General features: G+C 43.1%; 108 protein-coding genes and 2 pseudogenes (1 of these 110 only partly in view). 13 read left to right on the forward strand and 97 right to left on the reverse strand.

Going from position 1 to position 110,901, the window contains the following annotated elements; genetic code table 11:
- The 15 genes from BN6465_RS05655 to BN6465_RS05720 form a co-directional block, all read right to left on the reverse strand.
- Positions 1 to 2,139, reverse strand: the beginning of a protein-coding gene (locus tag BN6465_RS05655; protein ID WP_066732512.1) for a non-ribosomal peptide synthetase. The gene continues 5,232 nt to the left of window position 1, outside the view; the window shows 2,139 of its 7,371 coding nt (coding positions 1-2,139); the start codon lies at positions 2,137 to 2,139; the stop codon falls past the left edge of the window.
- A 92-nt stretch (positions 2,140 to 2,231) separates the two neighbouring features.
- Entirely contained in the window at positions 2,232 to 4,292 is a 2,061-nt protein-coding gene (gene recG, locus BN6465_RS05660) for an ATP-dependent DNA helicase RecG (RefSeq protein WP_066732513.1), read from the reverse strand.
- A gap of 83 nt (positions 4,293 to 4,375) precedes the next feature.
- A complete protein-coding gene (locus BN6465_RS05665; protein ID WP_066732514.1) occupies positions 4,376 to 6,046 on the reverse strand; it encodes a DAK2 domain-containing protein in 1,671 nt (556 codons plus the stop codon).
- Between the two features lie 17 nt (positions 6,047 to 6,063).
- Positions 6,064 to 6,423 carry an Asp23/Gls24 family envelope stress response protein gene (locus BN6465_RS05670; protein ID WP_066732516.1) on the reverse strand — a complete coding sequence of 120 codons (360 nt, stop codon included), beginning with the start codon at positions 6,421 to 6,423 and terminating at the stop codon, positions 6,064 to 6,066.
- A gap of 132 nt (positions 6,424 to 6,555) precedes the next feature.
- The gene (rpmB, locus tag BN6465_RS05675) at positions 6,556 to 6,744 is read right to left on the reverse strand and encodes a 50S ribosomal protein L28 (protein WP_066732518.1); all 189 of its coding nucleotides are present in this window, start codon (positions 6,742 to 6,744) and stop codon (positions 6,556 to 6,558) included.
- A gap of 77 nt (positions 6,745 to 6,821) precedes the next feature.
- On the reverse strand, positions 6,822 to 7,577 hold the full coding sequence (locus BN6465_RS05680; protein ID WP_066732520.1) for a VanZ family protein: 756 nt from the start codon (positions 7,575 to 7,577) through the stop codon (positions 6,822 to 6,824).
- A gap of 18 nt (positions 7,578 to 7,595) precedes the next feature.
- The gene (locus BN6465_RS20650; RefSeq protein WP_154670187.1) at positions 7,596 to 7,736 is read right to left on the reverse strand and encodes a hypothetical protein; all 141 of its coding nucleotides are present in this window, start codon (positions 7,734 to 7,736) and stop codon (positions 7,596 to 7,598) included.
- A gap of 77 nt (positions 7,737 to 7,813) precedes the next feature.
- The gene (locus tag BN6465_RS05685) at positions 7,814 to 8,575 is read right to left on the reverse strand and encodes a CpsD/CapB family tyrosine-protein kinase (protein ID WP_066732521.1); all 762 of its coding nucleotides are present in this window, start codon (positions 8,573 to 8,575) and stop codon (positions 7,814 to 7,816) included.
- 4 nt (positions 8,576 to 8,579) lie between these two features.
- Entirely contained in the window at positions 8,580 to 9,287 is a 708-nt protein-coding gene (locus tag BN6465_RS05690; protein ID WP_066732522.1) for a CpsB/CapC family capsule biosynthesis tyrosine phosphatase, read from the reverse strand.
- A gap of 118 nt (positions 9,288 to 9,405) precedes the next feature.
- A complete protein-coding gene (locus tag BN6465_RS05695) occupies positions 9,406 to 10,011 on the reverse strand; it encodes a hypothetical protein (protein ID WP_066732523.1) in 606 nt (201 codons plus the stop codon).
- A gap of 158 nt (positions 10,012 to 10,169) precedes the next feature.
- A complete protein-coding gene (locus BN6465_RS05700) occupies positions 10,170 to 11,135 on the reverse strand; it encodes an LCP family protein (RefSeq protein ID WP_066732524.1) in 966 nt (321 codons plus the stop codon).
- Positions 11,125 to 11,892: a class B sortase gene (gene srtB, locus BN6465_RS05705; protein ID WP_066732525.1), complete on the reverse strand. Its 768-nt coding sequence runs from the start codon at positions 11,890 to 11,892 to the stop codon at positions 11,125 to 11,127. The genes BN6465_RS05700 and srtB overlap by 11 nt, the downstream gene beginning before the upstream one ends.
- 3 nt (positions 11,893 to 11,895) lie before the next feature.
- Positions 11,896 to 12,600 (reverse strand): YveK family protein, encoded by a 705-nt coding sequence (locus BN6465_RS05710; protein WP_066732530.1) that lies wholly within the window; start codon positions 12,598 to 12,600, stop codon positions 11,896 to 11,898.
- 141 nt (positions 12,601 to 12,741) lie between these two features.
- Positions 12,742 to 13,692: a tyrosine-type recombinase/integrase gene (locus BN6465_RS05715; protein WP_082891594.1), complete on the reverse strand. Its 951-nt coding sequence runs from the start codon at positions 13,690 to 13,692 to the stop codon at positions 12,742 to 12,744.
- 202 nt (positions 13,693 to 13,894) lie between these two features.
- Positions 13,895 to 15,130, reverse strand: coding sequence for a DUF1015 domain-containing protein (locus BN6465_RS05720; protein ID WP_066732532.1), 1,236 nt, complete (start codon positions 15,128 to 15,130; stop codon positions 13,895 to 13,897).
- Between the two features lie 237 nt (positions 15,131 to 15,367).
- Between BN6465_RS05720 and BN6465_RS05725 the strand changes: the two genes are divergently transcribed.
- From BN6465_RS05725 to rfbC, 6 genes are all read left to right on the forward strand, one after another.
- On the forward strand, positions 15,368 to 16,990 hold the full coding sequence (locus BN6465_RS05725; RefSeq protein ID WP_066732534.1) for a phosphotransferase: 1,623 nt from the start codon (positions 15,368 to 15,370) through the stop codon (positions 16,988 to 16,990).
- 16 nt (positions 16,991 to 17,006) lie between these two features.
- Positions 17,007 to 18,188 (forward strand): MerR family transcriptional regulator, encoded by a 1,182-nt coding sequence (locus BN6465_RS05730; RefSeq protein ID WP_066732821.1) that lies wholly within the window; start codon positions 17,007 to 17,009, stop codon positions 18,186 to 18,188.
- An 85-nt stretch (positions 18,189 to 18,273) separates the two neighbouring features.
- Positions 18,274 to 19,170, forward strand: coding sequence for a glucose-1-phosphate thymidylyltransferase RfbA (gene rfbA / locus BN6465_RS05735; protein WP_066732536.1), 897 nt, complete (start codon positions 18,274 to 18,276; stop codon positions 19,168 to 19,170).
- A gap of 26 nt (positions 19,171 to 19,196) precedes the next feature.
- Entirely contained in the window at positions 19,197 to 20,228 is a 1,032-nt protein-coding gene (gene rfbB / locus BN6465_RS05740; RefSeq protein WP_066732538.1) for a dTDP-glucose 4,6-dehydratase, read from the forward strand.
- Positions 20,225 to 21,112: a dTDP-4-dehydrorhamnose reductase gene (gene rfbD / locus BN6465_RS05745; protein WP_066732540.1), complete on the forward strand. Its 888-nt coding sequence runs from the start codon at positions 20,225 to 20,227 to the stop codon at positions 21,110 to 21,112. The genes rfbB and rfbD overlap by 4 nt, the downstream gene beginning before the upstream one ends.
- A 32-nt stretch (positions 21,113 to 21,144) precedes the next feature.
- Complete coding sequence (gene rfbC, locus BN6465_RS05750; RefSeq protein ID WP_066732542.1) at positions 21,145 to 21,753, forward strand: dTDP-4-dehydrorhamnose 3,5-epimerase; 609 nt, start codon at positions 21,145 to 21,147, stop codon at positions 21,751 to 21,753.
- Positions 21,754 to 21,933: 180 nt separating this feature from the next.
- Here the strand turns inward: rfbC and BN6465_RS21560 are convergent.
- The 25 genes and pseudogenes from BN6465_RS21560 to BN6465_RS05870 form a co-directional block, all read right to left on the reverse strand.
- Positions 21,934 to 22,596, reverse strand: a pseudogene (locus BN6465_RS21560) (IS256 family transposase); the annotation flags it as partial.
- 121 nt (positions 22,597 to 22,717) lie between these two features.
- Complete coding sequence (locus tag BN6465_RS05760) at positions 22,718 to 23,824, reverse strand: DegT/DnrJ/EryC1/StrS family aminotransferase (protein WP_066732547.1); 1,107 nt, start codon at positions 23,822 to 23,824, stop codon at positions 22,718 to 22,720.
- A gap of 15 nt (positions 23,825 to 23,839) precedes the next feature.
- Positions 23,840 to 24,976: a tyramine oxidase subunit B gene (locus BN6465_RS05765; RefSeq protein ID WP_066732549.1), complete on the reverse strand. Its 1,137-nt coding sequence runs from the start codon at positions 24,974 to 24,976 to the stop codon at positions 23,840 to 23,842.
- A 16-nt stretch (positions 24,977 to 24,992) separates the two neighbouring features.
- Entirely contained in the window at positions 24,993 to 26,294 is a 1,302-nt protein-coding gene (locus BN6465_RS05770; protein WP_066732551.1) for an ATP-binding protein, read from the reverse strand.
- A complete protein-coding gene (locus tag BN6465_RS05775) occupies positions 26,287 to 27,243 on the reverse strand; it encodes a hypothetical protein (RefSeq protein ID WP_066732553.1) in 957 nt (318 codons plus the stop codon). Before BN6465_RS05775 ends, BN6465_RS05770 begins: the two co-directional genes overlap by 8 nt.
- A 65-nt stretch (positions 27,244 to 27,308) precedes the next feature.
- Positions 27,309 to 28,526: an ATP-grasp domain-containing protein gene (locus BN6465_RS05780; RefSeq protein ID WP_066732555.1), complete on the reverse strand. Its 1,218-nt coding sequence runs from the start codon at positions 28,524 to 28,526 to the stop codon at positions 27,309 to 27,311.
- Between the two features lie 49 nt (positions 28,527 to 28,575).
- Positions 28,576 to 30,018: a lipopolysaccharide biosynthesis protein gene (locus tag BN6465_RS05785; protein ID WP_066732557.1), complete on the reverse strand. Its 1,443-nt coding sequence runs from the start codon at positions 30,016 to 30,018 to the stop codon at positions 28,576 to 28,578.
- 22 nt (positions 30,019 to 30,040) lie between these two features.
- Positions 30,041 to 31,267, reverse strand: coding sequence for a hypothetical protein (locus tag BN6465_RS05790; protein ID WP_066732559.1), 1,227 nt, complete (start codon positions 31,265 to 31,267; stop codon positions 30,041 to 30,043).
- A complete protein-coding gene (locus BN6465_RS05795; protein ID WP_066732561.1) occupies positions 31,264 to 32,502 on the reverse strand; it encodes a hypothetical protein in 1,239 nt (412 codons plus the stop codon). Before BN6465_RS05795 ends, BN6465_RS05790 begins: the two co-directional genes overlap by 4 nt.
- A 12-nt stretch (positions 32,503 to 32,514) precedes the next feature.
- On the reverse strand, positions 32,515 to 33,627 hold the full coding sequence (locus BN6465_RS05800; protein WP_066732563.1) for a glycosyltransferase: 1,113 nt from the start codon (positions 33,625 to 33,627) through the stop codon (positions 32,515 to 32,517).
- Positions 33,620 to 34,180, reverse strand: coding sequence for an acyltransferase (locus BN6465_RS05805; protein ID WP_066732565.1), 561 nt, complete (start codon positions 34,178 to 34,180; stop codon positions 33,620 to 33,622). The genes BN6465_RS05800 and BN6465_RS05805 overlap by 8 nt, the downstream gene beginning before the upstream one ends.
- Position 34,181: 1 nt before the next feature.
- Positions 34,182 to 35,174 (reverse strand): CgeB family protein, encoded by a 993-nt coding sequence (locus tag BN6465_RS05810; RefSeq protein ID WP_066732567.1) that lies wholly within the window; start codon positions 35,172 to 35,174, stop codon positions 34,182 to 34,184.
- 11 nt (positions 35,175 to 35,185) lie between these two features.
- Positions 35,186 to 36,340, reverse strand: coding sequence for an NAD-dependent epimerase/dehydratase family protein (locus BN6465_RS05815; protein WP_066732569.1), 1,155 nt, complete (start codon positions 36,338 to 36,340; stop codon positions 35,186 to 35,188).
- Between the two features lie 26 nt (positions 36,341 to 36,366).
- A complete protein-coding gene (locus BN6465_RS05820; protein ID WP_066732571.1) occupies positions 36,367 to 37,206 on the reverse strand; it encodes an NAD-dependent epimerase/dehydratase family protein in 840 nt (279 codons plus the stop codon).
- A 96-nt stretch (positions 37,207 to 37,302) separates the two neighbouring features.
- A complete protein-coding gene (locus tag BN6465_RS05825; protein ID WP_330384748.1) occupies positions 37,303 to 38,544 on the reverse strand; it encodes a sugar transferase in 1,242 nt (413 codons plus the stop codon).
- On the reverse strand, positions 38,495 to 38,734 hold the full coding sequence (locus BN6465_RS21770) for a hypothetical protein (RefSeq protein ID WP_330384759.1): 240 nt from the start codon (positions 38,732 to 38,734) through the stop codon (positions 38,495 to 38,497). The genes BN6465_RS05825 and BN6465_RS21770 overlap by 50 nt, the downstream gene beginning before the upstream one ends.
- Positions 38,735 to 38,929: 195 nt before the next feature.
- Positions 38,930 to 39,586 carry a (d)CMP kinase gene (gene cmk, locus BN6465_RS05830; protein WP_066732573.1) on the reverse strand — a complete coding sequence of 219 codons (657 nt, stop codon included), beginning with the start codon at positions 39,584 to 39,586 and terminating at the stop codon, positions 38,930 to 38,932.
- A 31-nt stretch (positions 39,587 to 39,617) separates the two neighbouring features.
- Positions 39,618 to 40,859: a BaiN/RdsA family NAD(P)/FAD-dependent oxidoreductase gene (locus BN6465_RS05835; protein WP_066732575.1), complete on the reverse strand. Its 1,242-nt coding sequence runs from the start codon at positions 40,857 to 40,859 to the stop codon at positions 39,618 to 39,620.
- Entirely contained in the window at positions 40,860 to 41,783 is a 924-nt protein-coding gene (locus tag BN6465_RS05840) for a MurR/RpiR family transcriptional regulator (protein ID WP_066732823.1), read from the reverse strand.
- A 130-nt stretch (positions 41,784 to 41,913) separates the two neighbouring features.
- Entirely contained in the window at positions 41,914 to 42,828 is a 915-nt protein-coding gene (locus BN6465_RS05845; protein WP_066732577.1) for a nucleotidyltransferase family protein, read from the reverse strand.
- A 145-nt stretch (positions 42,829 to 42,973) separates the two neighbouring features.
- A complete protein-coding gene (locus BN6465_RS05850; protein WP_066732579.1) occupies positions 42,974 to 44,389 on the reverse strand; it encodes an oxaloacetate decarboxylase subunit alpha in 1,416 nt (471 codons plus the stop codon).
- 67 nt (positions 44,390 to 44,456) lie between these two features.
- Positions 44,457 to 45,608 carry a sodium ion-translocating decarboxylase subunit beta gene (locus tag BN6465_RS05855; RefSeq protein WP_066732581.1) on the reverse strand — a complete coding sequence of 384 codons (1,152 nt, stop codon included), beginning with the start codon at positions 45,606 to 45,608 and terminating at the stop codon, positions 44,457 to 44,459.
- Between the two features lie 37 nt (positions 45,609 to 45,645).
- Positions 45,646 to 46,014, reverse strand: coding sequence for a biotin/lipoyl-containing protein (locus BN6465_RS05860; protein ID WP_066732582.1), 369 nt, complete (start codon positions 46,012 to 46,014; stop codon positions 45,646 to 45,648).
- Between the two features lie 27 nt (positions 46,015 to 46,041).
- Positions 46,042 to 46,818 (reverse strand): OadG family transporter subunit, encoded by a 777-nt coding sequence (locus BN6465_RS05865; protein WP_066732584.1) that lies wholly within the window; start codon positions 46,816 to 46,818, stop codon positions 46,042 to 46,044.
- A gap of 14 nt (positions 46,819 to 46,832) precedes the next feature.
- Positions 46,833 to 48,272 (reverse strand): acyl-CoA carboxylase subunit beta, encoded by a 1,440-nt coding sequence (locus BN6465_RS05870; RefSeq protein WP_066732586.1) that lies wholly within the window; start codon positions 48,270 to 48,272, stop codon positions 46,833 to 46,835.
- 653 nt (positions 48,273 to 48,925) lie between these two features.
- Between BN6465_RS05870 and BN6465_RS05875 the strand changes: the two genes are divergently transcribed.
- Entirely contained in the window at positions 48,926 to 50,314 is a 1,389-nt protein-coding gene (locus tag BN6465_RS05875; RefSeq protein WP_066732588.1) for a peptide MFS transporter, read from the forward strand.
- Between the two features lie 212 nt (positions 50,315 to 50,526).
- A complete protein-coding gene (locus BN6465_RS05880) occupies positions 50,527 to 52,317 on the forward strand; it encodes an aminopeptidase P family N-terminal domain-containing protein (RefSeq protein WP_066732589.1) in 1,791 nt (596 codons plus the stop codon).
- 43 nt (positions 52,318 to 52,360) lie between these two features.
- Here BN6465_RS05880 and BN6465_RS05885 read toward each other — a convergent pair whose 3' ends face one another.
- The 16 genes from BN6465_RS05885 to BN6465_RS05960 all read right to left on the reverse strand — a co-directional run bounded on the left by BN6465_RS05885 (position 52,361) and on the right by BN6465_RS05960 (position 66,386).
- A complete protein-coding gene (locus BN6465_RS05885; protein WP_082891596.1) occupies positions 52,361 to 53,119 on the reverse strand; it encodes a transposase in 759 nt (252 codons plus the stop codon).
- A gap of 141 nt (positions 53,120 to 53,260) precedes the next feature.
- Entirely contained in the window at positions 53,261 to 54,502 is a 1,242-nt protein-coding gene (locus BN6465_RS05890; protein ID WP_066732592.1) for an amidohydrolase family protein, read from the reverse strand.
- Between the two features lie 156 nt (positions 54,503 to 54,658).
- Positions 54,659 to 56,647, reverse strand: coding sequence for a 2-isopropylmalate synthase (locus BN6465_RS05895; protein ID WP_066732593.1), 1,989 nt, complete (start codon positions 56,645 to 56,647; stop codon positions 54,659 to 54,661).
- Between the two features lie 131 nt (positions 56,648 to 56,778).
- A complete protein-coding gene (locus tag BN6465_RS05900) occupies positions 56,779 to 58,128 on the reverse strand; it encodes a D-alanyl-D-alanine carboxypeptidase family protein (RefSeq protein WP_066732596.1) in 1,350 nt (449 codons plus the stop codon).
- A 78-nt stretch (positions 58,129 to 58,206) separates the two neighbouring features.
- Positions 58,207 to 58,776 carry an SMC-Scp complex subunit ScpB gene (scpB, locus tag BN6465_RS05905; protein ID WP_066732598.1) on the reverse strand — a complete coding sequence of 190 codons (570 nt, stop codon included), beginning with the start codon at positions 58,774 to 58,776 and terminating at the stop codon, positions 58,207 to 58,209.
- A 2-nt stretch (positions 58,777 to 58,778) separates the two neighbouring features.
- Entirely contained in the window at positions 58,779 to 59,534 is a 756-nt protein-coding gene (locus BN6465_RS05910) for a segregation and condensation protein A (RefSeq protein WP_066732599.1), read from the reverse strand.
- 91 nt (positions 59,535 to 59,625) lie between these two features.
- Positions 59,626 to 60,498 (reverse strand): metallophosphoesterase, encoded by an 873-nt coding sequence (locus tag BN6465_RS05915; protein ID WP_066732600.1) that lies wholly within the window; start codon positions 60,496 to 60,498, stop codon positions 59,626 to 59,628.
- Positions 60,495 to 61,154: a deoxyribose-phosphate aldolase gene (gene deoC, locus BN6465_RS05920; protein ID WP_066732602.1), complete on the reverse strand. Its 660-nt coding sequence runs from the start codon at positions 61,152 to 61,154 to the stop codon at positions 60,495 to 60,497. Before deoC ends, BN6465_RS05915 begins: the two co-directional genes overlap by 4 nt.
- A gap of 2 nt (positions 61,155 to 61,156) precedes the next feature.
- Complete coding sequence (locus BN6465_RS05925; protein WP_066732605.1) at positions 61,157 to 61,960, reverse strand: HAD-IIA family hydrolase; 804 nt, start codon at positions 61,958 to 61,960, stop codon at positions 61,157 to 61,159.
- A 157-nt stretch (positions 61,961 to 62,117) separates the two neighbouring features.
- Positions 62,118 to 62,816, reverse strand: a complete 699-nt coding sequence (locus BN6465_RS05930) for a LiaF transmembrane domain-containing protein (protein WP_227224073.1) — start codon at positions 62,814 to 62,816, stop codon at positions 62,118 to 62,120.
- A 1-nt stretch (position 62,817) separates the two neighbouring features.
- Positions 62,818 to 63,270 carry a LytTR family DNA-binding domain-containing protein gene (locus BN6465_RS05935; protein WP_066732607.1) on the reverse strand — a complete coding sequence of 151 codons (453 nt, stop codon included), beginning with the start codon at positions 63,268 to 63,270 and terminating at the stop codon, positions 62,818 to 62,820.
- A gap of 136 nt (positions 63,271 to 63,406) precedes the next feature.
- On the reverse strand, positions 63,407 to 64,666 hold the full coding sequence (locus BN6465_RS05940; protein WP_066732609.1) for a D-alanyl-D-alanine carboxypeptidase family protein: 1,260 nt from the start codon (positions 64,664 to 64,666) through the stop codon (positions 63,407 to 63,409).
- Between the two features lie 88 nt (positions 64,667 to 64,754).
- Entirely contained in the window at positions 64,755 to 65,408 is a 654-nt protein-coding gene (locus BN6465_RS05945) for a pentapeptide repeat-containing protein (RefSeq protein ID WP_066732611.1), read from the reverse strand.
- Between the two features lie 24 nt (positions 65,409 to 65,432).
- A complete protein-coding gene (locus BN6465_RS05950) occupies positions 65,433 to 65,711 on the reverse strand; it encodes a hypothetical protein (protein WP_066732613.1) in 279 nt (92 codons plus the stop codon).
- Between the two features lie 23 nt (positions 65,712 to 65,734).
- Positions 65,735 to 66,166, reverse strand: a complete 432-nt coding sequence (locus BN6465_RS05955; protein ID WP_066732615.1) for a hypothetical protein — start codon at positions 66,164 to 66,166, stop codon at positions 65,735 to 65,737.
- A gap of 1 nt (position 66,167) precedes the next feature.
- Positions 66,168 to 66,386, reverse strand: coding sequence for a helix-turn-helix transcriptional regulator (locus BN6465_RS05960; RefSeq protein ID WP_456297798.1), 219 nt, complete (start codon positions 66,384 to 66,386; stop codon positions 66,168 to 66,170).
- A 170-nt stretch (positions 66,387 to 66,556) separates the two neighbouring features.
- On the opposite strand from BN6465_RS05960, the gene vanR reads away from it, so the two are divergent.
- The 3 genes and pseudogenes from vanR to BN6465_RS05975 all read left to right on the forward strand — a co-directional run bounded on the left by vanR (position 66,557) and on the right by BN6465_RS05975 (position 69,260).
- Complete coding sequence (gene vanR, locus BN6465_RS05965) at positions 66,557 to 67,258, forward strand: VanR-ABDEGLN family response regulator transcription factor (protein WP_066732619.1); 702 nt, start codon at positions 66,557 to 66,559, stop codon at positions 67,256 to 67,258.
- Positions 67,259 to 67,260: 2 nt separating this feature from the next.
- A pseudogene (locus BN6465_RS05970) lies at positions 67,261 to 68,387 on the forward strand (sensor histidine kinase).
- Positions 68,388 to 68,636: 249 nt separating this feature from the next.
- Positions 68,637 to 69,260 (forward strand): M15 family metallopeptidase, encoded by a 624-nt coding sequence (locus BN6465_RS05975; protein WP_408605603.1) that lies wholly within the window; start codon positions 68,637 to 68,639, stop codon positions 69,258 to 69,260.
- Positions 69,261 to 69,284: 24 nt separating this feature from the next.
- Here the strand turns inward: BN6465_RS05975 and BN6465_RS05980 are convergent, their stop codons facing one another.
- The 32 genes from BN6465_RS05980 to spoIIIAA form a co-directional block, all read right to left on the reverse strand.
- A complete protein-coding gene (locus BN6465_RS05980) occupies positions 69,285 to 70,529 on the reverse strand; it encodes an aspartate aminotransferase family protein (RefSeq protein WP_066732827.1) in 1,245 nt (414 codons plus the stop codon).
- A 160-nt stretch (positions 70,530 to 70,689) separates the two neighbouring features.
- Entirely contained in the window at positions 70,690 to 71,292 is a 603-nt protein-coding gene (locus tag BN6465_RS05985; protein ID WP_066732625.1) for a putative ABC transporter permease, read from the reverse strand.
- 90 nt (positions 71,293 to 71,382) lie between these two features.
- The gene (rpsU, locus tag BN6465_RS05990) at positions 71,383 to 71,559 is read right to left on the reverse strand and encodes a 30S ribosomal protein S21 (RefSeq protein WP_021737899.1); all 177 of its coding nucleotides are present in this window, start codon (positions 71,557 to 71,559) and stop codon (positions 71,383 to 71,385) included.
- A gap of 155 nt (positions 71,560 to 71,714) precedes the next feature.
- Positions 71,715 to 74,354 carry an alanine--tRNA ligase gene (gene alaS, locus BN6465_RS05995; RefSeq protein ID WP_066732627.1) on the reverse strand — a complete coding sequence of 880 codons (2,640 nt, stop codon included), beginning with the start codon at positions 74,352 to 74,354 and terminating at the stop codon, positions 71,715 to 71,717.
- Positions 74,355 to 74,530: 176 nt separating this feature from the next.
- Positions 74,531 to 74,668 (reverse strand): hypothetical protein, encoded by a 138-nt coding sequence (locus BN6465_RS20935; protein ID WP_199882793.1) that lies wholly within the window; start codon positions 74,666 to 74,668, stop codon positions 74,531 to 74,533.
- 82 nt (positions 74,669 to 74,750) lie between these two features.
- Positions 74,751 to 76,346 (reverse strand): DEAD/DEAH box helicase, encoded by a 1,596-nt coding sequence (locus BN6465_RS06000; RefSeq protein ID WP_066732629.1) that lies wholly within the window; start codon positions 76,344 to 76,346, stop codon positions 74,751 to 74,753.
- A gap of 120 nt (positions 76,347 to 76,466) precedes the next feature.
- On the reverse strand, positions 76,467 to 78,860 hold the full coding sequence (locus BN6465_RS06005) for a homocysteine S-methyltransferase family protein (protein ID WP_066732631.1): 2,394 nt from the start codon (positions 78,858 to 78,860) through the stop codon (positions 76,467 to 76,469).
- Positions 78,861 to 78,873: 13 nt separating this feature from the next.
- Positions 78,874 to 79,521: a vitamin B12 dependent-methionine synthase activation domain-containing protein gene (locus BN6465_RS06010; protein ID WP_066732633.1), complete on the reverse strand. Its 648-nt coding sequence runs from the start codon at positions 79,519 to 79,521 to the stop codon at positions 78,874 to 78,876.
- A gap of 15 nt (positions 79,522 to 79,536) precedes the next feature.
- Entirely contained in the window at positions 79,537 to 80,403 is an 867-nt protein-coding gene (metF, locus tag BN6465_RS06015; RefSeq protein ID WP_066732634.1) for a methylenetetrahydrofolate reductase [NAD(P)H], read from the reverse strand.
- 18 nt (positions 80,404 to 80,421) lie between these two features.
- A complete protein-coding gene (gene glgA, locus BN6465_RS06020) occupies positions 80,422 to 81,858 on the reverse strand; it encodes a glycogen synthase GlgA (protein WP_066732635.1) in 1,437 nt (478 codons plus the stop codon).
- A 70-nt stretch (positions 81,859 to 81,928) separates the two neighbouring features.
- Positions 81,929 to 82,717, reverse strand: coding sequence for a sporulation transcription factor Spo0A (gene spo0A / locus BN6465_RS06025; RefSeq protein ID WP_066732636.1), 789 nt, complete (start codon positions 82,715 to 82,717; stop codon positions 81,929 to 81,931).
- Between the two features lie 124 nt (positions 82,718 to 82,841).
- Positions 82,842 to 83,912 carry a SpoIVB peptidase gene (spoIVB, locus tag BN6465_RS06030; RefSeq protein ID WP_066732831.1) on the reverse strand — a complete coding sequence of 357 codons (1,071 nt, stop codon included), beginning with the start codon at positions 83,910 to 83,912 and terminating at the stop codon, positions 82,842 to 82,844.
- 130 nt (positions 83,913 to 84,042) lie between these two features.
- Entirely contained in the window at positions 84,043 to 85,719 is a 1,677-nt protein-coding gene (gene recN / locus BN6465_RS06035) for a DNA repair protein RecN (RefSeq protein ID WP_066732638.1), read from the reverse strand.
- A gap of 11 nt (positions 85,720 to 85,730) precedes the next feature.
- Positions 85,731 to 86,183, reverse strand: a complete 453-nt coding sequence (argR, locus tag BN6465_RS06040) for an arginine repressor (protein ID WP_066732640.1) — start codon at positions 86,181 to 86,183, stop codon at positions 85,731 to 85,733.
- Between the two features lie 3 nt (positions 86,184 to 86,186).
- On the reverse strand, positions 86,187 to 87,020 hold the full coding sequence (locus BN6465_RS06045; RefSeq protein WP_066732642.1) for an NAD(+)/NADH kinase: 834 nt from the start codon (positions 87,018 to 87,020) through the stop codon (positions 86,187 to 86,189).
- Positions 87,021 to 87,032: 12 nt separating this feature from the next.
- On the reverse strand, positions 87,033 to 87,848 hold the full coding sequence (locus tag BN6465_RS06050) for a TlyA family RNA methyltransferase (RefSeq protein ID WP_066732644.1): 816 nt from the start codon (positions 87,846 to 87,848) through the stop codon (positions 87,033 to 87,035).
- A gap of 18 nt (positions 87,849 to 87,866) precedes the next feature.
- Positions 87,867 to 89,732 (reverse strand): 1-deoxy-D-xylulose-5-phosphate synthase, encoded by a 1,866-nt coding sequence (gene dxs, locus BN6465_RS06055; protein WP_066732646.1) that lies wholly within the window; start codon positions 89,730 to 89,732, stop codon positions 87,867 to 87,869.
- A 13-nt stretch (positions 89,733 to 89,745) separates the two neighbouring features.
- Entirely contained in the window at positions 89,746 to 90,636 is an 891-nt protein-coding gene (locus BN6465_RS06060; RefSeq protein WP_066732648.1) for a polyprenyl synthetase family protein, read from the reverse strand.
- Positions 90,626 to 90,835: an exodeoxyribonuclease VII small subunit gene (gene xseB / locus BN6465_RS06065; RefSeq protein WP_066732650.1), complete on the reverse strand. Its 210-nt coding sequence runs from the start codon at positions 90,833 to 90,835 to the stop codon at positions 90,626 to 90,628. Before xseB ends, BN6465_RS06060 begins: the two co-directional genes overlap by 11 nt.
- On the reverse strand, positions 90,822 to 92,105 hold the full coding sequence (gene xseA / locus BN6465_RS06070; protein ID WP_066732652.1) for an exodeoxyribonuclease VII large subunit: 1,284 nt from the start codon (positions 92,103 to 92,105) through the stop codon (positions 90,822 to 90,824). The genes xseB and xseA overlap by 14 nt, the downstream gene beginning before the upstream one ends.
- 31 nt (positions 92,106 to 92,136) lie before the next feature.
- The gene (nusB, locus tag BN6465_RS06075; protein WP_066732653.1) at positions 92,137 to 92,538 is read right to left on the reverse strand and encodes a transcription antitermination factor NusB; all 402 of its coding nucleotides are present in this window, start codon (positions 92,536 to 92,538) and stop codon (positions 92,137 to 92,139) included.
- 59 nt (positions 92,539 to 92,597) lie between these two features.
- Positions 92,598 to 92,981: an Asp23/Gls24 family envelope stress response protein gene (locus BN6465_RS06080; protein ID WP_066732655.1), complete on the reverse strand. Its 384-nt coding sequence runs from the start codon at positions 92,979 to 92,981 to the stop codon at positions 92,598 to 92,600.
- A 202-nt stretch (positions 92,982 to 93,183) separates the two neighbouring features.
- Complete coding sequence (locus tag BN6465_RS06085; protein WP_066732657.1) at positions 93,184 to 94,776, reverse strand: peptide chain release factor 3; 1,593 nt, start codon at positions 94,774 to 94,776, stop codon at positions 93,184 to 93,186.
- Positions 94,777 to 94,881: 105 nt separating this feature from the next.
- Positions 94,882 to 96,057 (reverse strand): phosphopentomutase, encoded by a 1,176-nt coding sequence (locus BN6465_RS06090; RefSeq protein ID WP_066732658.1) that lies wholly within the window; start codon positions 96,055 to 96,057, stop codon positions 94,882 to 94,884.
- Between the two features lie 81 nt (positions 96,058 to 96,138).
- Positions 96,139 to 96,783 (reverse strand): SpoIIIAH-like family protein, encoded by a 645-nt coding sequence (locus BN6465_RS06095; RefSeq protein ID WP_066732660.1) that lies wholly within the window; start codon positions 96,781 to 96,783, stop codon positions 96,139 to 96,141.
- Positions 96,784 to 96,813: 30 nt separating this feature from the next.
- On the reverse strand, positions 96,814 to 97,401 hold the full coding sequence (locus tag BN6465_RS06100) for a stage III sporulation protein AG (protein WP_066732662.1): 588 nt from the start codon (positions 97,399 to 97,401) through the stop codon (positions 96,814 to 96,816).
- Positions 97,401 to 97,691, reverse strand: coding sequence for a stage III sporulation protein AF (locus BN6465_RS06105; RefSeq protein WP_066732664.1), 291 nt, complete (start codon positions 97,689 to 97,691; stop codon positions 97,401 to 97,403). The genes BN6465_RS06100 and BN6465_RS06105 overlap by 1 nt, the downstream gene beginning before the upstream one ends.
- A gap of 28 nt (positions 97,692 to 97,719) precedes the next feature.
- Positions 97,720 to 98,940 carry a stage III sporulation protein AE gene (locus tag BN6465_RS06110; RefSeq protein ID WP_066732666.1) on the reverse strand — a complete coding sequence of 407 codons (1,221 nt, stop codon included), beginning with the start codon at positions 98,938 to 98,940 and terminating at the stop codon, positions 97,720 to 97,722.
- A 10-nt stretch (positions 98,941 to 98,950) separates the two neighbouring features.
- A complete protein-coding gene (locus BN6465_RS06115) occupies positions 98,951 to 99,337 on the reverse strand; it encodes a SpoIIIAC/SpoIIIAD family protein (protein WP_066732668.1) in 387 nt (128 codons plus the stop codon).
- Between the two features lie 19 nt (positions 99,338 to 99,356).
- Entirely contained in the window at positions 99,357 to 99,551 is a 195-nt protein-coding gene (gene spoIIIAC, locus BN6465_RS06120; RefSeq protein WP_066732669.1) for a stage III sporulation protein AC, read from the reverse strand.
- Positions 99,552 to 99,571: 20 nt separating this feature from the next.
- Positions 99,572 to 100,093, reverse strand: a complete 522-nt coding sequence (locus BN6465_RS06125; RefSeq protein WP_066732671.1) for a stage III sporulation protein AB — start codon at positions 100,091 to 100,093, stop codon at positions 99,572 to 99,574.
- Positions 100,084 to 101,001 carry a stage III sporulation protein AA gene (gene spoIIIAA / locus BN6465_RS06130; RefSeq protein ID WP_066732673.1) on the reverse strand — a complete coding sequence of 306 codons (918 nt, stop codon included), beginning with the start codon at positions 100,999 to 101,001 and terminating at the stop codon, positions 100,084 to 100,086. The genes BN6465_RS06125 and spoIIIAA overlap by 10 nt, the downstream gene beginning before the upstream one ends.
- Before the next feature lie 488 nt (positions 101,002 to 101,489).
- Between spoIIIAA and BN6465_RS06135 the strand changes: the two genes are divergently transcribed.
- A complete protein-coding gene (locus BN6465_RS06135; RefSeq protein ID WP_066732677.1) occupies positions 101,490 to 103,214 on the forward strand; it encodes an ABC transporter ATP-binding protein in 1,725 nt (574 codons plus the stop codon).
- On the forward strand, positions 103,214 to 104,998 hold the full coding sequence (locus BN6465_RS06140) for an ABC transporter ATP-binding protein (RefSeq protein ID WP_066732679.1): 1,785 nt from the start codon (positions 103,214 to 103,216) through the stop codon (positions 104,996 to 104,998). The genes BN6465_RS06135 and BN6465_RS06140 overlap by 1 nt, the downstream gene beginning before the upstream one ends.
- 48 nt (positions 104,999 to 105,046) lie before the next feature.
- Here the strand turns inward: BN6465_RS06140 and BN6465_RS06145 are convergent, their stop codons facing one another.
- The 9 genes from BN6465_RS06145 to BN6465_RS20115 form a co-directional block, all read right to left on the reverse strand.
- Positions 105,047 to 105,517 carry a GNAT family N-acetyltransferase gene (locus BN6465_RS06145; protein WP_199882794.1) on the reverse strand — a complete coding sequence of 157 codons (471 nt, stop codon included), beginning with the start codon at positions 105,515 to 105,517 and terminating at the stop codon, positions 105,047 to 105,049.
- A 77-nt stretch (positions 105,518 to 105,594) separates the two neighbouring features.
- Positions 105,595 to 106,338: an ABC transporter permease gene (locus BN6465_RS06150; RefSeq protein ID WP_066732683.1), complete on the reverse strand. Its 744-nt coding sequence runs from the start codon at positions 106,336 to 106,338 to the stop codon at positions 105,595 to 105,597.
- Positions 106,325 to 107,056 (reverse strand): ABC transporter ATP-binding protein, encoded by a 732-nt coding sequence (locus BN6465_RS06155; protein WP_066732685.1) that lies wholly within the window; start codon positions 107,054 to 107,056, stop codon positions 106,325 to 106,327. Before BN6465_RS06155 ends, BN6465_RS06150 begins: the two co-directional genes overlap by 14 nt.
- Before the next feature lie 73 nt (positions 107,057 to 107,129).
- Positions 107,130 to 107,873 carry a MerR family transcriptional regulator gene (locus BN6465_RS06160; RefSeq protein WP_066732687.1) on the reverse strand — a complete coding sequence of 248 codons (744 nt, stop codon included), beginning with the start codon at positions 107,871 to 107,873 and terminating at the stop codon, positions 107,130 to 107,132.
- A 92-nt stretch (positions 107,874 to 107,965) separates the two neighbouring features.
- Complete coding sequence (locus tag BN6465_RS06165; protein ID WP_066732689.1) at positions 107,966 to 108,727, reverse strand: ABC transporter permease; 762 nt, start codon at positions 108,725 to 108,727, stop codon at positions 107,966 to 107,968.
- Positions 108,727 to 109,536: an ABC transporter ATP-binding protein gene (locus tag BN6465_RS06170; RefSeq protein ID WP_066732691.1), complete on the reverse strand. Its 810-nt coding sequence runs from the start codon at positions 109,534 to 109,536 to the stop codon at positions 108,727 to 108,729. Before BN6465_RS06170 ends, BN6465_RS06165 begins: the two co-directional genes overlap by 1 nt.
- On the reverse strand, positions 109,536 to 109,748 hold the full coding sequence (locus tag BN6465_RS06175; RefSeq protein WP_066732694.1) for a PLDc N-terminal domain-containing protein: 213 nt from the start codon (positions 109,746 to 109,748) through the stop codon (positions 109,536 to 109,538). The genes BN6465_RS06170 and BN6465_RS06175 overlap by 1 nt, the downstream gene beginning before the upstream one ends.
- Positions 109,741 to 110,658 (reverse strand): hypothetical protein, encoded by a 918-nt coding sequence (locus tag BN6465_RS06180; protein WP_066732699.1) that lies wholly within the window; start codon positions 110,656 to 110,658, stop codon positions 109,741 to 109,743. The genes BN6465_RS06175 and BN6465_RS06180 overlap by 8 nt, the downstream gene beginning before the upstream one ends.
- A gap of 133 nt (positions 110,659 to 110,791) precedes the next feature.
- Positions 110,792 to 110,901: DUF4368 domain-containing protein (locus BN6465_RS20115; protein ID WP_154670189.1), on the reverse strand; the 110-nt coding region annotated here is incomplete at its 5' end.

Raw genomic sequence — 110,901 nt, forward strand, 5'->3', positions numbered from 1 at the left:
CGCATGGCGGAACCTATCGTCTTTGAGATATGTTCCCAGTCTAGAAGGCGTCAAAGCCATAAATCCCACATCATATCCGGTGATATAATCGGCAAGGCTTCCGCTGTCATTTATCTCATTATCCGGCACAATCACGATAGTTTTCCCGTTCAGCAGAGCTGCAATACTCTCCAATATGAATGCGTCAAAACCAATGTTACAGATTGAAAGTACTGCGCCTTTAGGATAGATACCAGCCATATTCACAGCAAGGTTCAAAACACTTCTATGCTCTATAGCTACTGCTTTTGGCCTTCCTGTACTGCCGGATGTATATACGATATATGCAAGTGAATGTGCCGGGATTTCCGAATTATCCTCCATATCAGGTTCTAACTCACCCAGCTCCTGCGGAGTCAATTTTCGACACTCACAGCCGTCGAGCTTCTCTTTCAATCCCTCTGAACAAATACACAAATAAGCGCGGCTCTGTTCTATCATCATCTGAAGCCGCCCATCCGGTAGTCCTGCGTCCAGCAAAAGCCATGGGTGGCCAGAGCAGGTTATTGAGACCATCATTTGAAACAGCTCGCTTTGGCGCTCCATGAGGACCGCAATTACATGCTCCCCTTCCGGCAACAGCCTGCGTATCCTCCTCGCATCTTCCTGTGCCTGCTCCAGAAGGCCCCGATAAGTCAGACGTTGCCCCTCCCATATAAGCGCCGCCCTTTCCGGGTGTTCCCGCGCAATCTCTATCAATTCAGACTTTAGTGAATGTTCTCTCTGATACCAGCAGTCTGCCTGATTAAAGTGGAAGATCAGCTTCTCTTCCTCCTCTTCACCGATGATATCTAGATCTTTGACAGGAAGATCCGGATTCAGAAGCGCGTGCTTTAATATCTGCATGAAATGCTCATGGAACTGCTCGATATCAGTATCCGAGAATATCTGGGTAAGATAATCGTAGTCAATTAAAAATTGGTTCTGTGCATCCCTGCTGCTCACATGGATACACAGCGCCTCTGCCTGATAACCACTGTATATCCAACGGCCCTCCACAGTCACTCTGGCTCCCCGCAGATGATCCATCTTACCATTCTGGTAAGACAGGGCAAGACCAAAGAGCTGCTCCGGAATGGTATCATTTTCCGAGACAAGTATTTTCTTGATTTCCTCAAACGGTATCCTCTGATGGTAGAGCAGGCTGAACCAGTCATCCTTCAACTTATCATTCAATTCATTTAAAGTCATGCAGTCATCAATCTCATTGACAAAAGGGAGCGTATTGACAAACATCCCTGCCGACTGCTTTTCTTTATAATTTAAGCGGTTAATCGTTGGAATACCGATACAGAATCGTTTCTGATTCTTCATCCTGCACATATAGATAGCAATACCCATGTAAAAAACAGCAAAAGGAGATACCCGTTTCTGTTCACAGAAGGACGCAATCATACGGTTCATCCTGCTGGTAAGATAGATAGACCTGCGCACACCGATCGGAGATATCTTGGAATACCTGTGCTCTTTAAGCTGAGTAACTGGAAAATTCTGAAGCGCTGCCCTCCAATATTCTTTGTCACGCTCAAAATTGCGGGAGGCTATATACTTACGCTCCATATCTATGTGAGCCCTGTAATCCGGAGAAATCTGCAAATCCGGCTCTTTTGATTGTAGTAGCTGAAAATAATTATGTATGATATGATTGGTCACCAGTGCCTGCGACCATGCATCCGCGATAATATGATGAACCCTTGTCATGATTCCACCTTCATTCTCAGAAAGCTTAAAAATTGTCATCTGACAAAGATTCATATTATAAAGGGGGAGATGCTCTCTGGCCGCTGAGCGGTTCCAGACTTCTCCGCCTCTTTGATTCGTTTTTGAAAAGTCAATGAACGGAGCCGGAACCGGCATCTCGTCGGATATGTACTGTAATGCTTTGCCGTTTTCATAAGTGATACGGGTCCTCAGGACGGGAAATACCTCATAAGCATAACCGATACACCGCTGTAATAAATCAACCCGGAAATTCCCTTCAATATAAAGTGCCGTACAAATGTTGTTGATGGAAATTCCCGGGTATGCCTGTTCTAAATTCCAGATGTTCTGTTGGCTGTAAGACAGCGGAAACATCTCTTTTGTATGATTTTTTCCCATCTTCTTTTGTCCCTCTACCCTTTTCCTAAAATCTCTTTTTTTAGTATATCGCGAAAACGGTAAAAAATCAATGTAAACAGTAAAATTATAATCTATAGCGTTGTGTTCAACAAGCTCTTATCCATGTACTGTTGAAGATGTTCTTTTAATTTTTTATTCTTATCCATTTCGAGCTGTGGATCTTCATCCAGTATCCGTCCTGCCGCTTCACTGGCCTTTTGCAGAATATCCGCATCTTGAAATACGTCTCCAATTCTGAAATCCATGAGACCGCTCTGCCGGATTCCAAACAAATCTCCGGGGCCGCGAAGTTTTAAGTCCTCCCCTGCAATAAAAAATCCGTCATTGGACTTGTTGAGAATCTCCAGCCTTTTTTTTGTTTCTTTCCCCTTAGAGCCACTCATAAAAATACAGTAGGATTGGTATTTTCCCCGTCCGACTCTTCCTCTCAGCTGGTGAAGCTGCGCAAGGCCAAAACGTTCTGCATTTTCCACCATCATCACCGTCGCATTGGGCACATTGATTCCTACTTCAATCACTGTTGTGGAGACAAGCACTTGAATCTCATTGCGGGCAAAAGCAGACATAATCTCATCCTTCTGCCCCTGCTTCATCTTACCGTGGAGTGAGGCCACCTGTATTTGGCTGCCCAGCTCTTGGGAAAGCATGGCCGCGTAGTCGGTTACGTTTTCTGCTTCCACCGCTTCGCTTTCCTCCACCATGGGACAGATAATATAGCATTGCCTGCCCTCCTCCACCTGCCGCTTCATGAAGGAATAGGCTGTCTTCCTATATCCAGTGTCCACTACACAATTCTTAATGGGCTGCCGATTGGCCGGAAGCTCATCAATGACTGAGATATCCAAATCACCATAGAGAATAATTGCTAAGGTTCTCGGTATAGGCGTTGCGCTCATAACAAGAATATGGGGCATTTCCCCTTTTCCCGCAAGGCTTTCCCGCTGTCTCACCCCAAAGCGGTGCTGTTCATCCGTCACCACCAGTGCCAGCTTGTGATATATGGCTTTTTCCTGAATCAACGCATGGGTGCCTAAAATGATCTGAACCTCCCCGGATGCAATACGCTCATAGGCCAGCCGCTTTTCTTTGGCAGTCATAGAGCCGGTCAAAAGTTCTGTCTTTAACGGAATCTTATATTGTTCAAAAAGTGAGGTGATCGATTCAAAATGTTGCTTGGCCAATACTTCGGTGGGCGCCATCATGGCTCCCTGATATCCATTAAGCCCCGCAAGCATCAGAGCAAGGACTGCGATAATTGTTTTGCCAGAACCCACATCCCCCTGTATAAGGCGGGACATCAGACGGGGACCGCACATTTCTCCCTTTATTTCTTCCCACACCTTTTTCTGCGCACGAGTCAGTTCATAGGGGAGCTGCATAAGGAGGCTGTCAATCTCGGCCTTATTCTCTAAGGCAAATCTATTGTCGGCACGCTCTTCCCGCTCCCTTACCTGCCTCAGAGCCAGAATAAATGTCAAGAATTCTTCAAAGACCAGCCTCTCTCGCGCCTGATAGAATTCTTCTTTATTTAAAGGGAAATGTATGCCTTTCACCGCAAAATTATATTCTGCAAGATGGTAAGAAAGCCGGATATCTCCGGGCAGGAACTCCTGACGCAAATCTAAGTATTGCAGCGCCTGCTCCACAGCCTTTCCCACAGCATTGTTCGTAATTCCAGCGGTCAGAGGATATACCGGCTGAAGCGTATCCAGCTTCTTATTATAAGTCTCCGGAGGATTGTAGATTTCCGGATGTTCCATCAAAAGCTGCCCCTTCCGCTGGATTATCCGTCCCCGGACAGTAATCACACTCCCACTCTTTAATGTATTTCTCAAAAAAGGCATCCGAAACCAGTTTACTTTGAGCGTCCCCGTCAAATCTTTCAAAAATGCGGTTGTCACCTGCATATTCCGACTGCCGACAAGCTGGACCCTCCCATAGACAGTTCCTGTTACTGCGCTTATCTTGCCTTCCTCAAGCTCTCCGATACTTACAGGAGCTTCATAGACATCGTATGCTCTGGGGAAATACCGCAGCAAATCTCCTATCGTAAATATTCCCATCTTCTGGAAGAGCTTCTCTGTCTTTTCTCCGATTCCTTTTAATTCACTGATTTTAGATTGTTCATTCATGTTCAACTCCATTTAATGACAAAAAGTATTTTGTAACATATTAAAAAAATGGGAGCATCTTTCAATACTCCCATTTCGTAAAGTTACTCTACCGCCAAAATATAATAGTAAATCGGCTGTCCGCCTTTGTGGGCATCCACATCCATATCCGGATAGTTCTCCTCGATTTCAGCGACAAACTTTTCTGCTTCCTCTTCTGAGACATCCTCGCCATAATACAGGCTGATCAGTTCCGATTCCTCTTCTACCAGCTGTGCCAGCATGTCCTTTGCGGTATCCTCTATAGAAGTACCTACAGACAATATGCCGGCATCTCCGATTCCCATGATATCGCCTTCATGAATCTCCTTATCATCAATATGTGTATCCCTGACCGCATAAGTCACCTGCCCGGTCTTCACATTCTTGATTTCCTCCAGCATAGTCTCCTCATTCGTATCCACATCTGCTTCCGGATTGAAATTGATTACCGCGGTGATTCCCTGCGGAACCGTCTTGGTAGGTATTACAATAATATCCTTTTCCTTCATTAAATCGCGGGCTTGGTTCGCAGCGAGCACAATATTTTTATTGTTTGGAAGAATAAATATGGTATCCGCATTGACTTCATCAATGGCGTTGAGCATATCGTCCGTGCTCGGATTCATGGTCTGTCCGCCCTCAATGATATAATCCACGCCTAGCTCTCTGAATATCTCATTCAGCCCCTCACCGATGGATACTGCAATAAATCCCACCGGCTTACGGGCTTCTTTTTCTTTCTTCTTTTTATTCTCTTTTTCTGCCTGCGCAAGCTTCTGTGCGTCCTTGATCAGCTTCTCTTGATGCTCTTCGCGCATATTGTCTATCTTCATTCTGGACAACTGCCCGAATGTCAGTGCTTTCTGAATGGCCAATCCGGGATCGTTCGTATGAACATGAACCTTCACTACGTCCTCGTCCGCCACACACACGATAGAATCGCCGATAGACTCCAGATATGCCTTGAAATCCATCTCATTGTCTTCTGTAAATTCCTTTTCTGTCAGAATAATAAATTCAGTACAATAACCAAATTTAATCTCGGCAGAAGAATCCGCGTTGATCTTCGTCACATTCACTGCACTGCTCGGTGCAATCGCAGAATAATCAATCTCTTTTCCAAGAAAAGCATCGTAGGCTCCCTTGATTACCTCAAGAAGTCCCTGCCCACCTGAATCCACAACACCCGCTTCCTTCAGTACCGGAAGCATGTCCGGCGTTCTGGCAAGCACAGCCTCAGCCTCCTCGATAATCTTCGGGATGAAGACTTCCAAATCATCCGTCTCTTCCACGAGCTCCTGCGCTTTGTCAGAGATTCCTCTGGCAACAGTGAGGATTGTACCCTCCTTCGGCTTCATGACCGCCTTATAAGCAGTATCCTTCGCCCTAAGAACTGCACGGGCAAGAGCCGGAACATCAATCTGGCTCTCCTCCCGGATAGATTTCGTGAACCCGCGAAGCAGCTGGGATAAGATAACTCCCGAGTTGCCCCTTGCCCCACGCAGCGAACCGGATGAAATTGCTTTTGCCAGCGTAGTAACATCCATGTTCTCAAGCGCTGTAACTTCCTTTGCGGCAGCCATGATCGTTAGGGACATATTCGTCCCCGTATCACCATCCGGCACCGGAAATACATTCAGTTCATTAATAAATTCTTTTTTTGCCTCAATATTTTGCGCGCCCGCCAAAAACATCTTAGCGAGCATCTCCACATTGATAGTCTTTATCGCCACAACAAGCTCCTCCTTAATTAGTCGATAACTCTGACGCCTTCAATATATACATTGATCTTATCGACAGTCATTCCAGAAAATTCTTCCACTTTATATTTTACATTGCTGATTAGGTTATCCGTCACCGCAGAAATACTAACCCCGTACGCCACAATAATATGGAAATCCAAAGTAATACGGTTATCCTCAGAAATGTTTACTTGAATTCCTTTTGTAAGACTCTCCTGTTTAAGAAGCTTTACCAGACCGTCCTTCATGCTGACCGTCGCCATTCCTACAATCCCGAAGCACTCTACCGCGACTGTCCCAGCATACTTGGCGATAACATCCTGATCGATGGTAATGATACCTAAATCAGTACTCATACTGCCCTTCATATATGTCCCTCCAATTTTATCTAATTCTATTCTCTTGCTCACATATTGTGTTTATTATACTCTATTTCCCCACATTTTACAATAAAAAAACCGAAGTCACAAAACCTCGGTTCTCTTGATTTCCGTTCTCAATTAAGCTCTTTCTACGCGACCGGATTTTAAGCAGTTTGTACATACATACATCTTTTTAGCACCGCCGTTTTCCGTTTTAACTCTAACAGATTTCACGTTAGATTTCCACATCTTAGATGATTTTCTATGAGAGTGACTTACGTTATTCCCGAAATGAGCACCCTTTTCACAAATAGCACATTTAGCCATGATTGCACCTCCTAACGATCTGAAATGTCCGTGTATACATACGGACTCACAACACTAAGTATTTTAGCAGAAAATGTTTATGATTGCAAGTGTTTTTGACAAGTTTTTACTTTTCGCCTATGTATAAGCTGAATAATCGCAAATAAGGCTAATATCCCCACAGCAGCGCCCGCCGTATCTATACAGACATCCTGCCATCGCCCGGTTCTTCCATCCACGAACAACTGGTGTATTTCATCCACTGCGGCACATGCAGCGCTTGCCCACACTGCTGTCCATATTTTAAATCTTACGCTTCTCCTTGCCGGCATAAGCAAAAAGCCCCACCAGATTCCCAGAACCATATATTCTAGGAAATGAGCCGTTTTTCTAATGCCAAAATCAATTTTTTGAACAAACTCTTCCTGTTCTCCCTGCGGCAGCTCCTTAAATCCCGGGACAAACAATTCTGATACTTTCTGTCCTACTTTCCGGCTCAATCCCACTGATTCAGTGACTGGCTGCGCAGAAAAAGANACTGCTGTCCATATTTTAAATCTTACGCTTCTCCTTGCCGGCATAAGCAAAAAGCCCCACCAGATTCCCAGAACCATATATTCTAGGAAATGAGCCGTTTTTCTAATGCCAAAATCAATTTTTTGAACAAACTCTTCCTGTTCTCCCTGCGGCAGCTCCTTAAATCCCGGGACAAACAATTCTGATACTTTCTGTCCTACTTTCCGGCTCAATCCCACTGATTCAGTGACTGGCTGCGCAGAAAAAGAAAATATCACAATTATCCACAAAAGCAGGCAAAACATAGAAAGATAATATATCTTTTTTAACTTCAACATCAGACCTTCTATCTTAATTTATTGACTTTTGAAACATCCCCGAAGAAATTCTTCTTGTTTTTCGTCGTCGATTCTGCGGTCGTATTCAGTAGATACCATTGCTGCACAGCATAGGACCGGCAGCACCAAAACCGCAGTTATTAATAAAAAAATAATCATGGCAATCCCTCCCAAAGTTTTCCCTTTCATCTTTGAAAAGTATTGCCATCTAGATTACCGATTATACCAAGGTACAGCTACTGCTTTGCAGCTTTTGGATTCTTCACTGCCTTTTCGCTTTTTTCTTCCTTTGAATCCGCTCCGTAGTACTCACCATATCCCTTTTTCCCGTATTCTTTTCCATAATACTTACTGTAATATCCTTTATTATGCTTACGCTCTACTTTATTTAAAACAACACCCAGCATCGGACATCCCGTTATTTCAAGTTTCGCTTTTACGTCCTGAGCCAGCCGGTACTTTGTCTTTGCTGATTCTACAACTAATATGATTCCATCGCTATATCTTGCGACAATAGCCGCATCAATGACAAGTCCCATCGGAGGACAGTCAATCAGAATATAATCGTACACTTTTCTAAGTGACTCCACCATCCCTTTGAATCTGCTTGTCTCTAACAACTCTGTAGGATTCGGTGCCAGAGGGCCCGCCATCAACAGATGCATCTTCGGTATATTGGTCGAAACAATTGCGTCTGCCAGTGTACACTGCCCCGAAAGGAAATGTGAAAGTCCTTTACCCGCTCCGTCAATCTGAAGTCTGGATGCCATGACCGACTTCCGCATATCGGCATCAATCAAAATTACTGATTTATTCATTTCGGCTATCGCACAAGCCAAATCAATGGACGTACTGGTCTTCCCCTCACCGGGAAGACAGCTCGTGACCATAATAACCTGCTTATCATCACCACAAAATTGGATATTTGTACGCAGAGTCTTCATGGCTTCCCGCACACCATATCCTTTTTTATCAATCACTAAATTTACCTTCTTCATTTGCTCACCTTTTTTTTAGAATATTCTCAGGATTCGTAACAAAAATCCTTCTTGCATAAGGTTTCCCCATCTTTCTGGATACATAAGCCGCACATTTCCCTAAATTAGGTTTTCTCGTCTTTGTATCATGGGCGTCCGATGCAATAAAATCTATTAAATCTGCCTTCATCAGCTGTGCACAATATTTTTTTGTCATGCGCCCATCATCGCCAAGTACGGCACTTGCATTCACTTGGATACATGCCCCCATATTTTTAAGTTCCTGAATCTTCTCCATCTCAGCACAGCACAGATAACGCTCTACATGAGCTATTATCGGCTTAAACCCGTTGGTAACCATATCATAGACATAATTCCGCAATACTTGAAATAAATCTCCCGGTGAAAACTCTATAAGGACATATTTGCTTCCCGCCATTGTAGGGCGGTTGCGATTTTTCATATGTCTGACTATCTTCTCATTACGATAACATTCGCACCCCAGCCTCAGCTCAATTCCTATATCAGCGGCAATTCCTCTGAGGTGATTGTAGGAATAGCACACTCTTTTCATGGACGGCTCAAACATTTCCGGCCGGTAATGTGGAGTCACGATAATTCTGCGCACTCCCTGCTTGTAGGACTCTTCCAAAAGTTCTCTGGCTTCTTCCACTTTGCCCGGTCCATCGTCTACATGTGGAAGCATATGACAATGAATATCCGTCAGCTTCATTAATACCCGTCCTTTCACACGCATTTTATAAATAATTTAACTGTTTTCAAAAAGAAAACTCTTCCCGCGGTGTGTGCCGCCGCTAAGAAGAGTTTTTCTTTTTTAGCTCATGCCTGACTTATTTTGCGTAAGATTTTTTCTTAAGACCGCAAACGCCAGCTACTGCTGCCAAGCCTACTACTGCAATTGCAGAAACTGCACTTGCACTTGTCTTCGGAGAAGTTGTACCTGCTCCTGAAGATAATGTAGCTTTGTCAACAACAAACGCTACCGGTGATAAAGATGTAAACGTAGCAGAGATTGTTCCTTCACCTGCTGTCGCTTCCACCTTTTCCCAAGCACCTTTTTCGGTATCATAGTGCAATACCCAAACTTTGCTTGATGATGTTACCCCGTTCATCTCAAATGTGATGGTAACAGGGAATGCAGTTCCTTCCGGAACTGAAATTTCTCTTACAGATGCAACTGCTGTTGTAGCTGTAAATTCAGAACCCAGAAGTTCCTTCAGCTTAGCCTCAGTCTTAACTTCTGCTACAGCGTCAGCATACTCTGCCGGAACGTCTTTAATGGTAACGTCTACAGCCTTACCATCTTTGTCCACAGCTTTAGAGACTTTGTTGACAACTGTAGTAGCGCTCGGGCTCGGTGCAGCGAATACTGTCATCCCTACACAAGCAACCATAGCAACTACAAGACCTAAGGTTTTTGCTACTCTTGATCTCATGATGATCTCCTCCTCATCGTTTTTTTTATGATATACAATACTATATAGATACTAATGTACCTTATGTAGTATACCATACATGGTTAAAAAAGTAAAACAAATATTATATTTAATTGTAAACACTTGTAGACAACATCTTTTGTTATATAATAACATGTCTAAACTTGTTTGTAAAATAATTTAATAATCAATTCCTGCAATTGTCCATTGTCTACAATATACTGTGCATGTCCATCCTTTTCAATGATTTCTCCGGGTACACGCTGCATTTCTGTGTTGATTTCATATTCAGAAATCTCCTTCAGCTCATCTGCGGTCATGTTAGAAACCATATAGGGCTCTAATTTCTGATAGATTTCTGCATACTTCATAGTGCCGCCGATTTCCTGCATTTCACGAATCAATGCATTCATGAAATGCGCCTGCCGTTCCATGCGCTGGTTGTTACTGTCTAACACTTCAATATCACGTGTCCGGACATATTTTTCCGCAAGCTCACCGTTCAATGTTATAGTCTTGCCTTGCTCAAAGGCAGGATCAATTGCCGTATAATCTTCCGGTACTGTCAGCGTCACGCCTCCTATCGCGTCCGTGGCCACCACCATACCTTCCAGAGTTAAGGAAAGATAAGAATTGATACTTGTGCCGAACAATAATCCTGAAACTTTTTCCGATGTGAGGCGGCAGCTTTTTTCTTCACCGTCCCCATATGCATATTGAAGCGCTATCTGGCCTTCTGTTGCCATCAGCTTTTCGCCATCTTCTCCATAGATATCAATCTCTACCATACATTCTCTGGATATTTGAAGAATCTGGGCTTTGTTGGTGTCTTGATTCATTATAAGTAAATTCAAACTGTCGCTCTGTCCATTTTCACCGGGGCTGTTATGTAAATCTGCTTTCGCTGCTTTGTCAACTCCCATAAAAAGCATTGTTTTAATGTCTGAATTTTTTTTATACTTTACACCTTTATATGTAATAAAATTGCTCTCACTACTTGTTCCGCTGGAAGTGATAGTCTTTTCCACCTTCTTCTTATCCTGAAACATCGTGAACACGACCAGTCCGACTAGCAGGATACAGACAATTCCTAATACTGCCAAAAGCTTATTTTTATTTTTCATCCGTCAGTACCGCTCCTATCAACAATCTGTGTTCGGATTCGGTTGAAATACAAGTGCTTAATGTTATGACACGATCCTCTGTCGTCACATTAACATCATCACGGTATATATTCCTTAAATCTCTCGCATTATAAAGCGAATCTATAAATGATTGTTTATCGGCATCTAAAATATAATTATAATAGTGTCCCAGATGCCTGTCGTCATAGACGACTGCCGCAAATATGCGGTACGTAAAAATACGCTCAGGTGTATAGATTACGACCTCGGGATGTTCTTCCATATACCCTTCATCCAAATAATTCCCCAGATTATGGAACATGGTATTGTTTCCTTCCCCCATCTGATGCCCATAGATGATAGTATTAAAATCCGTGAAGTCTGTGCTATTGCAGCTTTGTGTAAATATTGCACCCTGCGAAGCGCTGACTCCTTCCCATGTATGGTCAAGATAATAATTATCATCTTCTGCACTCTGAAGAATCGGATAGTCAATATTAGTGTCTTCAATCCTGATCCAGGCGTAAACCTCCGGATTTGCTTCCTGCAAAGCAGAAAAATCAATCGGTATATCTGCTTTATTTCCATCTTCAGAAACTATGGGGCTCTCTTTGGGAATCTCCGCAGTCTTCTTCGCTTTATCATAAGAATCATTCACTTTACCGGCCATCGCATAATACCATATCAAATAACCTGCGCATACTACTGCGACTAGACAAAGTGCAATAATAAGAACTTTTCTTGCCTTTTCTTTCAAAATCTAACGCCTCTTTTCCAACGGTACTGCCGCTAATGTATTAAGGTTCAGATACTTGCGGATATCTTCTTCTGTCTGAACGGTATCATTCAGAAGGAAACGGATGACAACAACCGCTATTGCTAAAAATGCTCCTGCCAAGGCACCAATAGCTACATTCTTAATCATACTTGGACTAGATGGTTTAGCCGGTTTGACAGCACGGTCAACAATGTTGGGCTTATCTGAATTCATGACGTCGGCAACGCGGTCGGCAGTTGCATCTGCCAATGCGTTGGAAATGGTTTTGGCCATCTCCGGATCCGGATCCGTGACTGTCAGTTCTAACATACGCGTACCCGTTGGATTCTCTGTGGTAATCTGACCAAGTAATTCTTCGTATGTAGTATCCAAATCTAATGTCTCAATCACTTCTTCTACCACTGTACGGCTTTTTGCCAAAATCTCAAAGTCTACCGTCAGCTGGGCTCCCATCTGGATATCAGCAAGCGATGTCACCGTTGTAGTCTTCGTCAAAATATAAATTATAGAAGATGCCGAATACTGAGGGGTGACCACAAATTTCGTTCCGCCAAAGGCCAGCGCCGCTCCCACTATAAGGCACAGAATAATTATCCACATCTTTTGTAAAAGAAGGTGAAACAATTCACCCAAATCAATTTCTATTTCATCGTCATGCTTCGCTTCTATCTGCTTTATTTCGTCCATTGTTACTCTCCTCTTTTAATCACTATATAACATATCTTATCGAAATCGGTCATAATATCTTGCCGCATCAAATCGTTTCCTCTGTACATATTACTAAATATGGTGGGATAAGTCAATAATTTCTTAAAAAACAACACAATTTTAGCCTTCTAGAAGCATCATCTGCCTTTGTTTGTTTTCCCAGCTTGAATGTATATAATAATTTAATGTTATAGACGTATCGGCATGTCCCAGAATTTCGCTAAGCGTTTTTACATCGAACCCTACTTCCACACATCTTGTAGCAAACGTGTGTCGAAGGATGTGAAAATTAACCTCCCGGATTCCCATATTTTTCAAAGTTCTCCTAAAAAAATATTGATAATTTCTAGGTTCGACATATTTCGACGAATTGGTTAAAAAAAAATCTTCATCATTGTGTGGGTATGATGATTTACGAATAATTTTAAATATTTTTTCTGGTATCGGTATTGTGCGAAAGGATGATTCTGATTTCGGTTCGTCTATAATGATACGTGTTTTTCGTTTTGTTTCTAAATCTGGCATAGAAATCCGCTGTAAAGTGTGAGTAATCGTAATACTTTTGCTTTCAAAGTCAATGTTATTCCACTTCAATGCACATATCTCCCCAATCCTTAACCCTGTATACAGGCAAATGAGCAGGCCTACGCATCTAGGTTCCTGAAGATTATCCAGCAGATATTCTTCCATCACCTTCTGTTCTTTTAGGCTTAGTACTTCAAATTTGACCCTGCTCCGCTTGGGCAATACAGAATTTCCAGCTAAATTTTCCGTATGATATTCCTTTTCAGCATATTTTACAATAGATTTTAATATGGTTGTAATATCACGTACTGTTTTTACAGCCAGCTCTCCTTCCCTGTCCAACCGCCCCTTTTTTATCTTCTCATAGATAAAACTGTTGATAAGATAAGAATTAAGATTTCCGAGATTGTAATCCCCTATGTCAGGCTCAATATGCCTCTCAACAATATTCCTATATTTCGCATAGGTAGATTGTTTAATCAAAAGCCTCTTCATATTAAGCCACTCCTCGCAGACATCTGCCATCATAATCTTTGATACGTCCATAATGTACCTCTCTTTCTTTTGTTTTAGAATGTAAAAAAATCGCAAAGTAGATGCTTTACGATTTTTCTATACATATCATACCAATTCTCAAGGAAGCTTTACAGATAGTGGAAAATATTACCAATTATATATAATATTTATAACTTATCTAATATTCTCCTATCTTTGCACAAAACTAATGTTTCGTGTAAAGATATTACACTTATTCTATAATCTTCCTGCATTCCAAATAAAATCTCTTTTCATCAGCTTCCCCCATAGAGAAAGCTTTTCTTGGCAATACCCCTCCCGCCTGAATAGCCGGATACAGATTTTCTTTATTGATAACACCCAGAATAATTCCAACAGTGTCTTCCTCATGCTCTGTCAGCTTTCTGACATTTTCTTCTCCATGCACGTAATCAATGGATGTATCTGAATTATTTCTAATATATTCATCCAGAATCTTCTGCACTACCTCTATCGGCAAATGTCCCTTCAGCCCAGAAAGTCCTATTTGCTTCCTTTGTTTCCTATTAATAAGGATAATATCATTACCATTTACTATAGAAATACCTTGTTCTGTAAGCCCCTGTTCAATTGCTGTTAATAGTCCCTCCATATCCGTGTGAAAAACTACTCTGTGAATCGGTTCAAACACAATGGCCGGACTGTATAAATTCACTAACTCTACCATGGAATATCTGGCCGGATGACTGGCCTGCTCTTCCGGAGACAGCTGTCTCTTCAACTGTGTCCAATATTCCTTAGCCGCAGCCAAGGAATGATTTCCATCTCCTACCGCAAATATAAATTCCTCTCGTTGTTGCAATTCACAAATAGTCTGCTGAATTTTACAAACTCTTTCACCCTCTACCGCATATCCACAAATACTCCCGCCATTGAGCATGAGCTCAAACTCATACAGCTTTCTTAACAATTGCCTTTGTTCATAAAGAGGTTCGATCAACTTCATCATCTCGTCTTTTAAGAGTATCATGACATGGGGACATTCCAAGGGCGCTCCCCTGCGTATCTCCACCCTTGGAGGAATTCTAGTTAGTATTGTCCCCTCCGTTGCCCTGACCGCTGCTCTTCTCTCCGGCATATATTCATATTGCTCTAAGTCTATCATCCCCACTAAACCTAATCGAATTGCTCCGCCAATATGGCGTTCTGTCAAAACAAATCCACCATGTACCTGTTCCGTGAGAATCCCTTCCTCAAGAAACCCTCTCATCGCTTCATGTATTTGAGGAATGCGGCTTTCCTTTTCATTCAAATATACTTCTGGATATATTATTTGATATGTAGAAGGTACTCCTTTGACCTGCTGCTGTACCTCCATCCAGTAATCAGGCTGGCTGGTGTACTGATCGCAGGCGATAACAGACCATTTTGCCATATCAAGATGCTTTGTCGGCAGGTAAATGTTTGTCGGTAAAAAACATGTATTCATTGATATTCTCCTTATATCATGGAATTAACTATATGTTATGTAATATATTATCATGCCACATTTCATTTTACTACCAATGAATTTTATCTTCATTTCTATTTTTTTATAGTTGACACTATCCTTTCGGCAAAATCACTGATATAATCTTTTTAGATAAATACTTTATCTTGATGCTCTGCAATCTAGTCTTAAATTTATTGGATTGTAGCATCCATGGTAAAACAAGGAGGAAATGAAATGAACCACTTACTGATAATCGGTGCTGGAGGACTTGGGCAAATGATGAAAGAAGTTGCCTTAAGCATAGGGTATGAGCAAGTTTTTTTTCTGGACGATGCAGCTAAAGGGACAGATATAATTGGAAAATGCTGCGACTATCTTGCAATGCGCGAGAAATTCGACACGGCTGTGGCCGCATTAGGTGACAATGACATGCGGCTGTACTGGACAGAAAAATTAATGGAGGCAGACTACCATGTTCCATCCCTGATACATCCTTCCGCAGTTGTAAGTCCCAGTGCTTCCATTTCTGAGGGAAGCTTTATATTACAACGCGCCGTTGTCAATACCAGCACCTGCATAGAGCATGCAGTTCTGGTTAATTCCGGGGCTATAATAGACCACAATAGTTACATCGAACGAGGAGCTCATGTAGGACTCGGGAGCATTGTGAAAGCAAACTGTCGTGTAACTTCCCTGAAAAAAATTGAAGCAGGCAATGTAGTATTTCCAACCCGCAGAAAAATTGACGGCGCAGACAGCAGGATGCTGGAAGATGCCTTGTATGCCTTTGGATTCGGTCTCACCTGCAGCTATGTAAAGCCTTTTGGCGCAGGCCACATCAACGAAACCTATGCCGTTTATATGCCCTCAGAGCAGGGGGATGAACTTTCATATGTACTGCAGCGGGTAAATACTAATGTTTTTAATGACCCTGCAGGTGTTATGGACAATATCTTTGGCGTGACAGAGTTCATGAGAACTGCTATCCGCAAAGAAGGGGGCAATCCTGATCGAGAGACCTTATCCTATATCAAGACAAAAAACGGCCGGAACTATTTCGAAGATGAAAAAGGACAGCCTTGGCGATGCTATAATTATATTCCTGATTCTGTATGTTATCAGGAAGTGGAACGTCCTGAGCAGTTCTATCAATCTGCCTATAGTTTTGGGCATTTTCTAAAACAATTAGGCAATTATCCTGTGGACAGCCTAAATGAGACGATTCCAGACTTCCACAATACCGTGAAACGTTTCGCTGCATTTGAGCAAGCATATCAACGGGATATTCAAAACAGAGTGGATAGCTGCAGAGACGAATGTGACTTTGTATTAAAAAGGAAAGCTGACTGCGGAATTCTTATTCAGCAGCAGGAAAGGGGAGTCCTGCCACTGCGGGTCACACATAATGATACAAAGCTGAACAATATTTTGTTCGATGCCGAAACTGGAAAGGGATTATGTATTATAGACTTGGATACAATCATGCCCGGACTTGCCGCAAATGACTTCGGTGATTCTATCCGCTTCGGCGCCTCTACTGCTGCTGAAGATGAAAAGAATCTAGACTTAGTACATTTTGATATTGAGCTGTATAGATTATATGTCAAAGGATATTTAGATGCTACTAAGGATGTTCTTACGCAGGAGGAGTTGGAAAGCCTTCCCTGGGGCGCACGTTTGATGACATTAGAATGTGGAACGAGGTTCCTGACCGATTATCTGCAGGGTGATACTTATTTTAAGACAGCTTACCCGGAACATAATCTCGTTCGAGCACGCACACAATTCCGGCTTGTGGAGGAAATGGAGAAAGAATTTGAGGGTATGAAGCAGATTGTCAGGGAATATTTCATATAAGAAAGGCTGCCGAATCATGAAAAAAGAAGGTTACTACTCTTCCGGTCAATTCGCACGTATGGCTCATGTCACATTGCGGACTATTCGGTATTATGATAAAGCAAATATATTAAAGCCGTCACTTGTTACAGAAACCGGAACACGTTTTTATACAGATGCCGACTTTGCACGTCTTCAACAGATACTTCTCCTAAAGTATCTTGGTTTTTCTTTGGACGATATCCGCCAGATGACAGTCAACGCTACTGACTATCACTATCTTGCTGATTCTCTGAATATCCAGCTAAAGTTGGTGCGTGACCGTATTGAGCAGATGCAGCTGGTCGAAAAGGCTATCATGGATACATCCACAGCCATTAAGGATGAGGAAGACATTAACTGGGATAAGATGCTGGAACTGATTCATCTTACCGGTATGGAAAAGAGTATGAAGAACCAGTATCAGGATGCCTCCAATATCTCGTCACGTATCAATCTACATAGACTGTACTCACAGAATCCAAAGGACTGGTTCTCTTGGCTTTACGAGCAGGCACAGATAACAAATGGGATGAATATACTGGAGATTGGCTGCGGAGACGGTGCTTTTTGGACAACAAACCTCCCACTGCTGCCCTCTGAGGTTCACATCACCATTTCCGATGCGTCTGAGGGTATGGTACGTGACGCACGCCGGGCGATTGGCGTCGAAGATTCCCGCTTTTCCTTCGAGAGTTTTGATTGCCATTCTATTCCCTTTGAGCCGAAAAGCTTCGACTTAGTCATCGCCAATCACGTACTCTTCTACTGTGACGATATCGCTCAAGTATGTCAAGAAGTCCGTCGCGTGCTGAAGGCAAACGGCAAGTTTCTGTGTAGTACCTACAGTGGCAGCCATATGAAAGAAATCACCACCCTCGTCACCGACTTTGATAAACGTATTGTCCTGTCTGCCGATAAGCTGTATGAAAACTTTGGTCTGGAAAACGGCTCTTTTATATTGAAGCCGTACTTCCCCCATATTGAGCTGCGCCGTTACGTTGATGAGCTGATTGTGCCGGAAGCAGATTCCCTGATTTCCTACATCCTTTCCTGCCACGGCAATCAGAACCAATATATCATTGACCGCTACAAAGAATTTCGGGTATTTGTACAGAAGAAAACTCTTCACGGTTTCCACGTTACCAAGGATGCCGGGCTATTCCTTTGTGAAAAATGAAATATTTCAAAAAAATACTTGAAGGTGACCTTAGGTCACCTTTTATAATGTAAATATCTTGGAACAAGCACAAAGGAGAATCTCTATGAAAGGTATTATTTTAGCCGGCGGCTCCGGCACACGTCTCTATCCGCTGACAACAGTAACGAGTAAACAACTGCTTCCGATTTATGATAAACCCATGATTTACTATCCACTGTCCGTTCTGATGAATGGAGGTATCCGCGATATTTTGATTATTTCTACACCACAGGATACCCCTCGCTTTGAGGAGTTGTTAGGCAACGGGCATCAATTCGGCATTCGGCTTTCTTATGCTGTACAGCCAAGTCCTGATGGATTGGCACAGGCTTTTATTATCGGCGCAGACTTTATCGGCAGCGATTCAGTGGCCATGGTACTCGGTGACAATATTTTTGCCGGACATGGTTTGAAAAAGCGCCTGCATACTGCAGTCAAAAATGCAGAAGATGGAAAGGGTGCAACCGTATTCGGCTATTATGTAGACGATCCGGAGCGCTTTGGTATCGTTGAGTTCGACGCAGACGGAAAAGCTATTTCTATTGAAGAAAAACCAGAACAGCCAAAAAGCAATTACTGTGTTACCGGCCTTTATTTCTACGACAATCGGGTGGTCGAATATGCGAAGAACTTAAAACCCAGCGCCCGTGGTGAGCTTGAAATCACAGATTTGAACCGCATCTATTTAAAGAACAATGAACTGAATGTTGAGCTTTTGGGGCAGGGATTTACTTGGCTTGACACTGGTACACACGAAAGTCTGGTCGAGGCCACCAATTTTGTCAAAACCGTGGAGAGCCACCAACACAGAAAAATTGCCTGTCTCGAAGAAATCGCCTATTTGAACGGTTGGATTACTAAAGAAGATATTCTGGAAGGTTATGAAGTACTGAAAAAGAACCAGTACGGTCAATATCTGAAAGATGTTCTGGACGGCAAGTATTTAGACGTTCTACACTAAATGCAAAGAAAAGGAGAATTATACTTATGAATATTATCGTAACCGGAGGCGCCGGATTTATCGGAAGCAACTTTATTTTTCATATGTTGAAAAAATATCCTGATTATCGTATCATATGTCTGGACTGTTTGACTTATGCAGGCAATCTTTCTACACTTAGGCCGATTATGGATAACCCTAATTTTCGTTTTGTAAAAGAAAGTATAACAAATCGTACCACCGTTTATAAACTTTTTGAAGAAGAGCACCCTGACATAATTGTTAATTTCGCCGCAGAAAGTCATGTGGATCGCTCTATAGAAAATCCACAAGTATTTTTAGAGACTAATATTATCGGTACCTCTGTTCTGATGGATGCCTGCCGTAAATATGGAATCAAACGTTATCATCAGGTGTCTACTGATGAAGTATATGGGGATCTTCCATTGGATAGGCCAGACCTCTTCTTTACTGAAGATACACCTATTCATACCAGCAGTCCTTATAGCTCCTCCAAAGCGTCTGCCGACCTTTTAGTGCAGGCATATAATAGAACCTATGGCCTCCCTACTACCATTAGTCGATGCTCTAACAACTATGGCCCATATCATTTCCCCGAAAAGTTGATTCCATTGATGATTGCAAACGCTCTGGCAGATAAACCACTTCCCGTTTATGGAGAGGGATTAAATGTTAGAGATTGGCTTTATGTGGAAGATCACTGCAAAGCCATCGACCTGATTATTCATAACGGACGTGTCGGCGAAGTCTATAATGTAGGCGGCCACAACGAGATGAAAAACATAGACATTGTAAAAATCATCTGTAAGGCTCTTGGCAAACCTGAAAGTTTAATCACTTATGTAGCAGATCGGAAAGGGCATGATATGCGTTATGCTATCGATCCAACTAAAATCCATGCTGAACTGGGCTGGCTCCCTGAAACAAAATTTGAAGATGGAATTCAAAAAACAATCCAATGGTATTTGGATAACAAAGATTGGTGGGAAACTATAATCTCCGGAGAATATCAAAACTACTACGAAAAGATGTATAACACAGAAGGTCTACTCAAATGAAAATATTAGTAACTGGTTCTAATGGTCAGCTTGGCCATGACTGTATGAATGAATTAAAAGTTAGAAATCACGATGCAATCGGTGTTGATATTGAAGAAATGGATATCACTGTTCTTGCTTCTGTTGAAAAAGAATTAAATGAAATAAAACCAGAAGCAGTAATTCACTGTGCTGCCTGGACGGCTGTAGACGATGCTGAAGATGAGGGAAAAAAAGAAAAAGTCCATCTTATTAATGCCATAGGTACGGAAAATATTGCTAAAATTTGTAAGCAATTAGGCTGTAAGATGATGTACATCTCCACTGACTATGTATTTGACGGCAAGGGACAGAACCCTTGGCAGCCTGACTGTAAAGATTTCAAACCTTTGAATGTCTATGGTAGAACAAAGCTTGACGGAGAATTTGCAGTGTCAAGAAATCTCAATAATTACTTTATAGTCCGCATCGCCTGGGTATTTGGCCAAAATGGAAATAACTTTATCAACACTATGCTGAAACTGGGAAAAAATTCTGATAAAATTACTGTGGTAAAAGATCAAATTGGAACTCCTACTTATACTATTGATCTTGCAAGATTGTTGATAGATATGATAGAGTCAGAAAAATACGGGTATTATCATGCAACCAATGAAGGCGGCTATATTAGTTGGTATGACTTCACAAAGGAAATCTTTCGTCAGGCAGTGGCTCTAGGACATGCTGAATATAGTGAAGACAAAATCACTGTCATTCCGGTCACAACTACGGAATATGGAGTATCTAAAGCTTCCAGACCATTTAACAGCCGCCTTGATAAAAGTAAACTAATTGAAAATGGATTCACACCATTGCCCACATGGCAGGATGCAGTCAAGCGATATATACAAGACTTAGAGTTTTAGAATCCATTAATTCACACAGAGGAGCAATAAAAATGGGACAAATTACAGTAGAAAAAAATGTAGGTGGGATTGAGGGCTTATGTATTATTACTCCTTCTGTCCATGGAGATGCAAGGGGTTATTTCATCGAAACCTATAATCAGAGAGATATGCAAAAAGCTGGCCTTAATATGAAATTTGTGCAGGATAATCAGTCTTGTTCTATAAAAGGAGTTCTTCGGGGTCTTCATTTTCAAAAAGCTTTCCCACAGGGAAAGCTGGTTCGAGTCATTAAGGGAAATGTATTTGATGTCGCCGTTGATCTCAGACTTAATTCAAAAACCTATGGCAAATGGTTTGGTATAGAATTGACTGCTGAAAACAAAAAACAATTTTATATACCAGAAGGATTCGCCCATGGATTTCTAGTGCTCTCTGATATCGCTGAATTCTGTTATAAATGTACAGATTTTTACCATCCCGGGGATGAAGGTGGTCTTGCGTGGAATGATCCGGAAATTGGAATTAGATGGCCACAGTTACTGGGTGCTTATAATGGAAATGCAGTATCAGATGGATATCGGTTAATAGATGGAACCTTGCTAACCTTAAGTGAAAAAGATCAGAAATGGTTGGGGTTAAAAGATACATTTAAATTTTAAATTGATACTAAAACGATTGAGTGTGTGAAGAAAAGTCTGTAAATACTAATCTTCTATGATAATGATAGGGCTGATAGTACCTATAGGGGCTTTCAGCCCTTGTTCTATTTATAGCAGTACATACCGTTGCATGTCAAGAGCAGGCGAAAAATCCGCCTGCTGATAATAGGTTCCATTGGTTTATTCCGGCAGCCGTCCTTCATACATGATACTCAGTTCACCATACACCTGTCCCCAATTCCTGATCGGCATCGACCATTTCCTTGTGGCTTCGAACGTGGACAGGTACAACGCTTTCAAAAGAGCTGTGTCGCTTGGGAATACACTTCTCTGGCGGTTCAGCTTCCGATAAGTCGCATTCAGGCTCTCAATTGCATTGGTGGTATAAATAACTTTTCTGACCGCTGTGGAGAACTTGAAGATAGGACAGACGCCATTATCTTGCACAGAGTAGTGGATGGCATCAATATAGAGCACTGGATATATTTCTGAGAGCGGGCGATTTTGCCAATCCTCAATCTGAGGCATAATCTTATCTGTCACGTCTGAAATAAAACCTTCCGAAGCCTCAAAACCATAGATATCGTCCAGTGTGTCAGAAATCTGCCGTGTGGTAATGCCTTTGGCATACATAGAAATGATCTTCTGGTCAATGTCAGAGATGTCTTTCTGTCGTTTTTTGACCACTTATGGCTCAAAAGTCGATTTTCGGTCTTGAGGAACCTGAATATCCATACTGCCATAGCTGCCGGTGATACGCTTGGATTTGTAGCCGTTACGGTAATCATCACCATCGGAGCGTTGAGACTTTTCATAGCCCAGATGCTCATCCATTTCGGTTTCTTTTCTCTTGCCATAATAAAGGTCTCCTATGATTTTTTATTTTACCATAGAAGATTCTTTAAAACCTTGCCTATCTTATTTCTTTGCTTTATAGACACATTAACAATAATTCTCTTTTGCTTTATTTTTTACTATTTAAGATTATTTCACAAATTCTATCCACATCCTTCAATGCTAAATCTGAATATAGTGGTAATGTAAGTACACGATTACTTATATGTAAGGCAGTTGGAGTAAGGTTGACATCAAATTGACCATGAAAACAAGCAAACGTATTTGTTAATGGATAAAAATATTTTCTCGCAAAAATACCGTTTTTTTCAAGTAATGAATAAACTTCATTTCTACTTGACCCGAATTTTTTCTCATCAAATATGACTGGGAAATACGCATAATTGGGTATTACTTCTTTTTGCTCGGGGTTAAGCTGAAGTCCTTCAATTCCAGCTAAATGCTCTTTATACCTATCAACTATTTGTTTCCGTTTTCTTATTTCTTCCTCTACATGTCGCAAATTACATATTCCCATAGCAGCACAAAATTCATTCATCTTAGCATTAGCTCCAACTCCATCTACAACTTCCGGTCCACGAATACCGAAATTTTTCAAACGGTACAGTTCTCTTCCGAAGCTTTCATTTTTAAAGCATACAGCTCCGCCTTCTATTGTATGAAAAACTTTAGTTGCATGAAAACTAAAACATGATGCGTCACCAAATGAACCAATTCCTTTGCCCTTATAATATTCACCAAAAGTATGTGCCGCATCATAAATTACCTTTAAACCATATTTATGAGCTAATCTATCTATCTCTTCTATACTACATATGTTGCCATAAACATGTACAGGAACTATTGCGCAGGTTTTATCAGTTATCAAATTTTCAATTTTAGATACATCCATTGTAAAATCAACAGGATTGATATCGCAAAATACCGGAGTCAATCCATTTCTGACAATTGCATGTGTGGTAGAAGCAAACGTAAAAGGAGTGGTAATAACCTCTCCATGAAGATTCATTGCCTGTAATGTAAGCTCTAATGCCATATGCCCATTCGTTAATAGCTCTATATTCGGAACATTTAAAAATTCTTTTAATTGTTCTTGCAGTACTTTATGCTTAACTCCCATATTAGTTAACCAACGAGTATTCCACAACTCATCAATTTCCTGCACATATTCCTCAAGAGGGGGCATAGACGATTTAGTCACTAATATTTTATCCATAATAACATCTCCTTATTATAACGCTGATTTATCCCATAATTTTAACTTTGTTCCTATACCTTTTTCTTTTGCAGACATATAACATTCGAATCCCCATGCAACATCTTCTATAGGCATCCCTCCAACACAATACAAAATAATTTGCTTATCGTTATCCCGTCCCGTTTTTTCGCCTTTAATAATCTCACCCATATTAATAATCTGTTCTTTCTTTAAAATCCCCTCTTGTACAGCATCATAGTATCCCATTCCCATCAACGAAGAAATATTTTTTTGTACCGGTAGTTCAGCACCTTTGGACCAATCTTCATACATTCTATAATTATCCGCAACAAATTTGCAGTTGCTAATATGAAAAAAACTTTTTCCAATTCGTAATGCCGATGCGCCTATTACTACCGCCCCCGGTTTTATCCATTCAGACTCAATCTGAGGATTATCCTCAAACTCCGCTTCATTAGTTGCCCCCCAAAAAACAATATCTGAATTCTTACATGCTTCAATCAAGTTATCATATATATGTATAGATTTAATCCGTGGATATTGTGATTTGCAATAAGCAACAAAAGACTCAATGGTCTTGTCCCCACGTCCTTTTATTTTGATGGTATCTAAATTAGGACAACACACCATGAAAGCTTCCATTGCATAACGACTAATAGTTCCGGGACCAACAATTGTCACTATCTTAGCATTCTCACAACACAATTTTCTTACTCCTGCTCCAACCGCAGCACCAGTCCGCATTGCACTCAAAATATTCGCCGACATATATGCTAGTGGCAATCCCGTCTCCACATCCAATAGTGACATCATTAAAACAGAGCGTGGAAGTCCTATCGCACGATTATTCTGATTTGAACCATAAGTTTTTATACCAAACATGTGGTACTTGCCTCCTAGATATGCTGGCATTGCCATGAATCTTCTATCCGGGCCGTTTAACGGCATTCCCTCTATATTAGATTTGTCTGGAAAAGTGACTTTTATTCCATGTTCATTTGCATCTACTCCTCCCATGCGGTAATCACCAATATCCAGTAAGCGAAACATTTCTTCCATTGTATCAATACATTTATCCATATTTTTAACACCAGAACATATCATATCCTGTTCATCTAAATACAAAAATTCTAAATTTTCATTCTCCATTGTCTTTACCTTTTCTTTAGCGATTCGTGTTTTCATCTTCATAAAATAAATGAATTTTATCTGGTGATACCAACTCAGTCAACATGTTTTGATTTTGAGTGTTCTTAACAACTAAAGCCGTTGCAATCTTTTCAATAAGTTCTGACAACTGCTTTTTTGAATCAATAACACATAAAATATATGCAAATACCCTAGAAGTAGCACCGACGGAACTGATATCATCTCCCACAAAATGTAATTGACAAACTTCCATAACTCCAGAAATATTTTCAATTTCTTCTAGCCCTTCTATCGAGTCAATTTTTCCTGGATTCATTGCGACTGTTAATAAAAATGTATTTTTACAAAAAAAAGGATTACTTTTTTCTATTTCAGTCAACTGCATTTCCCCAGTTAATGAATAACGTATTAACTGTTGAACTTGATTATATCCGGACATCCAATCAACATATTTATACGCAAATCCTCCGGCAAGTCTATATCCGGCTTCATGCATAAAAAAATCTCCATTTTCATAAAATCCTTGCATAAAAACAAATCCATCATTCATTTCATTCCTTTTAAACAAGTTCTTCATAAGAGGTTCCATCTTATTTATCCATTCATTTAAATGTATAGAAGGGAAACTCATTCCTTGGCCAATTGGTGCCTTGTTAGAATCTACAGCATGGACATATCTATCTCCTGACTGAGACAAATATGATTTACCTTTATATAGCATATAATAAACGCTGAACTCATTATTGAGATTCATCATGCGTTCTATCATAATTTCTCCTTTTTTTGAAAATGCCAATGACTTTTTACATAAGTCGTTATATTTTTCTTTCGAAAAGCATTTATACACACCTCTTGATCCACTGTTATCCACAGGTTTAATTACAACAGGAAAATTCAACTGATCTTTAACTTCATTATAATTATCAGCATTTGCTATTTTCCAAGGAACAACCTTTATCCCCACCTCTTCACACATTAACTTAAATTTCGTTTTATCAATGCATTTTTCAACATTCTTTTCATTTCCCCAAAATGGAAATCCTAATCTATCACATATTTGTCTACAATATGGAAGCATCGAATCAGTATACCCTGTAAAAACACCATTTACGCCTTCTTTTAAACACAAGTCAACAATCCTATCCACATCTGTTGTACTCACTAAAAAGCTTTTATCAGCAATTTTTTTTGCAGGTGAATCTTCCAAATAATCAGTCACATAGACGATTACACCAAGCTTTCTAGCCTCTTTCACAACTTCACACATGGGTTGAACCCCTCCAAGTAGAAGAAGCTTTTTCCCTCTTAAATCATTCATGTTTTACCCCTCCCTCAATTAAGCTGATTATGTAATTCATATCATCAAAATCATATCTTTGGTCACATGGAATCGGTAAAATATTTTTTGCGTAATTCCATTCCAGCCAATCTTTATTCACTTCTTCTAAGACATTGGGCCATAATGTTGGAATATACACTTTATGCTCCAACAACCTCTTCTTTATCAAAGCTGCATCCGGAATAAGAAGTGGATACATATAAGCCCCCTCTATCATGGAAACTGAAATCTGATTAATATTATTTAGCCTCTTTTTCAAAATTCTAAAATTGTTCGTTCGAGTTTGTTTTATTCGATCATAATCTAACCCGTGGAGAAGATTTTCTGTCAATTTTGACATTTTTTTAATTGGCTCATTTTCAAAAAATTTATTATTTTCATAAGATTCTTCATAAAATTCGCTTGCCGTTCTCTCATATCGTCCTAATATAAAATTCATCCTTTTAAAAGACTCGTCTCTAGGTATCTCTCTTTTAATCTGAGAATCAGTATATAAAAATGCACCATCAGGTACTCCAAAAAATTTTCTACATGTGTATATTGTATCTATTCCTTCCACAGGACTGGTAAAATAACTTTGTGCCTGATCCAGAATAATATGTGAATATTTTTTTGTTAACTCTAAAATATATTCATTTGAAACTTGTCCATAAAAATTAACTATATATAACCATTCATCTTTATCAAGCGAAGAGATAATAGGCTTAAACTCTGGGGTAATATGATAATACCGCTGATGAATACCATATTTTTGACAGACTTTTTTTACAGAATCACAAAGAAAAAATGGCAGACAAATCTTCTTGATTTTTTTAGCTTCAATCAAATATGCCAAAGCATTTCGTCCGCAATTTAACGCGACAGCCTCCTCGTGAAGCCTCGGAAGAATATATGTATCTAGTTCTATATAGCCTCCTATTTCCTTCATGCTAATCCCTCCATATATAATTCAGATAACTCTATATGAAAAACAATGTTGCTTCTGTACAAATTTTATTTAGACGATTTCATTAATTTAACCGTAATCCATTCTTCTGAGTTATCTATCATATGCAACATCTCACTCATACTATTAAATTTCATTAGCAAACATCCCAACGTTGTATTAGCACCTCGGAAAGTACTTATTCTATCACCATGATGCTTTATCAAATGGTTTTCCACAATATATCTTTGTTCAATTTCTGGTGAAATTTCAACACAATCTAAAATACCATCTTCCAAACTGTGAACAGCATAATATGCCCAAAATCCCTCCACTTTGTTAAATTTAGGGGCATCCAATGTTTCTCCCATTGCTAATCTAACAGAATATTCTATCAGATCTACTCCAGTGGCATATCGTATAATTTGTGGTATATAATTTCCTCCGTTCCTAGGTGCGATTTCCATTAGATACACATTATAATCTTTGTCAATACATATATCAAAATTATATGTACAATTTTTCATTCCAAGGAGCATAAGCAATCTCTGAATCTCCGCATGTACTTTATTATAAACGCTATCTGGCATATTATATGGAAAGCTTGCTGAGATAGGCACAAAAGGATTAGCACATTTGGGATTAAAATGGTCATTTGCAAGACAATAGAATACTAGCTTTCCCTCAATAGATAAACCATCACCTGCAATCTGATATCCATATTTATCTATAAATTCTTCAACAATGATACGTTTACTTCGAGAAAAAGACATCGCATACTGTAATTTTTGATAAATTCCTTTCAGTGAATCGCAGCGGGACACCCCTTTGCTACCAGATGAATCAACGGGCTTTATAATTACAGGAAATTTAAAATATCCAGCCTCTAGCTTATTCATTGTTTCATCAATACTAAAAAAACCTTTTGCTTTTGGTGTGCAAAAATTATTGTTAGCGAGGAACTCTCTGTATTTATCTTTATTGCAAAGTATTTCAACCGAATCATATGGATTTCCTGATAGACCCATTTTTTCGGCTACATATGCTGCTGTCGGTGCAGCTGGATCTGACGCATATGCCAAAACACCACCTATCTTCTCATACTGAGCAATTTTTAGTACAGCTTCTTTATCAGTTGTACTAACTGGATAGAATTTGTCAGCAATATACTGCCCTGGATTATCTAATAAAAAATCACACAATACTGTATATAATCCCATTTTCTTAGCAACCTCTATCGCCACTATTTGTTGTGCTGAACCACCTAATAACAATATTTTTTTCATAATTACTTCTATCCCTTTCAGTTTATCTAAATCGAAGCTTAATTATAATTTATCTTTTTATTAAATTTCGAACTATTTCCAGTAAATAATTAAATGAATCCATTTTAAAAATAATAGATCCGACTATATATATTACACTTCCAACAGTCACTTGCAAAAGTAACATTATTATATCTGAACAATCAATGCAGTTAAAAATAGAAATTACTCCTCCCATAAAAACTGCTAGTGTGATACTGGGTAATATATCTTTCAACTGTTCAATATACCCATAATTTAATAATTTTTTATTAGGATAAGAGTTAATAATCTGACTAACTAAACTATTTACCAAGAGACTATAAGCCATTGCTAGGACCCCAAACCACATTGTACAAAATAAAAGTATCATACCCACTATTTTTTTTGCAATTTCTAATTTAAGGAACAAATCACTTCTTCCCATCGCTTTTATGGCATTTAAATTAGCCGTATGAATGGGATAAAACATAAACGTGATACAAAAAATTTTCAAATATGGAACACATAACAGCCATTTATCAGTTAAAACTAAATTAACAACCGATGTTGCCGTAAATGCAAGTCCCATCATTAATGGTGCCATAATATATGTACTAATTTTTATAGATCTTCTTGTCATCTCTTTCACACGTTTAGTATCATCTTGCTCAAGGGACAATACGGGAAGTAATACACTATCTATCGAAGTATTAATATTTGCTACAATCAAATTGGGAAACTGCTTTCCTTGATTATAAAAAGCCAAATCTGCTTCCGTGTACATCTTTCCAATTATTAATTGTCTCAAATTTGTATAAATAGTATCCAACATTGCTGATGCAAATAACTTCCACCCATAACTAATTAATCCTTTTAATCTTTGAAACGAAAATATTAATTTAGGCCTCCACTTAACAGTAAACCATAACACTATTGTATCCACAGACAAATTTACAAGTTTTTGCGCTACAAGTGCCCAAACTCCTAAGCCCATAAGTGCCATAATAATTCCGACAATAGCCGAAGCAATAGTGCCGCCTATTGTAGCAAAAAAAAATTTTTTAAATTGCAAGGTACGTGATACATAAGCTTGTTGTACATTTTTTAATCCTGATATGACAACCGTTAAACAAAGTACTCGAATAATAGAAACTAACCCTTCATCAGAATAAAAACTTGCTATTAACGGAGCAGTTAAAAAGATTATTAAATACAAGATTAAACACCAGATGATATTAAAAATAAAAACTGATGAAAAATCCAAGTCATCTGCGCCTTTCTTTTGTATAAGAGCATTTCCCAGTCCGCTATCAACAAACACTTGAAGTATTTGTGCAAATACCATAACTAAAGCAATTGTACCATATGCTTCTGGCGCTAAAATTCGTGCTAAAACTATAGAAACAATAAATTGTACTATTTGTGCTCCACAACGTTCTCCAAAACGCCAAATTAAATTTGTCATTGTCTTCTGTTTTATATTATCTGCCATTTTTACCTCTTAAATTAAGTAATTATATTTTTTGAAAAACTTTAGCCCTTAAACGTTGATAAAAATCATATCCAAACAAATTCAAAATAACTTTTTCTATATATCTTATAAAAGAAAGTTTTTCTAAACCTATATCATAATATTCACCAACAGGCTCAGCATCATCTAATCTAGACAAGTGTTCTTCAAAATATTTACTGCTGCTAAATGAATTATTTCCCGAAAATTTTACATTTAGAGATTTGTATTTATCCTCAATCACTAAATTTTCAATAACAGCTGAAATATCAATGGCTGCTTCTTTATTTCTAAAAACAGTATTATTTGTATCAACACCTAGTATGCCTATTGCTTTGTAATCTCTAGCATCAATAGTAATTGTTGGAATTTTTTCAATTGCTGAAACTCTTGCGCTTGCAGCTGAAGAAACAAAAATGTCTATTTTAGAAAATAAACTTCGTGGTATAGGGTACATAGCCCCTAACATCACTAATTCTAAATTGTCAACATCTATAAACAGATTCTCTATTCGAGTTTTATCCTCATTGTTAGGTGAATCACCAATCATAATATACTGAATTTTATAATTGGTATGGTTAAGAGCAAACTTTTTCACTTCATTTACCAATGTCCAAACATATGCTTTATTCAATCTTCCTATCGTACCAATAGTTAAATCTCTATTTCCAATTTTTTTAACAAGCTCACTCTCTATATCCTCTACTACATTCGAACACGTAAAAGGAATCTCATACTTATAGTACGAGGGAACCTCTTTCTTAAAAATCATTTTAAATGTTTCATTCTTTGCACCAAATAATTCTTTTCTATTAAATTTAAACTCAAAAAAATTTTTCATTCCTTGGTCCAATGAACCAATCTTTTCGTCCAATATAATGATAATACTTCTACATCCAAATTTTTTTGCAATAAGCTCTCCCCAAACACTGGATACCTTATTGTTACACTCAATAATACACTCACTATCGATTTCACCTACCACGCTCTCTATTGTAGATATAACTGTATCAATCTTTTTTTTAGATAATATTTGAGGATTAATTCCTAACAAATTTATACAATTTTTTTCAAATTCAAAAAAATCAGGTATCACAATTGAACCAGTTACTGCATAAAAAATGTAACAATCAAATCCTTTTTCTTTCATAAATGCCAATTTATTTCTTTGATACATTTGACCGCCTCCCATTCCGGCAATCGAATACGATAATAAAATAAATTTTTTCATTTTATCCCTCTTTTATTAGACAAAAATGCTATTGTGATCAAATATATACTAAAAAAACATCTCCCCAAAACAATACTTGTTGTCAAAGACGCTAATAATGTAAATATAGTTAAATATTGAACAATTCCTTGTATACTATTTTTTTCACAAAGTTCTTTTGCCTTTTTATTTAATTTATAAATCCAAATTATTAATAAAACTAACCCAATTATCCCATATGCAAACGCAAAATAAAGATATGTATTATCCCAATAATTTAATGCAGCAATAGACGCCTGCCCATTCCCTGCAAAATTAAATGTAGAAATAGGAACCAATAAATTTATTGATACATTCTGTTGAAAAATTTGAGACCACTTTGAAAATCTATCATAAAAACTCAACATAAAATCCGTCGAATAAGTCAGCTGATAATATGTATATAAAATTATTGTAATAATGGTAACGCCTATAATAATTTTAGTATAACGAGGAGCATTTTTAATAAGCCAAATGGAAAAAATTACAAATACTATAACTAATGTAGTTTTATTATTCGAAATGTATATATTAGTAATGGCAAATACGATAGTAGTAATATAAATAAATCTTTTTTTTCTATTGTCGTTATCTTTCGTCCCATAAAAAATTATTAGAGCTTGAAAAAACGAAGCCATTGCAAATTTTACATTATGTCCCGTTATACTTGGAACTCTTACATGACTATCACTTGTCATAATATACATAGATGAAGCCGTATCTGTACCCCAAAAAGAATAACCGGTATACCAAGAACTAGTCCATTCCCATCCATTTATATATTGAAAAAGACCTAAAACAAACCCAATTAACAATGCAATATAAGAAATTACGCATAACTTATTTAAGAATTGGTTTATAGAATCATCCTTCATTTCAATTGATGCCAATAAAAGACAAGTAACTATTGGAATATACACATCCCGGAATGTCATTAAAAAACTATTTGTTGAATATGATGTGAATACATTTAGAGCAAATATAAATGTAAAATAAATTATCACTATGAACCCATATAAGCTAAAACGTTTTTTCTTCAATATACATAAAAAACATATCCCTCCTAATATTAGCTCTGGTATATATGTTTTAATTTGAAACAAAATACTATTTCCAAATGTAATTTTGATAATAATGCCATAAAAGAAAACAGATATAAAGTATAATAAAATTAAATTAAGTATTTGTTTATCTATATCTTTGTTTGTTAAGCGCATTATTTATTACCCTCAGTTTTTTCTAAATAATAATTTGAAAAGTTCTTCCCAATTTCCCGCGAAAGGAGAACTGGGTATCTTTAGTTCATTGAAACTTAGTTTTCCATGCTCCATAACTATTTTCATCTTATCTGCCAAACTTATTGCATCATCAGGTTCAACAAATTCTACTTTGCTATAATTTCCAATTGTTTCATACGCATATGCTAAGTCTGAAACAATTATAGGTTTACCCGTTTTTTTGAATTCAATTATAGGCATGCCCCATGTTTCTAATTTTGACATAAAGATAAGACAATTAGCTTTTCCATACAAGTCATACAGGTCTTCTCTTTTTAGCAATCCAGTAAAACATATATTAAAATTATCTTTATATTTATCTACTAATTCTTTTGAGTAGGCGTTTTCAGTACCATCCAATGTAATATAAACTCTAAAGTCATTTATACCAGATTTCACCAATAATTTAGTTGCTTCACACAAAACCTCGAAATTTTTATAATATCTCGGAAAAGATGGATAAACAAATATACATTTATTTTTATCCGACTTATCATTAATTTCACTCACTTCCGGTATAGAAGGCCTTGCTACAATTACATTATTTATTTTAAACATTTTAAGAAATTCTTGTCGAATCCAATCTTGCTGCACAATAACTGCTGCATTCTTCTTGATATTAATTTTATACAAATACTTATAAAATTTGGAAAACAAATAATACTTCCAACCATATTTTGCCTCGCTCAACCTCATTCTATTAAATGGACTGGGATTATGGCAATACACATATTGCCTTTGTGCAACTACATTTGGCGTTATATCGTGAAGTGAAATCCAAATATATACATTAATTGTTTTTGAGAACTTTTTAAAATAAAAGTATTCATAATAAACTCTCTTCAACCAACTTTTTTTTGAATCTGGAAATTCAACTAATCGTATTTTACTCATATATCTATCAAAAATCTCTTTTTTTCCTACTAAAGCAATAATTTCATAAGACTCCGTATATCCTAAATCAATAAGATAATCTAAACAATCATAATATACAGATAAAGCGCCACCATCAATTAAATTTATTCCTGATAAAACAACTACCGGTCTAGTACTAATTTTATTCATTTCTGCTCCATTGTTCTAATTTGATATCATAATGTTTTACAACTCTTCCAGGTGCGCCAACAATTACCGAATAATCTGGGAACACTCCTTTTACAACCGAATTTGCTCCGACTATACATTGTTTTCCCAATTTGGTGCCTGCTTGGATAACCGCACCGTATCCAATAAAACATCCATCACCAATTTCAGTTTCATTTTCAATTAAAGGTTGATCAAGGATATGCTGTCCTATTTGTTGATATGCATGATCACAATTTGTAATCAAAACATTACCTGAAATGGTAACATCTGATCCAATGTGCAAGTTGTTATTATACGAAACAATGTGAAAATTTTGACCTATAGATACATTATTACCAATTGTAATATATGAATTATCATTAACTATTTCAACTCTCAACCCCGGATATATTCTACATTTTTGTCCTAGCTTTAAATTTCTGGGATGTGAAATTAAAATTGGTTTTCCTATATAAGAAAGCCTATCAACTTTACCTAATTTGTATTTATAGAGTAATGCTCTAATCCCCCAAAAATATTTTGCTATATTCATATCACTTATCCCCTTCTAGAAGTACACTTAACCAACTTCTTAGTGAATATTTTATGTATATATCATTTGATATTTCCTGATAATGTTTGGTAAAAAACGGCGATTCTAAGTTAAACTTCCCATCATATATATATATATTCTCTTCCTTATAAAAATCGTAATTGATAACATCAGCATTTGTAGTTATAATTTTCTTTTTAGCACCTAAACATTCCAAAACACGAATGGTTAAACCTGTTTGTCCTGCTTGAGCAGAATCAAGAACACATCTGGACTCAGATAATAACTGAATCATCTTTTCCTCATTAATCGGTGTATAATTAAACTCTGAATACGATGCATTTTTCAATTCAGGGTTAATCAATTTCCGATAAAAATACACCAACCTTGAAGGAAAAAAGAAATATATAAATTGCCTGTTGTAAACACATTCTAATTTTTGGGCCATTTCTTTAACAAATTTGTACTTTTGAGGATGTGCCGTACCCACAAACATTAAATCATATTTAAAATTATCATTCGCCTTTTCACCAATTTGTTCATATTTTCTACAATAAAATAATGGTAAAAAATTAATATCACTGTTATTTTTTACATCTTCACTATCAAATGAATAGCATCTATCAAAGTATTGTTGCAATGATTCTATATAGCTAAAATTTCTCACAGAATCCCATTGATATAAAATAAATTCTGCTTGACTTTGCTTATTTTTCAATTCTATAATCATTTCTTCTGTAAATGATAAAGATTGTCCTGAAATAACTATTACTTTTTCATACTTCTTAGTAGATATAGTTCGCATAATAGTCTGGAAATAATTTTTTATCATATGATCAATCAAATTTCTCTTTATTCTAATAATCGCTTTTACCAAACTGTTTGTACTTGGCCTATCATCAAACCAGTCAACCTCATGCCCCATTTTCCTTAATTCATTGCATATTTGAACTGGATAATCAAAAAAATTGGGTGTAAATAAGAGTATTTTCATTTTTCATTCACCTATTTATTCTTTCTCACAAACATTCCAGTACTTTCCATTTCAGTGAGTGATTTTTCATATCCTGATGTATCTTTCTCTTCTTCCTCGACCCATCTACAAAAATCTTTCAATCCTTCTTCCAATGATATACAACATCTAAAACCTAAAAGTTTTTCTGATTTTGTCACATCTGCAATATTATTGGCAATATCTCCAATTCGAAAATCACCTGTAATGTTTAATTTACTATTGCTTTTATAAGCCTTTTTCAAATATCTTGCTATCTCTAGCACACTAGTAGATTTTCCGCTCCCTAAATTTATTATCTGTGAGTTACTTTCATCACAAAAAATAGATTTCACTACCCCTGCTGCTACATCTTTAACATTAATAAAATCTCTTGTTTCCTTACCATCTTCAAATATATTAATGTCTCTATTCTCTAATAATAGAGAAGAAAAAATGGATAAAATACCTGTATATGGATTTTTTAATGACTGTCCTACTCCATATACATTTTGAAATCTAAAAATAGTATATTCTATTCCAAGCGACGGGCACATTGTTTGTAACATTGTTTCTTGAGCAAACTTTGTAAAAGCGTATAATGAATTTGGTTGAATTTTACTATCCTCTGAAGTTTCCACTGCCTTAGCCTTTGCCCCACAAACATTACAATACATAGTAAAATCACCGGCAAGCATTTTCTGTTTTATTCTAGAACTTGGATATATTACCCCACATTTAGGACATTCATATTTCCCCTCACCATAAACCGCTCTGGAAGAAGCTAATATAACCTTTTTTACATTGTTTTTTTCTCCTAATGAAGAAATCGCTTGCAAAATATTAGAAGTCCCCATTATATTTACTTCGTTATACTGATTTATCCGATACATGGACTGTCCTGTACCAGTTTCTGCTGCCAAATGAATGATAATGTCTTTTCCAATAATAGCCTTCTGAAGAAGAGAATAATCCCGAACATCACCTTTTATAAAATCACATTTATTTTCTATGGATTTGTATAGATATGAGGTACGCCAGTTATTTCCATGAATTTGTTCTATCATTGCATCATATACCGTTACTTCAAATTCCTTGTCCTCATACAATTGTTTTACTATTTCTGCACCTATAAATCCACAACCGCCTGTAATTAATATTTTTTTCATTTTTTCTCCTAGTTTTGATAGCATAATCAACAACCATATTCATTATCAAAAAGAATTTTCTGAATTTTATTACAATTCCCCCATACAGCTATGGAATCATATTCCCTATCGGGATACACCCCATATTCAAGTTTTATCGAATAACCATTCTCAGCAATAAAACGCTCAACTCTATCCGAAAGCTTTTCTGGCTTTCCTGAACAAATATTTATAATACCAGTAATCTTTTTCTGCCCCACCGTAGCTGCAACTTGCGAACAGAAATCATCATAATCTAAAAAATCGTATTGGTTTTGACCAGTAGTGAAAGGAAATTTTTTCTTTCCTTCTAACTGAGCAGTAGTAATTTTAGAAAAAATTGAACTTCCAAATTTGGAATTCCCGACTATATAGTATCCTCGCAACCACTGAAAAATGCATTGATTTTGATTAGCTAATAACTGTACGATATTTCTAAGTGCATCTTTAGCAATTCCATACATATTCATAGGACGACATGGAGTGTTTTCATCAATACTCCCCTCATAATAACCAATTTCATGCATACTGCCCATTACTGCAATTTGTTTTAATCCAGTTTTCATCATACTATTTAACAATTTATAATGTTTTGGTAAATCTTCAATATGTGCATCAGAATTATGTACAAACCCATCCCTCCATGCTAAATGAAGCATCACATCTGGTTCATCAAAATACGAATAGGGATTAACAATATCATACAAATTACAATCTATCCTTTTTGCTCTTTTATCAACAAGGGGTGTTTGTAAATCCGTTGCAATAACACTATGACCATTATCCAATATCCTTTTCACTATCCCTTGTCCCAAATATCCATTTGCTCCTGTTACTAAAATTTTCATGTTTTCTCTCCACTACACTTATATTTATAACTTATCTAATTATTAAATTTCTGGTGAATCATTTTTCAATTGACTTCACCAGAAATTCACTAATTTTCACATTGATCCTTCCTTCCCCAGCACAACCCCCACCGTCTTCAGAAGAATCTTCATATCCTGTCCAATACTCCACTTCTTAATATACTCAGTATCCAGTCTAACAACTTCCTCAAAATCTGTAATCTTGCTCCTGCCGCTGACCTGCCACAAACCAGTAAGCCCCGGTTTAATCGCAAGTCTCGTCCGATGATGTAAATCATACTTCTCCCACTCATCTACAGTCGGAGGGCGTGTCCCAACAAGACTCATATCGCCCTTTAAGACATTCCAAAACTGCGGAAATTCATCCAATGAATAGTCCCGGATAAAATTACCAATTCCTTTTATAATTCTCGGATCATCATCCATTTTGAACATCATGCCATCTTTGATATTATTCTGAGCCATCAATTCCTTTTTCCGCTCTTCGGCATCCATATACATACTACGGAATTTACAAATTTTAAATTTCCGTCCATTCTTTCCAACCCGCCATTGTTTAAAGAAAATTGGGCCCGGCGACTTTATGTAAATAATCGGAGCTACAACAATAAAGATAAGCCCTGTGAGTATCAGTCCTACGATACCACCGGCAATATCCATTGCCCGTTTAAAAAATACCTGCTTGGCAGTAGCCATATTGACACTGCTGGACAGCACCGTATAACCTTCAATTTTTTCAACCACTTGATTCGCCAAATCTTCGCCCAGCCTTGCCAGCTTCAAATGAACCGTAATTCCCATCACAGTACATTTACTGTACAAATCGTCCGGGAATGGAACTTCCATAGGAATACTGAATAGTACTTCGTCCACCCAGTTAGAACGTATAAAATCAAGAATGTGCACCTGATTGCCGGTGACTTCGACGCCTCTATACTGCTCTAGCGCTGCATCTTGCCCTTCCTTCCAGTCAACAACAGCCGCTCCTACAATGTGAAATTCACTATAAGGATTGTTCAGAAAATTGTCGATAGCATCCTTATAATTATCCTTGGATGTGACAAGCACCATTGCTCTTTTGCCAGAAGCAGGACCCTTATGACGTTTTAACCAGTGTTTCAACAAAATCCGTCCCAAATATAATAACACAACTGCAATAAAAGGGAAATACCCCATCGCTAATCTTGAAACTTCTTCTGATGATTTTATAGCAAACAAATAGATAATAATTCCTGCCGTATTTAATGCCACATGTCTTACAGTATCTTTAAATTCTATCCAGTAGCCCCGCCGCAAAATGCCTCCATATCCTCCCATAAAAAAAAACCAGACACAAATCCAGCATTCCCAGCAAAACTGCCACACTACGATAAATCATACTGTGATAAGGAAACTCCAGACCATTCCGGAACATATAGGCAAGCGCAAACGCTACCTGTAGCAATATGAAATCCAACAACATAAAATCCCAGTGTTTCAACCAACTGGATGTAGTTTTTCTGTACATTCTACCCCAACCCTCTTTTTGGTAACATTCATTTATAGTATTCATAAATAGACTCTATATTCTTATAGCCATATACTATATATAAATATATATCTATAAACACTTCTGACACTATACCACATATTGAGCCAAAAGTAAACATCTTGTTACCTTTTCGACATCCATTTCTTTTGCTTATTGGAAACAGTGCTACACCTAACGACACAGCTCAACAATCTTCGCCACAACTTCTTCAATCCCCATATCCGAACTGTCTACCAGCACCGCATCCTCGGCCTTCTTAAGCGGCGCGATTTCCCTGCTCATATCACGGGCATCTCTTTCCTCTATATCCCGGGCGATTTCATCATACTCACATGCAATCCCCTTCTCCAACAATTCCTTATACCTGCGCTTTGCCCGCGTTTCCACACTGGCAGTCAGATACACCTTCACATCTGCATCCGGCAGTACATGTGTCCCAATATCCCGTCCGTCCATAACAACATCTTTCTCACGGGCCAGATTTCTCTGAAGCTCCAGAAGCTTAGCTCTTACTTCCGGAATCCCTGAACTCATAGAAGCCATGCTTCCAACAGCCTCATCCCGAAGCATAGCCGTAATGTTCTCATTGTTCAAATAAATCTGCTGGCTTCCGTTCTCATATCCAATACTGACCTCTGCATCTTCGCACGCGCTGACAATCTTGTCCGTCTCCCCCGGCTTGATCCCCTTCTTCATAAAATGAATAGCAAGCCCCCTGTACATCGCCCCGGTATCTACATAAACAAATCCCTTTTCCTTGGCAACTAATTTCGCTATCGTACTTTTGCCGGCCCCGGACGGCCCATCTATCGCTATATTGTATCCCATATTTTCCCTACCTCCAAAAATAAATCTCTAATTACTCTGCTCCGCCTGCCGCCCTAGCTGCCGCAACCGCAGTGGACCATGCAATCTGCAGGTTGAATCCGCCTGTCAAGGCATCCAAGTCAAGTACCTCCCCTGCAAAATAAATACCTGACGTTACTTTCGATTCCATTGTAGAAGGATTGACCTCTTTAATCTTCACACCGCCCCGGGTGATAATCGCTTCCTTAAAATCCCGGAGTCCCGTAATCGTCATCTCGAAGTGCTTCATAACATACACAAAGTGCCGGCGCTCTTCCCTTGTAATTTCATGCACCTTTTTCTCCGAGTCGATACCGCTAAGCTCTATCATTACAGGAACTAATTTTGCCGGAAACAGTCCCCCGACCGCATTCTTGAACTGTTTGTTATGATTTGCCTCGAACTCCCTCAGTACACGCGCATCCAGCTGCTCTTCTGTGAGAGCCGGCTTCAAATCAATGACTAACCGCAGTTCTTTCCCTTTTTTCAATAATTTCCCTGCATAAGCGCTTGCACTCAGCATCAAGGGACCGCTTACACCGTAATGGGTAAACAGCATCTCTCCAAAATCGTTGTATACTTCTTTCTTCCCGTCATAAATCACTGCCGTTATGTTCCTTAAGGCCAGCCCCTGCAGCTCTGGCACAAACCACTCCTTCGTCTCCATAGGGACAAGGGAAGGCATCAAATCTGTTATGCCGTGTCCCACCGCTTTGGCAAAGCGATATCCGTCTCCGGTAGATCCTGTCGTCTGGTAAGACATCCCTCCCGTGGCGATGATGCACGCATCCCCAGCTACTCTTCTGCCATCATTAAGCAGCAGCTCCGAAAAATGCTTATTCTCTTCAATAACTTCCTTAACACCAGTCTGCAGATGAATCTTCACACCAAGCCTTCTCATCTCCTGCTCAAGTGTCTTGATTACATCCGAGGAGTGGTCGGACTGCGGGAATACTCTGTTCCCCCGCTCTATTTTAAGTTCAAGCCCTAGTTCTTCAAAAAAAGCAATCACGTCCTGATTCGAAAAACTATAAAAGCTGCTGTACATGAATTTTTCATTGCTGGCCATATTGGCAAAGAGCGTTTCCATATCACAGGCATTGGTAATATTGCATCGCCCCTTTCCTGTGATAAATAGCTTTTTCCCTAGCTTTTCATTTTTTTCAAACACATGTACCTCATGCCCGTCCCGCGCTGCAAATATAGAGGCGAACATTCCTGCCGCTCCGCCGCCGATAATTAATATCTTACTCATCTATCCGTCCTTTTCGTCATCCGCATATTTTAATTTCACCGTATCGTTTACCTGATTCAACTCGTCCCGAGAATACACCTGATATTCATCCCAGATATCCTCCAGTTTTTCCAGAGTCTCAATCACTTCATTCTGTTTCTTCATGCATAATGCTACCACCAATGCGTTAATGACACTGAGCGGCGCAACAAGCGAATCAACAATCGAAGCCATGTCGCTCCTTGCTATCAGATTGCAGGATGAATAAAGATTCATAGGAGAATGAACACTGTCGGTCAAGGTAATGACTTTCGCCTTCCGGTTGCTGGCAAATTCGAGAGCCTTCAAAGTCCTCATAGAGTAACGGGGAAAACTGATTCCCACAATGACATCATTTTCATCTATGCGAATCAGCTGCTCAAAAATTTCACTGGAGCTGTTCGTATGCACGCCCACCACATTATCGCATATCAAGTTCAGATAAAAAGTCAGAAAACTGGCAAGCGGAGCGCAGCTCCGGATTCCTACTACATAGACCTTTCTCGCGTTCAAAATGGTATCCACAGCCAAGTCAAAGGCCTGCTGGTCCGTGCTCTCAAGCGTCATTTTTATCTTTTCTATATCAGACTGCAGAACCGTCGCCAGAATCTCGCTCTGAGCAATCCGTCCATAAGCCACCTCCATTCTTTGAATGGAATTCAACTTCGTCCGCACCAGCTCTCCCAGTGCTTTTTGAAATTCCGGATACCCTTTATATCCCAGCTGAGAAGCAAACCGGACAACCGTCGATTCACTGACGCCCACGGCCTCCCCCAGCTTAGCTGCCGTCAAAAAAGCCGCCTTGTCATAGTTTTCACGAATATAATCGGTCAACCTCTTCTGCCCTTTACTCAGCTTTGCATATTTTTCATCTAATCTTGTCAATAACTCGTTCTTGGTGCTCATCATTACCTCCGGCCTCATTAAAATACCCCCAAGCGTCAGCCATTTGGCCAAGCACTTGGAGGTATGCTGCATGGTAAGTTTATTATAACAAAGGAACTTGGCTTTGTGAAGCTTTTTTCACAATTTTTCTTTATTTATCCGGATATAGTCCCGCAGCAATCAGGCCTTTCACTTCATTTACAACCAATTCTTTGTCTTCTTTATAGGTAACGCCGAACCATTTGTCTCTGGAAGTCAGAACCTTGACATTGACCTTGTCCTCCCGCAGAAGATTGCCGATAATTGTGGGGAGTAAATATTCTCCCTTTAAATCCTCTTCGCACTGTCCCGCAAGGAACTGTGCAAATCCGCTCTCCAGTATAGCAAAGAAATCCGGATGAAGCCCCCACATGTTCATAGAGACGGGAGAATCCACATCGATAGGGGTCTCACCTTCTTCTCCAATTACTGCCGCGCCTTCTGCTGTCTTAACAATATTATGAGTCTCTTCTATATCAGTAAGCATATGGTTTGCGTCAACTTTGCAAATTCCTCTTGTGACTCCGCCGTTCTTGCTCAAGGTATTTTTCAGCACAAACCCGACCATGCTGATATTAATCTTACCTTCTTCTGCCTGCACTGTCTTCGTCAGCTCTTTAAAAGCCTCTGTATAGGCTTCTTTTCCATAATAATCATCTGCGTTGATAACAAGAAACGGTTCTTTCACGACGTCTTTACAACATAGAATCGCCTGCCCCGTCCCCCAAGGCTTGGTACGCCCGGCAAATCTTGTCTTATAGGGTTCTGGAATATCATTTACTTCCTGAAACGCATACTCCACCTTCACTTTTTCTGCAATACGGTTTCCGATTATTTCCTTAAAATCCTTCTCTAAATCCCTGCGGATTACAAAAACTACTTTATCGAATCCGGCCTCCATAGCATCATATATGGAGTAGTCCATGATGATTTCTCCGTTAGGCCCTACTGGCTCCAGCTGCTTAATTCCGCCTCCGAACCGGCTGCCGATACCTGCCGCCATCACTACCAGTGCTGCTTTACTCATTCGTTCTTCCTCCCGTTACGTAAATTCATTTTGTAAACATATGTATTAATTATATCATGTCTTTCTTGAAAAAGTAAAGTTCTTAAAAAGAAACACAAAGCAGGCAGAGAAGCCACTCTCTGCCTGCATCAATTTACTTATTACTTTATACTGGATAATTTCCATTCTCTGTGTCTGCGATTGTGGCATCCACTTTTTTCTGCTGTGCTTCTCTGTATTTGAAGAAGTCCGTAGCAACCTGCGGGAACAGCGCATACGTAAGTACATCCTCATCCTGCTGTTTGTACTGCGCCATCTCGCTCTCCAGTGTCTCCATCTCATCCGGAATCAAATCGGCCGGACGGCATGTAATAATCTCGGGATTGTCGCCGAGTACCTTTTTCTTCACTTCTTCGTTAAACGGCTTCACAGTCGCACCATATTTTCCGCTCAAAACATCCTTCGTTTCCTTTGTGGCCATCTTGTAGCGCTCACCCATCAGGACGTTGAACACAGCCTGTGTTCCCACAATCTGTGAGGACGGTGTAACAAGCGGCGGCTCGCCCAGATCCTTACGCACTCTCGGGACCTCTTCCAGAACTTCATAGAATTTGTCTGCCGCTCCCTGCTCTTTCAGCTGGGACGTCAGGTTGGACAACATGCCGCCCGGTACCTGATAGAGCAGTGTCTTGATATTTACACCGAGGTTCTTCGGATTTAACAGACCGCTTTCCAGTGCTTCGTCACGAATCGGACGGAAATAATCGGCGATTTCTGCCAAAAGATTCTGGTCAAATCCTGTGTCATATGGGGTTCCTTTAAACGCTTCGACCATAACCTCTGTGGCCGGCTGGGAGGTGCCCAGCGCAAACGGGGAGATTGCGGTATCTATCACATCCACCCCGGCTTCAACCGCTTTCATGTAAGTCATAGAAGCAACGCCTGACGTATAGTGGGTATGCAGCTGAATCGGTAAATCTACCGCCTCTTTCAACGCGCCGATAAGCTCAGTTGCCTGATACGGAAGAAGCAGTCCTGCCATATCCTTGATACAGATGGAATTTGCGCCCATCTCCTGAATTTTCTTTGCAATATCTACCCAGTACTCCAACGTATAGGCATCACCCAAAGTATAGGACAATGCTACTTGAGCCTCGGCTTTCTCTTTATTTGCGGCCTTGACTGCAGTCTGCAGGTTGCGCAGGTCATTGAGACAGTCAAAAATACGGATGATATCGATCCCATTAGCCACGGATTTCTGTACAAAGTATTCCACAACATCGTCTCCGTAAGGCCGATATCCTAAGATATTCTGCCCACGGAAAAGCATCTGCAGTTTTGTGTTTTTGAATCCGTCACGGAATTTACGTAGTCTGTCCCATGGATCCTCATGCAGAAAACGGAGGGATGCGTCAAAGGTAGCGCCGCCCCAGCACTCTACAGAATGATATCCAACTTTGTCCATTTTATCAACGATAGGAAGCATCTGCTCTGTTGTCATTCGTGTTGCAATCAGGGACTGATGGGCATCACGCAGAACCGTTTCCATAATCTTAATCGGTTTTTTTTCTATTTCTGCCATTCTTTCTTCCTCCATATAAATTATGAGTCATTTTTTAGCTATTCAGCCTAATCTTGAACTTCTGTTGTTACATAACACCGAAAATCGCCATAAATGTTCCGGCTGCTACAGCAGTACCGATAACTCCGGCCACATTCGGTCCCATGGCATGCATGAGAAGGAAGTTCGTCGGGTCGGCTTCAGCGCCCACCTTCTGTGATACACGCGCGGCCATCGGCACAGCGGAAACTCCGGCCGAACCGATCAGCGGATTTACCTTGCCGCCGGTAGCGACACACATAATCTTGCCGAACAGCACACCGGCTGCGGTACCAAACATAAACGCAATCAGCCCCAACGCTACGATTTTCAATGTACTTACATTCAAAAATGCTTCTGCACTTGTGGTTGCCCCTACGGATGTCCCGAGCAGAATTACGACGATGTACATCATCGCATTGGACGCTGTCTCAGTCAGCTGCCGCACTACACCGGACTCTTTAAAGAGATTACCAAGCATCAGCATGCCCACAAGCGGAGCTGTAGTAGGAAGAATCATACACACTACTATTGTTACAATAATCGGGAAAAGAATCTTCTCAAGCTTTGTAACCGGCCGCAGCTGGGCCATCTTTATCTTTCGTTCCTTTTCAGTTGTAAGCAGTTTCATAATCGGCGGCTGTATAATCGGCACCAGCGACATATACGAGTAGGCCGCCACCGCAATGGGGCCGAGCAAGGCTGTCTGCTGCAGCTTTCCTGCAAGGAAGATGGATGTAGGTCCGTCAGCCCCGCCGATAATAGAGATAGCCGCTGCCGCTTTGTCGGAAAAGCCGAGAGCCATAGCTCCAAGATACGCGGCAAAAATACCAAACTGTGCTGCAGCCCCCAAAAGGAAACTCCTCGGGTTGGCTATCAGCGGCCCAAAATCAGTCATTGCTCCGACGCCCATGAAAATCAATGAGGGGAGAATGGCCCATTCATCCAGTTTAAAGAAATAATATAAGAGTCCGCCGGTTCCGTTTGCCGCGTCCTCAGCATGAAGCATGATGTCCGGATAAATATTAACCAGCAGCATACCAAATGCAATCGGCACTAACAGAAGCGGTTCAAACCCATGCCGTATGGCAAGATACAGGAAGCCACATGCAACCAAGATCATAACAAAGTTCCCCCATGTGAGGTTGAAAAATGCAGTCTGATGCACGAGGTTTCCCAAAGTCGTTGTAATATATTCCATGTTATAACCTCCTGTTACGTTAAATGGATGCTGCTATTTAGTTCAATGTCGCCAACACTGCGCCGCCTTCTACCATATCGCCGACTGCCACATCAATACTTGCAACGGTTCCATCTTCCGGAGCTACAACTGGGATTTCCATTTTCATTGCTTCTACAATGACAACAGTATCACCTTTCGATAATTTTTGTCCTACGCTGGCTTCAATCTTAAATACTTTCCCTGCAGCGCCGGCTTCTACCTTAATGCTTCCGGCTCCGGCTGATTTAGGTGCCGCCTTTGGTGCTGCTTTCGGTGCCGCTTTTGGTGCACTGGCTGGTGCGCTCACCGGTGCTGCTCCAGCGCCGTTTTCTTCTACTGTCACATCATATACGTTTCCATTCACTGTAATTGTATAATTTTTCATTTTAAATATCCTCCTGAATTTGAAAATTTATGCATTCCATTTGTTAGATTTTCTTCTCTTTACAGAACGTACCACAAACCCATCTGTGCTGGTTCCTTCATACGCAGCAATTGCCGCCGCGATAACAGCGACCAGCTCAATATCGTCAACTGACTCTTCCACCACTTCAGCGGAAACAGCCGGCCCGGCATCTACCTGTGCCACTTCTGCATTTTTCTGCCTGCCTGATTTATCAAACAAGACGGGAATGTATTTCATCAGGGAAATGATAATGCTCATGAAAATCAATACCACAAATACAGTTCCCATACCAATCAAGGTATTCATTCCTGCTTTTCCCAGAATTTCACTGGGCCCATAATGCGCGTTAATACTGAATGACTCCAGCTTAAGTTTTTCATCAAATGAGAACTCAAGACTTGCCGACCTGTCAGCAAATTCAGCCTCAGTTGATGCAACCACCCCTGTGCTGCTCTCCTTAAATGAAAAATCACCGTGGTCTATATATGCACCGCACTCTTCCAGTGAAGCCTGCCATGCCGCCAATGCCGTCGTAAAAGCATCTGCGTCCATTTTCACGCCTGTCTGACTCTCAAACTGCGCCATCAGGTAGCCCTGATTCCAGTCAGACATACTGTCCACCTGTTCTTCAGTTATGGAGCCATTTTCTACAATTGCAAAAACCTGCTCACATGCAGTCTCCAGAGTGTCCTTATCGTATTTCACCGATTCTTTGCCGCTGCATCCGGTAAAGCTCAGCGCTAGTGCAATGGCACAGACTAATAAACTGATTCTTTTCTTCACTTCGCTTCACCTCGCTAAACTGTTCCGTGTTTTTTAGAAGGACGTTCCTCCCTTTTTGTGAACAACATTTCAAATGCTCCGATAAGATATTTTCTTGTCTCAGAAGCTTCAATAATCGCGTCCACATATCCTCTTCTAGCAGCGGAGAGCGGACTCTCCTGCATTTCTTTATATGATGCAGCCTTTTCTTTTAATGTTGCCGCATCTGCTCCAGCATACATGATTTTCGCTGCCATGTCCGCGTCCATCATACCGATTTCTGCCGTCGGCCATGCATATACCATGTCCGCACCGATCGACTTACTGTTCATCGCAACATAAGCGCTGCCGTATGCTTTGCCCACAATCACATTTACTTTAGGAACAGTTGCATCTGCAAAGGCATAAGTAAGTCTGGCCATCTCTCTTGCCATATTCTTCTCCGCACATTTGGACGCTTCCAATCCATTTACATTAGTTAAAGTAAGTACTGGTATTCCAAAAGCATCACAGAATTGAACGAAACCTGCCGCTTTAATACATCCTTTAACGGACAGAGAGCCATCAAAGGATTCTGCTTCTTTTCCTTCTTCATCATATACTTTTGTCCGGTTCGCTACTGCACCCACAGTCATGCCATTCAGGCGTATGAAACCGGTCACCATGTCTTTTGCATATTCTTTTTTCGTTTCAAAGAAACTGTTGTTGTCTGAAATCATTGAGAGGGCAATTGATGTATCCTCAACAGCGTTTGCTAAATCTGCGCAGACTCTGTTCAAATCATCTGTACATTCTTCATAAGAATCATTATCCTCATTGTTCGCCGGAAGCATGCATACCAAGGAGCGGATTTGCTCCAGAATCTCTTCCTCTGTGCCGACACCATCTACGAGTCCGCTGTTGGCGCTCTGGAATTCTGCCGAAGATGTATCACATTTTTTGATATCGTTGCCCGGAATTGCATTCGGAGAATTCAAGAATAACTTAGCCTTTGAACTTTCCATGAAAGCAAAATCTGCGATAGCTGGAACTAAAGCAAGTCCACCTCCGCATGTACCAAAGATTGCGGTGATCTGGGGAATCACACCGGAAGCCAAGGTTTGTTTAAGGTAAAGGCCGCCAAATCCTGCCAATGCGTCCGTAGCTTCCTGAAGCCTAAGACCTGCACAGTCCACAAGACCGATTACCGGGGCGCCCATTTTCATTGCCATGTCGTAAATAGCGGCGATTTTTTTTGCATGCATCTCGCCAACCGCTCCGCCCAAAACGGATGCGTCCTGACTGTACACGTATACAAGGTTACCGTCAATGACTCCGTAACCCGTGATAACGCCGTCTGCCGGAGTTTCTTTCTCCTGCATGCCGAAATCTGTGGCTCTGGCTGTCACCGCGCCTCCGATTTCAACAAAACTGCCCGCATCAAGTAAAGTGGCAATTCTTATACTTGCCGGGTTTGCTGCTGTTGTGTTACTCATAAATCTAGCCCTCCATTTTCTATATTTTATAAGTTAAACCAAATTTTCTGCCGATTATATTATACTTATATTTAGAAAAAACTGCAACTGTTTTTCATAATATTTGTTAATTATTTCACAGCACTTTTATATCTTAATAAATTAATTTTTCCATAATAATTTGTGAAATTTCCATAAATTTAGTTGTTTTTTTTGTGCAATATATCATTTTGAATTTTTGTCACAATTATAACATTGTACTTTAGTCTATTTTGTGCTAGAATAAATCTCACGGGGATTAATATCACAAGAAGGAGGTTTTTCTGATGATGCAGTCGGACTGGTATAGTAAAACGTCTGACATGGCATGAATAATCAATGAAAGATAATGGGTAAACTTTCTTGATTACATATTGTTATGAGTGCGGATCAGTTGGTATGTCAGTAATAAATCTTTGCAGTCTTGATATTGTACAGATTCATATCATTATTTATCAAGGCAGATTTTGGGGATTATTGTTCATGCCAAGTTTATGGCAGCACATTATTAAAATTCGTTTACTACAACTAAATATCAGCCTGACAATAACTCAGCTTTTCAACCAATCTTGATATATCCCTGAGAGAGATGGTTGGTAAACCAAAAGAAAAAAACTTATTGGAGGGTAATTTTTATGGAACAGGCAAAAAAGAGAAAATATCCTATCGGTTTTTATGTCTGCTGTATCGCATATACGTTTGAACGTTTTGCATACTACGGATCAAAACCACTTTTGCTTCTCTTCTTAACAAAGTCAATTGAAGAAGGCGGTCTCGGAATTGACGCAGTAACAGCAGCACCTATTGCTGCACTTTTAGTATCACTTACATATATCGCACCTATCTTTGGTGGATATATTTGCGACCGTTGGATTGGAGCCCGTTTTGCAGTATCCGCTGGATGTCTGATTATGGGACTTGGTTACTTTATCGGCTGGAAATCAACCAGTATCCCGATGGTTTATGCGATGATTATCATTATTTCTATTGGTACAGCATTCTTCAAAGGTAATCTGGCTGCTATTATCGGTCGTATGTTCGACGATCAGGATTTACTGGACTCTGCTTTCTCAGTACAGTATTCTTTCGTTAACATTGGTTCCTTCTTTGGTTCTATGATTTGTGCTACACTTTACATGACCACATTCAAACAGGGTCAGGCACTTGGTTTCCGTCAGGTATTCTTCCTGTGCGGTGTACTTGTAATTATCGGTGGTATCTTATTTACTTTAAGCTACGGCTTACTGCAAGGACAGGGTATCAAACCGTTTAAGTACTTAACAGATACTCAGGGTAACGTAATCGGCGAAGAGAAGAAAGAGAAGAAAGAGAAATCTACAGCTCCTCTTACAAAACAGGAAAAGAAAGGTGTTTGGGCTATCATCCTTGTATCCTTCATTTCCATCATCTTCTGGCTGGCTTACTATCAGCAGGATTTGGCTTTAACATTGTATTTGGAAGACTTTATCAACAGAGATATCGGTTCCTTTACACTGTCTCCTGCTCACTTGACAACTACATGGAACGGTCTGTTATGTATCTTCCTCAGTCTTGCAGCTGCTAAGCTTTGGGCAAAACTCGCTAAGAGACCTCAGGGCGACATGACAATGTTCCACAAGATCACACTTGCTTTCGTATTCCTTGGATTAGCTTATGTAATGTTAATTATTACAGAGGTTATGAGAGGTGTCGGCGCTCCTGATACAGTTAAAGGAAGCGTATGGCCAATCTTTATCTTCGGTATCTTACTTACAATCGGTGAGATTTGCTTCTCTCCACTTGGAAACTCTTTCGTAAGTAAGTTTGCTCCGAAAAAATACTTATCACTTTTGATGGGTGTTTGGACATTTGCTACATTCTGTGCTTCACAGATCAACGGACAGACAATGAAAGTTGTTGCTAAGCTTGGTAACTTCACAATCTTTGTTACTTTCGCTATCGTTGCTTTCGTTTGTGCAGTAGCTATGTACTTCCTGAGCAAGCCTCTCAACAAACTTGTTGAAGAAAAAGATAACACAAAATAATTCTTATCTGTTATAATTAAATACAAAGGTTTACCACGCAAAAGGCTGATGATTTGATAATCATCAGCCTTTATTCTTTTAGTTAATTTGAACTATGGTTTGAACTCCGGTATAGAATGTGGTACAATATACATAGAAAGTTTTTCCTGCAGGCATTATAAATTGTAGGAACTTTACAAATTAATCAATACACATTGAAGGAGGTTTTTGAAATGACTGTTGTAGCTGAAAGAGTTGCAAAACTTCGCTCTTTGATGGCAGAAAAAGGAATTGACGCTTATGTCGTACCTACTGCTGATTTCCATCAGAGTGAATATGTTGGGGAACATTTCAAAGCAAGAAAATTTATTACAGGATTCAGTGGTTCTTACGGAACAGCTGTAATCGCAAAAGATGATGCCGGACTTTGGACAGACGGCCGCTATTTCTTTCAGGCTGAAAATGAATTAAAAGGAAGCGGAATCCGTTTAATGAAGATGTTTGTAGGTGATACACCATCTGTTACAGAATATTTGGCAGACACTATCCCGGAGGGTGGAAAAGTTGCATTTGACGGACGTGTTCTCTCCATGGGCGAAGGTCAGGAATATGAAGAAGCGCTTGCTGCCAAAAATATTGCCATAGATTTTTCCGAAGATTTGATCGATCAGATTTGGGAAGACAGACCAGCGCTTTCCGATAAGCCAGCGTTTTTCCTCGAAGAAAAGTACTCTGGTGAAAGCACTGCTTCCAAGTTAAACCGTGTCCGTGAGGTCATGAAAGAAAACGGCGCAACAGTACATATTATCGCTTCACTTGATGATGTTTGCTGGCTGCTTAATGTTCGTGGTGATGATATTGATTTCTTCCCACTGCTTCTCTCCTATGCAATCGTAAAGATGGACGGTGTAGAATTGTATGTGGATGATACTAAGCTCAATGACCAGATTCACGAAGAACTGGCTAAAAATAACGTAACTATCCATCCGTACAACGATATTTATGAGGATATCAAGAAGCTTTGCTCATGTGAGACTGCTTTGATCGACCCTATGAAAATGAATTACGCGCTCTACAAAAACATTCCATGCAGCACTGTAGAAGCCGCTAATCCTACTATCTTGATGAAAGCCATGAAGAATCCGGTTGAGCTGGAAAACATCCGCAAAGCTCACATCAAGGATGGTGTAGCAATCACCAAATTCATGCACTGGGTAAAAACTCGTTATGATAAAGAAACTATCACCGAGCTCAGTTCAGCTGACAAGTTAACAAGCCTGCGTAAAGAGCAGGAAGGCTACATTCGTGACAGCTTCGAACCATTGTGCGCATACAAAGATCACGCTGCGATGATGCATTACTCACCCTGCGAAGAATCCGATGTAAAGTTGGAAGCAGGAGCATTTTTCTTGAACGATACAGGCGGCGGTTACTACGAAGGATCTACCGATATCACAAGAACATTCGTACTCGGCTCAGTTGACGACCAGATGAAGAAATACTTTACAGCTGTTGTACGAGCGATGATGAATCTGTCCCGTGCAAAATTCCTTTATGGATGCTACGGTTACAATCTCGACGTTTTAGCCAGAGGGCCTATTTGGGATTTAGATCTCGATTTCCAATGCGGTACAGGCCACGGCGTAGGTTATCTTGCAAACGTTCACGAACCGCCTACAGGTTTCAGATGGTACGTTGTCCCAAGTAAGAACGAACATCATCAGTTAGAAGAAGGCATGGTAATCACAGATGAACCAGGTATTTACGAAGACGGCCAGTTCGGTATCCGTATCGAAAACGAATTCATCGTACAAAAAGGCGTCCAGAACAAATACGGCCAGTTCATGCATTTCGAAACAATCACATTCGCTCCAATCGATTTGGACGGAATCGACCCAGAAGAAATGAGCAAGACCGAAAGAGAATGGCTCAATAATTACCACAAAGATGTATATGAAAAGATTTCTCCATACTTAAATGATGAAGAAAAAGAATGGCTTAAAGGATACACTAGAGCAATCTAGTAGTATTGGGGACAGGTCCCAACGCGTTGGGACCTGTCCCCTTCTACAATTCTTTTAATATTCTGATAATTTCATTTTTTGAAATTTCTACTTTTGAATTGACAAATTCTATGAATTCTTTTCTGAGTGCCGGTGTATGAATCAGCATATGCCCAGACTCGATATTTTGCATTTTTATAAACACCCTTATATAATATTTAACAACTTCAACTTTTTGTATTTTCATATCTTCTTCCAAATCCATAATAATCGCGTTCTTCCGCCGCTCTGCCAGCGTTTTATTTCTACTCATTATTCCAAATTTCTTATTGTACATCAGCATGGCTCTTCGATGTATAATATCACACTGCTGGTTGATATACTCTAATTTACTGCTATACGGGTACTCTCCTTTTTTCACAACAATCCCCGCTTTCACCGGGTTATCATGAATATACAAAAAACATGTCCAGAAATATATCTCGTCTTCTACAGGCTCACTTTTATATCTACCTTGAAAAACATGTCCGACTCTATCCCTGTTAAAATTGTAATAAAGAGCATACGTTGTCTCAATTTCTTTCATGAATTTGGAAACATACTCCAAATCCCCTCTCAGAAGAAAATGTGCATGATTCAACATGATACAATAGGCATATACCTCTACCTTCTCCCCAGTTCTTATCTCACTTTCTTCTATGATACGCATAAATTTTCTTTTGTCTCTATGCGTCTTAAACACCGTCTCCTTATTATTTCCTCTAATCATAACATGGTACATTTTAGTCGCACTTACACTACGACCGGTCCTTGGCATCAGCATCACACTCCTCTACTCTATATTGGATAAACTAGGTAATTTTTAGGATAAATAAGAAACACGAATCGTCAGATTATTTTCAGAATTGTAGTCAGGGACGGGTCCCAACGCGTTGGGACCTGTCCCCTTTGACCCTTTGATTTTTTACATAAACATATTTGTAGTACCTACATAACGAATTCCGTCTTCAAAAACTCGTTTCCCGCCCAAGGTTACTAATTTGACGTGATTTAGTCTGGTGATATCTTTGCTCAAATCTCCTTCGACCACAAGAATATCTGCATCCAGTCCTTCTTCCACTAGGCCTCTTTCCTTTTCGAAACCAAGCACTTTTGCAGGGTTGGATGTAGCTGTCTGGATTGCCTGTACAGGGGTTATTCCATATTCTACCATATACTGCAGCTCTCTGGGAAGGGGTAACAGTGGAGAACCGTAGACAACCATATCGGTACCTGCCAATACAGTCACACCAGTATCATAGAATTTCTTAAAATTATCACGATACGCCTTGTAGGCAGGTTCAAAATATTCCCAATTAGCCATTTCCTTCTGCATAACTGGGTCATTCAATGGTTTGCCAGCACATTCCTCCATATTCTTTTTTGTAACATCGTATAAATATGTATACGCCATAATGGTCGGTGTCCAAGCCAGCCCTTTTTCTGCCATCTGCTGTACTTGCTCGTAAGTTAAAAATGTACCATGTTCAATTGTATCAAATCCGGCATCAATACTCATCTGAATCCCCGGTTGCGTGCCTGCGTGAATTCCGCATTTAATGCCTCTTCGGTGACATTCGTCAACAGCCGCATCCAATTCCTCCTGCGTATATTCCGGAATATGACTGCGATGTGTCGTCAAAATCTTAATCCATTCCGCCCCGTCCCGGATCTGTCTGCGGATTTCCTTACGAATCTCCCACGGACCGTCAACCTGTGCGATATCGTCATCCCACCCATGGCCGCCAGTCATACACATTCCATTGTCCACATGTGTGATTCTCGGTACGGTCACAAATCCTTTGTCTGCAGCCATTTTTATAGTAGCGCAGAGCTTCCGAGCTGATGTCATATCCCGCATACTAGTGATTCCACGCTCAAATCCCGCCTGTGCATGCTGCAAGGCAAATAATGTGATAAGCTGATCATTATAATTAAAACTGTCCGGCTGTGAAAACCAGTATCCGAGGTGAACATGCATGTCACACAATCCCGGAAGAATAGTGGCGTCACCATAATCTTTCACCTCTTCTTCCGGAAATTCTCTCACCAGCACTTCCCTATCCCCTACTTTTTTAATCTTTCCATCCTCACCGGTCACAACTGCCTTGCCTTCAAGAACTGTCTTACCGTCTCCTGTTATCAAGTATTTTGCACAAATAATCATAGTCATTTCCCCCTTTGGAATTTTGTACCTTTTCTAGACTAAAGTATAGCATTTTTAGGAAAGAATATCCACCGGTTTTTGTTAATAATTAATCAAAAAACAACGTTGGGGACAGGTCCCAACGCGTTCGGACCTGTCCCCATCGCACTTATCGTATTATTTTTGATTCCTGAATTGTACTGGAGTCATATTATACGCTTTTTTGAAGAGTCTGTTAAAATGTTCTACGTTTTGATAGCCGACCGACAATGCGATATTTTCTACGGTCATGCTGCTGCTTTTCAGCAGTGCTCTTGCTTTTTTCATACGGACTTTTTTTACAATATCGCCGAAAGTCATCCCTGATTTTTCTTTGATATACTTGGACAAGTATGGTTTAGAGAGGAAGAACTTTTCAGACAAATCATCGAGGGATACATCCAGATAATTAGCCTGAATGTAATTCATAATCTCAATGAGACGTTCGTCCTTAACCTCGTCTACGTTTTCAATCTCTTCTATCTTGTTGACCGCCACGCACAGTGCCTCGATAGAAGCGCGGATTATGTCGGCATCGATTCCTACGCCCCAGTAGCTCTTACCGTTGCAGATAACCCCAACGTAAGCACATGCTTTGGAGGAGGAGCCTCTGGTCAGGGAATGCTCTTCATAGAAAGTGAGTTCATAGCTGATATTGAAATACTGTTTAATGGCATTGCTCACTGCGTCCAGACGTCCATTGCCTGATGCGGTAATCACCCGTTTTGCATTGCCATGGGAAAGTGTGGCGGACGCCATGATTCCGTCGTCCTGTTTAAAGTGGCACTCATCAACCGTAAATACACCCTTCTTATTCACATAGTTGTCTTCGAAAATATGATATACCCACTCCGGTGTCAGCTCCTTATGAGCCTTGTCAGAAACGTCTTTGACAAGATATCCCACTTCCTCACGCATCTTCTCCGGAAGGCTGATTCCGTAGCTCTGCTTCAATATGTAATTCACGCCGCCCTTGCCGGACTGGCTGTTAATACGGATGACATCCTTGTCATACGTCCTTCCCACATCCTTGGGATCAATTGGAAGATAAGGCACCGTCCACTTATCACATTGCCTTTCCTCCCTCCACGCCATGCCTTTGGCAATTGCATCCTGATGGGAGCCGGAAAATGCCGTAAAGACCAAATCACCGGCATATGGCTGGCGCTCGTTTACGTGCATCCTTGTAAGGCGCTCATACGTCTGCCGAATCTGCATCATATTAGAAAAATCCAATTTCGGGTCGACCCCATGAGAAAACATATTCATTGCCAATGTGATAATATCCACATTGCCGGTACGCTCTCCATTGCCGAACAGCGTCCCCTCAATCCGCTCTGCACCTGCCAATATTCCCAATTCGGCTGTGGCCACCCCGCTCCCCCTGTCATTATGAGGATGCAGACAAAGCACTACTCCATCTCTATAGTTTAATTCCTTATCAATATATTCCACCTGACTCGCAAATACATGAGGCATCGCATTTTCCACCGTGGTAGGTATATTAATGATCGCCTTCCTATCCGGAGTAGGTTTCCATACATCCAGAACCGCGTTGCAGACATCCACCGCGTAGTCCACCTCAGTTCCCGGGAAACTTTCCGGACTGTATTGGAATGTAAAATTGCCGTCCGTCTCATCCGCCAGCTTCTTTAAAAGCTCGGCCCCGGCCACGGCAATCTCTTTAATCTCCTCTTTACTCTTTCTAAACACTTGCTCACGCTGCGCCACAGAGGTTGAGTTGTAAAGATGGACAACCGCGTGGGGCGCCCCCTCCACCGCCTCAAAGGTCTTCTTAATAATATGCTCCCTAGCCTGAGTGAGCACCTGCACCGTCACGTCATCCGGTATCATATTCTTTTCAATCAACGTTCTCATAAAACGGTATTCCGTCTCGGACGCTGCCGGAAATCCCACCTCGATTTCCTTGAAGCCCACATCCACAAGCAGCTGGAAAAATTCCAGTTTTTCCTCCAGACTCATAGGCTCGATCAACGCCTGATTACCGTCCCTCAAATCAACACTGCACCAGATAGGCGCTTTTTCAATGTAGTCCTTTTTCACCCAGTCATAAGTCACTTTCGGCGGCATAAAATACTGTCTTTCATACTTTTGGTAATTTTCCATAATCCTTCGCTCCCTTATATATACAAGACCATAAAATTCTATCAACTTTCTTGTCTTATTTTATTCTACTTTCCTATCCTATCACATCTCTCATAGAAAAAAAAGTGATAATTTTAAGCAATGTTATTGATTTATTTTAACAAAAAATCACATGCCGAAAAATCCAGCCAATATGTAATCACCTTACTAAAATACCACTTCACCGTCTTTTCCTCAACGTCCGAGCAGGCTACCAGCGGATATCCTTTCAGCTGCCTTTCTCCAAGATAATATGTCACAGTTCCCACCAATTCCCCCTCCGCTACAGGCGCCGTCAGTGTGTTGTCCTCTGTTACACTTATCTTCACCTCCTCCTGATCGCCCAGCAGCACTTGCAGCTCAGTATCCTCCGTATCCAGACGCACCTTTGCCACAGACTGGCCCGACAGGCTTCCGTCCGAAGCGATGCCGTTCTCCACCGGAATATCCGCAATCTCAGGCTCCTGCCACACATCCCGGTATTCATAGTGCTCCAGACCGTAGGCCATCAGTTTCTTGGTATCCGTCCACTTATAATTCTTATTGTTGGGCCAGCCACAGGCCAAAAGAGCCACCGCAAATGTTTTCCCATCCTTGCGCAGCGCTCCCACATAACAATAACCGGCATCCCCTGTAAATCCGGTTTTCCCGGAAATAGCTCCCTCCATCATGGACAGAAAAAGATTGTGGTTATTGCACGAAAAGCTTCGTTTCCCCTCAGTATCATTGAAAGAGTACGATGCAGTCTGAGTGATTTTTAGAAACTCCTCCGCCTTCGGCGATTTTGCGACACAATAGCTCATAATCATAGCCAAATCCACGGCAGATATACTGTGGGTGCCGCCTTCATCCGAGGCGTCCAGACCGTTAGGCGATACAAAATGGGCATCACTGCATCCAATCTCCTTTGCCTTCGCATTCATTTTCTCCGCAAACTCCGGCACAGAACCTGCAATGTGCTCGGCAATCGCAACGGCACTGTCATTATGAGACTCTAACATCAGGGAATATAGAAGGTCCCCCAAGACAAACTGCTCTCCCTCCCTCATCCCCAAGTGTACCTTGGGCTGAGATGCTGCCTCCCCGGACGCCGTCACAACATCTTCAAGATTCCCTTCCTCCAGCGCCAGAATACAAGTCATAATCTTAGTAGTGCTGGCCATGGGCCTCATCGTATTCCCGTCTTTTGCAATCAAGACCCTGCCGCTGTCCGCATCCATGAGAACCGCCGATTTGGCATAAAGCTCTCCCAAATCCTCCGGTATCATATTTCCCAGCTCGTCATGAGCGTCCTGTGTCCCTCCGTCATCTGTTATTCCGGCCCCGGATTCTTCAGCCAGAAGAGTAGCTCCTGTCCCGCCCGCAGCCAGAGACGCAGCCAAAAAAAATGCCAGAATCCAGCCATACCGCTTACCTTGGCCTATTCCTGACATTTGCTTTCTATCTTTTCTTCGAATCTTCATATATGCCCAACCCCTGTCCTTAAATACTCACATAATCTATCCTATGAGAAGACAGTGCCGACTATTCCGTGAAATACTTTAAATATCCAGCTTGAGCTGAGCCTCATCCTCAGCCTCCTCTTTAAAGCTCTCCATCCTCTCCGGGTCGATTCCCGGAAGCTCATCCAGAGACTGTACACTGAAACGCCTGAGAAATTCCTCTGTAGTACCGAACAAAAGCGGCCGCCCCGGCGCATCCAACCGCCCGACCTCACACACAAGCCCATACTCTATCAGCTTATTAACAGCATGGTCCGACTTCACACCACGGATTTTTTCAATCTCAAGACGGGTGACCGGCTGCTTATACGCAATGATAGACAGTGTTTCCAGCATCACGTCTGTAAGCACATATTTCTTCGGCTGCTTTGCCACTTTAATCAGATATTCATACATATCCTGCTTTGTACACATCTGAAAGGAATTCTCCAACTCAATTATCTTAATTCCCCGCTCTTCCGCATCATAGCGGTCCATCATATTATGTATGATTTTTTTCGTCGTCTCCACATCATGCTCTATCGCGGCGGCAATCACCTCAACCTCCACAGAATCGCCCATTGTGAAAAGAATCGCCTCTATGATGCTCTCCAATCGCTTGATTTCCATATCTACACTCCAACATTTTCCGCCGATGTTATCAAAATATCATCAAACGTATATTCCTGATGAATCTTTATTTTCCCAACCTTCATCAGCTCCAGTACCGCAAGAAAAGTCACCACAATCTGCACCTTAGAAGACTGCCTGTTGAGCAAATCCCGAAAGCTGAACGTGCGGTGTACCCTCGCATATTCTTCCACATAATCAAGTTTCTCCGGAAGCGTCACCTCTTCCTTCTCAATCTTACCATACTTGCTTCGTATGGGATCTATCTTATCCGTCTGCCTGCGGATAACATCCCGGAAAATACTATTTAGCCTGCCCAATGTCAAATCCCCGAGAAGTTCATCCAAATCGACCGGCTCTACATAATTCTGCACCTCGTCCGGAAGTGTCGGTTCTTTGTAGAGAACCCGTTCTCCATCCACCTGACGGTCCCGCAGCTCATAAGACATATACTTATACATCTTATACTGCAGCAGCTGTTCCACCAACTCTTGACGGGGATCCTCTTCCTCCCCCTCCTCATTGACTTCCTTCGGGAGCAGCATTCTACATTTAATATCAAGAAGAGTCGCAGCCATGAGAAGGAACTCACTCATAACATTCAAGTCCTCCCTCTCCATGGCCCTGATATAATCCATATATTGATTGGTAATCTCCACGATAGGAATATCATAAATATCTATTTTATTTTTATCTATCAGGTGCAGGAGCAAATCCAACGGCCCCTCGAACACCTGAAGCTTAACCGGTATTCCCACGATATTTCCCCCAATCTTTTTCTCGTTTCAGCCCACTATAAGATTATACTAGAAATCCTTCTGACGCTCAAGCAAAATCTTATCTGGAATGTCAACGCTCTCCCCTCACGTGCAGCACAATCAGCTCGGCAGGGTTAAAGAGCCGTATATTTACCGTATGAGTTCCCAAGCCTTTGCTCACTACAATTCTGGTGTCCTCTTCCCTGTACAGGCTTCCCGAATATTTCGGAAACAAGCCCATCTGCGGACTGATTACCCCGCCCAGCCCGGGAACACGGATAATGCCGCCGTGAAGATGTCCCGACAGAATCAAATCACCACCCCACGCTTTATAAACACTCATAAAGTCCGGCTGATGAACCAAGAGAATCTGATAGCTGCCTTCATCCGCCTTTCCCACACGCCGCTCCATCTCGCGAAGCCCTAGGCGCGTGCGCTTTTTTCGGAAATAACAGCTGTCCGGCACCTCAAGCCCTGTGATTACAACGGAATTTCCGTCCCATGAAAGCACAGCCTTTTCATTGATTAAAAACTGTACCCCACAAGCTTCCAGTTCCCTCTTGTAAGCAAAATACGCAGTCCCATATTTCTCCGGATTCTCGCGCATACGCTGTTCATGATTGCCGTTAGCATAATATACAGGGCAAATAGACGGAAGCTGCTTGACAAACTCTGCCGCCACCTCCCATTGGCTCCCCTGCCTGCTTACCAGCATATCGCCAGTGATTAAAATCAAATCCGGCTTCTGCCGTCTCACGGCATCCAAAAGCTTCTCATTGTGCTCTCCGTATTTATGATTGTGCAGATCACTTAAAAAAAGCAGCCTCCGCTCTCTCATATCTCTTTTCAGCTTCGGTGATGTGACCGTATAATGTCGCACCTTAAATCCGTGCAGTTCCCTCACGATCTCCGCCACTGCCAGTACCACAGCCGCGCAAAGTGCGGCAAGCATATACTTTATCATGAACGCTGCTCCGCTTCTTCAATGATCGCAATGCCGGAGCTGGTGCCAATCCGGGTAGCTCCTGCCTGCACCATCGCTTCGGCTGCCGCCAATGTACGCACGCCTCCGGAGGCCTTTACCCCCATCTCAGGGCCTACCGTCTTCCGCATCAGGGCTACATCCTCCGCGGTCGCTCCCCCTGTGGAGAACCCGGTGGACGTTTTCACAAAATCTGCGCCCGCATCCCTGCTGATTTGGCAGACACGCACCTTCTCCTCATCCGTCAGAAGGCAAGTCTCAATAATCACCTTCACGGCTGCCTTGCCCTTTGCCTCATCCACCACTTCCTGAATGTCGGACTCCACATAGTCCCAGTCGCCACTCTTTATCATCCCCACATGGACTACCATGTCGATCTCATCGGCCCCATCCAGTATCGCTTGTCTTGTCTCCATCACCTTTCCGGCCGTAGACATCGCCCCCAGAGGAAAGCCCACCACCGTACACACCTTCACATCACTGTCCGCCAGCATTTCTGCACAGAATGGGACAAAAGAGGAATTCACGCACACAGAGGCAAAACCGTATTCCATTGCTTCCCCACATAATGCTTCGACCTGCTCCACCGTTGCGTCCGCCTTTAAAATCGTATGATCAATCATCTTTGCATAATCCATCTTTATCTTCCTCCTGTTCCTGTAATCCTTTGATACAGCTCCATAATATTTTCAAACTCATAATCCGGTTTCCAACTGCTGCCTTCCACCTCTTCCTTTGTAGCTTCACCGGTATAGACCACAGCAGTGTCTACCCCCGCATTGATTCCACAGGCGATATCCGTATACAGCCGGTCCCCCACTACCAGAACCTCATTCTTATCCGCGCCACAATCCTTCAGACAAAGCTCTACGATTTGGGCATTGGGCTTCCCTATATACAGCGGCCTGCGCCCCACCGTACCATTCAGCATCTCACAAATTCCACCACAGTCCGGCACGAACCCAAAGGCCGTCGGACATCGCAGATCCGGATTCGTTCCTACGTAATCGACCCCTTCGCAAAATAGAAGCCTGCACGCATCCCACACCTTCTCATAAGTAAGGCTCTGGTCGAATCCCACAACAACACAGGACACATCCTCCTGCGCATGCTCCGTCACAACCAAACCCCAGCTTCTCAATTCCTCCACGAAAGAGGGCGTTCCCATCACAAACAGCTTTTTACCGCCATAATGCTCTTTCAGATAAAGGCAGGTGGCATAAGATGCAGTGACGAACTGTTCCTCAGAAGTCTCTAGATTCCACCTCGCGAACTTGTCCACGTAGTCCTTTCTGCTCTTTGTCGAATTATTTGTAATATAATATGCACGGCCGCCTATTCTCTCTATATATTCCAGCAGCTCCCTGCTGCCCTCGTATAAAAGCGAATCGACCGCCAGCGTCCCATCTATATCAAATAGAAATATCTTTTTATGTTTCAGCATGTATACCTCCTCTGTCCAATAACTTATATTATATTATTTTTCTAAGCACTTTACAATAGCATTCAAAAATGGAAAAAAGAAGAAGATTACACAGCGTATTCCTTGTGTAATCTCCCTCGTCGCGGGCCGTATGCATCTAAACAAAAAATCCTCTCTATTAAATGTAAATGATATCGACTCCCGCAAATCTTACACTTCCTGTAAGTATAAGCGTCGGACTGCCGTTCGGATTGCTGGAAGACTTTTCCTCCAGTCCCCCGAATATGGCATCCACCTGATTGATGACCTTCCAATCACGGGGAACATAAAGCTCCACACCCCCGAAAGAAACATCCATCCGGATGACCGCCTCACCGGTAGGAACGACCGCCTTATCCAGATAGACCTTCATCGCCCCGAAAGAACATTTGATGTCGGCGCTCTTGAACTCCTGTGAGTCAATATACTTGACACTTCCCGCAAAGCTGGTATTGAGCTGAAGCTGCGCGCCGTCCATAGTCTCCACAGTTCCCACCCAGTTATCGTCGTTATGATTTCCATAACAGTATGTTCTCTTAGGATGGTAAAAAAAACTGACACCAATGCTTCCGAGGAGCGCGGCTCCTAAGACCGGCCACGGTGTTATCGCCTCGATTCCGAGCGGCTCTGCATATACAATGCACAAAAATGCGGCAGAAAACAAAATTCCGGTCACACTCTTATGGAGAACACTTTTGATGAGGCACGCCCCGAAAAACACTGTCAAAAGCAAGCTCCAAAAACCTATCCCTTGAAAATACCCCAGCTTACCTATTATCAAAAATACCGCTGCCGCTATAAAAAATATTCCCCAAAAAATTCGTTCTTTTTTCATCATGCTACCTCTTTTCCTCTAATCGGTTTTTTAATGGTTTATAGTAATGTCTGGAAACATATACTTGTTTATGTGTGCCTTTAAACTCTACCACACAGGAGGCTGACAAAGACTTTGTCATGGCATATATGTGCCTTGTATTGAGAATCGTGGACTTTGAGACCCTCATAAAATAACCCGGCAGTGTTTCCTCCAGCTCATACAGGCGGTATCTGGTACCATAGATATCATCCTTCGTATGTGCCCGGATACTGGTTCCTTCCGTCTCAAAAAACAAAATTTCCTGCAGCGGCATATAGTATGTCGTTTCTCCCTTATAGAACAGGAGCTTTTGTTCTGACGAAACGACCTCCGCCACCGCCCTCTGAATATTCTGCACCCGCTCATCCAGCGCAGAGGTACGAATAATCATCTCATCTTCCGTCAAGTTTTCGTCTAGCTCAATCCGTATCTTCATCTTCTTCCCTCTCCCTGAACCTATCTAATCATATTTCCTGTGGGAAGTAAACCCATTTACCGCAAGTGGTCAAAAAGGGCCAGCAAGTGGCGTCCTTTTCCCGCCGACCTGCAAGCCCTCTATTCGCATATCCCGATTATACCATCAAATGCTCCAGTACATCGAGAAGAGCTGTGAAAAATGTAGTCTTCTCTACACTCTCTTTTGCCGTTATATTCACCTCACCGATAGCTTCGCCGTTCAGCGAATACACCACCTTTCCGATTACTGCCCCCTTCTTCACCGGAGCTTTCACCTTTTTAAGCTCCGCCTTCTTTTCAATTGCCGACAAATCTGCCCCCTCTACATCTATGTACTGAAAATCGTCCTTCACTTCTCCCTCTATCTTTTTCTCTGTCCCTTTTACGACCTCCGCATAAACCTTTTTCCCCAGCACTTTGTCATCGCGAAAACGGCTGCATTTGCCGAAACCATAATTCAGCATGGAGATGGCATCCTTCACCCGCGTCTTTGAATCGGGCTCTGCCATGACAACAGCAATCATTTCAATATCATCCTTTTTTGCAGTGGCCGAGAGGCAGAACTTAGCCTTGCTGGTAGACCCCGTTTTCAGGCCTGTCGCATATTCGTATTGGCGAATCAGCTTATTTGTATTGCTGAGTCCGAATTCCGAAGTGCCTTTTGCCGTAGTATGGGTTATATTCTCCATCCAGATCATAGAATAATCATGAATCTGCGGGTATTTTGTAATCAGCTCTCTGGACATCAGCGCAATATCCCTTGCCGTCGTCAAATGCCCGTCTGTGTCCAGACCATTACAGTTAATGAAATGGGTATTTTCCATTCCCAGCCCGGCTGCCCTCTCGTTCATCTTCTCTACAAAGGCTTCCTCACTTCCCCCGATCAATTCCGCCATGGCAACACAGGCGTCATTGGCGCTTGCTACCGAGATACATTTGATCATAGTGTCCACTGTCTGCGTCTCTCCCGGCTCAAGAAACACTTGGCTTCCTCCCATAGAGGCCGCATACTCCGAAGTGGTGACCATATCATCCAGCTTTATCTGGCCGCTCTCAATGGCATCGAAAATCAAAAGAAGTGTCATAATTTTAGTCACACTCGCGGGCGGAAGCTGTGTGTCGGCCCCCTTCTCATACAGCACTTTTCCAGTGCTCGCTTCCATAATCACCGCCGTCTCGGCGGACACCGCAAGTCCTGCATCCGAAGACTGGCCCGCTCCCTCCTGTTCCTCCCCTTCATTCTCCTCTGTCTGTCCCTCCTGATTCTCATCCTGATTGTCCGTCTCTTCGTATAGAATCCGGTCTCCCACCGGCATAGCATACACCCTCTGCACACATAAAAACGCGCACAGCAGAACCGCAAGAACCTTTTTCATGAACGACTCCTTATAATTTGTCTATTGTTACTAATGTAATAAAAGAGCTGGGAAAATATGACTATCCCAGCTCTATCCACTCATATTTTTAATAATTTACAGCTTCCTCCCTTGTCATCCAAAAATGAATCCCTGTCGTAGAATTGTTCCATCTATCTTCATCAAAATCAGATACTTCGACCCACTGGCCTTTTCTATATACAAAATTCTCATCTGCCAGAGACCACGCCTCATCAAAATATTCCGAACAGTCAAAGCTCTTGATGATCATCACCTTCGCTTTACTGCAGCGGCAGGCAGTATTGGTGGCGGACGACCGCTTAGCGTCTGCCGGAATCAGCAGTTCCACAATTCTGTCATCACAACATTTTTTATATCCAATAAAAGCTCCCTTTTCCGGACATTGCTGCTTAAAAAAGCGAGTATGCTCATCCCACACGATATCATCAAGCTTCGCCTTCTCAAGCACCGCACAGAACAGGTTGGCTCCCCGAATGTCAGCGCCGGTCATATCGGCCCCACGCAGCATGGCGCCGGTCATATCGGCCTGATACAGGTTGGCTCCGCGCAGGGAGCACTGTTCAAACAATGTGTTATGAAAACAACAGTGGGACAAATCCGCCCCGTCCAGACAGACACGTATGAATGAACCATATGAAAACTCCTGTCCTGACATGGCCGTCCCCGATAAGTCTGCATCCTCGAGCCATATCCGCGCTCTTTCAGTACCGTGCTCCTCCATCTCTGCCCCTCCTGTATTCTTCCATTACATCGTGTTATATTCCTTCCCCTTCATATCAAACCATTCCATGGCTTCCTGAATGCCCTCTTCCCCAAAAGGAAACTCTCTATATTCTTTCTTCTCATCCGGAGTTACGTCAAAACAGTAGGGTCCTCTCCAGACAATCCCCTGCAGGACGGCCGTCTTTTCTCCTTCTGCTTCCTTTTCCTTTCTGGCAAGACGGAAATTCATCTCTCCTATGCTGCCGTTAAATTTCTCTTTTTTATAAAAATTTAGAGGAAACAGCTGCATTCTCTTAAGCATAACATACTCTCCTTCACTTGATCTTACATCTTTTTCTGATAAATGCGGTAAGCGATAAAGAAACTAATTGCAGATACATATATACCTGCTATGGAGATATAAGTACCTACCACAAAATCCATAAACGCCATAGCCAGCGTCATCCCTGTCATATAAATTATAGCCACAGTCCCAAGAACCGTAAATGCCGCCCGGGTCACCTGAATATTCCGCTCATCATTTTTTTCTATTTCATCTTTTTTTATTTTCTCAGGAGCAAAACGTTCCTGAAATTTGCGGATAAGAAAAATCACTATGAAACAGGTGCCTAATCCGCACAGCATGCCTGCCGCCATATCTGCCCCATGGGAGCCTTGATTCAAATGTGTAGTCATTATAATACCGATTACAAGCGAAATCAATCCCAAAAAACCTAATACCATAAAATATTTTTTTCCACCATTTTTACAAAACATACTATTCATCCTCCTCATATATAAAAATATCTTCAATGTTCTTCCCAAAATAGTTTGCCAGCTTGAACGCCAAAACAATCGAAGGGTTATAACGCCCTTTCTCAAGTGATATAATAGTCTGGCGGGATACTCCTAAAATTCCGGCCAGTTCTTCCTGATTCAGACCCCTTTCCTTTCTCATCTCTTCTAAACAGTTCTTCAAATAAACGCCTCCTTCCATGTCAAGCATGCTTTACACTTTTAAAATACACCCTGCCGCATAAAATGTCAAGTGTGTTTTACATATTTTTTTTGAACATTAAATCTTAATATTTTCTCATACAAATAATCATAAATAAATAATCTTGTCTTGGTAAAGTAAAAGATATCACGAAAGAAAGGAGCATTTCTATGCCAGCCAATATTCTTGTTGTAGACGATGAAAAAGAAATTGCCGATTTGATTGAACTATATCTGAAAAATGAAACTTACACGGTATTTAAGTATTATTCAGCCAAGGATGCGCTCCAATGCATCGAAAATACAGATCTTGACCTTGCTGTACTAGATGTCATGCTTCCGGATATCAGTGGTTTCTCACTGTGTAAGACAATCAGAGAATCCCATACATATCCCGTCATTATGCTGACCGCAAAAGATGAAGAAATAGACAAAATTACAGGCCTTTCACTGGGTGCTGACGACTATATCACTAAACCCTTCCGCCCTCTTGAGATGACGGCGAGAGTGAAAGCCCAGCTGCGGCGCTATAAAATATATAATCCTTCAGCGGCGCTGGAAAACGCGGAATCTGTCCTGAGCCATTCCGGCCTGCTGCTCAATATCCGCACACATGAATGCCTGCTCAATGAAAAACCGCTGGCACTGACTCCGACCGAATTTGCCATACTGCGTATTTTGCTGGAGCGGAAAGGCAGCGTAGTAAGCGCAGAAGAACTGTTCCATGAAATATGGCAGGACGAATACTACAGTAAGAGCAATAACACAATCACCGTCCATATACGCCATCTGCGCGAGAAAATGAATGACACGGTCGACAATCCAAATTATATAAAAACTATATGGGGAGTGGGGTATAAGATTGGACGCTAAAGATAAAAAACAAACTGAACTTGATTACACACAATTAAAGTCAAAAATGTACAAAAAGTTTTTGATATTCATCCTAGTTGCTTTTGTTGTTATAACTGTTTTATATATTCTCATATGGCACGGCCGGGGGGCAGATTGGATTGTCTCCATACTCCAGCAGGTTTTCCGCCTCGACTATCAAAATGCGCTTAACGTCTATCAACAATTATTCCGTAATTATGCAGATCTTATCTGGCTCGGCGCTATCGCGGTTATCTTTCTCTTCTTTTTTCGCTTTTTTATAAACTGGGTGACTCAATATTTTACGATAATCAATAATGGAATCGACGCCCTGCTCAGCGAAGAGGAAGCAGAGATACACCTGCTTTCTGAAATGTCAGCCACAGAGAAAAAATTGAATACAGTAAAACAGACCTTGAAAAACCGTACGATGGAGGCCCGGTTAGCAGAACAGCGGAAAAATGATTTAGTCATGTACCTTGCCCACGACATCCGCACGCCCTTGACCTCTGTTATCGGCTACCTTAACCTCTTAGACGAAGCTCCCGATATGCCGGCCAGACAAAAGGAGAAGTATCTTCATGTCTCGCTCAATAAAGCCTATCAATTGGAAAAAATGATTAATGAGTTTTTTGAGATAACCCGCTATAACCTGCAGCAAATAAATCTCACAAAAGAGACTATAGACCTTTACTATATGCTGGTCCAGCTGTCCGATGAACTCTCTCCCCTCCTCGCCGCCAACGGAAATACTGCCAGACTTATTGCGGAAGAAACACTGACCGTCTATGGCGACCCGGATAAATTAGCGCGTGTATTTAACAATGTCCTTAAAAATGCGGCTGCCTATAGCTATCCCAACACGGAAATCATTATCGCTGCAAAAGTCAAATCTGACGTGGTAGAGATTTCTTTCCAGAACAAGGGAAATACTATCCCCAAGGAAAAGCTCTCCGCCATATTTGAAAAGTTCTATCGTCTGGACGAGGCCCGCACCTCAAACACAGGCAATGCAGGGTTAGGCCTCGCAATAGCAAAAGAAATAGTCACGCTTCACGGAGGCACTATCTCCGCGGTAAGCGAAAATAATATCGTTAAATTCCTCATCTCCCTGCCGTTGCACCCTTAAGTAAATCTCTACAACAAACTTAGGCTTTTCTTAGGATTTAAACAATTTAATATTAAAGTCCTCAAAGCGCCTGTTTGATACGATAGACGTAGAGAACAGGAGCATTTTCATCTTATCAAAGGAGGACTATCTTAAATGAGCAAGCACACGAACATAAAGAATTTTGATAAATCCAAGAGGTATAAAAAATCAAAGCGCCGAGCACACAGCCGTCATATAAAGGCAGTCCTCTGCCTATGCTGCTGCGTTATGCTGATAGCTGCTGCCTTTAGATTTTTCAAATACGAATCGCCTTCCCCTCCAAATGATACTGAAGAATCCACGTGGAGTTTAATTCTGGTCAACAAATGGAATTATATTCCTGATAATTATAAAGTGAAATTGACCGAGTTAAAAAACGGCGAAGCCGTAGATGAGCGAATATATCATGCTCTTCAAAAAATGTTCAACGATGCAAGAAAAGACCATATTTACCCTGTCGTCGCGTCGGGATACCGAACCGCTGAAAAGCAGCAAGAGCTGATGGATGAAAAAATCGCAGCCTACGAATCCGAAGGCTATTCTTCGGATGAGGCCAAATCCAAAGCAGAGGCTTGGGTCGCCATTCCCGGAACAAGTGAACACCAATTAGGACTCAGTGTCGATATTAACGCCGACGGTATCCGTTCCACGGGAGACGATGTTTATGAATGGCTCCATGAAAATAGTTATAAATATGGATTCATCTACCGTTATCCCAAAAATAAAACAGATATCACCGGCGTAATCAACGAGCCTTGGCATTATCGTTACGTGGGCACCGAGGCAGCGGCTAAAATCCATGAACAAGACATTTGCCTCGAAGAATATCTGGAACTCCAAAACGGGATTTGATGGATATGAGAGGGAAATCCCTCTCTAAGCGCTTTTCCTCTGTCCTTCTTCATATTTCTTCACAGCTTCAATGATTGCGCTCTCCATAATTTTCACAGCGCAGTCGATATGGGATTTTTCCAGAATCAACGGGGGTATCATGCGGTTCGTGTTATCGCCTATCGCCGTGATGAGAAGCCGATTCTTAAAACATTCCCATTTTACGTCAAGCGCTATCGGTATATCGTACTCACATCCCACGAGCAGTCCCCTTCCCCTTGCATCGATCACGTGTGGAAGCTTTATCAGTTTTGCCTTAAAATATTCTCCCATCTTCTCCGCATTCGCGCTCAGGTCATTATCTAAAATTTCGCTGATGGAGGCCAGCGCAGCCGCACATGCTACCGGGTGTCCGCCATAAGTTGAACCATGGCACCCCGATGTGAATACTTCTGCGACTTCCTTACTTGCACAGCATGCTCCAATCGGCATTCCTCCGCCCATAGCTTTAGCCATCGTCACACAGTCGGGTTTCACCCCATATCCCATATATGCCATCGGCGCCCCCGTGCGTCCCCAGCCGGTCTGTACCTCGTCGAGAAGAAGGAGCATCCCTTTCTCGTCGCAAAGCTGGCGCAGTCCTTTTAGGAATTCGTATGTGGCCGGGTGAACCCCTCCCTCCCCCTGAACCGGTTCAATCATAATAGCAATCGTATGTTCTGTCACTTTTGATTTAAAATCATCTAAATCATTGTACCTAGCATAAGAGAAGCCCGGAAGCATCGGTTTGAAACCAATCTGACAGGCATTGTCCGACTGTCCTGTAGCAGACAGCGCTCCATAGGTTCTGCCGTGGAATCCATCGACAGCCGTCACGATATGATAATACTCAGGGCCATAGGTATCTACCCCATATTTTCTTGCCATTTTAATCATACATTCATTGGCCTCTGTCCCTGAATTTTGAAAGAAAATCTTATCCATTCCAATGGTATCGCAGATTTTCTTTGCCAGAAGTGCCTGCGGCACAGTATATGGATAGTTGAATGTGTGCATAATATCATTCATCTGTTCGATGACTGCCCCTACCACCTTGGGGTTTCGGTTTCCCGGACTATTCACAGCGACACCGCCATAAAAATCAAGATAGGCATTACCCTTTTCATCATACAAATACATGCCCTCTGCCCGTTCTGCAATAAAATCATAACGCGCATAGGTCTCGACCATATATTTGTTCACCAATGCTTTCAATTCTGCTGCCGTCATGTTTGTGTCTTTCAGTCTCATACAAATTCTCCTCTCTTCATTCTCTTTCATGGGATGGGAATAAAGCCTCCTATGTTACGAATGTTACGAAAAAAGACGCCGCATACAAATGTATGCGACGTCCTCGTCATATAACGTAATTGAGTATAAACCTTAGTCTACGATTTTGTCAAGAATTTTATCAGAAAGTTTTTCCTGTTTTTTCGGCCTCTTCGCTTTGTACTGCTTGTCCATCCAAATTACGGCCTGCATCACCGCGTTTTTCTCTGTACAGAGATGTCACAAAGTCCAAGAGGAATAAGACCATGATCAGACTCCCGGCTATACGCCCCAATGGCCTTGGAATGGCAGCCACAAGCCCTACTACAATATTCTGCAGGAACATAAACAAAAATATCGTATAAAATCCCCATGCTATCGAGCTTTCCAGACAGATAATGCCTTTATAATTAAAGGGCTTCTCATTATAATCCCACCATATCTCTCCAAAAATCTTCTTCATCAGCATGGCAGTCAAGAACTCCAGCGTCGTTGCGCAGAGGGAGCCTAGAAGAAACAGTAATATATTATTATAGCTGTACGGACGGAGTATAAAATAAGCTGTCAGAGCGCCAACACCGTATATCGGGCAAAATGGGCCTCTGGCAAATCCCCGGTTCGTAAGCTTTTTATTGCAGATGGACATATAAATAGATTCTACAAGCCATCCCATCATGCTGTACATTAGAAACCACATGAGCAATTCATAAGCATCTATTCCTAAAATTATTCTATTCCACCACATATTTTCTCTCCAAATAACACTGATAAATATAATCTTTCACCGTAAAAATGGGATGTTTATATAAATAAACACCCCATTATTCTGCACATATTAGTTATATTTACGTTTTCTTGCAGCTTCGGATTTCTTTTTGCGTTTAACGCTTGGCTTTTCGTAATGTTCTCTTTTACGAATCTCCTGCTGAATTCCGGCCTTTGCACAGTTTCTTTTGAATCTGCGTAAAGCGCTGTCTAACGTTTCGTTTTCTTTAACGATTACATTTGACATAGTCTCACACCTAACCTCCCCTCCAGCCCTGTATTGTGCATCATACGACTGTTCGGGTATATTTTATTGCACTACAATTGATTATAGCATATTTTCCCTTCACGTCAAGATTTTTCTTTAATTTTCTCACGAAAACATTAGAAATTTCAATCTGCTCACTGAATCTGGCCTTCCAGAACTTCTTTCACTTTCCCGAGAGCCTCGGCTATGCCGGCCGGATTCTTTCCTCCCGCCTGAGCCATATTGGGACGTCCGCCTCCGCCTCCGCCCACGCAGGAAGCAATGGCTTTAATCAGATTGCCGGCATGCGCGCCCTTTTTCATAGCTTCCTCCGTAGCGGTGGCCATAAGGTTCACCTTGCCTTCATTTTCGGACGCAAGTACGACCACGCCCTCACCGATTTTTTCTTTCATCTGGTCGCCAAGGCTGCGGAGCCCGTTCATATCCACTCCCTGAAGGGATGCAGCCAACAGTTTGACTCCTTTTACTTCCTCGACCTGATTGCCGGCGTCTCCCATGGCTTCCTTCGCCTGTTTGCTCTTCAGGCTCTCCAATTCACTGTGAAGCTCTTTATTCTCTGCCTGAAGATGACTGATTTTTTCAGTCAAGGTATCCGGCACAGCCTTTAGAAGCGCCGCCGCCTCGTGGAGTTTGGCCTCCAGATTATTAAAGTAACGTATCAGCCCTTTGGAAGTCAAAGCCTCAATACGGCGCACTCCCGCAGCCACGCCACTTTCGGACAAAATCTTAAACGCTCCGATTTCACAAGTGTTCGCCACATGGGTCCCTCCACAGAATTCGATGGAATAGTCTCCCATATTGACTACACGTACAATATCGCCGTATTTTTCTCCGAACAGCGCCTGTGCTCCGGTCTTCTTTGCCTCTTCAATGGGCATATTTTTCACGATGACCGGATAAGCCTGCGAAATACTTTCATTTACTAAATCTTCTACCTCTTTCAACTCTTCCTTTGTCATGGCAGAAAAATGAGAGAAGTCAAAACGAAGCCTGTCCGCATTGACGCTGGAGCCTGCCTGTTCTACATGCGTCCCCAGCACGGTTCTAAGCGCTTTGTGCAGAAGATGAGTCGCGCTGTGGTTCCGGGCGCTCAACCGTCTCTGCTCCTCGTTCACCTGAAGGCTGACCGTATCTCCTGTCTTCATCATTCCCTTTGCCATATAGCCTATATGGCCGATTTTGCCGCCCAGAAGCTTCACAACATCCTCAACGACAAATTCTCCCTCCGGGCAGGTAATTACGCCGCAATCGGCCTCCTGGCCACCGCTGGTGGCATAGAACGGTGTCTGCTCCGTAAATATGGTTCCCTTCTGTCCGTCGGAAAGCGCGTCCACAAGCTCGTCCTCCGATGTCAGCACCGTAATTTTTGAGACAGCCTCCAAATTGTCATATCCTACAAATTCCGAAGTCACAGACGGGTCGATGGACTCGTAGACTGTCACATCCGCTCCCATATAATTCGTCACCTTGCGGGCCTTCCTTGCCTGTTCCCGCTGCACTTCCATGGCTGCCTTAAATCCGGCCTCATCCACATCCATGCCCTCTTCCTCCAAAATCTCTTTCGTCAAATCAAGAGGGAATCCGTAGGTGTCGTAAAGCTTGAACGCCTCTTCACCGGAAAGTGTCTTAGCGCCCGTTTTCACCATCTCGGCCTTTAAATCCTTAAGAATGCCCAGTCCTTGATCTATGGTATTGTTGAACTGGTCTTCCTCTTTACTTATAATATTGAAAATGAAATCTTTCTTCTCCTCCAGCTCTGGATATCCATCCTTGGAACCTTCGATCACCGTCTCCGCCAGCTCAGTCAAGAACTTCCGCTCTACCCCAAGGAGACGTCCATGGCGGCAGGCTCTTCTCAGCAGGCGGCGCAGCACATATCCTCGGCCCTCGTTAGAAGGCATAATACCGTCAGAAATCATAAAGCATACGGAACGGATATGGTCGGTGATGACACGAATGGATACGTCGGCGCTGCTGCTTTCTCCATAGTTCGTGCCGGTAATCCGGCATACATGTTCACGCAGAACCTTGATCGTGTCAATATCGAACATGGAATCCACATCCTGAACAATACATGCCAGACGTTCTATGCCCATACCGGTATCGATATTCTTTTGCTCCAGCTCTGTGTAGTTGTTATGCCCGTCGTTCTCAAACTGGGTAAATACATTGTTCCAGATTTCCATATAACGGTCGCATTCACAGCCCACCGTACAATCCGGCTTTCCACAGCCATATTTTTCCCCTCGGTCATAATAAATCTCAGAACATGGCCCGCACGGCCCAGAACCGTGTTCCCAGAAGTTATCTTCTTTCCCAAAATGGAAGATACGCTCTTTGGGAATGCCAATCTCTTTATTCCAGATGTCGAAAGCCTCGTCATCCTCCAAATATACAGACGGATATAATCTGTCCGGGTCAAGTCCTACCACTTCAGTCAAAAATTCCCAAGACCATTTCAGCGATTCTCTCTTAAAATAGTCCCCAAAAGAAAAATTGCCCAGCATCTCAAAAAAAGTGCCGTGACGGTCTGTTTTCCCTACATTCTCAATATCTCCCGTACGAATACACTTTTGACAGGTTGTCACCCGCTTTTTCGGCGGAATCTCCTGCCCCGTAAAATACGGTTTCAGCGGGGCCATGCCGGAATTGATCAACAGCAGGCTGTTATCGTTGTGGGGTACCAGTGAGAAGCTTTTCATTATCAGATGATCCTTGCTTTCGAAAAATTCAAGGAACATTCTCCGCAGCTCATTTACTCCATAGGTTTTCATGTTTGTCCTCCTCGTATCTATAACGTCATTCCATAATTCTGCAATCAGCTAATTTTTAATTATAAATAGAAATCAAATATTTGTCAACGCTTGCGTCATGGTAAAAAGGCAATCCTTTCAACTTATCCTTAACTATAAAAAGAAGCGGAACATCTGTCCGCTTCTTCCCATCTCTTTTACTTCTCCGCTTCCGCTGCACTCTTCGCATTCTTGCGTTCCCGCAGATGCTTTCCTGTAAGAATACCGCCGAAAGCCACAGCTGCGATAAAGATCATCTTCAATACCGTACTGATTAGTGTTGAAAAAAATGCCATAAACTGCAACCTCCAACTTCTGATTTCACACTTTTAAACTGCTACTATCATACCATAAAACATGCCTTCTGTAAAGCAGTCATTATTTTCTGTTGGCAGGCTCTACCGCCACTTGCTTGCCTTTGATTTTCACATGTTCCATCGCCTGAAGAACATTCCTTGCGTATTCCCGCGGAACCTCCACAAAGGTATACTTGTCATACATGTCAATCGTTCCGATGAGCTTGCCGGGAATGCCGCTTTCACCTGCCAGCGCCCCTACAATATCTCCCGGCTTTGCTTTGTTCTTTTTCCCGATATTGATAAAGAGCCGCACCATACCCGGATTCTCCGCGCCGGTGTCTCCAAACTCCTCCGCCTGCGGATCCGATGTCTGTTCACCCTCACTCTGGCCGATACCATATTTTAAGAATGCCGCCGCCATATCCATAGCCGTATAATCAGAAACGTTGACCTTTTCTTCCACGACCTGAATGAATCTGGTCAAGTCCTCGCCTGTGATGATCTGATCGATTTCATCCAGAAGGTTCTCTATTCTTGTGTTGGTCACATCGTGCATAGAAGGAATCTTCTGCGCATATATTTTTGTCTTGCAATAACGTTGAATCTCTTTTAATTTATATACTTCTCTTCCTGTCACAAAACTGAAGGAACGGCCGATACGACCGGCTCTTCCTGTTCTGCCGATACGGTGCACATAGTATTCGTCATCCTGCGGAAGGTCATAATTGAAGACAGCTTCCACCTCATCTACGTCGATACCTCTGGCTGCCACATCTGTCGCCACTAAAATTTCTGTCTTACCTGCGCGAAAACGCTGCATCACGCGGTCCCGCTGTTCCTGCTTCATGTCGCCGTGCAGGCCCTCGGCAAAGTATCCTCTGCCCTTCAGGCCGCTGGCCAAGACATCCACCTGCTTTTTGGTATTACAGAAGACTACCGACAATTTCGGACTGTATATATCTAACAATCTGGAAAGTACCTCTTCCTTATTTTTAGGTTTCACTTCATAATAGAACTGTTCGATATTGGGAACGGTCAGCTCTTTTTTTGTAACCTTGACAAGCTGCGCATTTTTCTGGAACCGTTTGGTGATATCCAAGATAGGCTTCGGCATCGTAGCCGAGAAAAGCACGGTCTGACGCTCTTCGGGCACTCCTTCCAAAATAGTCTCAATATCCTCACGGAATCCCATGTTCAGCATTTCATCAGCTTCGTCCAGCACGATTGTGCGGACTTCATCCATCTTCACCGTCTTTCTCCGCATATGGTCCATTACACGTCCCGGTGTTCCGATGATCAGCTGCGTTCCACTCTTAAGAGAACGAATCTGCTTCACGATTTCCTGTCCGCCATAGATGGGCAGGACCTTGATGCCGTGCAGGTAGTGCGCCAGACTGCGGATTTCCTCCGCCACCTGAATTGCCAGCTCTCTCGTAGGGCAGAGTACAACTGCCTGTAACTTTTTGCTTTTAGGGTCTATTTTCTCTAACAGCGGTATCCCGAAAGCAGCCGTCTTCCCTGTGCCGGTCTGCGCCTGCCCGATAATATCCGCTCCTTCCATCATCAGTGGAATCGCTTTTGCCTGTATCGCAGAAGCCTCCTCAAATCCCATATTTTTTACTGCTTTTAAAATCTCCGGGCGAAGTCCCAGAGTTTCAAACTTAACTTCTTCCATAAATCTCCTTTTTCTTTGTTGACACAAAAATACCCTTCACCTGTCACCAAGCGAAGGATATTCTCAAAGTTCCACCGTTTATAATAACAGAATTATCTCCTTCTGTCAAATATTCATTCACTATTCCTGAAATAAAGACTGCGCATAATGGACGGACTGCATCGCATCCCTGCCGTAGAAGTCTGCCCCAATCATATCCGCATACTCCTGATTCAACACCGCGCCGCCTACCATCACCTTACAGTCAGGCTTACTTTCCCTCAGCTGGCGGATGGTCTCCTCCATACTTATGACAGTCGTCGTCATCAAGGCACTCAGCCCGACCAGACGGATACCCTCCTTGACCGCGCATTCCACGATTCTTTCCGGCGCTACATCTTTGCCAAGGTCTACCACATCAAATCCATAATTCTCCAGCAATACTTTGACAATATTTTTGCCGATGTCATGGATATCACCCTTTACAGTAGCGAGAATGATTTTTTCTTTCTTCTTCTCTTCCTGCCCTAATTTGGCAAGCACGTCTTTCATGACCGAAAACGCAATCTTTGCCGCGTCCGCGCTCATCAGGAGCTGCGGCAGGAATATCGTTCCTTTCTCGAAGCCCTCGCCCACGATATTCAACGCAGGTATCAATTCTTCCTGTATAATGTCGAGAGGCTCTCTCTCTTTTACCATGTCAAGCGCCGAGGAGTGTGCCTCCTCCTTCAATCCTTTTATGATTGCCGTCTGCAGCGGCAGTATCCCATCCTTGACCGGGCTTTTTTCTGCATCCACCCCCTGATTTGCATACCTAGCGATATAATTTTCGCAGTTGTCATCATAATTCATAAGGGCACAATATGCATAATAAGATTTCATCATATCGTCAGAAGAAGGGTTGATAATTCCGGCACTCAAGCCATTCTGCATGGCCATCGTATAAAAATTACTGTTGATAATCGGTCTCGCCGGCAGGCCGAAGGAGATATTGGATACCCCCAGAACGGTACATACCCCGTAGCGTCTGCGTACCTCCCGCAGAGCGTCAAGCGTCACACGGGCACCATCTTTCTCGGAGCTTATGGTCATGGTCAGCACATCGATGACAATATCTTTTTTTGCAATCCCGTATTTTGCAGCCTCGGCAATGATTTTCCCGGCGATATCCGCCCGCGCCTCAGCGGTCTTAGGAATTCCCTCCTCATCAAGTGTAAGCCCGACCACTGTTCCACCATATTTTTGAATGAGCGGAAATACTTGTTCCATGGACTCCTGCTTGCCGCTCACAGAGTTCAGCATGGGTTTTCCGTTGTAAATGCGCATTGCCGCTTCCATCGCTCTGGCGTCCACCGTGTCGATCTGAAGAGGCAGGCTTGTCACACTCTGGAGCTGCATGACAACTTCCTTCATCATGGCCGTCTCGTCAATATCAGGAAGCCCCACATTCACATCTAGTATGTGAGCGCCTTTATCCTGCTGTGTAATTCCTTCTTTCAATATATAATCTATGTCCCGGTTCTTCAACGCCTCTTTAAAACGCTTTTTCCCGGTGGGATTGATACGCTCGCCGATAATCAGGGGCTTGTCACCCAAGATGACGGCCTGACCGTATGAGGAGACCATAGTGAATTCTTTTTCTTCCACGGGTAACACCGGAAGGCCACGGCATACTTCTGTCATGCAGCGGATATGTTCCGGAGTCGTACCGCAGCATCCCCCTATCAGGCACGCCCCCTTCTTTACAATGTCCCCCATGACCTCTGCGAACTTTCCCGGTTCTACATCATAATAGGTCTCGCCGTTTCTCTGCTTAGGCAGTCCCGCATTGGGCTTCACGATGACAGGAAGGGAAGAATAATGACGGAATTCTTCCAATATCGGCAGCATCTGCTCCGGCCCCAGTCCACAGTTTATCCCTATCGCGTCCACCCGCAGCCCTTCCAAAAGCGCAACAGCCGCCGGGACATCGCCTCCTGTCAAAAGTTTCCCCTTTTCATCAAAAATCAGCGTAACAAATACCGGAAGCGCTGTATTTTCCTTCACGGCCAAAACTGCCGCCTTCACTTCATAGGCATCGCTCATTGTCTCGATATGGATAAAATCCACTCCGCAGTCCTCTCCGATGACCGCCGCTTCCTTAAATGCCTCATAGGCGTCCTCAAAGGACAAATCGCCCATGGGAGCTAGCAGCTTGCCTGTCGGTCCCATGTCAAGCGCCACATAACTGTTATCCCTGTCTCTTCCTGCCAGTTCCTGTGCTTTGCGGGCATTTGTGACGGCTGCCTCAATTACTTGCCTCAATTCGCACTCTTTATCATGAAATTTGCAGGCATTGGCCCCAAACGTATTGGTAAGAACAATGTCACTGCCCGCCTCATAGTATGCCCGGTGAATCTCTGTTACTTTCTCCGGATGCGTAATGTTCCACACTTCAGGGAGTTCGCCGGGCAGAAGCCCAGCTTCCTGCAGCAAAGTTCCCATTCCGCCATCAAAAAATAATAATTCCTTACCTAACCGCTCACTTATCTTCATGTCGTATTCTCCTCTAGTTTCTTCTGTAAATGCAGTCTTCCTTTTGGCACACTTCACAGCCATGCCTATGGCATTTTTCGTCCACAGCGCTAAGTCCGATCACCGCCGTCACGGACTTGGCAGGCGTCAGCATATAGCTGTCGGTCATCGTCAGCCCGATTGTCTTGGCGGTATCCAGCATCCGAAGAATCTCCTTTTGGTGGCAAATGTCGAAATCGCCATAACCCGGGCTGAATCTGGGCCTCATCCACAATTTCTCTTTTTCTGCCGCTTCCCCTATTTTCCCCTGACAATCATCACAATATTCTTCAAGAATAACCGCCGCACACGACTGCAGCACCACCGCCCTAGCCATGTTTGTGACCGAATATTTCTTAATCAATAAATCTGCCTGCACGCCTAAAGTGGCGCCGAATACTGCTGCTTTTTGGCATCCTTTCAGATTCTTGGCCAGACTATCACTGGCAATATTCATCTTTCCGATTTTTATTATATTTCCCTCACCTTGAATACAGTCAAAAATGCGATAGACAGAGCGTCTTTCCACACATTCTTCCAGCTCCTTAAAGGAACTGGATATCATGGCAAGAGTGGTCTCATCTACCGCATGTCTTCCATATCCCAGATAACGGATTGCTTCCTTCGTTCTTATATCTGTCATGGATTCTAACCTTTACTATTTTATGATTTCTGATAAATTCGTCATTATGGCTGCGGCAATTTCAGGCTTATTCATGGAATAGATATGGATATTGTTGATTCCGTTGGCAATCAAATCAATAATCTGATCCGTGGCATAGGCAATACCCGCCTGACTCATGGCCCTTGGGTCATCTCCAAATCTATCCACAATAGCGCGAAACCGCTGGGGCAGAACAGTTCCTGACAAGGCACATATCCGCTCCATCTGCTTCCCGTTCGTGACAGGCATTATTCCCGGGAGAACCGGCACGTTAATCCCTTTTTCACGGATACGGTACAAAAAATTATAGAGAATACTGTTGTCGAAGAACATCTGCGTCGTTAGGAAATCCACACCGCAGTCCACTTTTTCTTTCAAGTGCAGAATATCCTCCTCTTTATGTTCCGACTCCACATGTCCCTCCGGATAACATGCAGCTCCCACACATAAATCCCCCTGCGCCTTGATGTCCTGTATCAGCTCACTGGCATACCGGTAATGATTCTGAATCGGGAAATCCACGTCCTTGGGCAAGTCTCCCCGAAGTGCCAGCACATTCTCAATCCCTCTCTTTTTCAGCCTTTTGATGACTTTTTCTACCTCCGGCTTTGTCGATGACGCACAGGTCAGATGTGCCAGACTGGGAACATGCAGATCGTCCTTTATGTGTGCGGCGATATTGACGGTATTCTTACTTGTTCCACCGCCCGCACCGTACGTCACACTGATGAACGCAGGCTTTAATGCGCCGATATCGTCCACCGCGTGCAGCACAGTTCCGTATCCGGCGTCAGTCTTTGGTGGAAATACTTCAAAGGAGATATGCACGCCTTCCTGTCGCAATATGTCAATAATTCTCACTGGCCCGATTCTCCTTTTTTACATGTTGTCATACAGTTCTTCATATAACTTGGCAGAATTCTTCCATGAGAAATCTTTTTTCATTCCCCGTTCCACTATCTTGTTCCAATCGCGCTTTTTATCATAGTAGACTTGTTCCGCATAGCGCACTGCCCCGAGCATCTCATGGGCGTTATAATTCGCAAAACTGAATCCGGTCCCAGTCTTTTCAAACTCATTATACGGTTCTACGGTATCCTTAAGCCCTCCTGTCTCACGGACAATCGGAACGGTTCCGTAACGCAGGCTCATGAGCTGGCTCAAACCGCACGGTTCAAACAGAGACGGCATTAAAAATGCATCGCATGCGGCATAAATTTTGTGGGACATAGGCTCAGAATAGTATATTTGCGCAGACACTTTTTCCGGATACTTCCAGGCAAAATGCCGGAACATATTCTCGTAGCGCTCTTCTCCTGTTCCAAGCACCACCAGCTGTATTGCGTCCTGACAAAGTTCATCCATCACATAGTCTACCAAATCGAATCCCTTCTGGTCGGTAAGTCTGGAAACTACTCCTATCATCAGCTTGTGGTAGTCTTCCTCAAGCCCCAGCTCTTTCTGCAGGGCAATCTTATTCTTAATCTTTTCCTTCCTGAAATTCTCAACGCTGTAATTGCGGACAATATTGGAATCTGTAGCCGGATTGAACTCTTCATAGTCAATCCCATTCACGATACCGGACAGGCAGTTCGCCCTCGCATTCATAAGCCCATCCAGCTTCTCACCGTAAAACGGCATCTTAATCTCTTCCGCATAACTGTTGCTTACCGTTGTCACGCGGTCCGCGTATACGATGCCGCCCTTTAAATAGTTGGCATCACGGTACGCCTCCAGTTTATCCGGGACAAAATAATACTCGGGAAGACCGGTGATATCCCTCACGGTCTTCTTATCCCAGACACCTTGGAATTTCAAGTTGTGTATCGTCATCACAGTCTTAATCCCCTGATAATATTCATTCCCGTAACGGAAATTATCAAGATAAATAGGCACAAGGCCTGTCTGCCAGTCATGGCAGTGAATAATATCAGGGTGAAAATCAAGCAGAGGCAGCGCGCTTAAAACAGCTTTTGAAAAAAATGCGAACTTTTCAATATCGGAGCTGATATTCCCGTAAGGCTTATCTCCGCTGAAGTAATATTCATTGTCTATAAAATAAAATGTGATTCCTTCGTGCTTTAGTTCCAGTACACCTACATACTGTCTCCTCCAGTTCAAGTCCATGTAAAAATGCAGCTTATATGTAAGTAGATCTTTCCATTTCTCCTTCATGCATAAATATTTCGGCAGCATGACACGTACATCGTATTTTTTCTTGTCAAAATATTTGGGCAGGGAACCTACAACGTCTGCAAGTCCGCCAGTCTTAATAAATGGTACTGATTCTGATGCTGCAAATAATATCTTTTTCATAAGCGATCCTCCCTTATACCTCTCACGGCTTTCCCCTAATTATACCGCAATTTTCGCTTTTTGAAAAGAATTATCTGTGTTTTGATTTTAATCGGATCGTATCTGCGACGAGAGCGATAAATTCAGAATTCGTGGGCTTCCCTTTCCCGTTGCTCACTGTATAGCCAAAAAGCTGGTCCAGCGTATCCAGTTTCCCTCTGCTCCATGCCACTTCGATGGCATGTCTTATCGCACGCTCTACTCTGCTTGATGTGGTCTGATGTTTCTTGGCTACTGTAGGATATAGTACCTTCGTGATAGCATTGAGGACATCCATATCGTCAATTGCCATAAGAATAGCATCCCTCAGATAGTGATAACCTTTGATGTGTGCTGGGATGCCTATTTCATGTATCATGTCTGTCACCTGACTCTCCAGACTTTCCTGTGATACTTCTATACTTTTGTGTTTTGTTTCCCCCATGGAATAATCGTTCCGTACAACATGGTTTGTGTTTTTAATTCTCTGTAGTATTGTCTCGTTGTTAAATGGCTTGAGGATGTAATACGATGCACCCTTGTTAAATGCATCCTCAGTGATCCGCTCTTGACCTATGGCCGTCACTACGATAAAATTCGGTCTTTTTTTCATCGTTCGGTCTGCGCCGACAAGTTCCATAACGCTCAATCCATCCATTTTTGGCATAATCAGATCCAGAAGCACCACATCCGGCTCCTCTTCCTTGATGATCTGATACATATCCTCCCCATTGTTCGCCTTTCCGACGAGATTCAAGTCTTTGTCACCTTCAATAATTTCGCCCAGTAAATCTAACATTCGCTCATTATCGTCGGCAATCGCTACATTTAGTTGTTCCATAAAGCATTTACCCTCCTTTACTCTGACCGACAGACATTTGTCAGTCACGGGGAACATTATAGTCTGAGGACGCTGGCAGATTCAAGGGAACGGTGTCGTAGGAATAAGACAGCGTTCGACCATTCTATTTTCCGACAACATTTTCCAGCATATTTTCTATGAATATGCCATAACCTTTTGTCGCATCCTGTACAAACACATGAGTTACCGCGCCCACGATTCGTCCGTCCTGAAGTATAGGACTGCCGCTCATTCCCTGCACGATTCCTCCCGTTAGTTCAAGTAAATTCGGATCGGTTATCTGTATTTCGATTCCTTTATTTATCTCTCGTGGATTTAAGTCGACTTTTGTAATACGGATTTTATATTCTTCCACCTTACCGCTGGCGGCGCAACGTATCGTTGCTTCTCCTTCCTTGATTTCCTCCTTTGCCGCGGCAGGAACCGCCTCCTGATTCTGAAATACGCGGTCAATCCTGTCAACTTTCCCAAATATTCCGGCTTCTGTATTTTTGTCGATAGACCCAAGTACATTGTAATGATTGTAGACAATAATACCTTCCATACCGCCAGGATTACCATTTTCACCCTTTTTAATATTCTGGATACTGGTCTCGTAAAGTGTACCTTCCGACATTTCCAAAAGTTCATTGGTATCCACGTCATGTATACCGTGTCCCAATGCCCCGAATTCACTGTTTCCGTTTAGAAATGTAATCGTGCCAAGTCCCTGAGCATTGTCCCTCACCCAGATTCCAAGTTTATATTCCCCTTGCTCATCCTTTACAGGATGAAGCTTAACATCAATATACTCTTCCCCTCTTCTCAAGTGCAATACTACGGTATTATTCGACAAATTCTGCACTACTTCGAGCAATTCTTTTTTGTTTCCTATTCGGTCGTCATCGACGCCTACAATATAGTCCCCATCTTTTACCATATGTTCCGCAGGTGCTTCTTTACCGCCACCCTGTGTTTTTATATTATCTGTCCCAAGTACCATAACACCATCTGTCTCCATATAGATTCCGATAGGCATCCCACCGGGAATCAGCAGGTTCTCCGACATCTTAGTCGCACTGACTTCCTTGCGCAGTGCATCCTTTTTTGTTTCCAGAAAACAATAACCTCCGCCAACTGTAACTGTAAGTACCAATAACATAATCAAAAAACGTCTGTACCATCTGCGTCTCATGTACATTCCCCTTTCTCCCAAACTATAAAACGGACGTTGATGTCCGCTTCCAGCCTTTCTTTGCTCATGAGTGCAGGTATTACAGAACAAAAGGCAGGAAATAATCTTCCTGCCTAGTATGTGAATATTATTATTTTTTTAAACCAGATGCCAAAATTTTCATTTCACTGGCATTTTGTAGTACAGTATCCGTTATCTGGGCTCCACCCAAAATTCGAGCTAGTTCGCGTATGGATTCCTCCTCGCTCAGGCGGAATATGGTTGTTTTTGTCACATTCTTTTCCGCTTTTTTTTCAATCGCGTAATGTGCGTCTGCCATGGCTGCTATTTGTGCGAGATGGGTAATGCAGATAACTTGGTGCTTTTTGCCGATTACTGCCATTTTTTCTGACACTTTCTGCGCCGTCCTGCCACTGATTCCCACATCAATTTCATCAAATATCAAAGTTTCTATCTCATCTTTATCCGCAAGAACCGTTTTAATCGCCAGCATAATTCTGGAAAGTTCCCCTCCCGACGCCACTTCATGTAATGGTTTTACCGGTTCACCCGGATTCATAGATATCAGGAATTCAACCTCATCTGTCCCCTCGGCAGTATATCCCTTGGTCTCCTCAAATTGGATTTCAAAACGCACGTCAAGAAAATTCAGATCAAGCAGGCCGTCCCTGATGCTTTTCTTTAACTTTTCCGCCTCTTTTTGCCTTACCTTGCTCAGTTTACAACAAAGTTCCTTGAGAACATTTTCTGAATCCTGCAGTTTTTTACGCAGCTCATCCAGATAATTATCATAGTCCCTCAGCTTCTGTAGCCTTTGTTCCTTCTCCTCACAGTAGGCTAAAACCTTGTCCACACTGTTACCGTATTTTGATTTTAACCGGTTTATTTCATTTAACCGCTGTTCCGTCTCGTAAAACTCTTCTTCCGAAAACGTCAGCGAATCCGAATAATCCGCCAGCTCTCTGTTAAAGTCATTGAGAAGGCTGTCCACATCTACTAGCTGTTCGTAGAGTCCCTGCGCCCGGCTGTCAAGCTCCGTGATTCCCTGCAGTGCATGTATTGCGCGGCTCAAGGCATCGCTTGCCCCGTCCCCGCCTTCTCCCGCCGTATAGGACCGTGCTTCCTGTATACTTTCTGTCATCCGCTTTCCGTTGACCATCCGCCTATAAGTCTGCTCTATTTCTTCTTCCTCCTCCGAGGATAAGCCGGCCGTCCGGATTTCTTCAGTCTCAAACTCCAGAAAAGCGATTTCTTTCAGCCTGTCAGCCTCATCGGTGTCGGCTGCTTCTAATTCTTTTTGATTGCTTTTGAACTCTTTATATGCTATTTTGATTTCTTCTTTTAGTTCTTTCCCATTCTTCGCAAAAGCATCCAAAATCGAAAGGTGATTTTTTTTATAGAGCAGTGATTGATGTTCATGCTGTCCATGGATATCTATCAAAAATCCTGCCGCCTCTTTGAGCTGGGCAACGGTGACGGTCTCCCCATTGATCCTGCTCAAACTTCTGCCTTCCATCAGCCTTCTGCTGATAATAATCTGTCCCTCTTCCGGATAGATTCCAATCTCTTCCAGCGCTTTTAACTGACGGGGGCTGCTTACAGTAAACGTAAGTTCAACAAGTCCGTACTGAGCCCCTTTCCTCAGCATATCGGCCGAATACCGGCCGCCTAATGCCAGATTGACGGAACCTAACACAATGGACTTGCCCGCCCCAGTCTCTCCGGTCAAAATATTCAACCCTTTCGAAAAATCCACCTCTGCCTCATCAATCAGCGCAAGGTTTTTCACATGTAAATTTTGTAACATGCTTCCTCCTGTTATCTGTTCAGCATCTTTGTCATCTTATCCATGACCAAAATGGTATCGTCAACACTTCTCACAGCACACATGATGGTATCGTCGCCAGCTATGCAGCCTACTATCTCGTTCCATTTCATGGCATCGAGGGCCGCGGCCACGGCCATGGCCATGCCGGAGACGGTCTTGATGACCAGAATGTTCTGGGCCATGTCCATGGAAACAAATCCATCCCTCAAAATACGGATATATTTCTCCCCAAGCCCGCTCTGCTCATTCTGGAGCACCGCATATTTCTGCCTCCCGTTCTCTGCCGGCACTTTTGTCAGCTTCAAATCTCTGATATCCCTTGAAACGGTTGCCTGAGTCACCCGAAATCCGGCTGCGTTGAGCCTTTCAGCCAGCTCTTCCTGTGTCTCGACCTGATATTTACTGATTAGTTCCACAATTTTAGCATGTCGGTTTACCTTCATAGTCTAGTTTCCTTTCATCTTTTCACGCAGCGTCTCCAAAAAGCTCATTTTTCTGAGCTTCACAATCTTTGTTATCTCCCGCGCCTTACATATATGAACCATCTCACCGGTCCGAAGCTGTGTGATATCCGCCCCGTCAAAGGTAACGGCCGCCTCCTCCACGCTATTATCCCTTCTGGAGCCGATTTCAATGACAATGTCATCTTCATCAGAAAGCACAATACTGCTGGAATTCAAGGCATGAGAGCAAATAGGAGTCACTACCAGCAGAGAAGCCGTCGGCTCTACGATCGGCCCTCCGGCTGAAAGATTGTAAGCGGTGGAGCCTGTAGGCGTGGACACGATAATCCCGTCTGCCTGATAAGAATTTAAAAATTCACCGTTTACATATAAATTGAAATGTACAATCCTAAGCGAGCCGCTCCTGCAGATAACAATATCATTCAAGGCCACATCACGAAGCTTATCCTGTACCGAACCATAGAGCATCATCCTCTTTTCAATACTGTAATTTCCAGTCATAAGTTGTTCGATAGCAGACTCTACGTTCTGCACTTCCACCTCGGTCAGATATCCAAGCGTGCCCATATTAATGCCCAGCATGGGGACTTGTCTGCCAAATAATTTTCTTGAAGCCTGAATAAAAGTGCCGTCGCCGCCGACCACCAGTGCACAGTCAATGTCGTCAGGAATCGTGTCTTCTATCAGGTTCTCATAATCATCCTTCTCACACAGTATACACATTTTTCCGTAAGACTCAATGCACTCTTTTATCCGCATGGTAATTTCATAATCTTCATCTTTTAGGTAATTCGTAATAATATAAAATTTTTCCATAACATCCCAGCCTTATTCTTTTTTAGACAAGGCAGCAAACGCTTCTTTCACTGTCTCTGGGACCGAAATCTCAGGTGAGGTTCTAGCTTCCTCCGGGGCACATTTCTTTATGTGCAGTAAATACTCAATATTTCCCTCCGGTCCCTTGATAGGCGAAAATTCAAGTGCTGCCGCATAAAATCCAATGGAGCATGCATACGTGATCACTTTATCGATGACTTCACGATGTGTACTCGGCTCACGTACGACCCCTTTTTTCCCTACCTTCTCTCTTCCCGCCTCAAACTGCGGTTTTATAAGTGCTACTATCTCTCCGTCCGTCTTCAGATATTCTCTGATTGGCAGCAATACCTTGGTCAGAGAAATGAAAGAGACATCTATGGAAGAAAAATCGATGGGCTCCCCTATGTCCTCGGGAGTCACATTTCTTATATTTGTCTTTTCCATGCAGACAACCCGCTCATCCTGCCTTAATTTCCAATCAAGCTGCCCTCTTCCCACATCGATTGCATACACTTTCTTAGCTCCGTTTTGAAGCATACAATCCGTAAACCCTCCGGTGGAAGAGCCCACGTCCGTACACACCTTTCCCTCGACAGATACTGCGAAATGCTTCATTGCCTTTTCCAGCTTTAGTCCGCCCCTGCTCACATAAGGAAGGGTATGTCCCTTGATTTCTATGGAAACCTCTTCCGGAAAAGTAGTTCCGGCTTTATCCTCTCTCTGCCCCTCCACAAATACATTGCCTGACATGATGATTGCCTTCGCCTTTTCTCTAGATGGCGCCAGATTCCGTTTGACCAACAATATGTCTAACCGTTCTTTCATGCTGTATCTCCTCAGTTCTTACTGTGATATATATTCCGTTATGATGCGTGTAGCGATAGAATCAGCGTCAAGCATAACCTCTCTCCGGAGCACGTCCACACTGCCATGTTCAATATAGTCATCCGGCAGCGCAACAGGCAGTACCCGCACATCCAGCCGCTTCCTGTGGACGAACTCCAATACCGTCTCTCCGTAACCGCCGGAACAGACATTCTCTTCTATCGTAACGAGCAGCCGGTGTTCCTTTGCGGCCAGCTCAATCATAGCCTCATCGATAGGCTTTACAAAACGAGCATTGACAAGAGAACAGCTATACCCTGTCTCCTTCAGCACTTCCCGCACTTTCACCGCCGTCTCGAACATATGCCCCACACTGAAAAGGACGATATCCTCCTCTTCAAAAACAGCTTCGCTTTTTCCGTATTCGATAGGCTTTCTATATTCCTTAAATCCATCGTAGGCAGTCCCTCTTGGATACCGCACCGCAGCCGGTGCTCCAAGTTCCACCGCGAACCGGACCATATCCGCCAGCTCCCACTTATTCTTTGGAGACATCACTGTCATATTCGGAATCTCCGACAGATAAGACAAGTCAAACAGGCCTTGATGTGTCTCTCCATCACTGCCCACAAGTCCTGCCCTGTCTACGGCAAAAGTAACCGGCAGCTTCTGCAGGCAGACATCGTGGATCATCTGGTCATATCCCCTCTGCAAAAAGGAGGAGTATACCGCAAATACAGGGTGCATCCCCGCAGCCGCAAGGCCTGCAGCAAAAGTCACCGCATGCCCTTCTGCAATTCCCACGTCAAAAAACCGCTTCGGATATCTCTTGTGAAATTCCGCAAGCCCCGTTCCGTCTTCCATCGCCGCAGTGATTGCCACCAGCTTCTCATCCCGCCGGCCCAAGTCCGTCATTACCTTGGAAAAGACATCTGTATACGTATCCTTCCCTCCGGAAGAAAGCGGTTCCCCCGTGGCCACATCAAAGGGGCCTGTCCCGTGGAACCGGGCCGGATTCTCCTCTGCCGGAAAATATCCTTTTCCTTTCTTAGTGAGCACATGTAACAGCACCGGCCCCTTCACTCGCTTTGCCTCTTTGAATGCCCGGTTCAGTGCCTTGATATTGTGTCCATCCACCGGCCCAAGATACTTGATTCCCATGTCTTCAAAAAACATGCCCGGAACAAACAGTTGTTTGATGCTACTTTTTGTCCTCTTTATATGCCGTACCAGCTTTTCCCCTCCCACAGGAAAGCTCCCGATAGCCATCTCCACGGCATTCTTCAAATCCGTGTACGCTTCCGCAGTGCGCAGTCCGTCTAAATAGTGGGACATCCCCCCTACATTTTCGGAAATGGACATATTGTTATCGTTCAGAACGATGATAAAATTCGTTTTCAGCGTGGCGGCATTATTGAGTGCTTCATACGCCATCCCCCCGGTCAGAGAACCGTCCCCGATTACCGAAAGTACATGGTAGTTCTCCTCCAAAATATCCCGCGCCCGCACATAACCAAGACCGGCAGAAATAGAAGTGGAGCTGTGCCCCGTATCAAAGGCATCGCAGTCACTCTCTTTTCGCTTGGGAAATCCGCTCATTCCTCCATATTTTCTCAAATCGTCAAAGCCCTCTCTCCGGCCTGTCAGAAGCTTATGTGTGTAAGACTGGTGCCCTACATCCCATATCATCTTATCTTCGGGCAGCTGGAAATTCAGGTGCATTGCCATAGTAAGCTCAACAACTCCTAGATTTGACGCCAAATGTCCCCCTGTCTTGCTGATCTTCTCAATCAGAAAATCTCTTATTTCATCTGCCAGCTCAAAGAGCTCTTCTTCTGTTAGATTTTTAATATCGTTTGCTTTTTGAATCTTCTCCAGATACATCACAAACACCTCTCTATTTTTTCCTGTGAACCAAAGCTTTCAGCAATTCCTCCAGATACGGATTCTCTTTGCCAAGTCCCTGTAGCAGGGAAATAGCCTCTTCCGATATCTGTGCCACATCGGCCACTGCTTTATCAAGCCCTTTCAAAGTCACATAAGTTGTCTTTTCATTCTTTTCATCACTGTGTATCGGCTTTCCAAGCTCCTCCATCGTGCTGGTCACATCCAAAATATCATCTTGAATCTGGAAGGCCAGTCCCGTCAAGGACGCGATTCGCTCCACCGTCGCTACTTCATCATCTCCGGCTCCCGCAAGCACGGCGCCAATCATCATCGCACTCTCAATCAATGCCCCTGTCTTCAATTCATAGATAAAGTCCAGCATCTCCTGTGTCAGATTCTCCCCGCAGGAGGATACATCCACCACCTGTCCGCCAATCATCCCATAGATTCCTGCCTTTCCGGCCAGTATCTTTAGTGCCTTGGCAACCCGTGAAGCCTGTGTTGGCGCAAGCTCGAAAGCTTCCACTGCAGTCTCGAACGCATAGTTCAAAAGTGCGTCTCCCGCTAAGATTCCCATGCCTTCCCCGTAAACAACATGGGTAGTCCTGCGCCCTCTTCGATATTCATCATTGTCCATAGCAGGCAGATCATCATGGACCAAGGAATACGTATGAATCATCTCAATCGCGGCCATAAAAGGTTCAACAACTGCCCCTTCCCCGCCGAACATGACAAAAGTTTCTTTCATCAACATTGGGCGGAGACGTTTTCCCCCCGCTGTCACACTGTACGCCATCGCCTCCATAATCACCTTTTGGTATCCCTCCGGCTTTGGAAGGTATTTTGCAAGAACTTTTTCTATCTCTTTTACCCTATTATCCTGTTCCTCTTTAAAATTCATGTGTCTCTCCATTTTCTTCTAATATGAGCACCTGTTTTTCCACAGCATCAATCTTATCGTTACAGCTTTTCAGCATCTCCATGCCCTTCTGATACAATCGGAAGGATTCTTCAAGCGATGTCTCTCCTTCTTCCAGCTTTTCCACAACGTCATCAAGGCTTTGGAACAGCTCTTCCAGCGTCTCCTTATTCTCCTCCATGATACTCCTCCTTCCTGATATCCGTAATCACCGATTCAATCGCTCCATCCGCAACATAGACGGTAAGCGTTTCTTTTCTTTTTACATCTTCTGTCGTCTTTACTGTCTTTCCCTCCGCATTCTGAACATAGGCAAAACCTTGATTCAGTTTACGGAGCGGTGAAAGCCCCTTCATCCGCTCTATCAAAATAGCGAGCAGTTGACGGTTCTCTTTGATTCTATCCTTCATCAGTTCTTGAAGCGCAAGCTCCAATTCCCTGTATTTGTCTTTTTTCGTCTTGAATAATTCCGCGAACAACTGTGGCAGCCTCTCTTCATAGTCTGCCGCCCTCTGGCGGTATTCCCTTAATTTCCCCGCAGGGCTCAAATAGCCCAGCCTTGTCTGATACTTTTCAAGCTTCAGCCTTTTTAAGTGCAGCATCTGTCCCATGCTGCGTCTCATCTTCCCCGCCAGAAGTTCCATCTGCTCCCGCACCTCCCGGTACTCATAGACAGCCAGTTCTGCCGCGGCCGAGGGCGTGGGAGCTCTCAAATCCGCCACGTAGTCTGCTATCGTCGTATCCGTCTCATGGCCCACCGCAGAGATGACCGGGATGCCACACTCAAAAATAGCCCTTGCAACCGCCTCTTCATTAAACGCCCACAAGTCTTCTATAGAGCCGCCTCCTCTGCCTACGATGATGACATCCACCTGCTTTTCTTCCAACATATGGATTCCCTTAACGATACTGGATACTGCACCTTCTCCCTGCACCAGCGCAGGGTAGAGGATAATCTGAACATAAGGATTCCTTCTCCGGGAAATATTGATGATATCCCTGATTGCCGCTCCGGTGGGGGCGGTCACTACTCCTACCGTCCTCGCATACTTTGGAACTGCCTTCTTATATTCAGGGGCAAACATGCCCATCTCCAGCAGTTCTGCCTTTAAAGCCTGAAACTTTTCGTAGAGAAGTCCTGCCCCGTCGAGAATAATCTCCTTCGCATAGAGCTGGTATCTACCATCCCGCTCATATACGCTCACACTTCCCATAGCGATGACCTGCTGGCCTTCCTGCATACGAAAAGAAAGCCCGCTCCGCTGCCCGGCAAACATGACGCAGGCAATCGTTCCGGACTCATCCTTCAAGGAAAAATAAATATGCCCGGAAGTGTGATACTTACAGTTCGACACTTCCCCTTTTATATAAATTCTATTCAGCATAAAGTCCTGCGCAAACATATTCTTTATGTACGCATTGACCTGTCTGACTGTATATACGTTACGCATCCTACTCCTAAATCCGTGCAGGGCTTTTGACTTATGCCTCTGCTAGTTTTCCAAGTACGCCGTTGATAAAGGCCGGCCCCCCGTCTCCGGAAAACCTTTTACTAAGCTCAACAGCCTCGTTAATCGCTACCTTGACCGGTACATCCTCATCCCATCTCATCTCATAGACGGCAAGACGTAAAATAGTCAAATCTACTTTATTCATGCGGCTGGTCTTCCAACCCTCCGCGCTGGCATTCAATAACGCGTCTATCTCAGCCAGCTTTTCAATTACAGCTTTTGCCTTATTGAGCATGTAATCACGGTCTTTCTCACTCACATCCTCCAATTGGTCAAGGTAAAGATTCAATTGAGCAGTTAATTCTTCCTCCGCATTGAACTCCACCCCGAATACCATTTTGAAAATGTGTTCTCTCAATTCACTTCTTCCCATACGATTCTCCAGTCTACACCGAAAAGCCCACTTGCTGTCTTTGCAAAGTGAGCTTTCTCTTAATTTTCTTCCGGCATGTCCACACCTGCGACACGGATGTTGATATCCGCCACAGTCAGTCCGGTCATATTTTCAATCGCTGCTTTTACCTTCTCCTGAACCTTCATGGTCGTCTCTTTGATGTTTCTGCCATACTTTAAGTTCAGTGCCAGAGACACGGTGACAACTCCCTCCAGAACATCAACCTTGACACCCTTTGAAAGGCTCTTCATGCCAAGCTTAGCAATCAATTCTCTTGTGGCATTCCCCGCCATAGACGACACACCTTCCACTTCCATGGAAGCCAGCCCCGCGATAATAGCCACCACCTCGTCCGCTATCTGGACTTCCCCAAGATTTTCCTCAGACAAGGTTTTATAATTGTTCTTTTCTTCTTTATTCATGGTAAACCTCCTTGTTTTCCGCATTTGCCATATCCCGCCGCTCCGAACGCTCACTTCGCAGTCTTCGCCTGCTCAGTGGCCGTTGCACTCACATGGATTGCTTCCTAAGTCCTTTTGACTGCCAGCAGTCAACGGCCTTTCTCGCAATCCGCGTTCGTCGCTATACGCTCATTGTATCACAAATCGCTTGGATTGCAAAGAATTATGAACGGCCAAATTCAGAAAGTTCCAGTCCTTCGTTTCTCTGTAATACCATGCGGATGCTCCATTCGTTGATGAAGAGCAGCAGTGGGCGGTCTCTTAGGTCTTTGATTTTTTTCATATCTGAAGTTCCGATCAGCTTGTCCATATCTGGCTCTTCATTTTCAATCCAGCGTATGTGTTCGTATGGAAGGGGTTCCAGACGTATTTCTACGTTGTATTCATTTTCCAGACGGTATTTGAGCACATCGAACTGTAGTACGCCTACGACTCCGACAATTATTTCTTCCATTCCTGTATTAAATTCTTGGAAAATCTGAATGGCGCCTTCCTGTGCGATCTGGTTGATTCCTTTGATGAACTGTTTTCTCTTCATCGTATCCATCTGCCGCACTCTGGCAAAATGCTCCGGCGCAAAAGTGGGAATCCCTTCATATACAAACTTATCCGGGGAATTGGTCAGTGTATCGCCGATGGAGAAAATCCCCGGATCGAATACACCGATAATGTCACCGCCGTATGCCTTTTCAATCATCTTGCGCTCGCTCGCCATCAGCTGCTGTGGCTGGGACAGGCGTACCTTCTTGCCGCCCTGAATATGGAATACGTCCATACCTGCGTCGAACTCCCCGGAGCAGATTCTCATAAAAGCGATTCTGTCCCTGTGGGCTTTGTTCATATTGGCTTGAATCTTGAATACAAAGGCTGAAAAATCCTTTTCTTTCATCGGGTCTATTTCGCCTTTGTCTGAATTCCTTGGAAGCGGAGATGTCGTCATCTTCAAGAAATGCTGGAGAAAGGTCTCCACTCCGAAATTCGTCAGCGCCGAACCAAAAAACACCGGTGACAGTTCTCCCTTATCTACCAGCTCTTGATCGAACTCCGCACTTGCCCCGTCCAGAAGCTCGATTTCCTCCTCAAGCTTTTGGTATTGTTCTTCCGTCACAACACCTCTGGCCTCTTCACTGTGGAGAGGTACTTTCTTGACCGCTCCGACTGTAGTCCCCTTCTTTGTGTCGGAGAAAAGCTCCAGCTCTTTGGTGTCTCTGTCGTAGACGCCGCGGAACTCTTTTCCCGATCCGATGGGCCAGTTGACCGGACAGGTGGCGATCCCCAATTCTTTTTCGATATCATCCAAAAGTTCGAATGTATCCATAGCTTCCCGGTCCATTTTGTTGATAAACGTAAATATCGGGATGTGGCGCATCACGCAGACTTTAAAAAGCTTTCTCGTCTGCGCCTCCACGCCCTTGGAGCCGTCGATTACCATCACCGCCGAGTCTGCCGCCATCAGGGTCCTATAAGTATCCTCGGAAAAGTCCTGATGTCCCGGCGTATCCAAAATATTAATACAGTATCCGTCATACTCAAACTGAAGGACAGAGGAGGTCACGGAGATTCCCCTCTCCTTCTCTATCTCCATCCAGTCCGAGACTGCGTGTTTTGCCGTGGCCTTTCCCTTGACCGAGCCCGCCTGATTGATAGCGCCTCCATACAGCAAAAACTTCTCTGTCAATGTTGTTTTTCCCGCATCTGGGTGGGATATAATCGCAAATGTTCTTCGTTTTCTGATTTCATCTCTAAAATCTGCCATGTTATGTTCCTGCTTACTTTCTAATTTTCGTTCTTTTTACTGTGCACATTGTGTGCATCCTATCCGGAGGATTTTTGTTACATTAGGAAAGTTCAAAGAACTTTCCTAATGTAACAAAATATCTTCCAACATGGAAGTCCCTTCGATAGAGCACCGGACATCTAAATAGTCTAACACAGTTGCGGCTATATCTGCAAATGTTTTTCGTATTCCTAAGTTATTATTTTTCTTAATGTTCTCTCCGGTGATAACAAGGGGGACGTATTCTCTGGAGTGATCCGTGGAAGGCGTGCCCGGGTCGCATCCATGATCCGCCGTTATCATAAGAATATCCTCTTCTCTTAGCTGTTCCAAAATCTGTGGCAAATATGCATCGAATTCCCTCAGCGCTCCCGCATAGCCGGCCACATCATTGCGGTGCCCGTATACCATATCAAAATCCACCAAATTGGTGAAGCAGATTCCATGGAAGTCTTTCTTCATATACTCCAAAGTCTTCTCAATTCCCTCCCGGTTGCATGCCGTCCGTACATATTCCGTGATGCCGTCTCCGGCGAAGATATCAATAATCTTCCCCACCGCCAGAACATCCATCCCTGCTTCCTTCACCGCATCCAGCATGGTTTTTCCCGTTGGATGAAGGGAAAAGTCATGACGCCGGCTCGTGCGCCTAAAGTCAGGGTATTCCCCTTCAAAGGGCCGGGCGATCACCCTTCCCACACTGTGCTTTCCGGTGAGAATCTTTCTGGCAATTTCACAGTCATGGTATAATTCTTCTACCGGGACGACTTTTTCATGGGCCGCGATTTGAAATACGCTGTCGGCCGAAGTATACACGATCAGCCTGCCGGTCTCCATGTGCTCTCTTCCATAATCCCTTATCACGTCCGTACCGGAATAAGGTTTGTTGCAAAGCGTTCCTCTCCCGGTCTGACGCTCAAACTCCCGAATAACCTCCTCCGGAAATCCCTCCGGATATACGGGCATAGGTTGTCTGGAAATGAGCCCCGCGATCTCCCAGTGCCCGGTGGTCGTATCCTTGCCTTTTGAGGCTTCCTGCAGCTTAAGAAAAGTTCCCTGTGGGACTTCCTCCTTCCATTTTTCATCCACGCCGATACCGTCAATATTAAAAAGGCCCAGTCTTTTCATGTTCGGCATGGCAAAAAGCGCATCCTTGGATACGCTTTTTAATGTATTACTTCCTTCGTCTCCGTACAGCGCGCTGTCCGGCATTTCTCCAACGCCGACACTGTCAAGCACAATAATAAATATACGTTTCATAATGATTCTTACCTCATCTTCCGCCTAACATACAATTTTGCTCTTATTATATGCCAATTAACTAAGGATATCAATCCCCTGCTATTCTGCGTCGTCTGAGGAACCGCTATGTATCGGTGTAATGACGATATTGGCGGGCGCTACACCTGCTTTTCTGGTGACAATATCTTCAATCTGTGCACGCTTCGCGTCAGAGAGCTCGGAGCTGTTCACGACGATGTCCGCGCCTTCCTCTGTAAGGCTGACCACCGCTTCGGTAAATCCTTTGGATGCCAGCAATGTCTCTATGGCCACTTCCTTTTCGGCAAGTGCCGTCATGGCGACCATTTGATTCACTGCCGCGGATTTCTGCTCGTCGCTTACGTTGGTATCATCTATAATTGCCTGAAGGGTCTCTTTATTTTTTGCCCTTACCTGCTCCCGGCTGACCTTTGCTTCTGCCACAACACCACTTGCCTCCCCGTTTGTAAGCACTGCTTCTCCCGGGGTTCCCTCTACATCGGCGTCAGCCACTTCTCCATCCTGACTTTTGATTTCACCGTCGGTGGAGGCGGCATCCTCATCGGATATATCGAGGAGCTCCTTGTTGGCAAGTTCACTGCTCGTTTCCTCACTAGTCTTTTTGTCACCGAAGATTTTTCCTGAATAATTCAGGTAACCCGCCACCGCAATCATAACCGCCAGCGCCGCAATAATAATCTGATTTTTCTTGAATAATCGTTTCAACGTCCTTCCTCCTGCTTTTTGATTTTTACTTTAATTGCGTTTCATTACTTTTATCTTATGCGTGTCTACTCCAAATAATGCCTGCACCGCCTCGGTTATATTTTCAATTACAACCGCATTGTCCCCGCCATCCACAATGACCATGACTCCCTTAATATCCGGCGTCAACTCCTTCTTGATGTATGGTGTTCCGGAGCCGCTTTCCCCTGAATAGACACTGGTTTCCGCAGAACTGCTGCTCTGGCTCGTACCGTTCTCCCCGTCCGTAGATGTGTCGCTGCTTGTCTCCCTATCCTTTTCCACCACCTTCTCTGCTGAAGAAGAAAGTGTAATCATCACGGAGACCTTCCCGACCCCTTGAACCTGTGTCAGCGCCTCTTCCAGCCTTCTTTCAAGAAGCCTCGCGTAACTGTCCGTGTCTTCGGACTGCTGCGCAGTGGTAACCGTCTCCTTACTGCCGCTGTCTTTTTTGGCGGTGGAAGTAGGCATGGCTATCACCAACAGTAAAATTCCCACAAGTATGACGATCAGCCATTGGTCTTTTTTGCCCTTTTGCTGTTTCAGCCATACTTTCCAATCCTTTTTGTCCGAAGATTTGTTTTGATTCCCTTCTCTCATCAATCTCCCTCCTCAAGCAGCGGATTTTCCATCTCCTGCAGAAATGCAGCCGCCTCTTCAATCTCTTTTGACTCCTGCTCGTAAACAGCGCTCCTATAAAGCTCCGAGAATGTTCCCTTCATCCCTGTAAGCTTGAGAATCGGAGTCATGAGCAGTATAACAAGAATCAGGCCCGCAAAAAAGCGGATGTATTTTTGGTAACTGTTATCCGGCAGGGCCCTGATCACGGCCGTGACTAAAATCATATAGAACGCCAGATTTTTGAGCCATTCATATATATAATCAAACATATTTACCCTCCAATCGACTGCCGTATTTTCACGAAGTAAATACGGCCGCCACCGCAATGGTGAGCAGGAACAGAACCGCTGTGGTGAACACTACCTTCAGCAGCATCTGGTATCCATTCCCCACACTTGCCAGCGCCTCCACGATACGTTTGTCCGATATAGGCTGAATCAAGGCTGCCATCAGCTTATACATGATTGTCAGCATTCCCATATTCAAAATCGGTATGATACAGATACCTACGCAAACCAGGGCTCCTGCCAGACCAATACCATTTTTCACAAGAACAGCTGTACCCAGAATGACCTCTGTCACCCCGCCGATTGCATCACCGATTCCCGGTATGACCTCCACGCCCTTTGTAAATGCGCTCCTCTTCACCGAATCTACCGCCGGGCTCAACAGTCCCTGAACCACACTGATTCCTGTAATACAGGCCAAAAGTGTCTTCAGGCTCCATCCGACCAGAAGCTCTAAAAGTTCTGCAAATTTGGATAGATAGTCCTCCTCCGCAAGAAAATTAAGTACCCGCATCATCAAATATACATGGATCAGTGGAAGCAAAAAATGTAGAATTACAAGTTCCACGAGATAAATTAAAAACAGTACGATATTATAAAATGCTACCGCAGAGACACTTCCTGTCGATATGGCCATGCAGATAAAGTATGCCGGGCCTAGTACACGCATAAATGTCACTATATTTTCAATCCCTGTACTTACGACGTCCACAGTCTGGGTAAAGGTGTGCAGACAGGCAGTTATCAACAATATATAGACGATATAAAAGCTGATATCTGCTATCTGCCTGTTCTGAAAAACACTGGAGAAATTGCTGAAAACCGCGGCTACAATCACAATCAACAGCAGATACATCATCGCTGTCTTATTAGATTTCACTACATAAAACAGACTGTCTGTCACAAAATCTCCGATTAATTTTGGCGATATGGTCTCCCCGTCATCCAACAGGGCCGCTAATACATCTCCAAACCGCACTTTCTTATCAGGAAAAATTTCTTTCAGTACCTTGTCGATTCCTTTGACGTCTACTTCTTTCAAGACCTTATCCTCGGTCTGGGACTGGATATCATTAAATTCATCTTTCGTCATGATATCCTTCTCCTCATCCGTACTCCCACCCTCCTGCGTCTCGGTTCCAGCTTTTTCATCAGCCGAGACCGGAAACACCGGGAGCAGCAGCGCCGCCAAAAGAATCAGCAGCCCCCATTTCCAATATTTTTTTTTCATATTCTGCTCCTCAGCTCAGGAATTCCTGTATTGTCTGAAGCAGCGCTGTCAGAACTGGCATACTGAGCGCTAAAATACTGAGCTTGGCAAAGATTTCAATCTGGCCTGCAATTGTCTGGTACCCCGCATCCTTACAGATGCCGGAAGCAAATTCTGCCAGATAGGTAACCCCTAACATTTTAAGCATCGCGTTGATATAGGTACTGTCTATCTTGATGTATCCGCTTATCGTATTTATCGTATCTACAATGACCGAAAGCCTTCCACTCATACAGAAGAAAACGACCAGACTGACTGCGATACTTAAATAGATACCGTATTCACTTTTACCGCTTTTGAACTGCAATGCGAGAAGTGTGCCGAACACACCGAGCAAGGCAATCTGGATAATGGTCATCTGTCCCGCCCCCTTCCGGTTACAACGCAAACAGCCTGCGGATATTCTCGAACAGGTCATAAACATATGGTATAATCCAGAACAGAACGAGTAGAAGTCCCGCGAAACTTGTCAGGAACGCCTGCTCCTCTCTCCCGCTGTGTTTGAGGACCTGACTTAATACAGATACCAGAATACCAACCGCGGCTATTTTAAATATCAGATTTACACCCATTTCAGCCTCCCGTTTTTGAACTATACCAAAATAATAACAAGAAATACTCCGCCGGCCGCTCCCAGACAGGCAGCGACCCGGCGCTTCTCCTGAAGCCCCGCAAGCAGCGCCTCTCTTCTCTCCTCCAGCTTTTTACCGTACCAGGAAAGAGCCGCCTCCTGCATGTGGATATCGAGATATCCCATCTGACCGCCTAGATTCTTAAGCTCCGTCCACTCTTCCTCAGTCAGCAGTAGTTTTTTCAAATGATTTTCCACCGCCTCACGCCAGAGGATTCCCAGCGTTCTCTGGCCCTTTTGCTCCATTTCTTTAGCCAGAGCGCGCAGCCATCCTCCATATGGTTCTCCCAGCCGCCCGCCCACCCTTTGGAAGACCTCCGTGAGGGGCGCCTTTGTATATGTGATTTCTCCGCTTATCTGCCAGATGATCCGGTTCAATTCTTCCAATTGTTCAATATGGCGCTTGTAGTCCAGACCCGTACAATATCCATAGGCATAGGCTCCCGCCATAATACATATGCTTCCCACAATTTTTAGGAGCATAAAAGTTTCCCCCGTTCGTTATAGACTCCCTGCAAGCTGCCGGTACGCCCCATGGGGCCCAGTACAATATAGCGTTTGAAATATTTCCCCTCCCAGTAATGCTTGAACAGTGGCTTTTCTCTTATCTCTTCCAGCGATGTCCCGTGGACGGTCGCCAGCATCGTCACGCCACAGTGCATGGCATAAGATACCGCCTCCACATCATGTCTTGTCCCAATCTCATCCACAGCCAGAACCTGCGGCGACATGGACCGTATCATCATCATCATCCCTTCTGCTTTTGGACAGTTGTCCAAAATATCTGTCCTTTTTCCTATATGGTTTTGTGGCACACCTTGAAAACAGCCTCCTATTTCGGAACGTTCATCTACTACCCCCACATTCATCCCTCTTAAGTATTGATTCCCGTCCGATATCTGCCGGACCATGTCCCGCAGCATGGTTGTCTTCCCACAGCCGGGAGGAGAGATGATCATCGTATGGCAAAGCTCCCCCTTCTCCAAGACCATGGGAAATACCACATCCGCACAGCCGGAAATCTCATGGGAGACCCGGATGTTAACGGAAGATATGTACTGAAAATTCCTCACATGCCCTTCTTCTGGTATGATCTTTCCCGAAATACCTACCCGGTGCCCACCGTCTATAGTAAGGAATCCCTGCCTCATCTCATGCTCATAGGCATAGAGTGAATAGTTCCCTATATATTCCATGGTCTCCCGCAGCTCCTCCTTTGTAATCAAATGAGAGAACATCATCTCCCTGCCCTCATACCGGACATACAAAGGCTGTCCCTCCCGGAGCCGTATTTCCTGCAGCCGTTCAAAATCCAGTCCATTATTCAAAAGAATTCCTTTTATTTTCCCTGCCAAAACACATAAAATCTGTTCCTTTTTTTCACGTCTCATCTTGTCCACCTCTTTAGACAATATATGGAATGAGGTTTTATTTTAGAACCGGAAAAATTTGTATTGACAATTCTATCTAAACAAGGTACTGTAATAATTGTTAGTTCATTTACAAAAATATGAAGAAAAGGAGGTAACGTTATGAACAGAATGACTAATGCTTTACATTTAGAATATTATTTTTCGTATGCAGTTACCTCAGGAGATATTTGCATGATTTAGGACGTACTCTATTCACGTTCTAAATAATTTGCGCGCAGAGTCCATGACAGCATACGCTGTCATGGATTTTTTTTCTTGTAATATAGGAAACTTCGTTCCCTATGTTACAAAAACCCTCCGGGGGATGCACACAATGTGCAGAGGAAAGCTGCTTCGCAGCCGCACATTGGCGCGCAAAGTGTACAAGTCCCTCATGGGTGAGGGATATAGGGAGTTGAAGTGGACTTGTCCACTTTATTTAAGAACTGATTAAAGGGGGATTTTAGTTGAAGAAATTATCACACTATGTAATGAAACATATCTGGGGATATCTTATCGCTGTGCTGTGCCTTATCATTGGCGTAGCGCTGGATATGCTCTCGCCTCAGCTGACCAAGCGTATTATCGACGATGTAATCGGAGGCGGGGACCTGCCCCTTCTCAAATACCTTCTTGCAGGTATTTTAGCTGTGGGGGTGGGCAGATGCATTTTCACATACTTTAAGGAATACCTGTTTGACATTATAGGCGCTAAGATAAGCGCCAATATGCGGAACGACCTGTTCCGTCATCTTCAGGGGCTGTCCGCAGATTTTTATGACAGGAACAATACCGGGGAATTGATGGCAAGAGCCAAGGATGACGTTGACCGTATCTGGGACGGCTTGACTTATGTAGGAATGCTGATCATTGAAGTCGTCGTACATACCACGCTGGTGCTGACCTGCATGTTCCGCCTGAATGTAAAACTGGCCTTGATTCCGGCGGCTGCCATGTTGTGCTGCGGTACACTGGCTATTTTTCTGGAAAAGAAGCTCAATAAAATCTATGACGAAATCAGCGAGGAGAACGCTGTGCTCAACACCGTCGCAGAAGAAAATCTGGCCGGGGTACGCACAGTGAAGGCATTCGCGCGGGAAAAATTTGAAATCAAAAAGTTCTTGTCACACAACAAACGCTATTACGAGTTGAATATGGAGCAGTCCAGAGTATTTGTTAAATACCACCCACTGTTTACCTTTATCACAAAGCTTCTGCCCCTGCTTGTGCTGCTGGCCGGAGGATATCTAGTCATACAGCAGGAACTCACGCTGGGCGCGCTGGGCGCATTCATAGAATATTCTATGAATATCGTCTGGCCGATGGAAATGTTGGGCTGGCTTACCAACAGCCTCTCGGCCGCAATTGCGTCCAACAAGAAGCTGAAAAAAATATACGCGGAAACTGCCTCTATCAAAGAGCCTTCCGCTCCCATTGTACTCCCTCATATCCAAGGGAAAATCACTTTTTCAAACGTTGGTTTTAAAAGAGCGGGTACGGAGATTCTGAAAGATATCAGCTTCTCTGTAGAGCCGGGGGCGACCCTTGGCATCATGGGCGCTACCGGTTCTGGGAAGACATCGGTCATACAGCTTTTGCAGCGGATGTATGACTGTACGGAAGGTGTCATCCTGCTGGATGATGTTGATATCCGCAGGCTGCCACTCAGAGACCTACGAGGCAATATTTCTGTAGTCATGCAGGATGTCTTCCTCTTCTCCGATACAATTCAGGACAATGTGCGACTCGGGAAACAGGAGCTTTTGGATTTTGAGCAGGTGAAGACCGCCTCTCATGCGGCCATGGCAGGCAGCTTTATCGAGCGTCTCCCCGATGGGTATGACACGATTATCGGTGAACGCGGGGTAGGTCTCTCGGGCGGCCAGAAACAGCGCATCAGTATCGCACGCGCACTCGCTAAGAATAATCCAGTCTTGATACTGGATGACTCCACCTCAGCTCTGGATATGGAAACGGAACAGATGATTCAACAGACGCTGCGGAATCTTAAGAATACCACTAAGCTGATAATTGCCCACCGCATCAGCGCTGTCCGCCACGCAGATGAAATTATATTTTTGGAGAACGGGCGCATTGCAGAGCGGGGGACCCACGAAGAGCTTCTGGCAGCCAAAGGACTTTACTACGAAACCTATCAATCACAATACGGTGCATTCATGGAGGTGATGTAATGCCCATTAATTCTTTTAAGGAAGATGAAATAAGTGTGGACGCAGGGAAAACAAAGACCCTGCTCCGCCTGTTCTCTTACCTTTTAGCGTATAAAAAGGAAGTTATTTTTGTACTTGTCATTATGGCCTACTGCGTGGGGGTGAATCTTGTGAACCCCCTGATTATCGAAGCTGCCATTGATAAGTATATCAGTGCGGGGAATTATCCCGGGCTGTTCCGGCTGATACTGTTCGCCCTGATTCTGAACTTTTCGATGGTCATGTTCATCAAGCTTCGCATGCGTATCATGAACCGGGTGTGCAACAGTATTCTTGTCACAATAAGACAGGAACTATACACACATATTCAAACCTTAGATTTTCATTTTTTTGACAGCCGTCCAACGGGGAAAATACTCTCCCGTATCATCGGAGATATCAATTCCTTGAAGGAAGTGCTTGGCAACAGCGTGACCACGCTGATACCTGACTTTATTACCATATGCGCCGTTGTAGTCATCATGGTAATCAAAAATCCGGTGCTCACGGCCGCCTCCCTCTGCTCGCTGCCAATCATGGGCGCCTGCATGTGGTTTATCCAAGTATTTTCCCACAAAAGATGGCAGGTGTTCCGAAAGAAATCAGCGAACTTAAACGCCTTTCTTCATGAGGACTTGTCCGGCATGCGCATCATTCACAGCTTTACGGCCGAGCAGGAAACTATGAATACTTTTCAACGTCTCGTGGAAGAGCACCGGCTCTCATTCAACAGCGCCGTCCGGCTGATGGACGCTATGGGCTCGGCCATTGACCTCTGCTGGGGCATCGGCTGCGTTGCTCTTTATTATACAGGAATCGTCATCATCGGCGTCTCTAAAGTATCTGTCGGCACGCTGATTGCGTTCGGCAGCTACATCAACATGTTCTGGCGTCCGATCATGAACCTGAGCAACTTTTATAACCAGCTGATCACGAATATCGCGGCGGCGGAACGTATTTTTGAGATACTGGATACCCCTTCCGAGATAACCGATGAAAAAGCGGTAAAGGAACTTCCCACGATCGACGGAAGTGTGACCTTTGAGAATGTGACCTTTGCCTACTCAGACGCGCCCGACATCAATGTATTAGAGAATGTAAGCTTTCACATCGCCCCGGGGGAGACCATTGCTCTGGTAGGGCCGACAGGGGCCGGCAAGACGACTATCGTCAACTTGATCAGCCGTTTCTACAACGCCACCAGCGGAAGAGTTCTGGTAGATAACTACGATGTACAGACCGTGACCCTTGAATCTCTCCGCTCACAGATGGGGATTATGACACAGGACAATTTTTTATTTACCGGAACAGTGAAGGAAAATATCCGGTATGGTAAATTAGACGCCACCGACGAGGAAATTGTGGCCGCGGCTAAGGCAGTGAATGCCCACGACTTTATTATGAATCTTGAAAAAGGCTACGACACGATTTTAAGTGAGCGTGGCGGTGGATTGTCCGTTGGGCAAAAACAGCTTCTCGCTTTCGCCAGAACCTTTGTCTCCATGCCCCGAATACTCATTCTGGATGAAGCCACTTCCAGCATCGACACGAAAACTGAATTGCTGGTACAGGAGGGAATTCAAGCGCTCTTAAAAGGAAGAACCTCTTTTGTCATCGCCCACAGGCTGTCCACCATCCAGAAGGCCGACCGTATCTTCGTCATAGACCAAGGCGGCATACTGGAAAGTGGAAGCGCAAAAGAACTTCTCGCTAAAAAAGGAGCTTACTATCATTTGTATATGGCGCAGTTCGGCGCAGAGATTTAAGGAAGAAAAGGAAGAAATAGTGAAAAAACACTCACTATTTCTTCCTTATTATGATAATACCTTTTCCATAAGATACACACCGTCTTCATTTGCCTCTTTGTTCTTAGACATATGCCGGTATCCCATTTTTTCATAAAACCCAACAGCGGTTATCGATGCATGCAGTTCTACTCTGTCTGAACAGCTAAAAAGCGTGTCCTTTTCCAGTGTCTCCAATATCATTCTACCCACACCACGTGCATGATACTCCGGCATTACGAAAATAGCCAGAAGAATACACGCATTCAGGCTACCCTCTATGCACTGGACCGTACCTGTTCCCACAATCCTGCCCTCGTCACCGACAACATATGTATGTCCCTGCCGTGAAATGCTGATTACCTTTTCAGGGCTATATCCGTCGGCCAGCTCCCGCATCTCCTCCTCCGGATAGTCCTTAATATTCACCTCCAGAAAATTCCGTCTGATCATATCGGAGACTTCCTTTGCGTCCCCAGCCTCAAATCTTCTCACAATCATGTGCATCCCCCTCCCTCACTGCCGTATAGTATATAGTCTACCCTTTCCCAGTTCGGGAGGCAAGAAATTTTTTACACTTACTCCCATTTGAAATATTTCACAGCAATCACGGTGCATGCAACAGCGACCACCCCCATGATACAAATTTGTGCCAGCACGCTGTCCGCCGGATGTCCCAGCGACGCGGCCTTCAAAAGTTTTATTCCCTGTGTGAGAGGCATGACATCCGCCACTCGTTTCAGTGTTGAAGGCATTACCTCATAGGGCAGCGTGGCGCCGGAAAGTATAAGCATTGGAAAATACAGTATGCATGCAATGACGCTTGCAATTTTTGTGTCCGGTGAGACTCCCCCGACCAACATGCCAATACTGAACATTGACACAAGAACTAAAAGGTAACCTCCCAGAAAACGAAACAAATCTCCTCTGAATTGGTAACCGAAGAATAGTTTTGCCGTAAAATACAGCAGCATCAATGAAACAACTGCATATAAGGTGTAGATGGCCACCTGCACTACTAATATCATCGCCGGACTTACCGGTGTCACTTTATATCGCTTCAATATACCTTTGCTGCGATAATCTGATACGACCAGCGGCAGTCCCATGACACCGCCTGCACAGATAGATATGGTTGCCAGCGCACTAAAGGACTGTTCTAAGAAGGTATAGCCTGCGTCCGGATAAGCCGGTCTATTCCCGTAGATAATCCCTTGAATGATCAACACTACCAGTGGGACACAGATGGCAAAGATGAACATATCCATCCCCCGCAGCGATAATTTGATTTCCGTCTTCAGCATCGTTCTAAATGTTTTCATTCTTCTCCTCCTCTTCCGTGTACCAAAGATAAGCGTCTTCTAAATTGTCAAATGGACTGTCTTTTACTGCGTCCGATACGGTTCCCTTAAATACGGCGTTACCCTTTTTTAATATGCAAATCTTGTCGCATAGAGCTTCTACCTCGTCCATAAAATGTGAAGTCAAAAAAATAGTCAGCCCCTTTTCTTTGAGCGCGGACAACATTTTCCATACCTCACGCCGTGCTTTGGCGTCAAGTCCGGTTGTCAGCTCATCTAAAAACACTACGTCAGGTTTTCCAATCAACGCAAGCACGATAAACAATCTCTGTCTCTCTCCTCCTGACAAGTCTTTGACGAGGCTTTTCTTCTTATCGTCGATCTTGAACTTTTTTAACAGTTCAAATGAATCCTCCGTTTCACGGTATAAGGATTCCGTAACCTCGCAGAGCTCCCTTACAGTTATTTTTTCCTGATAGCTGCTCTCCTGAAACTGAACTCCCACCCTTTCAAACAGACTTTTACGGTCTGTATATGGATTCATGCCAAGAATGGTAACCTTTCCCTCATCTGCCTTCTTTGTTCCTAAAATGCACTCAATTGTGGTGCTTTTTCCGGCGCCGTTGGCTCCGAGCAATCCAAATATAGTTCCCCTCTCCACCGTCAATTCCAATTTGTTTACCGCTGGCCTGCCGGCATAACATTTGGTAAGCCTGTTTACTTTTATGATTTCCTTCATACTTCTGCCTCCTGTTTTTTATTGACATAAAAAGAATACCACCAAAAAAAACATTGGTGGTAAAGTGGAGGGTTTAAGAAAATTTATTTTTCATATATTCTAATCTGCTGATTATCTGCTTTGCATTGTACTCCGCTTCTGAAAGAGAGGTGATGAGTTTATCGCACACGGCAATGATATCTTCATCCGGTTTCGGTGTATCCAAAACCTTTTTAATGTCGGCCCCGGGATCTGCGGACAACCGGTTGAGCATACGGAGAATGGACTCCAGTGAATAATTGGCGCACCGAAGGGAGCGGATGACTTTTAGACGGCTGATGTCCTCGCTTGTGTAGACCCGGTAACCATTGGACTTCCTCCTGACAGTCAGCAGTCCGTTCATCTCCCAATTTCGCAGAGAATCCATGGATATCTTTAGCAGCTGTGAGACTTCTCTGCGTTTTAACAGACATCCGTCTTCCTGCGAGGAACCCCGCAGTATCTGGTTCACTATTTTGACAGCCTCCTCTGCGTTGGCCCGCTCCTGCTTTACCTGCGTCAAATATTCCTTTGTCAGTTCAAGCGCTGTGTCAAACTCGCCCTGCGCAGACTGTTTGACCATACGAATCATTTTCTTGCGCAGGCCATTTTGCAATATCTCGATTTGGAATGCCAGACGCGCCAAACGGAATTGTTCTATATGAAACTCTGTAAAAACACGATAACCATTCTCTTTCCGCGCAGGTCTGGGTATCAATTCCAGCGTTTCGTAAAGGCGCACCGTATTGGGATGTATCCCTATAATTGCCGCAACTTCCGCAGTTTTATAAGTCTTCATTATATCTCCTCCTGTTATAATAATAAGTATACCATACGTAGAAAGTCTGGTGTTATAATGGAGGGTTTCCATACGGAGGCCATTCTCTTTCACTATAATTGTTTCTTATCAAATATGGCTGCAGAGCCAATCAATGAGGCAATTAAAAGTCCTCCGGTGATCAGAGTCGGCGCCATGAAGTCTTCTATCCTTTTAATCCCCTCCAGTAGTTCCATGCTGGATGAGACGAGCATAATCGGATTATACTTTTGTGCAGAGGGCAGGATATTGATTATGAACATCATCACTACTAAAAAACCGGTAAACAGCAGAACGGTATAGCTCCCTCTAAACAGCACACCGCCGAGGAGGGTCACTGCAATCAGCATCACTCCAAAAAGCCATACAAAAGCTGCCGCCGCGCCAAGTCTTGGTGTCCGCTCATCCCAGAAAAAGCGTGTATACCCATAGGAAATACCAAAGCAAAGCCAATACGCCCCGCTCCACAGTAAGGTGGCTGTAAGAAACTTTGCCATAATAACACTCCTTCTGGCAAGCCCCTTTGTCAACACGAGTACCAGCGTCCCCTTCGACCATTCGGAAGCCATCATTCCGCTGAACACGATCACTACGATGATAAGCCCCATCTGAGGCACATTTTTGAAAAACTGCATCCATGAATCCAGCGCCTTTGGAGCCTCCAGAGCGAGCGTCATTCCTTGCGGCAGAAATTGTTCCATAATTTCCGGCATATACTTGGCCGTAAGCGGGCCTATGACTCCTAAGAGAAAAAATACAGAGCCGAGAATAAGGATTTTATATGTCCTTATCATTTCACAAAATTCCTTTTTAAGAAAAGCTGTCATACCTCTCATTATATTACCTCCAAAAACAGTTTTTCAAGGGACGGCTCCACCACCTCGGTGTGGAGCGGCTCCAAATGCTGTGCCTTCAGCACAGCCAGCACTTCTTCCTGCTTTTCCTTCGGGAATTCCATCATAACTTTATCCTGCGCATATTGCTTTTTAAGCGCTTCCATTTCACCCGAAAGCACTATTCTGCCCTCGCTTAGAACCCCCACCCGGTCGCAGATACGCTCTACATCCGTCAGAATATGGGTCGAAAAAATAACAGTTGTCCTGCCCTTCAATTTAAAAAGAATATCAAGAATTTCCTTTCTCCCAACCGGATCTAAAGCAGAGGTGGGCTCGTCACAGATGAGCAGTCTGGGATTCCCCAGCAATGCCTGCGCGATGCCCAGTCTCTGCTTCATCCCTCTGGAGTAGCCTCCCACACGTTTTTTATTGTCTGTAAGTCCCACAAGCTCCAGCAGCTCAGCGCTGCGCCTGCGGATTTCACCCGAGGCAAGGCCTGCTATCTCTCCGCAAAGCCTCAAATATTCCGACGCTGTCATATAGCTGTAGAACTCCGGCACATCAGGAAGATAACCGGTAAACCGGTTCGTCTTCGTCTCCCCGTAGGATACCGATTCTCCAAACACCTGTATCTTTCCTGCGTCCGGCTTCAAAAGCCCCAGAATCATCTTCATTGTCGTCGTCTTTCCTGCGCCATTCTTCCCGATAAATCCAAAGACAGAATGTTCGGGAACAGAGAACGATAACTCACGTATCACTTCTGTCTCGCCAAATTTTTTCTTCAGCCCCTCAATTCTCAATGCCTCCATTATTCCTCACCTCTTCCGAACAGGAAATAGACAATCGGGCCAATGAACTGGATAAATAATACCACGAAAATCCACACAACCTTGTTTCCAAATTTATAATGTGGATGTCTTATGACGTGTACGAGCGCTGTAATTGCCAGCGTTAACTCAACCGCTATGACCGGAAGCAGCACCGGAAAATACTCAACCAGCAAATCAAAATTATTATTCATGTCCATTTTCCTCCATTTTTAATTTTCCTTTAATTTTTTTCACTATGAACTCATATCTTTCATCCCCCGACAGCACTGCAAAAAGCGGGTTCTCTGCGACGGCCTGATAAATGCTTTCTTTCACCAGATGGGCGTCGCGGGGCGCCGAATTCCCCAGTTCTAATTCCTCTATCCAGCCCTCTACTCTGTCAAAAAAAGAATCTCCGTGAAGTTCAAGCGGGAAAAAATAACCTACCATGTCTGCGTACCGCTCTAAATACTCCAATGTCTTTTCCTTCTCTCCCGCCCCTATATAGAACTGCGCAGCCGCCAGATAAATTAAAGCCATGGAATTAGGGTGCAGCTTATCTGCCTCAAATATCTTTTCCAGTTGAAGCGCCCTGTCAAGAAGCATTTCCACCTTTTTAGGCCTCGATGTCTCCGCAGTTATAAGCTGGGGAATCTGCCCCAGCATCCCCATCAGATACTGATATAGCATAATCTCCTTTGTCCGTGCAGCCGCCTGATGATTCCCCAGCATAAGATACGCTTGTGCTATCAAGTCGGCATCCTGCATCAAAGGCCTTATCTTCTCACCCAGAAGCTCCAGCACCTCAGCCGGCCTGTTCTGCATGAGCAAAACCGTAGCTTCTCCATATTCCGACTCTTTCGCAAGCCCCGGGTCCTGACATTCTATCTTGCCCCTTTGGAATAGTCTCCCCGCTTCCGCCAACACTTCATGCTGACGTTCAGAAGAATCTGCCAGCATATGATGATTAAGATACAAATACGCCATCAAAAATAAAAACGGAAAACAGGCATAATATTTTTTCACCATCTCCTGACATTCTTCATAGACCTCCTCAAAAGGCTTATGTGCGAACTGCCTGCAAAAATATCTATAAGTTTCTCGAATATCCGCCGCCTCCATCTGGGGCTCATATCCTATCAGCTCATCCACGCTGATGTTAAAATAAGCTGCCAGCTGCGGCAGAAATGTAATATCAGGATAGCTCTGCCCCGTTTCCCTTAGTTAAAGATATTGTTGGGTATCTCAAGATGTGTCATTCGATTTTGCCGATAAAGCGGTAGAAGATTTCCACTTCCTGTTCCCGGCTTCCGTCCTCACTTTTGACCGCTTCATGGACAAGGATTTTTTCAATCAGCGTATTCA

The sequence above is a fragment of the Bariatricus massiliensis genome, from assembly GCF_900086725.1.
Lineage (GTDB): Bacteria > Bacillota > Clostridia > Lachnospirales > Lachnospiraceae > Allocoprococcus > Allocoprococcus massiliensis.

Excerpts from the sequence above, each read along its gene's own strand:
- recG (WP_066732513.1), bottom strand. The coding sequence starts at position 4,292 with ATGAATGAACAATCTAAAATCAGTGAATTAAAAGGAATCGGAGAAAAG.
- BN6465_RS05670 (WP_066732516.1), bottom strand. The coding sequence starts at position 6,423 with ATGAAGGGCAGTATGAGTACTGATTTAGGTATCATTACCATCGATCAG.
- rpmB (WP_066732518.1), bottom strand. The coding sequence starts at position 6,744 with ATGGCTAAATGTGCTATTTGTGAAAAGGGTGCTCATTTCGGGAATAAC.
- BN6465_RS20650 (WP_154670187.1), bottom strand. The coding sequence starts at position 7,736 with ATGATTATTTTTTTATTAATAACTGCGGTTTTGGTGCTGCCGGTCCTA.
- BN6465_RS05685 (WP_066732521.1), bottom strand. The coding sequence starts at position 8,575 with ATGAAGAAGGTAAATTTAGTGATTGATAAAAAAGGATATGGTGTGCGG.
- BN6465_RS05690 (WP_066732522.1), bottom strand. The coding sequence starts at position 9,287 with ATGAAGCTGACGGATATTCATTGTCATATGCTTCCACATGTAGACGAT.
- BN6465_RS05695 (WP_066732523.1), bottom strand. The coding sequence starts at position 10,011 with ATGAGATCAAGAGTAGCAAAAACCTTAGGTCTTGTAGTTGCTATGGTT.
- BN6465_RS05700 (WP_066732524.1), bottom strand. The coding sequence starts at position 11,135 with ATGAAAAATAAAAATAAGCTTTTGGCAGTATTAGGAATTGTCTGTATC.
- BN6465_RS05710 (WP_066732530.1), bottom strand. The coding sequence starts at position 12,600 with ATGGACGAAATAAAGCAGATAGAAGCGAAGCATGACGATGAAATAGAA.
- BN6465_RS05715 (WP_082891594.1), bottom strand. The coding sequence starts at position 13,692 with ATGGACGTATCAAAGATTATGATGGCAGATGTCTGCGAGGAGTGGCTT.
- BN6465_RS05720 (WP_066732532.1), bottom strand. The coding sequence starts at position 15,130 with ATGAATACATGTTTTTTACCGACAAACATTTACCTGCCGACAAAGCAT.
- BN6465_RS05725 (WP_066732534.1), top strand. The coding sequence starts at position 15,368 with ATGAACCACTTACTGATAATCGGTGCTGGAGGACTTGGGCAAATGATG.
- BN6465_RS05730 (WP_066732821.1), top strand. The coding sequence starts at position 17,007 with ATGAAAAAAGAAGGTTACTACTCTTCCGGTCAATTCGCACGTATGGCT.
- rfbA (WP_066732536.1), top strand. The coding sequence starts at position 18,274 with ATGAAAGGTATTATTTTAGCCGGCGGCTCCGGCACACGTCTCTATCCG.
- rfbB (WP_066732538.1), top strand. The coding sequence starts at position 19,197 with ATGAATATTATCGTAACCGGAGGCGCCGGATTTATCGGAAGCAACTTT.
- rfbD (WP_066732540.1), top strand. The coding sequence starts at position 20,225 with ATGAAAATATTAGTAACTGGTTCTAATGGTCAGCTTGGCCATGACTGT.
- rfbC (WP_066732542.1), top strand. The coding sequence starts at position 21,145 with ATGGGACAAATTACAGTAGAAAAAAATGTAGGTGGGATTGAGGGCTTA.
- BN6465_RS05760 (WP_066732547.1), bottom strand. The coding sequence starts at position 23,824 with ATGGATAAAATATTAGTGACTAAATCGTCTATGCCCCCTCTTGAGGAA.
- BN6465_RS05765 (WP_066732549.1), bottom strand. The coding sequence starts at position 24,976 with ATGGAGAATGAAAATTTAGAATTTTTGTATTTAGATGAACAGGATATG.
- BN6465_RS05770 (WP_066732551.1), bottom strand. The coding sequence starts at position 26,294 with ATGAATGATTTAAGAGGGAAAAAGCTTCTTCTACTTGGAGGGGTTCAA.
- BN6465_RS05775 (WP_066732553.1), bottom strand. The coding sequence starts at position 27,243 with ATGAAGGAAATAGGAGGCTATATAGAACTAGATACATATATTCTTCCG.
- BN6465_RS05780 (WP_066732555.1), bottom strand. The coding sequence starts at position 28,526 with ATGAAAAAAATATTGTTATTAGGTGGTTCAGCACAACAAATAGTGGCG.
- BN6465_RS05785 (WP_066732557.1), bottom strand. The coding sequence starts at position 30,018 with ATGGCAGATAATATAAAACAGAAGACAATGACAAATTTAATTTGGCGT.
- BN6465_RS05790 (WP_066732559.1), bottom strand. The coding sequence starts at position 31,267 with ATGAAAAAATTTATTTTATTATCGTATTCGATTGCCGGAATGGGAGGC.
- BN6465_RS05795 (WP_066732561.1), bottom strand. The coding sequence starts at position 32,502 with ATGCGCTTAACAAACAAAGATATAGATAAACAAATACTTAATTTAATT.
- BN6465_RS05800 (WP_066732563.1), bottom strand. The coding sequence starts at position 33,627 with ATGAATAAAATTAGTACTAGACCGGTAGTTGTTTTATCAGGAATAAAT.
- BN6465_RS05805 (WP_066732565.1), bottom strand. The coding sequence starts at position 34,180 with ATGAATATAGCAAAATATTTTTGGGGGATTAGAGCATTACTCTATAAA.
- BN6465_RS05810 (WP_066732567.1), bottom strand. The coding sequence starts at position 35,174 with ATGAAAATACTCTTATTTACACCCAATTTTTTTGATTATCCAGTTCAA.
- BN6465_RS05815 (WP_066732569.1), bottom strand. The coding sequence starts at position 36,340 with ATGAAAAAAATATTAATTACAGGCGGTTGTGGATTTATAGGTGCAGAA.
- BN6465_RS05820 (WP_066732571.1), bottom strand. The coding sequence starts at position 37,206 with ATGAAAATTTTAGTAACAGGAGCAAATGGATATTTGGGACAAGGGATA.
- BN6465_RS05825 (WP_330384748.1), bottom strand. The coding sequence starts at position 38,544 with ATGGGAGGATATGGAGGCATTTTGCGGCGGGGCTACTGGATAGAATTT.
- BN6465_RS21770 (WP_330384759.1), bottom strand. The coding sequence starts at position 38,734 with ATGTACAGAAAAACTACATCCAGTTGGTTGAAACACTGGGATTTTATG.
- cmk (WP_066732573.1), bottom strand. The coding sequence starts at position 39,586 with ATGGGATACAATATAGCGATAGATGGGCCGTCCGGGGCCGGCAAAAGT.
- BN6465_RS05835 (WP_066732575.1), bottom strand. The coding sequence starts at position 40,859 with ATGAGTAAGATATTAATTATCGGCGGCGGAGCGGCAGGAATGTTCGCC.
- BN6465_RS05840 (WP_066732823.1), bottom strand. The coding sequence starts at position 41,783 with ATGAGCACCAAGAACGAGTTATTGACAAGATTAGATGAAAAATATGCA.
- BN6465_RS05845 (WP_066732577.1), bottom strand. The coding sequence starts at position 42,828 with ATGAGTAAAGCAGCACTGGTAGTGATGGCGGCAGGTATCGGCAGCCGG.
- BN6465_RS05850 (WP_066732579.1), bottom strand. The coding sequence starts at position 44,389 with ATGGCAGAAATAGAAAAAAAACCGATTAAGATTATGGAAACGGTTCTG.
- BN6465_RS05855 (WP_066732581.1), bottom strand. The coding sequence starts at position 45,608 with ATGGAATATATTACAACGACTTTGGGAAACCTCGTGCATCAGACTGCA.
- BN6465_RS05860 (WP_066732582.1), bottom strand. The coding sequence starts at position 46,014 with ATGAAAAATTATACAATTACAGTGAATGGAAACGTATATGATGTGACA.
- BN6465_RS05870 (WP_066732586.1), bottom strand. The coding sequence starts at position 48,272 with ATGAGTAACACAACAGCAGCAAACCCGGCAAGTATAAGAATTGCCACT.
- BN6465_RS05875 (WP_066732588.1), top strand. The coding sequence starts at position 48,926 with ATGGAACAGGCAAAAAAGAGAAAATATCCTATCGGTTTTTATGTCTGC.
- BN6465_RS05880 (WP_066732589.1), top strand. The coding sequence starts at position 50,527 with ATGACTGTTGTAGCTGAAAGAGTTGCAAAACTTCGCTCTTTGATGGCA.
- BN6465_RS05885 (WP_082891596.1), bottom strand. The coding sequence starts at position 53,119 with ATGCTGATGCCAAGGACCGGTCGTAGTGTAAGTGCGACTAAAATGTAC.
- BN6465_RS05890 (WP_066732592.1), bottom strand. The coding sequence starts at position 54,502 with ATGATTATTTGTGCAAAATACTTGATAACAGGAGACGGTAAGACAGTT.
- BN6465_RS05895 (WP_066732593.1), bottom strand. The coding sequence starts at position 56,647 with ATGGAAAATTACCAAAAGTATGAAAGACAGTATTTTATGCCGCCGAAA.
- BN6465_RS05900 (WP_066732596.1), bottom strand. The coding sequence starts at position 58,128 with ATGAAGATTCGAAGAAAAGATAGAAAGCAAATGTCAGGAATAGGCCAA.
- scpB (WP_066732598.1), bottom strand. The coding sequence starts at position 58,776 with ATGGAAATCAAGCGATTGGAGAGCATCATAGAGGCGATTCTTTTCACA.
- BN6465_RS05915 (WP_066732600.1), bottom strand. The coding sequence starts at position 60,498 with ATGATAAAGTATATGCTTGCCGCACTTTGCGCGGCTGTGGTACTGGCA.
- deoC (WP_066732602.1), bottom strand. The coding sequence starts at position 61,154 with ATGGATTATGCAAAGATGATTGATCATACGATTTTAAAGGCGGACGCA.
- BN6465_RS05925 (WP_066732605.1), bottom strand. The coding sequence starts at position 61,960 with ATGCTGAAACATAAAAAGATATTTCTATTTGATATAGATGGGACGCTG.
- BN6465_RS05930 (WP_227224073.1), bottom strand. The coding sequence starts at position 62,816 with ATGATGAAAAAAGAACGAATTTTTTGGGGAATATTTTTTATAGCGGCA.
- BN6465_RS05935 (WP_066732607.1), bottom strand. The coding sequence starts at position 63,270 with ATGAAGATACGGATTGAGCTAGACGAAAACTTGACGGAAGATGAGATG.
- BN6465_RS05940 (WP_066732609.1), bottom strand. The coding sequence starts at position 64,666 with ATGAAAAAGGTTCTTGCGGTTCTGCTGTGCGCGTTTTTATGTGTGCAG.
- BN6465_RS05945 (WP_066732611.1), bottom strand. The coding sequence starts at position 65,408 with ATGGAGGAGCACGGTACTGAAAGAGCGCGGATATGGCTCGAGGATGCA.
- BN6465_RS05950 (WP_066732613.1), bottom strand. The coding sequence starts at position 65,711 with ATGCTTAAGAGAATGCAGCTGTTTCCTCTAAATTTTTATAAAAAAGAG.
- BN6465_RS05955 (WP_066732615.1), bottom strand. The coding sequence starts at position 66,166 with ATGTTTTGTAAAAATGGTGGAAAAAAATATTTTATGGTATTAGGTTTT.
- BN6465_RS05960 (WP_456297798.1), bottom strand. The coding sequence starts at position 66,386 with ATGGAAGGAGGCGTTTATTTGAAGAACTGTTTAGAAGAGATGAGAAAG.
- vanR (WP_066732619.1), top strand. The coding sequence starts at position 66,557 with ATGCCAGCCAATATTCTTGTTGTAGACGATGAAAAAGAAATTGCCGAT.
- BN6465_RS05975 (WP_408605603.1), top strand. The coding sequence starts at position 68,637 with ATGCTGATAGCTGCTGCCTTTAGATTTTTCAAATACGAATCGCCTTCC.
- BN6465_RS05980 (WP_066732827.1), bottom strand. The coding sequence starts at position 70,529 with ATGAGACTGAAAGACACAAACATGACGGCAGCAGAATTGAAAGCATTG.
- BN6465_RS05985 (WP_066732625.1), bottom strand. The coding sequence starts at position 71,292 with ATGTGGTGGAATAGAATAATTTTAGGAATAGATGCTTATGAATTGCTC.
- rpsU (WP_021737899.1), bottom strand. The coding sequence starts at position 71,559 with ATGTCAAATGTAATCGTTAAAGAAAACGAAACGTTAGACAGCGCTTTA.
- alaS (WP_066732627.1), bottom strand. The coding sequence starts at position 74,354 with ATGAAAACCTATGGAGTAAATGAGCTGCGGAGAATGTTCCTTGAATTT.
- BN6465_RS20935 (WP_199882793.1), bottom strand. The coding sequence starts at position 74,668 with ATGGCATTTTTTTCAACACTAATCAGTACGGTATTGAAGATGATCTTT.
- BN6465_RS06000 (WP_066732629.1), bottom strand. The coding sequence starts at position 76,346 with ATGGAAGAAGTTAAGTTTGAAACTCTGGGACTTCGCCCGGAGATTTTA.
- BN6465_RS06005 (WP_066732631.1), bottom strand. The coding sequence starts at position 78,860 with ATGAAGATAAGTGAGCGGTTAGGTAAGGAATTATTATTTTTTGATGGC.
- BN6465_RS06010 (WP_066732633.1), bottom strand. The coding sequence starts at position 79,521 with ATGACAGATATAAGAACGAAGGAAGCAATCCGTTATCTGGGATATGGA.
- glgA (WP_066732635.1), bottom strand. The coding sequence starts at position 81,858 with ATGAAAAAGATATTATTTGCAGCATCAGAATCAGTACCATTTATTAAG.
- spo0A (WP_066732636.1), bottom strand. The coding sequence starts at position 82,717 with ATGGAACAACTAAATGTAGCGATTGCCGACGATAATGAGCGAATGTTA.
- spoIVB (WP_066732831.1), bottom strand. The coding sequence starts at position 83,912 with ATGAGACGCAGATGGTACAGACGTTTTTTGATTATGTTATTGGTACTT.
- recN (WP_066732638.1), bottom strand. The coding sequence starts at position 85,719 with ATGTTACAAAATTTACATGTGAAAAACCTTGCGCTGATTGATGAGGCA.
- argR (WP_066732640.1), bottom strand. The coding sequence starts at position 86,183 with ATGAAGGTAAACCGACATGCTAAAATTGTGGAACTAATCAGTAAATAT.
- BN6465_RS06045 (WP_066732642.1), bottom strand. The coding sequence starts at position 87,020 with ATGGAAAAATTTTATATTATTACGAATTACCTAAAAGATGAAGATTAT.
- BN6465_RS06050 (WP_066732644.1), bottom strand. The coding sequence starts at position 87,848 with ATGAAAGAACGGTTAGACATATTGTTGGTCAAACGGAATCTGGCGCCA.
- dxs (WP_066732646.1), bottom strand. The coding sequence starts at position 89,732 with ATGTATCTGGAGAAGATTCAAAAAGCAAACGATATTAAAAATCTAACA.
- BN6465_RS06060 (WP_066732648.1), bottom strand. The coding sequence starts at position 90,636 with ATGAATTTTAAAGAGGAACAGGATAATAGGGTAAAAGAGATAGAAAAA.
- xseB (WP_066732650.1), bottom strand. The coding sequence starts at position 90,835 with ATGGAGGAGAATAAGGAGACGCTGGAAGAGCTGTTCCAAAGCCTTGAT.
- xseA (WP_066732652.1), bottom strand. The coding sequence starts at position 92,105 with ATGCGTAACGTATATACAGTCAGACAGGTCAATGCGTACATAAAGAAT.
- nusB (WP_066732653.1), bottom strand. The coding sequence starts at position 92,538 with ATGGGAAGAAGTGAATTGAGAGAACACATTTTCAAAATGGTATTCGGG.
- BN6465_RS06080 (WP_066732655.1), bottom strand. The coding sequence starts at position 92,981 with ATGAATAAAGAAGAAAAGAACAATTATAAAACCTTGTCTGAGGAAAAT.
- BN6465_RS06085 (WP_066732657.1), bottom strand. The coding sequence starts at position 94,776 with ATGGCAGATTTTAGAGATGAAATCAGAAAACGAAGAACATTTGCGATT.
- BN6465_RS06090 (WP_066732658.1), bottom strand. The coding sequence starts at position 96,057 with ATGAAACGTATATTTATTATTGTGCTTGACAGTGTCGGCGTTGGAGAA.
- BN6465_RS06100 (WP_066732662.1), bottom strand. The coding sequence starts at position 97,401 with ATGAGAGAAGGGAATCAAAACAAATCTTCGGACAAAAAGGATTGGAAA.
- BN6465_RS06105 (WP_066732664.1), bottom strand. The coding sequence starts at position 97,691 with ATGTTTGATTATATATATGAATGGCTCAAAAATCTGGCGTTCTATATG.
- BN6465_RS06110 (WP_066732666.1), bottom strand. The coding sequence starts at position 98,940 with ATGAAAAAAAAATATTGGAAATGGGGGCTGCTGATTCTTTTGGCGGCG.
- BN6465_RS06115 (WP_066732668.1), bottom strand. The coding sequence starts at position 99,337 with ATGACCATTATCCAGATTGCCTTGCTCGGTGTGTTCGGCACACTTCTC.
- spoIIIAC (WP_066732669.1), bottom strand. The coding sequence starts at position 99,551 with ATGGGTGTAAATCTGATATTTAAAATAGCCGCGGTTGGTATTCTGGTA.
- BN6465_RS06125 (WP_066732671.1), bottom strand. The coding sequence starts at position 100,093 with ATGCTCCTAAAAATTGTGGGAAGCATATGTATTATGGCGGGAGCCTAT.
- spoIIIAA (WP_066732673.1), bottom strand. The coding sequence starts at position 101,001 with ATGAGACGTGAAAAAAAGGAACAGATTTTATGTGTTTTGGCAGGGAAA.
- BN6465_RS06140 (WP_066732679.1), top strand. The coding sequence starts at position 103,214 with ATGCCCATTAATTCTTTTAAGGAAGATGAAATAAGTGTGGACGCAGGG.
- BN6465_RS06145 (WP_199882794.1), bottom strand. The coding sequence starts at position 105,517 with ATGATTGTGAGAAGATTTGAGGCTGGGGACGCAAAGGAAGTCTCCGAT.
- BN6465_RS06150 (WP_066732683.1), bottom strand. The coding sequence starts at position 106,338 with ATGAAAACATTTAGAACGATGCTGAAGACGGAAATCAAATTATCGCTG.
- BN6465_RS06155 (WP_066732685.1), bottom strand. The coding sequence starts at position 107,056 with ATGAAGGAAATCATAAAAGTAAACAGGCTTACCAAATGTTATGCCGGC.
- BN6465_RS06160 (WP_066732687.1), bottom strand. The coding sequence starts at position 107,873 with ATGAAGACTTATAAAACTGCGGAAGTTGCGGCAATTATAGGGATACAT.
- BN6465_RS06165 (WP_066732689.1), bottom strand. The coding sequence starts at position 108,727 with ATGAGAGGTATGACAGCTTTTCTTAAAAAGGAATTTTGTGAAATGATA.
- BN6465_RS06170 (WP_066732691.1), bottom strand. The coding sequence starts at position 109,536 with ATGGAGGCATTGAGAATTGAGGGGCTGAAGAAAAAATTTGGCGAGACA.
- BN6465_RS06175 (WP_066732694.1), bottom strand. The coding sequence starts at position 109,748 with ATGAATAATAATTTTGATTTGCTGGTTGAGTATTTTCCGGTGCTGCTT.
- BN6465_RS06180 (WP_066732699.1), bottom strand. The coding sequence starts at position 110,658 with ATGGAGGCGGCGGATATTCGAGAAACTTATAGATATTTTTGCAGGCAG.